Source organism: Demequina sp. NBRC 110056, assembly GCF_002090155.1.
In the GTDB taxonomy this organism is placed as follows: domain Bacteria; phylum Actinomycetota; class Actinomycetes; order Actinomycetales; family Demequinaceae; genus Demequina.
This window is the reverse complement of the sequence record NZ_BBRM01000003.1, coordinates 224,678-340,020: the sequence shown is the minus strand read 5'-3', so window position 1 is coordinate 340,020 and position 115,343 is coordinate 224,678. Positions and strand designations below refer to the sequence as shown.

At 71.3% G+C, this 115,343-nt stretch carries 99 protein-coding genes and 1 tRNA gene (1 of these 100 cut by a window edge); 39 read left to right on the top strand and 61 right to left on the bottom strand.

Translation table 11 applies throughout. The annotated features are described in order from the left end of the window. The 4 genes from B7K25_RS05995 to B7K25_RS05980 form a co-directional block, all read left to right on the top strand. A protein-coding gene (locus B7K25_RS05995) for a WcaI family glycosyltransferase (protein ID WP_144018872.1) crosses the window boundary here: on the top strand, positions 1–629 show its 3' portion. Its footprint begins 616 nt before the window's first position; the window shows 629 of its 1,245 coding nt (coding positions 617–1,245); its start codon lies off the left edge, out of view; its stop codon occupies positions 627–629. Between the two features lie 19 nt (positions 630–648). Further along, positions 649–1,674, top strand: coding sequence for a GDP-mannose 4,6-dehydratase (gene gmd / locus B7K25_RS05990; protein ID WP_200807869.1), 1,026 nt, complete (start codon positions 649–651; stop codon positions 1,672–1,674). A gap of 6 nt (positions 1,675–1,680) precedes the next feature. After that, positions 1,681–2,685: a GDP-L-fucose synthase gene (locus B7K25_RS05985; protein ID WP_084104797.1), complete on the top strand. Its 1,005-nt coding sequence runs from the start codon at positions 1,681–1,683 to the stop codon at positions 2,683–2,685. A gap of 87 nt (positions 2,686–2,772) precedes the next feature. Beyond that, entirely contained in the window at positions 2,773–4,146 is a 1,374-nt protein-coding gene (locus tag B7K25_RS05980; protein ID WP_084104796.1) for a polysaccharide biosynthesis tyrosine autokinase, read from the top strand. Between the two features lie 10 nt (positions 4,147–4,156). Here the strand turns inward: B7K25_RS05980 and B7K25_RS05975 are convergent, their stop codons facing one another. The 7 genes from B7K25_RS05975 to B7K25_RS05950 all read right to left on the bottom strand — a co-directional run bounded on the left by B7K25_RS05975 (position 4,157) and on the right by B7K25_RS05950 (position 10,558). Further along, positions 4,157–5,647, bottom strand: a complete 1,491-nt coding sequence (locus tag B7K25_RS05975; protein WP_144018871.1) for a sugar transferase — start codon at positions 5,645–5,647, stop codon at positions 4,157–4,159. A gap of 113 nt (positions 5,648–5,760) precedes the next feature. Continuing rightward, positions 5,761–6,963: an acyltransferase gene (locus B7K25_RS05970; RefSeq protein ID WP_084104794.1), complete on the bottom strand. Its 1,203-nt coding sequence runs from the start codon at positions 6,961–6,963 to the stop codon at positions 5,761–5,763. A gap of 21 nt (positions 6,964–6,984) precedes the next feature. Continuing rightward, positions 6,985–7,557: a CAP domain-containing protein gene (locus B7K25_RS13730; RefSeq protein ID WP_159450136.1), complete on the bottom strand. Its 573-nt coding sequence runs from the start codon at positions 7,555–7,557 to the stop codon at positions 6,985–6,987. Positions 7,558–7,571: 14 nt separating this feature from the next. Continuing rightward, complete coding sequence (locus B7K25_RS13725; protein ID WP_159450135.1) at positions 7,572–8,228, bottom strand: hypothetical protein; 657 nt, start codon at positions 8,226–8,228, stop codon at positions 7,572–7,574. Positions 8,229–8,399: 171 nt separating this feature from the next. Continuing rightward, positions 8,400–8,831 carry a CAP domain-containing protein gene (locus tag B7K25_RS13720; RefSeq protein ID WP_159450134.1) on the bottom strand — a complete coding sequence of 144 codons (432 nt, stop codon included), beginning with the start codon at positions 8,829–8,831 and terminating at the stop codon, positions 8,400–8,402. A 157-nt stretch (positions 8,832–8,988) separates the two neighbouring features. Next, positions 8,989–9,555, bottom strand: coding sequence for a hypothetical protein (locus tag B7K25_RS13715; RefSeq protein ID WP_084104791.1), 567 nt, complete (start codon positions 9,553–9,555; stop codon positions 8,989–8,991). A 475-nt stretch (positions 9,556–10,030) separates the two neighbouring features. Next, positions 10,031–10,558 carry a DUF6318 family protein gene (locus tag B7K25_RS05950; protein ID WP_084104790.1) on the bottom strand — a complete coding sequence of 176 codons (528 nt, stop codon included), beginning with the start codon at positions 10,556–10,558 and terminating at the stop codon, positions 10,031–10,033. Positions 10,559–10,828: 270 nt separating this feature from the next. Between B7K25_RS05950 and B7K25_RS05945 the strand changes: the two genes are divergently transcribed. Next, positions 10,829–12,643 (top strand): HNH endonuclease signature motif containing protein, encoded by a 1,815-nt coding sequence (locus B7K25_RS05945; protein WP_084104789.1) that lies wholly within the window; start codon positions 10,829–10,831, stop codon positions 12,641–12,643. Between the two features lie 39 nt (positions 12,644–12,682). Here B7K25_RS05945 and B7K25_RS05940 read toward each other — a convergent pair whose 3' ends face one another. From B7K25_RS05940 to B7K25_RS05925, 4 genes are all read right to left on the bottom strand, one after another. Beyond that, positions 12,683–13,432 carry a CAP domain-containing protein gene (locus B7K25_RS05940; protein ID WP_159450133.1) on the bottom strand — a complete coding sequence of 250 codons (750 nt, stop codon included), beginning with the start codon at positions 13,430–13,432 and terminating at the stop codon, positions 12,683–12,685. An 87-nt stretch (positions 13,433–13,519) separates the two neighbouring features. Continuing rightward, a complete protein-coding gene (locus B7K25_RS05935; protein WP_084104787.1) occupies positions 13,520–14,074 on the bottom strand; it encodes an ElyC/SanA/YdcF family protein in 555 nt (184 codons plus the stop codon). Between the two features lie 203 nt (positions 14,075–14,277). After that, positions 14,278–17,337, bottom strand: coding sequence for an FAD-binding and (Fe-S)-binding domain-containing protein (locus tag B7K25_RS05930; RefSeq protein ID WP_084104786.1), 3,060 nt, complete (start codon positions 17,335–17,337; stop codon positions 14,278–14,280). Positions 17,338–17,400: 63 nt separating this feature from the next. Then, entirely contained in the window at positions 17,401–17,667 is a 267-nt protein-coding gene (locus tag B7K25_RS05925; protein WP_084104785.1) for a three-helix bundle dimerization domain-containing protein, read from the bottom strand. 684 nt (positions 17,668–18,351) lie between these two features. Here B7K25_RS05925 and B7K25_RS05920 point away from each other — a divergent pair. Continuing rightward, positions 18,352–21,879, top strand: a complete 3,528-nt coding sequence (locus B7K25_RS05920; RefSeq protein ID WP_084104784.1) for a hypothetical protein — start codon at positions 18,352–18,354, stop codon at positions 21,877–21,879. Between the two features lie 267 nt (positions 21,880–22,146). On the opposite strand, the gene B7K25_RS05915 is transcribed toward B7K25_RS05920, so the two are convergent. Further along, entirely contained in the window at positions 22,147–22,977 is an 831-nt protein-coding gene (locus B7K25_RS05915; RefSeq protein ID WP_084104783.1) for a L,D-transpeptidase, read from the bottom strand. 161 nt (positions 22,978–23,138) lie between these two features. On the opposite strand from B7K25_RS05915, the gene B7K25_RS05910 reads away from it, so the two are divergent. Further along, positions 23,139–24,794 (top strand): DUF389 domain-containing protein, encoded by a 1,656-nt coding sequence (locus tag B7K25_RS05910; protein WP_084104782.1) that lies wholly within the window; start codon positions 23,139–23,141, stop codon positions 24,792–24,794. A gap of 434 nt (positions 24,795–25,228) precedes the next feature. On the opposite strand, the gene B7K25_RS05905 is transcribed toward B7K25_RS05910, so the two are convergent. The 3 genes from B7K25_RS05905 to hpaD are packed head-to-tail and all read right to left on the bottom strand — an operon-like array spanning position 25,229 to position 27,846. Further along, on the bottom strand, positions 25,229–26,035 hold the full coding sequence (locus B7K25_RS05905; RefSeq protein ID WP_234988094.1) for an HpcH/HpaI aldolase/citrate lyase family protein: 807 nt from the start codon (positions 26,033–26,035) through the stop codon (positions 25,229–25,231). Continuing rightward, positions 26,032–26,838, bottom strand: coding sequence for a hypothetical protein (locus B7K25_RS05900; protein WP_371328288.1), 807 nt, complete (start codon positions 26,836–26,838; stop codon positions 26,032–26,034). Before B7K25_RS05900 ends, B7K25_RS05905 begins: the two co-directional genes overlap by 4 nt. Before the next feature lie 9 nt (positions 26,839–26,847). Further along, positions 26,848–27,846, bottom strand: coding sequence for a 3,4-dihydroxyphenylacetate 2,3-dioxygenase (gene hpaD, locus B7K25_RS05895; protein ID WP_084104780.1), 999 nt, complete (start codon positions 27,844–27,846; stop codon positions 26,848–26,850). A 126-nt stretch (positions 27,847–27,972) separates the two neighbouring features. Between hpaD and B7K25_RS05890 the strand changes: the two genes are divergently transcribed. The 3 genes from B7K25_RS05890 (at position 27,973) to B7K25_RS05880 (ending at position 30,905) form a co-directional block, all read left to right on the top strand. Further along, positions 27,973–29,010 carry a LysR family transcriptional regulator gene (locus tag B7K25_RS05890; RefSeq protein WP_159450132.1) on the top strand — a complete coding sequence of 346 codons (1,038 nt, stop codon included), beginning with the start codon at positions 27,973–27,975 and terminating at the stop codon, positions 29,008–29,010. A 66-nt stretch (positions 29,011–29,076) separates the two neighbouring features. Further along, positions 29,077–29,763, top strand: a complete 687-nt coding sequence (locus tag B7K25_RS05885; protein ID WP_234988093.1) for a GntR family transcriptional regulator — start codon at positions 29,077–29,079, stop codon at positions 29,761–29,763. A gap of 299 nt (positions 29,764–30,062) precedes the next feature. Next, complete coding sequence (locus tag B7K25_RS05880; protein ID WP_084104778.1) at positions 30,063–30,905, top strand: methylenetetrahydrofolate reductase; 843 nt, start codon at positions 30,063–30,065, stop codon at positions 30,903–30,905. Positions 30,906–31,174: 269 nt separating this feature from the next. On the opposite strand, the gene B7K25_RS05875 is transcribed toward B7K25_RS05880, so the two are convergent. The 5 genes from B7K25_RS05875 to B7K25_RS05855 are packed head-to-tail and all read right to left on the bottom strand — an operon-like array spanning position 31,175 to position 37,982. Further along, on the bottom strand, positions 31,175–32,629 hold the full coding sequence (locus B7K25_RS05875; protein WP_084104777.1) for a DUF3500 domain-containing protein: 1,455 nt from the start codon (positions 32,627–32,629) through the stop codon (positions 31,175–31,177). A gap of 9 nt (positions 32,630–32,638) precedes the next feature. Then, the gene (locus B7K25_RS05870) at positions 32,639–33,520 is read right to left on the bottom strand and encodes an ATP-binding cassette domain-containing protein (RefSeq protein ID WP_304441524.1); all 882 of its coding nucleotides are present in this window, start codon (positions 33,518–33,520) and stop codon (positions 32,639–32,641) included. Next, positions 33,517–35,430 carry a dipeptide/oligopeptide/nickel ABC transporter permease/ATP-binding protein gene (locus tag B7K25_RS05865; RefSeq protein WP_084104776.1) on the bottom strand — a complete coding sequence of 638 codons (1,914 nt, stop codon included), beginning with the start codon at positions 35,428–35,430 and terminating at the stop codon, positions 33,517–33,519. Before B7K25_RS05865 ends, B7K25_RS05870 begins: the two co-directional genes overlap by 4 nt. Beyond that, positions 35,427–36,371 carry an ABC transporter permease gene (locus B7K25_RS05860; RefSeq protein WP_084104775.1) on the bottom strand — a complete coding sequence of 315 codons (945 nt, stop codon included), beginning with the start codon at positions 36,369–36,371 and terminating at the stop codon, positions 35,427–35,429. Before B7K25_RS05860 ends, B7K25_RS05865 begins: the two co-directional genes overlap by 4 nt. 42 nt (positions 36,372–36,413) lie before the next feature. Further along, a complete protein-coding gene (locus B7K25_RS05855) occupies positions 36,414–37,982 on the bottom strand; it encodes an ABC transporter substrate-binding protein (protein WP_084104774.1) in 1,569 nt (522 codons plus the stop codon). A gap of 748 nt (positions 37,983–38,730) precedes the next feature. Between B7K25_RS05855 and B7K25_RS05850 the strand changes: the two genes are divergently transcribed. Together B7K25_RS05850 and hpaH are read left to right on the top strand one after the other, a co-directional pair. After that, entirely contained in the window at positions 38,731–39,426 is a 696-nt protein-coding gene (locus B7K25_RS05850) for a GntR family transcriptional regulator (protein ID WP_084104773.1), read from the top strand. Between the two features lie 25 nt (positions 39,427–39,451). Continuing rightward, positions 39,452–40,237 (top strand): 2-oxo-hept-4-ene-1,7-dioate hydratase, encoded by a 786-nt coding sequence (gene hpaH, locus B7K25_RS05845; protein ID WP_084104772.1) that lies wholly within the window; start codon positions 39,452–39,454, stop codon positions 40,235–40,237. A gap of 289 nt (positions 40,238–40,526) precedes the next feature. On the opposite strand, the gene B7K25_RS05840 is transcribed toward hpaH, so the two are convergent. Beyond that, positions 40,527–41,573, bottom strand: a complete 1,047-nt coding sequence (locus B7K25_RS05840; protein ID WP_084104771.1) for an amidohydrolase family protein — start codon at positions 41,571–41,573, stop codon at positions 40,527–40,529. Between the two features lie 581 nt (positions 41,574–42,154). Between B7K25_RS05840 and B7K25_RS13710 the strand changes: the two genes are divergently transcribed. The 9 genes from B7K25_RS13710 (at position 42,155) to B7K25_RS05795 (ending at position 50,748) form a co-directional block, all read left to right on the top strand. Continuing rightward, positions 42,155–42,916 carry a dienelactone hydrolase family protein gene (locus B7K25_RS13710; RefSeq protein WP_159450131.1) on the top strand — a complete coding sequence of 254 codons (762 nt, stop codon included), beginning with the start codon at positions 42,155–42,157 and terminating at the stop codon, positions 42,914–42,916. 41 nt (positions 42,917–42,957) lie between these two features. Then, the gene (locus tag B7K25_RS05830) at positions 42,958–44,316 is read left to right on the top strand and encodes an FAD-dependent monooxygenase (protein ID WP_084104769.1); all 1,359 of its coding nucleotides are present in this window, start codon (positions 42,958–42,960) and stop codon (positions 44,314–44,316) included. Positions 44,317–44,345: 29 nt separating this feature from the next. Next, positions 44,346–45,128, top strand: a complete 783-nt coding sequence (locus B7K25_RS05825) for an SDR family oxidoreductase (RefSeq protein WP_084104768.1) — start codon at positions 44,346–44,348, stop codon at positions 45,126–45,128. Next, positions 45,125–45,601, top strand: a complete 477-nt coding sequence (locus B7K25_RS05820; RefSeq protein ID WP_084104767.1) for a nuclear transport factor 2 family protein — start codon at positions 45,125–45,127, stop codon at positions 45,599–45,601. Before B7K25_RS05825 ends, B7K25_RS05820 begins: the two co-directional genes overlap by 4 nt. A 3-nt stretch (positions 45,602–45,604) precedes the next feature. After that, positions 45,605–46,462 carry a fumarylacetoacetate hydrolase family protein gene (locus B7K25_RS05815; protein ID WP_084104766.1) on the top strand — a complete coding sequence of 286 codons (858 nt, stop codon included), beginning with the start codon at positions 45,605–45,607 and terminating at the stop codon, positions 46,460–46,462. A 2-nt stretch (positions 46,463–46,464) separates the two neighbouring features. After that, a complete protein-coding gene (locus B7K25_RS05810; RefSeq protein WP_084104765.1) occupies positions 46,465–46,863 on the top strand; it encodes a RidA family protein in 399 nt (132 codons plus the stop codon). Beyond that, the gene (locus B7K25_RS05805; RefSeq protein WP_159450130.1) at positions 46,860–48,098 is read left to right on the top strand and encodes a Bcr/CflA family efflux MFS transporter; all 1,239 of its coding nucleotides are present in this window, start codon (positions 46,860–46,862) and stop codon (positions 48,096–48,098) included. Before B7K25_RS05810 ends, B7K25_RS05805 begins: the two co-directional genes overlap by 4 nt. Positions 48,099–48,249: 151 nt before the next feature. After that, the gene (locus B7K25_RS05800; protein WP_084104763.1) at positions 48,250–49,719 is read left to right on the top strand and encodes an NAD-dependent succinate-semialdehyde dehydrogenase; all 1,470 of its coding nucleotides are present in this window, start codon (positions 48,250–48,252) and stop codon (positions 49,717–49,719) included. A 168-nt stretch (positions 49,720–49,887) separates the two neighbouring features. Continuing rightward, entirely contained in the window at positions 49,888–50,748 is an 861-nt protein-coding gene (locus tag B7K25_RS05795) for an aldo/keto reductase (protein WP_084104762.1), read from the top strand. A 230-nt stretch (positions 50,749–50,978) separates the two neighbouring features. On the opposite strand, the gene B7K25_RS05790 is transcribed toward B7K25_RS05795, so the two are convergent. From B7K25_RS05790 to B7K25_RS05765, 6 genes are all read right to left on the bottom strand, one after another. After that, on the bottom strand, positions 50,979–53,444 hold the full coding sequence (locus tag B7K25_RS05790; protein WP_084104761.1) for a glycoside hydrolase family 2 protein: 2,466 nt from the start codon (positions 53,442–53,444) through the stop codon (positions 50,979–50,981). Further along, complete coding sequence (locus tag B7K25_RS05785; protein ID WP_234988092.1) at positions 53,441–54,310, bottom strand: carbohydrate ABC transporter permease; 870 nt, start codon at positions 54,308–54,310, stop codon at positions 53,441–53,443. Before B7K25_RS05785 ends, B7K25_RS05790 begins: the two co-directional genes overlap by 4 nt. Then, positions 54,307–55,263 (bottom strand): carbohydrate ABC transporter permease, encoded by a 957-nt coding sequence (locus tag B7K25_RS05780; RefSeq protein WP_234988091.1) that lies wholly within the window; start codon positions 55,261–55,263, stop codon positions 54,307–54,309. The genes B7K25_RS05785 and B7K25_RS05780 overlap by 4 nt, the downstream gene beginning before the upstream one ends. 69 nt (positions 55,264–55,332) lie before the next feature. Beyond that, positions 55,333–56,616 carry a sugar ABC transporter substrate-binding protein gene (locus B7K25_RS05775; protein WP_084104759.1) on the bottom strand — a complete coding sequence of 428 codons (1,284 nt, stop codon included), beginning with the start codon at positions 56,614–56,616 and terminating at the stop codon, positions 55,333–55,335. Between the two features lie 53 nt (positions 56,617–56,669). Further along, complete coding sequence (locus tag B7K25_RS05770; protein WP_084104758.1) at positions 56,670–58,538, bottom strand: glycoside hydrolase family 127 protein; 1,869 nt, start codon at positions 58,536–58,538, stop codon at positions 56,670–56,672. A gap of 108 nt (positions 58,539–58,646) precedes the next feature. Then, on the bottom strand, positions 58,647–59,648 hold the full coding sequence (locus tag B7K25_RS05765) for a LacI family DNA-binding transcriptional regulator (protein ID WP_084104757.1): 1,002 nt from the start codon (positions 59,646–59,648) through the stop codon (positions 58,647–58,649). Positions 59,649–59,788: 140 nt separating this feature from the next. Here B7K25_RS05765 and B7K25_RS05760 point away from each other — a divergent pair, with 140 nt between their 5' ends. Then, positions 59,789–60,244 carry a hypothetical protein gene (locus tag B7K25_RS05760; protein ID WP_084104756.1) on the top strand — a complete coding sequence of 152 codons (456 nt, stop codon included), beginning with the start codon at positions 59,789–59,791 and terminating at the stop codon, positions 60,242–60,244. A 143-nt stretch (positions 60,245–60,387) separates the two neighbouring features. After that, entirely contained in the window at positions 60,388–60,978 is a 591-nt protein-coding gene (locus B7K25_RS05755; protein WP_084104755.1) for a CueP family metal-binding protein, read from the top strand. Between the two features lie 138 nt (positions 60,979–61,116). Here the strand turns inward: B7K25_RS05755 and B7K25_RS05750 are convergent, their stop codons facing one another. The 3 genes from B7K25_RS05750 to B7K25_RS05740 form a co-directional block, all read right to left on the bottom strand. Next, a complete protein-coding gene (locus tag B7K25_RS05750; RefSeq protein WP_084104754.1) occupies positions 61,117–62,148 on the bottom strand; it encodes a family 43 glycosylhydrolase in 1,032 nt (343 codons plus the stop codon). Between the two features lie 169 nt (positions 62,149–62,317). Then, positions 62,318–63,718 (bottom strand): oligosaccharide MFS transporter, encoded by a 1,401-nt coding sequence (locus B7K25_RS05745; RefSeq protein WP_084104753.1) that lies wholly within the window; start codon positions 63,716–63,718, stop codon positions 62,318–62,320. Positions 63,719–64,067: 349 nt separating this feature from the next. Continuing rightward, entirely contained in the window at positions 64,068–65,129 is a 1,062-nt protein-coding gene (locus tag B7K25_RS05740) for a tocopherol cyclase family protein (protein WP_084104752.1), read from the bottom strand. A gap of 100 nt (positions 65,130–65,229) precedes the next feature. On the opposite strand from B7K25_RS05740, the gene B7K25_RS05735 reads away from it, so the two are divergent. Next, positions 65,230–65,457, top strand: coding sequence for an RNA-binding S4 domain-containing protein (locus tag B7K25_RS05735; RefSeq protein WP_084104751.1), 228 nt, complete (start codon positions 65,230–65,232; stop codon positions 65,455–65,457). A gap of 139 nt (positions 65,458–65,596) precedes the next feature. On the opposite strand, the gene B7K25_RS05730 is transcribed toward B7K25_RS05735, so the two are convergent. Together B7K25_RS05730 and B7K25_RS05725 are read right to left on the bottom strand one after the other, a co-directional pair. Continuing rightward, complete coding sequence (locus tag B7K25_RS05730; protein ID WP_234988090.1) at positions 65,597–66,964, bottom strand: MATE family efflux transporter; 1,368 nt, start codon at positions 66,962–66,964, stop codon at positions 65,597–65,599. A gap of 1 nt (position 66,965) precedes the next feature. Beyond that, positions 66,966–67,961: a phosphotransferase family protein gene (locus B7K25_RS05725; RefSeq protein ID WP_084104750.1), complete on the bottom strand. Its 996-nt coding sequence runs from the start codon at positions 67,959–67,961 to the stop codon at positions 66,966–66,968. 265 nt (positions 67,962–68,226) lie between these two features. On the opposite strand from B7K25_RS05725, the gene B7K25_RS05720 reads away from it, so the two are divergent. Then, positions 68,227–68,511 carry a ribbon-helix-helix protein, CopG family gene (locus B7K25_RS05720; protein WP_084104749.1) on the top strand — a complete coding sequence of 95 codons (285 nt, stop codon included), beginning with the start codon at positions 68,227–68,229 and terminating at the stop codon, positions 68,509–68,511. Between the two features lie 8 nt (positions 68,512–68,519). Next, positions 68,520–68,726 carry a toxin gene (locus B7K25_RS05715; protein WP_234988089.1) on the top strand — a complete coding sequence of 69 codons (207 nt, stop codon included), beginning with the start codon at positions 68,520–68,522 and terminating at the stop codon, positions 68,724–68,726. 148 nt (positions 68,727–68,874) lie between these two features. On the opposite strand, the gene B7K25_RS05710 is transcribed toward B7K25_RS05715, so the two are convergent. The 4 genes from B7K25_RS05710 to tmk form a co-directional block, all read right to left on the bottom strand. Next, positions 68,875–68,950: transfer RNA gene (locus B7K25_RS05710), tRNA-Thr, on the bottom strand. Between the two features lie 43 nt (positions 68,951–68,993). Beyond that, a complete protein-coding gene (locus tag B7K25_RS05705) occupies positions 68,994–70,559 on the bottom strand; it encodes an alpha/beta hydrolase (RefSeq protein WP_084104747.1) in 1,566 nt (521 codons plus the stop codon). Positions 70,560–70,609: 50 nt separating this feature from the next. Next, complete coding sequence (locus tag B7K25_RS05700) at positions 70,610–71,752, bottom strand: DNA polymerase III subunit delta' (protein WP_084104901.1); 1,143 nt, start codon at positions 71,750–71,752, stop codon at positions 70,610–70,612. Continuing rightward, positions 71,749–72,438: a dTMP kinase gene (gene tmk, locus B7K25_RS05695; protein ID WP_084104746.1), complete on the bottom strand. Its 690-nt coding sequence runs from the start codon at positions 72,436–72,438 to the stop codon at positions 71,749–71,751. Before tmk ends, B7K25_RS05700 begins: the two co-directional genes overlap by 4 nt. 162 nt (positions 72,439–72,600) lie before the next feature. Between tmk and B7K25_RS05690 the strand changes: the two genes are divergently transcribed. After that, complete coding sequence (locus tag B7K25_RS05690) at positions 72,601–73,221, top strand: SGNH/GDSL hydrolase family protein (RefSeq protein WP_159450129.1); 621 nt, start codon at positions 72,601–72,603, stop codon at positions 73,219–73,221. A gap of 98 nt (positions 73,222–73,319) precedes the next feature. On the opposite strand, the gene B7K25_RS05685 is transcribed toward B7K25_RS05690, so the two are convergent. From B7K25_RS05685 to B7K25_RS05650, 8 genes are all read right to left on the bottom strand, one after another. After that, entirely contained in the window at positions 73,320–74,315 is a 996-nt protein-coding gene (locus B7K25_RS05685) for a Gfo/Idh/MocA family protein (protein WP_084104744.1), read from the bottom strand. A 26-nt stretch (positions 74,316–74,341) separates the two neighbouring features. Then, positions 74,342–75,859, bottom strand: a complete 1,518-nt coding sequence (locus tag B7K25_RS05680) for a hypothetical protein (protein WP_084104743.1) — start codon at positions 75,857–75,859, stop codon at positions 74,342–74,344. Continuing rightward, positions 75,859–76,389, bottom strand: a complete 531-nt coding sequence (locus tag B7K25_RS05675) for an RNA polymerase sigma factor (RefSeq protein ID WP_159450128.1) — start codon at positions 76,387–76,389, stop codon at positions 75,859–75,861. The genes B7K25_RS05680 and B7K25_RS05675 overlap by 1 nt, the downstream gene beginning before the upstream one ends. Positions 76,390–76,460: 71 nt before the next feature. Further along, complete coding sequence (locus tag B7K25_RS05670; RefSeq protein WP_084104741.1) at positions 76,461–76,727, bottom strand: hypothetical protein; 267 nt, start codon at positions 76,725–76,727, stop codon at positions 76,461–76,463. A 205-nt stretch (positions 76,728–76,932) separates the two neighbouring features. Further along, positions 76,933–77,946, bottom strand: coding sequence for a Gfo/Idh/MocA family protein (locus B7K25_RS05665; RefSeq protein ID WP_144018866.1), 1,014 nt, complete (start codon positions 77,944–77,946; stop codon positions 76,933–76,935). Positions 77,947–77,974: 28 nt separating this feature from the next. Further along, complete coding sequence (locus tag B7K25_RS05660; RefSeq protein ID WP_084104739.1) at positions 77,975–79,528, bottom strand: hypothetical protein; 1,554 nt, start codon at positions 79,526–79,528, stop codon at positions 77,975–77,977. Continuing rightward, entirely contained in the window at positions 79,510–80,277 is a 768-nt protein-coding gene (locus B7K25_RS05655; RefSeq protein WP_084104738.1) for an ABC transporter ATP-binding protein, read from the bottom strand. The genes B7K25_RS05660 and B7K25_RS05655 overlap by 19 nt, the downstream gene beginning before the upstream one ends. A gap of 2 nt (positions 80,278–80,279) precedes the next feature. After that, on the bottom strand, positions 80,280–80,522 hold the full coding sequence (locus tag B7K25_RS05650; protein WP_084104737.1) for a hypothetical protein: 243 nt from the start codon (positions 80,520–80,522) through the stop codon (positions 80,280–80,282). A 182-nt stretch (positions 80,523–80,704) separates the two neighbouring features. Between B7K25_RS05650 and B7K25_RS05645 the strand changes: the two genes are divergently transcribed. Further along, positions 80,705–81,400, top strand: a complete 696-nt coding sequence (locus tag B7K25_RS05645; protein ID WP_084104736.1) for a DUF998 domain-containing protein — start codon at positions 80,705–80,707, stop codon at positions 81,398–81,400. A 197-nt stretch (positions 81,401–81,597) separates the two neighbouring features. Here B7K25_RS05645 and B7K25_RS05640 read toward each other — a convergent pair whose 3' ends face one another. The 3 genes from B7K25_RS05640 to topA form a co-directional block, all read right to left on the bottom strand. Then, complete coding sequence (locus B7K25_RS05640) at positions 81,598–83,007, bottom strand: hypothetical protein (protein WP_084104735.1); 1,410 nt, start codon at positions 83,005–83,007, stop codon at positions 81,598–81,600. Then, complete coding sequence (locus tag B7K25_RS05635) at positions 83,004–83,537, bottom strand: sigma-70 family RNA polymerase sigma factor (RefSeq protein ID WP_159450127.1); 534 nt, start codon at positions 83,535–83,537, stop codon at positions 83,004–83,006. The genes B7K25_RS05640 and B7K25_RS05635 overlap by 4 nt, the downstream gene beginning before the upstream one ends. 228 nt (positions 83,538–83,765) lie before the next feature. After that, positions 83,766–86,423 carry a type I DNA topoisomerase gene (topA, locus tag B7K25_RS05630; protein ID WP_084104733.1) on the bottom strand — a complete coding sequence of 886 codons (2,658 nt, stop codon included), beginning with the start codon at positions 86,421–86,423 and terminating at the stop codon, positions 83,766–83,768. 301 nt (positions 86,424–86,724) lie between these two features. Here topA and B7K25_RS05625 point away from each other — a divergent pair, with 301 nt between their 5' ends. Further along, positions 86,725–87,558 (top strand): inositol monophosphatase family protein, encoded by an 834-nt coding sequence (locus B7K25_RS05625; RefSeq protein WP_144018865.1) that lies wholly within the window; start codon positions 86,725–86,727, stop codon positions 87,556–87,558. A gap of 253 nt (positions 87,559–87,811) precedes the next feature. On the opposite strand, the gene B7K25_RS05620 is transcribed toward B7K25_RS05625, so the two are convergent. From B7K25_RS05620 to B7K25_RS05590, 8 genes are all read right to left on the bottom strand, one after another. Continuing rightward, positions 87,812–90,103, bottom strand: coding sequence for a leucine-rich repeat domain-containing protein (locus tag B7K25_RS05620; protein ID WP_084104731.1), 2,292 nt, complete (start codon positions 90,101–90,103; stop codon positions 87,812–87,814). Between the two features lie 132 nt (positions 90,104–90,235). Then, positions 90,236–91,561 carry an alpha/beta fold hydrolase gene (locus tag B7K25_RS05615; RefSeq protein ID WP_084104730.1) on the bottom strand — a complete coding sequence of 442 codons (1,326 nt, stop codon included), beginning with the start codon at positions 91,559–91,561 and terminating at the stop codon, positions 90,236–90,238. 112 nt (positions 91,562–91,673) lie between these two features. After that, positions 91,674–92,378, bottom strand: coding sequence for a hypothetical protein (locus B7K25_RS05610; RefSeq protein ID WP_084104729.1), 705 nt, complete (start codon positions 92,376–92,378; stop codon positions 91,674–91,676). Between the two features lie 263 nt (positions 92,379–92,641). Beyond that, positions 92,642–93,748: a methyltransferase gene (locus tag B7K25_RS05605; protein ID WP_371328287.1), complete on the bottom strand. Its 1,107-nt coding sequence runs from the start codon at positions 93,746–93,748 to the stop codon at positions 92,642–92,644. Between the two features lie 63 nt (positions 93,749–93,811). Then, a complete protein-coding gene (locus B7K25_RS14015) occupies positions 93,812–94,186 on the bottom strand; it encodes a hypothetical protein (RefSeq protein ID WP_371328286.1) in 375 nt (124 codons plus the stop codon). Between the two features lie 170 nt (positions 94,187–94,356). Continuing rightward, on the bottom strand, positions 94,357–95,781 hold the full coding sequence (locus B7K25_RS05600) for a M20/M25/M40 family metallo-hydrolase (RefSeq protein WP_084104728.1): 1,425 nt from the start codon (positions 95,779–95,781) through the stop codon (positions 94,357–94,359). Further along, positions 95,778–97,343, bottom strand: a complete 1,566-nt coding sequence (locus B7K25_RS05595; RefSeq protein ID WP_084104727.1) for an MFS transporter — start codon at positions 97,341–97,343, stop codon at positions 95,778–95,780. Before B7K25_RS05595 ends, B7K25_RS05600 begins: the two co-directional genes overlap by 4 nt. Positions 97,344–97,510: 167 nt before the next feature. Beyond that, the gene (locus tag B7K25_RS05590; RefSeq protein ID WP_084104726.1) at positions 97,511–99,847 is read right to left on the bottom strand and encodes a sodium-translocating pyrophosphatase; all 2,337 of its coding nucleotides are present in this window, start codon (positions 99,845–99,847) and stop codon (positions 97,511–97,513) included. A gap of 165 nt (positions 99,848–100,012) precedes the next feature. On the opposite strand from B7K25_RS05590, the gene B7K25_RS05585 reads away from it, so the two are divergent. Next, positions 100,013–100,603 (top strand): SigE family RNA polymerase sigma factor, encoded by a 591-nt coding sequence (locus B7K25_RS05585; protein ID WP_084104725.1) that lies wholly within the window; start codon positions 100,013–100,015, stop codon positions 100,601–100,603. Further along, complete coding sequence (locus B7K25_RS05580; protein WP_084104724.1) at positions 100,600–102,552, top strand: hypothetical protein; 1,953 nt, start codon at positions 100,600–100,602, stop codon at positions 102,550–102,552. The genes B7K25_RS05585 and B7K25_RS05580 overlap by 4 nt, the downstream gene beginning before the upstream one ends. Positions 102,553–102,829: 277 nt before the next feature. On the opposite strand, the gene B7K25_RS05575 is transcribed toward B7K25_RS05580, so the two are convergent. The 5 genes from B7K25_RS05575 to B7K25_RS05555 all read right to left on the bottom strand — a co-directional run bounded on the left by B7K25_RS05575 (position 102,830) and on the right by B7K25_RS05555 (position 106,046). After that, positions 102,830–103,222 carry an Rv3654c family TadE-like protein gene (locus tag B7K25_RS05575; protein WP_084104723.1) on the bottom strand — a complete coding sequence of 131 codons (393 nt, stop codon included), beginning with the start codon at positions 103,220–103,222 and terminating at the stop codon, positions 102,830–102,832. Next, positions 103,219–103,548: a hypothetical protein gene (locus B7K25_RS05570; protein WP_084104722.1), complete on the bottom strand. Its 330-nt coding sequence runs from the start codon at positions 103,546–103,548 to the stop codon at positions 103,219–103,221. Before B7K25_RS05570 ends, B7K25_RS05575 begins: the two co-directional genes overlap by 4 nt. Beyond that, entirely contained in the window at positions 103,545–103,712 is a 168-nt protein-coding gene (locus B7K25_RS05565) for a DUF4244 domain-containing protein (RefSeq protein WP_084104721.1), read from the bottom strand. The genes B7K25_RS05570 and B7K25_RS05565 overlap by 4 nt, the downstream gene beginning before the upstream one ends. A 97-nt stretch (positions 103,713–103,809) precedes the next feature. Beyond that, positions 103,810–104,913 carry a type II secretion system F family protein gene (locus tag B7K25_RS05560; protein ID WP_084104720.1) on the bottom strand — a complete coding sequence of 368 codons (1,104 nt, stop codon included), beginning with the start codon at positions 104,911–104,913 and terminating at the stop codon, positions 103,810–103,812. After that, a complete protein-coding gene (locus tag B7K25_RS05555; RefSeq protein ID WP_084104719.1) occupies positions 104,910–106,046 on the bottom strand; it encodes a TadA family conjugal transfer-associated ATPase in 1,137 nt (378 codons plus the stop codon). Before B7K25_RS05555 ends, B7K25_RS05560 begins: the two co-directional genes overlap by 4 nt. Before the next feature lie 110 nt (positions 106,047–106,156). Here B7K25_RS05555 and B7K25_RS05550 point away from each other — a divergent pair, with 110 nt between their 5' ends. The 8 genes from B7K25_RS05550 (at position 106,157) to B7K25_RS05520 (ending at position 115,020) form a co-directional block, all read left to right on the top strand. Continuing rightward, complete coding sequence (locus B7K25_RS05550) at positions 106,157–106,957, top strand: HAD family hydrolase (protein WP_371328285.1); 801 nt, start codon at positions 106,157–106,159, stop codon at positions 106,955–106,957. Between the two features lie 72 nt (positions 106,958–107,029). After that, positions 107,030–108,097: a hypothetical protein gene (locus B7K25_RS05545; RefSeq protein WP_084104718.1), complete on the top strand. Its 1,068-nt coding sequence runs from the start codon at positions 107,030–107,032 to the stop codon at positions 108,095–108,097. 1 nt (position 108,098) lies between these two features. Further along, positions 108,099–109,634 (top strand): hypothetical protein, encoded by a 1,536-nt coding sequence (locus tag B7K25_RS05540; RefSeq protein ID WP_084104717.1) that lies wholly within the window; start codon positions 108,099–108,101, stop codon positions 109,632–109,634. 77 nt (positions 109,635–109,711) lie between these two features. Continuing rightward, the gene (locus B7K25_RS05535) at positions 109,712–110,593 is read left to right on the top strand and encodes a sigma factor-like helix-turn-helix DNA-binding protein (protein WP_159450126.1); all 882 of its coding nucleotides are present in this window, start codon (positions 109,712–109,714) and stop codon (positions 110,591–110,593) included. 1 nt (position 110,594) lies between these two features. After that, positions 110,595–112,088 carry a hypothetical protein gene (locus tag B7K25_RS05530; RefSeq protein WP_084104715.1) on the top strand — a complete coding sequence of 498 codons (1,494 nt, stop codon included), beginning with the start codon at positions 110,595–110,597 and terminating at the stop codon, positions 112,086–112,088. A gap of 96 nt (positions 112,089–112,184) precedes the next feature. Next, positions 112,185–113,672, top strand: a complete 1,488-nt coding sequence (locus B7K25_RS05525; protein WP_084104714.1) for a hypothetical protein — start codon at positions 112,185–112,187, stop codon at positions 113,670–113,672. 114 nt (positions 113,673–113,786) lie between these two features. Continuing rightward, entirely contained in the window at positions 113,787–113,930 is a 144-nt protein-coding gene (locus B7K25_RS13705; RefSeq protein ID WP_159450125.1) for a hypothetical protein, read from the top strand. A 151-nt stretch (positions 113,931–114,081) separates the two neighbouring features. Continuing rightward, positions 114,082–115,020 (top strand): hypothetical protein, encoded by a 939-nt coding sequence (locus B7K25_RS05520; protein WP_084104713.1) that lies wholly within the window; start codon positions 114,082–114,084, stop codon positions 115,018–115,020. An 8-nt stretch (positions 115,021–115,028) separates the two neighbouring features. Here the strand turns inward: B7K25_RS05520 and B7K25_RS05515 are convergent, their stop codons facing one another. Next, a complete protein-coding gene (locus B7K25_RS05515) occupies positions 115,029–115,298 on the bottom strand; it encodes a hypothetical protein (RefSeq protein WP_084104712.1) in 270 nt (89 codons plus the stop codon). Positions 115,299–115,343: the final 45 nt, after the last annotated feature.

Sequence of the window (115,343 nt, the reverse complement as noted above, 5' to 3'; positions counted from 1 at the left end):
GCACTGCGACGCGCTCTGAAGCGCGCGAGGCTTTGGGATGGGATCCGGACGCCTTCATCGCGCTCCACGCAGGGAACATGGGGTCGAAGCAGGGCCTCGACAACATCGTCGAGGCGGCACGGCTCGCCGATGCGCGCGCTGGCTCGGTCGAGTTCGTCATGCTGGGAGATGGGGGCGAGCGGAGTCGCCTTGAGGCGGCGTCGGCTGGCATGACGTCGATCCGCTTTGTCGACCCCCTGCCGGGCGACTCGTTCCCGTTGGCGCTCGCTGCTGCCGACGTGCTGCTCGTGAATGAGTTGCCTGGGATCCGCGAGATGGCTGCACCGAGCAAGCTCACAAGCTACTTCGCCGCCGGCCGTCCGGTCGCCGCGGCCGTGTCTGCCGACGGAATCGTCTCGCAGATCATGGCGAAGGCTGGAGCCGGGCCGGTGGTGACGAACGAAGAACCTCACGCCCTGCTCGAAGCACTCGAGACGCTGCGCAACGATGAGGGTGCACGAACCGCCTTTGGCGCTGCCGCACGAGAGTACTGGCGAAGCAACCTGTCCGCCGACTCGGCGCTCGCGGCGTGGCAGAATGTCATTTCGAACGCTGACCGGAATGCACCGGCAGCGCATCAAGAACCGTAGCTCAGGGGGCGTCAAAACCGTGACAAAGAAGGCATTCATCACTGGTGTGACGGGTCAGGATGGTTCGTATCTGGCGGAGTTGCTGCTCGCCAAGGGCTATGAGGTTCATGGTCTGATTCGTCGTGCGTCGACGTTCAACACGTCGCGGATCGATCACCTGTATACCGATCCGCACAACCCGGATGCGAAGTTCTTCCTCCACTACGGCGACCTCAGTGATGGTTCGCGTCTGGTGTCTCTGCTGCATGACATCAACCCCGACGAGGTGTACAACCTTGCCGCGCAGTCGCATGTGCGCGTCAGCTTCGATGAGCCCGAGCACACCGGTGATGTGACCGGTATCGGCTCGATGCGGATGCTCGAAGCGGTGCGCAAGGCTGGCATTCACTGCCGGTTCTATCAGGCGTCGACGTCAGAGATGTTTGGTGCGACCCCGCCGCCGCAGGGTGAGGACACCCCGTTCTATCCGCGTAGTCCGTATGGCGCGGCGAAGGTGTACTCGTATTGGGTGACGAAGAACTACCGTGAGGGTTACGGGATGTTCGCCGTCAACGGCATCCTGTTCAACCACGAATCTCCCCGTCGTGGTGAGACGTTCGTGACCCGCAAGATCACCCGCGCGGTGGCACGCATCAAGGCCGGCGTCCAGAACGAGCTGTGGCTGGGCAACCTCGATGCGATCCGTGACTGGGGCTACGCCGCCGAATACGCCGAGGGCATGTGGCGCATGCTGCAGGTCGACGAACCCGAGGACTACGTGCTGGCCACCGGTGTCGGCATCACCGTGCGCGAGTTCCTGGATGCCTCGTTCGAGCACGTGGGGCTGAACTGGCAGGACCACGTCAAGTTCGACGAGCGCTACCTGCGTCCCACCGAGGTCGACGCTCTCATCGGCGACCCGACCAAGGCCGAGAAGAACCTGGGCTGGAAGGCCACCGTCCACTCCGCAGACTTGGCCCGCCTCATGGTCGACGCCGACATCCAGGCCCTAGCCCATGAAGGCAAGCCCTGGATCGACACCGTGCAACTCGACACCTACAAGTAGGCATCCATGGCTGACCGCATCGATGACGGGCCGCGCCTCAGCGACGACGTGACCTTCACCCCCGGCCCCCTGGACCGCTCTGCGGCCGTCTACGTCGCCGGCCACCGCGGCCTCGTCGGCTCGGCCATCGTGCGCCGCCTCGAGGCAGCCGGCTTCACCAACATCATCGGCCGCACCTCCACAGAGCTCGACCTCACAGACCGCGACGCCGTGTTCGCGTTCATGCGCGACATCAAGCCCCGCTATGTGGTGCTGGCTGCAGCGAAGGTCGGCGGGATCCTGGCGAACAACACCTACCCCGTCGAGTTCCTCTCGGACAACATCCGCATCCAAACCAACGTCATCGACGCCGCCCTCGACACCGACGTCGAGCGGCTGCTGTTCCTGGGCTCATCGTGCATCTACCCCAAGATGGCGACCCAGCCCATCACCGAAGACGCCCTCCACACCGGATACTTGGAGCACACCAACGACGCCTACGCGATCGCGAAGATCGCCGGCATCATGCACATCCAAGCCGCGAGACGTGAATACGGCAAAGCATGGATCTCCGCCATGCCCACCAACCTGTATGGACCCAACGACAACTTCTCCCCCACCGGCTCCCACGTCCTACCCGCACTGATCCGCCGCTACCACGAAGCCGTCCAGACCGGCGCGAGCGAGGTCACCAACTGGGGCACCGGCACCCCCCGCCGTGAATTCCTCCACGTCGACGACATGGCCGACGCCTGCCTGCACCTCCTCGAACACTACGACGGACCCCAACAAGTCAACGTCGGCACCGGCACAGACGTCACCATCCACGACATCGCCGCCACCATCGCAAACGTCACCGGCTACACCGGCACCACCTCGTGGGACACGTCAAAGCCCGACGGCACACCCCAAAAGCTCCTCGACGTGTCCAAACTCGCCAACGCCGGCTGGACCGCCAACATCACCCTCGAAGACGGACTCCGACAGACCTACCAATGGTTCCTCGACCACCAAGACGACTACCGCGGTTAGGTTCCTCCCGCTTTCTGCGCGGGCCGACAACAGCCAGCGTGGCAGACTGATGCCCGTCCACCACTAGCAATTCATGAAGGGGCCGCCGTGGAACTGCAGGACTACCTCCTGGTGCTGAAGAAGAACTGGGTGGTGCTGCTCGTCGCGACGCTCATTGGCGGAGCCCTCGGCTACACCTACTCGGCGCTGGCCACGCCAACGTACGCCGCTTCCGCGAAAGTCTTCGTCTCGACCTCGGGAGCTTCCTCCGCGGCCGAGCTCCAGCAGGGCAACACGTTCACTCAACAGCGCGTCAAGACCTACGCAGACCTCGTCAAGACCGCGGCGGTGTTGCAGCCGACCATCGACGCGCTCGGCATCGATACATCCGTGCAGCGGCTCCGCTCGAATGTGTCAGCGACAGCCCCGCTCAACACCACGGTCATCGACGTCTCCGTCACCAACACCGATCCGGTGTTCGCCGCGTCACTAGCGACCGCCACAGCGAATGAGCTCATCTCGGTGGTCGAGGACATCGAGACCACTGACGCTGCAGGTGGTTCGCCCGTGAGCCTCACTGTCGTGCAAGAGGCGGAGATTCCCTCATCGCCAGCGAGCCCCAACACGACGCTCAACGTCGCGCTGGGCCTGCTGCTTGGTGCCGCGCTCGGCCTCGCCATCGCGCTCTTGCGGCACGCGCTCGACACCCGGATCCGCAACGAGCGCGACCTCGAGCACGTGACCGAGCGCCCGGTCATCGGCGGCATCGTCTTCGATCCCAAGGCGAAAGAGCGGCCGCTCGTGCTGCACGCTGACCCACGTAGCCCCCGCGCCGAGTCGTTCCGCACGTTGCGCACCAACCTGCAGTTCCTCGACGCCGGCAAGCGCCACCGCAGCTTCGTGCTCACCAGCGCGCTACCGAGCGAGGGCAAGTCGACCACGGCGTCCAACCTCGCGATCGCGCTGGCCGACGCCGGCGCGCGCGTGCTGCTGGTGGGCGCTGACCTGCGCAAGCCCAAGATGGCGAACTACATGGGAGTTGAAGGCGGCGTTGGACTCACGGACGTCCTCGTCGGGCGAGCCGCCCTCGAGGACGCGACCCAGCGCTGGGGGCGCACCAGCCTGCACCTGCTGCCTGCCGGCACGATCCCGCCCAACCCTTCGGAGCTGTTGGGCTCTACTACGATGTCTGACCTGATCGAGGACCTCCAGCAACAGTACGACGTGGTCCTCTACGACGCGCCGCCGCTGCTACCCGTCACCGATGCTGCTGTGCTCGCGCGCCTGGTCGGTGGATCCATCCTCATCGTGTCTGCGGGACGCACCCGCCGCCAGCAAGTCGAGGCAGCGCTGGACTCGCTCGACAACGTTGGTGCGCCGCTGTCGGGCCTCGTGCTTACGATGCTTCCCGTCAAGGGACCTGACGCCTACGGCTACGGCCGCTACGGCTACGCCTACGCGGAGACGGCAAGCAAGAAGTAACGCGCTTGCGTCAGTATGCGCCGCGCCCGGCGAGCACCGCCCAGGCAGTACGTAGCACGATGACGAAGTCGCCAGCGAGGCTCCAGTTCTCCGTGTAGTACAGGTCCAGCCGGACGCTCTGCTCCCAGTCGAGATCGGACCGCCCACTCACCTGCCAGAGACCCGTGATGCCGGGCTTGACCAGCTGGCGACGGGCGACGCCGTCCTCCCAGCTCTCGACCTCGCTCGGCAGCGGTGGGCGCGGGCCCACGATGGCCATGTCGCCCTTGAAGACGTTGAGCAGCTGTGGCAACTCGTCAAGCGAGTAGCGACGCAAGAACTTGCCGACCTTCGTGACTCGAGGGTCGTCCCTCATCTTGAATAGGACATCGTTCCCCGCGTCCCGGTCGTCGTCGGCCTTGAGCGCTGCAAGGCGCGCCTCGGCGTCGACATACATCGAGCGGAACTTGTACATGGTGAAGAGCTGCTCGTTGCGTCCCACACGGACCTGCTTGAAGAGGACTGGACCTCTTGAGGTGAGCTTCACCGCGAGCGCGATGAGGCCCAGGGGGAGCGCGAGCAGGAGCAACAGGAAGAACGCCGTGATCTCGTCCGCGACGGCCTTCATCACGTACTTGCCGCCAGCGAAGCGGGGCGCGTCGACGTGGAGGAGCGGCATGCCTTCGACCGGGGTGATCTGCACACGAGGCCCGGCGATGTCCGCCATGGCCGGCGCCACGATGAGGCCCGTGCCCGTGCCTTCGAGCTCCCATCCCAGCTGGCGTGCCTCCTTGAGCGAGAGTTCGTCGGTGCCGGAGATGATGAGGTACTCCGCTCCAATGCGCGTGGCAATCTCCGCCGCGTCGTCGATGGTGCCGAGCACCGGAATGTCCGCGAGGTCCTCGTCGAGGACTCCCCAGGCGGTCGGAGGAAGGCACACACCCAGAATGTGAAGCCCGGCGCGGTCGTTCTTGCGGAGACGACGCATGAGCTGCTGACTCAGCTGCACCGGACCCACCACGATCACCTGTGCCCGAAGCTCTCCGCGGTCGCGCTGGGCGTGGATCCAGGTGCGCCAGGCGCCGCGGTACACAAGCAGCATCAGCGTGCCGACGGGGATGGCGAAGAGCAGGTAGCCGCGGCTTATCTGCCATTGCGTGAGGAAACCGACGATCGCGATGATCGCGAAGGTCCGCCACGACGCAGAAATGACCCGCTGGAACTCTTGAGGTCCGTGGCCGAGAATGCGCGCCTCGCGGGACTTGCTCCATCCGAGCTGCAGCACCCACAGCGCCACGATGCCTGCCGAGAGCCACCCGAAGTTGGGCGCTGCGGGGCCTGCCACAGGCGCGATGACGTCCCAGCCGAAGCGCACCGCGTGGGCGAGAACCATCACCAGCGCCAGGACGATGACGTCCGTCACGAAGAGCCGTGCGACGTACTTTCGCGCCCAACCCTTGCGGCCACCCATGCGCTGGATAGAGGCGTCCTGCGGAAACTGGATGTCCTGGGGGTCTCGCACGCCATCACTCTAGCGACGATGGCCGACGCTCCGGGAAAGCATCGACAGAAATGTGTCCACAATGCGAGATCGCGCATCAGAAATGGGAAGGAAAAGGACACGACCCACCTCACTCATCGAACGAAGATGGCTCCACCCGACAGCCATGACACTCCAGCGACCGCCAACGATGCGACAACTCCGACGGCGACGGTCTTCCACCCGCCCGCGACGTGACCGCGCGCGATGCGGAAGGGCTGCTCGATGTATCGCCACATCAGCCAGGCGAGCGGGACAGCGGCCGCTCCGATCAGAACGCGCCAGGGGCCCCACAGCGGCTCGCCGTTCGCGAGCTGGGGGATGACGACCATCGGCAGATGGATGAGATACAGCGAGTAGGAGATGGTGCCGAGCCACACCGCTGGCCTGAGCGATAGCAAACGCGTCCCGAGTCCACTCGGCGCAATCGCGCCGCCCATGATCACCAGCGCGGCACCACCGGCCGGCAACATCGCCGACCAGCCGGGGAACGGCAGCGCCCGGCACACGACATACCCCACAGCGACGAGTGCGAGGCCGAGGACTGCGAGTGATGCGTAGACCGGCGCACGCGACGGCGAACTTCGAGGTGCATCGGGCCCAGGCGCTCGAAGCTGCGCCACCGCCATCCATACAAGGCCGCCCAGTGCAAACTCCCACGCCCGCGTGTGCAGCAGGTAGTACGCGGCGATGGGGTCTCCGGGAGTCATCACCACCGAGGTGACGAACGAACCGACGAAGACGACGGCGATGCCAACGGTGAAGGCGAGCCGGCTTCGGCGGCCGAGGGCGAACGCCGCCACAAGGAGCAACGGCCACAGCAGGTAGAACTGCTCCTCGAGGCCCAGCGACCAGAAGTGGCCGAACGCTCGGCGTTCCGAGAAGATCCCGTTCCACCACTCCCATGTCCAGAACACGTTCGGCAGGTAGAGCGCCGACGCCGTGGCGTCCTGAGCGGTCGCCTGCGCCAGAGCTGGGGGAAGGAAGAGCGCTGCGGCGATGAGCGTGAGCAGGACCGTCAGCAGCGAAGCGGGAAGAAGGCGGCGGACTCGGCGTGCATAGAAGTCGCCGAAGTTGAACGTGCCGGCGGCGAGACGCTCGACGATGAAGCCAGTGATGAGGAAGCCCGAGATCACGAGGAAGACGTCGACGCCGACGAAGCCGCCCGCGCCGGTCGGGATGCCGAGGTGCTGGGCCATCACCAGGAGGACCGCGAGCGCGCGCAGACCTTGGATGTCGGGGCGGAAGGTCCGTGGGGGAACCGTTGTGCCGCTTGCGGAGGTTGCGGAGGCGGCCATGGGCGCGATGCTAGCGGGTGGCTAGTCGACGGTAATGGTGCCCTCGCCCTGGGCGTCGGGGTCGTAGTCAGGGTCATCTGGAGAGAGCCCCTCGGCCACCCAGGAGCACGACATCGGGCCCGCGTCCTCCGTCTCGCGCGCGCAGGCCACAGCGACCGTCGTGAACGCGGGGTTGAGGATGTTCGCCTCGTGGCCGGGCGACGCCATCCACATCTCGACGATGCGCTCGGGCGAGTCCTCCGCTCGCGAGAGGTTCTCGCCCGTGGTAGCGCCGTCGTTGCAGGTCGCCGCGAGGGGCTCGTGAGTGAGCTCGCCGGTCTCGTTGACCTTCTCGGACCGTTCCTGCGCGACCGGGAGGATGCACTCCGACCACTCGAGGGGCTCGAGCCCGGCTGAGACCCGCTCGGCATTGGCACCCTGGTGCAGCTGCTGTGCGTAGTCCTCAGGTGAAGGCAGGTCCACGGGCGCGTCCGCACTGCACGCGGACACCGCCGCGGCGACCACCGTCGCCGCGATGGCGGCGCGGAGGTAGCGAAGCCAGCCCGCGCATCGGCGCTGCGAGACCGGGCGACGCTCGCGGTGGTGAGGAGGCACGTGGTGAACGATACCTACTCGCGCACGTGCCAGTCCGGCAGCGAGTCGACCAGTCGCGCGGTCGAGGCGTAGGTGTCCACGAGGGCTGCGGGGGCGTCCTCGGCGCGGCTCGAGCGCTCGCGCTGCGGCGGGAGCTCGAGAGGGAAGCCGATGAACTCGCTCATCTCCTCGACGTAGTCCCACATCGCCTCGTAGCGAACGAACGCCACCGGCGTCGCGGGGCTGTCGAGCCAGCCCTGGAGGTGCTCCTCGATCCGGAGGGCGTCGTCCTCGATCAGGTCGTCCGGGGCGCAGTGCGGAACCCGCATGTGGTCGCAGTGGAGGTCGAACCAGTCCTGGCGCTTGTAGCCGCGCTTCATCACCGACAGCGTGGCCGCCACCGGCTCGCCGAAGACGTAGAACATCTTCGCGTCGCCCGGGAGGCGTTTGGCGGCGCGATCATGCGACTTGTAGGCGCGGCCGCGCTCCGTGCGCGTCTCGTCCAGGATCCACGCCTGGCCGCCGAGGCCGTGATCCTCGTGCTTGTCGCGGAACAGCGGTTTGAGCGCCGAGTCGCGCACCGCCTTGTACAGCACCGTCGAACCGGAACGGCCGAAGCTGTTCACGATGATCGGGATGTCGATCTGCGACTGCGTGCGGACCTTGAGCTTGCGCATGACGTCTTGGGGCATGGCGTCGGCACTCCTGGAATAGCTTGCCGTCCACCGTACCCGATGGGGTTTATGAGGGTTTGGGGCGTTATTGGGGCCCTGCTGAGTAGCGCCCCCCTCGGCTGGCTGGGGCGTGTGGTGGTGCGGGCGGCGTGGAAGCCAACCCGCGCATCGGCGCTGCTCGGTGTAGACCTACTCCGTGTAGCCCTGGAAGATGACCGAGCATGCCATGCCCGCGAGGTCTTCGCCCGGCTCGGCGACGCGGCCCGTGTCGTCGAACGCGACGCCCACGCAGCCGACGCCCGCCGTCGTGAAGAGCGGGTCCACGAGGTTGGGGTACTGGAGCTCGTCGGCGGCCCAGGTGTCGACCACCTCGGCGGCCGTCTGGTCCGAGCGTGACACGTTCTCGCCCGCGTAGTCGAAGTCGCCGCAGTCGGCGGGGAGGTCGTCGCGGGGGACGTCCTCGGCGCCGGGGAGCTGGGCTGCGCGGGTGCGGGCGTGGTCCTGGATGCAGGCGTCCTCTTCGAGGCGGACCTGGCCCTGCTCAAGGCGGAGGGCGTTGATCTGGTCGAGGAGCTCCTGCTCGAACTGCTCTGGCTCGGGGAGGTCCACTGGCTCGCGCATGCTGCAGCCTGCTGTTGCTGTCGCCGTGATCGCGGCGATTGCGAGGGCGGTGGCGGCGGCTCTGGCGGGGCTCGTCTTGGCGCGGGTCACCGGTTCAGGGTAGTTGGTGGTCGCTCTGTGCCGGTGCGGTGCTCGCCCGGTGCTAGCTCGCGCGCTGCTAGCTCGCGCGGCGGGCGAGGTAGGCGTCGATGTCCTCGTCGGGGACGATGTGGTTGTCGATGCCGTCCGCGTCGGGATCGGTGATGGTGGCGGGGTTCGTCGTCGCTGTGGTTGTCGCGGTGCTCGCGCAGGTGCCGGTGGTGTCGCAGTCGACGAGGCGCGCACGCGGGTTGAAGACATGGACTGACTGCTGTGCCGACGTCGTCGTCGCGGTGCCCGGGGCCGGCTGCCACGTGGCGCCGTCGTCCAGGCTGTAGTGGCCCTCCCAGGTGGTGGCGAGACCCAGCTGGACCCGATGCTCGGCGGGGTGGAAGGTGATGGTGACGAGCGCATCGGCGCTGCTGTCGTTGGTTGCGGTGCCCGCCGTGGACGCGTGGGTGACGCCGGTGCCGTCGGACGTGGTCCACGCGAACTCGACGGGCGTCGCGCGGAGGATGACGGGCGTGCCGAGGACCGATGTCTGCTGGTGCTGCGGCGAGGCGTCGAGAGCCGGCGTGATGCCGAGGCGGGCGATCGCCCAGCCGAGGTTCGGGGTGTAGCTGATGTCCGTGGCTTCGATGGGCATCTGGCGCCAGGCGGCGGCGATGGCTGCCGAGAGGTCCTGTGCGGGCGCGGCGCAGGTGTAGCCGGAGACCTGGGTCCAGGGGCCGTACTCGCCGTTCGCCTGGAGGCTCGAGCGCCAGAGGGGTGTCTGAGGGGTTTCGTTGTTGGGACAGAAGTCGGCGGGTGGGGCGAAGGCTTGTTCGCACGCGGGGATGTCGTCGGGCCAGACGCCTGCTGTGGGCGTCGTGCCGTCGGCCCAGACCTCCCACTCGAGGCAGGTCGGGTGGCGTTGGTAGCGGTGAGGGGCGGGGGTGGTGGAGGCGGTTGAGGTTTGGGTTGTTGCGGGACCGGGCCCCGAAGATCCTTGGTCCGTGTTCTCGGCCGCGAGCTCGACGTAGCCTGAATCGCCGACGTTGCCCGCTCGCGCGTCGACGTCGTCCCAAGGCGAGCCTGGTCCGGCAAGCGCGAGAGCGCCCGCGACTAGGAGAACCACTGCACTAGTCGGCATCGCGGTACTCAAACGCGACGTCAGCCATCGACCAGCGCTCGTCCTCGTACGAGAGAACGGCAACAAGGTTCCCAGACCGCTCTCCGTCCTCATCGACGACCTGACCCTCGGCGTCTAGGTAGTCGATCGCTGCCTCGGTGAATGGTGCCTCGACCTGCCAGAGTGGTTCCTCGCGGAGTCCACCTTGCGCACTCGCTGAGTCCAGTGCGATCCCTCCGCCAGTCGTCGTCAGGCCACGCTCTTGGGCCGTCGCAGCGTTCTCAAGCGCATTCGCGCAAAACACGCAGTCTGGGCCGCTCAACGCTGCGAATAGCTCCGGCTGAGCTGACTCTTGAAACAGTTCGGGAAACAACCCGACGAAGAACTCCGCAAACGCCACGGCCCCCGGGAAGCTCTCCACAAGCGCCTCGGGCGGCAGCGCCGCCAGCACCTCGTCCTCGGTCAGCGTGGTGGCCGTGGGGCTCGGCGTCGGCGTCGGCGAGGGGGTCTCCGTGGGCGACGGCGTGGGCGTCACCACGGGCGCCGGATCGCCCCCGCATCCGGCCAGCACCAGGCACGCTGCCACCGCCGCAGCACCCGCGCCCCACCCGCGTCGAGTCATGTCGCGACCATATCGGGCAAAGCGGAACCCCGGCTAGGCATCCCGGCAGAACTGTGGACGGCCGGCGGCCGGCCCTTCCACAGCGCCGATGCGCTCATCAGTCCCCAGCCCCGTGTCGGGTTTGGGTTGTCCACAGGTGGCTGCCAGGGACCTTGGAATGTCAGACCAGGCTGTTTGACTGGCCTCATGTCCACCACGACCACACCTGAGGCGTCCTTCACGGAGGTCCCTGCCGAGCTTGCCCAAGCGTTGGAGGCTGACCGGTGTGCCCGTGAGGCCGCTCGTGCTCTGATCTGTGCCTCGACGGTGCAAGACCTGTCTGAGGGTGCGTTGCTGGAGCTCCAGCATGCGACCGTGGCGGCACGTAAGGAGTGGGATCTGATGGTCGCGACCGCGGCCGCGGAGATCGGACGCCGTTCCGCACCAGAGTTCGGCCGCAAGGGCCTGGCACGGAGGAACGGACACACGACCCCGGAGAGGTTCATCGCCGGCATGACCGGCGGATCCCGCAAGGACGCCCACGACCTGATCTCCACGGGCAAGACGATGGGTCAGGCGGAGATCCACCACAAGAACACCCTCGAGGCTGAGCAGGCAGGCCTGCCGGTGCCCGAGCCTGAGACACCCGTCTATCCCGCCGTGGCGGCGGCCTTGGCTGCTGGTGAGTTGTCCGCCGGTGCGGCGGCGATGATCACCGACATGCTCGACTCCGTGTCGGCGGATGCTTCCGTGGAGCGGATCAGCAGGGCCGAGACGATGCTGGTGGACAAGGCGCGGGGCTTGTCGGTCAACCAACTCGCGCCCATCGTCAGGCGATTGCAGGACACGTTGCAGGCTTCGGCGGCTGAGGCACGGCAAGCCGATCTGCATGCCAAGCGGCATGTGATCCTGTCCGACCGCAAAGACGGAGCCCTCCAGATCACCGCACTCCTGGATCCCATCTCCGCCGCCCCCATCCGCGCAGCACTGGAAGGCGCCGTCAAGGACGCCTTCCGAGCCAAGCGAGACGCCGGACGCCTGAGCGACGACACCCGCTCACCTGGCCAGATCCGTGCCGACGCGCTCGTGGCGTTCTCCAACCACATGCTCGGCTGCAACAAGGCACCCCTGTCGCATGCGACCACCAGGATCACCATCCACGCCAACGCCACCGACCTCACTGCTGGGCTCGGCGTCGCTGAGGTCGACGGCGGTACCGCCATCCCCATCAGCCAACTGCGGCGTTTGGCGGTCGATGCGGAGATCCTGCCCATGATCATGGGCACCGACTCCCAGCCCCTCGACGTCGGCCGTGAGGAGCGGCTGTTCACCGCCGCACAGCGTGAAGCGCTCCTGGTGCGTGACGGAGGCTGCGCGATGTGCGGAGCACCCCCATCGCACTGTGAAGCCCACCACATCGACTGGTGGACCCACGGCGGCCCCACCGACCTCGCCAACGGCGTCCTGCTGTGCGTCGCCTGCCACCACACGATTCATCACGGCGGCTGGGACATCGACGCCACCGCAACGGACGTGTACTTCCGACCACCGGGCACCGTCGACCCCAACCGGCCCTGGAAACTCGGAGGCCGAGCAAGATTCGGACTCACCGAACACGAACGAACCCACCTCGCCGCAACCGAAACCCCACCCAACCACCCAAACGCGGGAAGCGGGAAAGAACTCGACACCGACCCCGCGGACACTGACAACCAGAGCCGAACACCCGACCCCGACACCCCTGGGACCAGTGCGCCCAACGCCAGCCCCGCACCCACCTCAGGAGACGAGGCGCTGCCCGAGCCCGGCTCGAACGGCAAGCCAGCACGCGCATCGGCCAACCGGGCCAACCAGCACCGCGCCCAGCCCCGCAAGCCACGCAAGGCCAGCAAGACCAACAAGTCCGGCGTGCCGGGGACGCCCGCGACTCGCGGCGCGAGCCCCAAACCCGACGCCACGCCGAGCTCAACCCCCGACTGGCTCAACCAGCCGCCACCCGACGGCCACTTCGTCCTCCTGTAGGGGCGATTCAGGGTGTGCCGAGAGACCAGCGCCGAGCGATCAGCCGTAGAACATCTGCGAGCAGACCCAGCCGCCGATGTCCTCGGCGGACTCGGCCTTCGAGGTCCGGTCCCCCACCGCGTGCGCGACGCAGCCGATCCCCAGCCTGTCGAAGTCCTCGTTGAGGATGTTCTCCTTGTGGCCCTTCGAGTCCATCCAGAGCTGGTGCAGATTCGACGCCGGAGCATCGCCGCGCACGAGGTTCTCCCCCACCAACTGCGCAGTGCAGTCGAAGGTCAGCTTCTGGTGCTTGAGCTCGTCGAGGCCGCGGGCGTGCGTGGCGCGCTTCTCAGCCTGATCGGCGGCGCAGTCGGCCCACTCGAGCTCGTCGGCATCGGCGTCGGCGCGAGCCTCGTTGGCGAGGTCGAAGAGCTGCTGGGCAAGCTGCTCGGCGCGCTTGGACAGCGAACCGTTCAGACCATTGACCTCGCCGACCGCTGCTCCCTCACCCGAGTCTGCGGCGTCGCCCTCACCGGCACTGTCGCCAGACTCGCCCTCGGATCCGTCGGTGTCGCTCGCCGCGCCACTGGACGCGGACTCCTCGTCGGCCTCGACGCTGATGCGCGACTCGTCGCTCCCAGCGTCCGAGGACTCAGGCTCGGCCGTGATCGACTGGCCGACCACCGGAAGCTCGCGCTCGGCCACAGAGACGGTGGTCGATGGCGTCGCGACGATCTCGACGCCGGCGCTCGCACACCCCGCCACCACGAGTCCGGCCGCGAGCACGCCGACGCCAAGCCGGGCGCGCAACGGTGCACGTCCCCGTTGTCCGCCGGGCAACCACATGCACTCCACTGTCGCATCGGCGGGCCGGATCTGCAGGGCGAGACGGGCCCGTCAGCAGCCGCTCAGGACTCCCGCCTTGACGAAACCCGCCGACTGATAGGCGTAGTGGTAGGCCCAATACCAGGGGTGAAGCGACTCGCCCGAGTCGACCATCGACAATTCCCCCACCTCGCAGCGCTCAATGATCATTCGTGCCCGCGACACGTGAGGGCGGATCGTGACGACAGCCGCCGACTCCCAGCCGTGCGCCGCCATCTCCCGCTCGAGCTCGCGCGCCTCGCCGCGAGTGGTGAACGGCTCGGGCTTGGCGCAGATGACCTCGGCGTCCGCAGTCGCGGGATCGTCCTGCCACGCTCCGTCGCACACGGCCGCGGCGGCCTCCCACCGCTCAGACTCGTCGGGGTCGAGGCTGATCATCACGGCGCCGGTGAGGCCGTCCTCGACGAACTCGCGCGCGACGTCGAGGCGCGCCTCGGTCGGCGGGCCGATCACGTAGACCACATCGGTGGACGAGGGCTCATCGAGGGCCGGAAGGACGTAGAGCGGGATGCCGGCGATCGCCACGACCGCCGCGAACGCGCCGGCGACGACGAAAGCGATCCGCACCGCGCGACGACGGGACGGTCGGCGGCGAGTCGCGCCGGACTCCACCGGAACGGGCTCCGCCGGAGCCGCGGATACGTGCGCCGGTGCTGGGGCCGGGGTCGCGGCCCGCGCTTGAACCTCGAGATCGGTCCCGCCGAGCCCATCCGGGGTCTCGCCCGCGACCGAGTCCCCGTCGAGCCCGGCCGGACGCCCCTCCCCCGCCGTCACGCCGCCGGAAGCCGGTCCGCGAGGAGCTGGGCAAGATGACGGCCCTGCACACCCGCGAGGTCGTCGGCCTGGGTGCGGCAGCTGACACCATCGGCGAGATACACGCTGCCCTCAGGAGCCGAGCGCAGCGCCGGCAGCAGCGAGCTCTCCGCCACCTGGACCGACACGTCATAGTGGCCCTTCTCGGTACCCCAGTTGCCCGCGAGCCCGCAGCACCCGGCCGTCTCGGTCACCGTCGCGCCGAGCGAGGCCAGCAGCTCTCGATCCGCGCCGAACCCGACCACCGAGTACTGGTGGCAGTGCGGCTGCACCACAGCGGTGACGTCGTCGAGGCGCGGCGCCTCCCAGTCCTCCGCAGGAGCAACCGGCGCGCGGCCCGTGAGCACCTCGGCCAACGTGAAGGTACCGCGAGCGACCGCGTGAGCACGCGGGTCGTCGGGCAGCAGCTCCGTCAGGTCGCTGCGCAGCGTCGCCGTGCACGACGGCTCGACGCCGATGATCGGCACTCCGTTGACCGCCCACGGCCCCAGGACCTGCAGCAGCTGCTCCATGCGGCGGCGCGCACCATCGAGCTGCCCCGTCGAGATCCACGTCACGCCGCAGCACGCCTGCGCGTCAGGAACGATCACCTCGAAGCCGGCCGCCTCGAGCACCGTGAGGATCGCGCCCGGGATCTCGGGGTCGAGCCCGTCGGTGAAGCTGTCCGCCCACAGCACCACGCGGGCAGGCCGCGTCCGCACGGCCGATGCGCAGGCGGGCTGAGCATCGCCGCTCGGCTCGACGTCGGCATCAGCGATCTGCCCGCCGGCGGGACCGGCGAGCTCGCCGTCAAGCGCGGGGTCGCCAACACCAGTGCCGCCCGGCGTCGCGCCCGCACCGCCCGAGGCGGGCCGGCGGGACGGACGTGCCGCCTCGTGCGACCCGGGTTCCAAGCCGAGCGTGGAGGCTCGGCGAGCGCGCGCATCGGCGCTCTTTCGGAAGGGCACCGCCGCGAACTCGGGAAGCCGGCGCCGCGTGTCCATCCCGGCCGCGCCCACCGCGAACCTCTGGATCCACGCCGGCCGCAGCACCGCATTGATCACCCGAGGCGCGACGCCCACCACCTTGAGCCACCTCGGCAGCCAGCCGATCGAATAGTGAGTGAGCGGCCTCACTTTGCCCTTGTAGGACTGGTGGAGCACCTCGGACTTGTACGCCGCCATGTCGATGCCGCTCGGGCAGTCCGAGCTGCAGGCCTTGCACGACAGGCACAGGTCGAGGCTCTCGCGCACCTCGGGCGCCGTGAGCCCGCCCACGAGCGTGCCGTTGATCGCGTCCTGCAGCACCCGCGCGCGGCCGCGCGTGACGTCCTTCTCGTCCTGGGTCGCCGTGTACGAGGGGCACATGAAGCCCGAGCCGGAGCCGATCGCATCGGCGCGGCACTTGCCCACGCCCGTGCAGCGGTGGACCGCCTCGGTGAGGTCGCCGTGGTCGTGCGCCCACGCGAACCCACCCGCCGAGCGGCCGATGCGCGGGGCGGCCGGGCGCCGCAAGTCAGCATCGAGCGGCGCCGGGTCGACGACGACCCCCGGGTTGAGCGCGCCCGCCGGGTCGAACAGCGCCTTCACCTGGCCGAACAGGTCGATCGCCTCGGGCGAGTACATGGCCTTGAGGAGCTCGCCGCGGGCGCGGCCGTCGCCGTGCTCGCCCGACAGCGATCCGCCGTGCGAGGCGACCAGGGCCGCGGCGTCCTCCATGAACGCGCGCAGCGGCCGGCCGGACGACGTCAGCGGGATGTCGAGCCGCACGTGGATGCAGCCGTCGCCGAAGTGGCCGAATGGCTGGCCCGTCACCCCGTGGCGCGCCATGAGCTCGTCGAAGTCGCGCAGGTACTGACCGAGCCGCTCCGGCGGCACCGCCGCGTCCTCCCAGCCGGGCCAGCACTCCTTGTTGTCGGCGCTGCGGCCGGCGAGCCCGGCGCCGTCGGCGCGGATCGCCCACAGACGCGCAGCCTCGCGCGGGTCGTCGAGCACGCTGACCCAGTCCGTACCCGCGTGCGCGCGCACGCGCGCGAGGATCTCCCGCGCCTCCTCCTCCGTGGAGGCCCCCACCTCGACGAACAGCCAGCCCGCGCCCGGGGGCAGGTCCGGGATCGCGCCATCACCCTTCGCGAGGCGGATGCGCTCCACGAGCCGGGCGTCGAGGCCCTCCACCGCGTGGGGGCCGTGCGCCATGATCGGCATGACCGCATCGGCGGCCGCCGGCATGTCCTCGTAGCCGAACGCCACCGTGATCCGGTGCGGCGCGATGGGCACCAGCCGCACCGTCGCCTCGAGCGTCGTCGCGAGCGTGCCCTCCGTGCCGACGAGGAAGCGCGCGAGGTCGGCGCCGTTCTCCGGCAGCAGGTGCTCCATCGAGTAGCCGCTCACCTGGCGGTCGAACCGGCCGAACTCCGTGCGGACCAGAGCGAGGTTGGCCCGGACGAGGTCGGCAAGCCCGGCGACCGCATCGGCGGTCTTGGGCCCGGCGGTGAGGCGCCGTCCGTCGCCGGTGACGACGTCGAGCTCGAGCGTGTTCTGCGCCGTCTTGCCGTGCGCGACCGCGTGGGGTCCGCACGCGTTGTTGCCGATCATGCCACCGAGCGTCGCCCGGTTGGTGGTCGACGGGTCCGGGCCGAAGCGCAGCCCGTGCGGCGCCGCGACCTTCTGCAGCTCCGACAGCACGACGCCCGGCTGGACGCGCGCGGTGCCGGCCTCGGCGTCCACGGCGAGGATGCGGTTCATGTGGCGCGAGGTGTCGATGACGACGCCAGGGCCGATCGAGTTGCCCGCGACCGAGGTGCCGCCGCCGCGCATCGTCACCGCGGCGCCAGCAGTGCGCGCCGCGTCGAGGACTGCCTGAAGGTCGTCGGCGTCCCGGGGGAACACCACGACCGCCGGCGGGACGCGGTAGTTCGACGCATCGGTCGAGTACTCGGCGCGGCGTCGCGTACTCGCGTCGACCTCGCCGTCGACCGCGTCGCGCAGGACCGCCGTGAGATCGGAGGTCTCGGGCGCGGTCGTGGTCACGTGCGTCATTGTTCCACGCACGCGCGCGAGGGCCGCGCGCCCGTCGGGCTCGACTGGCTCTGCGGGCTCGGCTCACGCGGCGGGGCCGGCGAGCCGATGCACGCGGTGGCCGATCGCCGCGTCCAGCCTCTCCCTGGCGCGCCTCTCGGCCAGCAGCGGCAGGAAGCTGTCCACCTTGGCGGGCCCGGCGACCTCTGCGTAGCTGTCGGCGAGCGCCTGCTCGATGGCGTCGTGCTCGACCTCGGCGCCGTAGTCGTGGGCGAGCTCGCCCAGCGCGGTGTCGAGCCCGTAGGTCTGGTCGGTTCCGAGGTCGGGAAAGCGGTCGGAGATGATCGTCATGGCACTGCCCGTTCGTTGGGGGCCGCGCGCAGGGTGGCGAGCGGCGAGCCGATGCGGGTGCTGGGTCTCGCTGGCGGCGAGCCCTGCGGAGTGCCGGGGCCAGGAGTGTCGTCTCGACCGGTCCGGTCCGGCGTGCGGAGTGGCGATGATCGTGAGGCTCCCGCTGCGGGCGCCGTGGGGAGCCGCCGTCGAGCACCGATGGCCGGCATCGCCGAGCCCGACCACGTCACGAGCGTACGACGCGGGGCGCAAGGTTGCCAGAGGGTGACGAACGAGCGGACGGGACACCCGCATCGGCGCGGCGAGGGCCCCGTGTTGCGCGCAGGTGACGTCCGCACGGCAAGTCGGTGACCGGATGCCCCTCCGCCCCGACCGGGCAGGGCGGGCGGCGTGACCCAGCCCGCGCATCGTCCCTCCGTCCGACACGCCCGGCGCGCACGATTGCCGCGCCGCGCCGGAGTGACGTGGCTAACATCGCTCACATTCGGTACCACTTCTGAGAGAGATCCCCGAAATCTGCCGATAACAGTGTGAGTTCTGTCACACGACTAGCCCCCCGTCACATGCGTCACTCCTGTCACACGCTCGCGTTGACACTGTGAGAAATCTCACTAGCGTGGCGAGAAGAGGGGGCGCTGAGGGGATCACGAAGTTCGTGGCCTGCCCCCCGCTGGGGAGGAAGTCATGAAGCTGGGGACAAAGTTCCTGGCGACCGCATGCGCAACGACGCTCGCGTTCGCCGGATGGGCCGTACCTGCGGCCTACGGAACAGAGCAGGATCCCGTCGAACCGGTCGAGCAGACGCAGCAGTCTGAGGAGCTCGAGAAGCAGTCGGCACCGGAGTCGACGGAGGAGTCGACCGAGTCGACTGAGGAGAAGCCCACGGAGAAGCCTGCTGAGAAGAAGCAGGAGGAGCCCGCCCCGTCGGCCGCCACGCAGTCGACGCAGAGCCAGCTCCCGTCGGGCGCCAAGAAGTGCGACTACCTGATCAACGGCAACTGGACGCTCAAGGACGACATCGACTCCGAGTCGCCCGTCCCGTACACCGCGCCGAGCGGCAAGCTCGTCGACAAGTACTGCGTGAAGGCCGGCTCGGAGAACCAGCCCGGCGGCGGCGCGTTCATCATCGACGTCGACCCGAACGCCAAGAACGTCACCATCAAGCACCCGTACAAGAACAGCGTGTCCCACTTCGCCGTGCTGCTGGTCGACAAGCCGAACGACGACCGGAAGCTCCCCTACTGCGTCTGGGACGCGGAGGACGACAAGGCGAAGATCGTCTGGGAGAAGTCCGGCTGGGAGCCGCGCAATGGCTCCACGATCTGGGCGCAGTCCGACGACAAGGACGACTGCAAGCCCGACAAGGTCGACAAGTGCGTCGCGAAGGACGGCAAGTACGAGATCAAGGCGTTCTACGACGACGGCGACTTCGGCTGGTGGGGCAAGAAGATCGTCAACGACGACAAGTGCTTCAAGGAGTACCTGACCTACGTCTGCTGGCAGGTCGTCGAGGACAAGGAGGTCCCGGCGAGCTACTTCGCGGACCCTGTCGTCTTCCCGTCCACCACGGTCAAGACCGGCGTGCGCTCCATGCCGTCCTTCCCGCAGGCATTCGTCTACCAGGGCAAGAGCTGGGAGGAGGTGCTCTCCTACTGCAAGAACCGTGAGGTCGACGTCTGCGAGGGCATCGACCAGTACCAGATCGACGAGTACAAGATCGAGAACAAGGACGACCTGCAGGAGCTCAAGGACGCCATCGAGAACGACCTGCACGGGGGCTCGAAGCACCTGCCGAACCACGACGGCAACATCTACAACAACCGTCACACGTTCGTGCAGAACACCGGCGAGACCTGTGACCCGCCCGTCGAGTACTGCGTCTGGAAGAACGGCGACTGGAAGCTCAAGGAGTTCCCCGCCGGCACCCAGGTGGGCCAGGGACGCTACCTGCCGCTGAACGACGACGGCGACTGCTGGGAGTACACCCGCGGCGAGGTCGAGATCTGCAAGGCCAAGGGCTACTCCTACGAGCTCAAGACGGCCGAGTGGAAGGCGACCCGCAACGTCGCGCAGCCCGAGTGGTCGCTCGTCGACCGCCACACCTCCGACTACTTCGACGACGAGGACAACGTGTTCCCGGCCGTCCAGGTGGGCGACAACGTCCTGATCGCCGCGCAGGGTGACCAGGAGCTGCTGGCCTCCGACTGCGTCAAGGTCAAGGTCTGCGTCGACGGAGACAAGGGCTGGACCATGAAGTGGGTGCCCGCCTCGCTCTCCGGCACCGAGGGGTACTACGCCCCGCTCGACAACGGCGACTGCTGGGAGAAGGCGGACGGCAAGGTGAAGGTCTGCCACGCCAAGCGCTACGGCTACGAGTACGAGTCGGCGTGGTGGAAGGCGATCCGCACCGCGGATGACCCGACCTGGCGCATCTGGGAGCGCTACACCTCCGAGCACTTCGGCCACGACGGCGACGTGTTCCCGGCGGTCTCCCACGACGGCACCGAGCTCATCGCCGCGCAGGGCAACCCCGCGCTGCTCGACTCCAAGTGCGTGACCACCAAGGTCTGCGTCATGGACGAGGGCGGCTGGGACCTGGTCCGCGTCCCCGCGACCGAGGCCGGCAACGAGGGCTACTACCCGCCGCTGAACAAGGACGGCGACTGCGAGCTCTCCAAGAAGGGCCACACCGAGGTCTGCCACGCCGACGGCGAGGGCGGCTGGGAGTACGTGCCCTACGCCTGGTGGAAGGCCGTGAAGTCGGCCGACAACCCGGAGTGGACGCTCGACTGGGCCAGCAGCCACTTCTCCCACGAGGACGACGTCTTCAACGGGGTGAAGGTCTACGGCACCACGCTCATCGAGGGCCAGAACCTCGAGGACTACGGCTGGCTGCTCCTCAAGCGGGACTGCGTCCCGCTCGTGGACGGCGGGTTCGTGCCTGACTCGTTCGGCGGCATCTGCGAGGCCCCCAACGGCGGGTTCAGCTACAACGTGACCGTGGGCACGCTCGACGGGCCGGTGCGGTTCGTCCTGCGCAAGGGTGAGGACGTCGTCGAGACGTACGGCCCCTTCGCTCCCGAGGACAACCCGACCTTCGGGCACGATGACCTCGAGCCGGGCACGTACACGCTGACCGCCGAGACGGGCTTCCCGTTCGCGCGCTCCTTCGGGACCTCCCGCGGGTTCCAGCAGGAGGTGGACCTGAGCCACTTCACGTACGAGTTCACGATCGACAACCCGAGCGACTGCGCCGACATCGACGAGTCGAGCATCACCGCGCAGTGCGTCGAGGGCGTTCCGGTCGTGACGTGGGACGTGGACCTCAACGACCCGTTCAGCGAGCTGACCGGTGAGGCCGCGCCGACGGAGGTGACCATCACCTTCTCGAAGGAGGGCTTCGAGCCCTGGACCACCACGATCCCGATCGACGCCGCCGACTACCCGCTGTGGACCGGCACGTTCGACTGGCCCGGGTACACCGAGGACCCCGAGGGCAACTCGCTGACCTGGCCCGGCTGGGACTTCGTGGACGGCTTCCTGCAGGACGTCGGCGATGACAACTACGGGTGGACCCGCTCCGGCGCGACCGTGACGGTGCAGCTCAACCCCGAGGTCATCATCGAGGGCGTCGTGTACCCGACGGCCTCGGGCGACTGCGGTCCCGCCGAGCCGACCATCGACGGCACGATCCTCACGCCCGAGTGCTCGGCCGACGCGCCCTGGATCAACTACCAGGTGCTCATCAACGACCCGCACCAGCGCGTGAACCCCGCCATCACCACGGCGACGATCACGTTCCTCAACCCGGACGGCGAGAACCACGTGATGGTGGTGCCGCTGTCCAAGGAGTGGGTGCTGTGGCCCGGTGCCTCGGTGGCGCCGGCCCCTGGGCTGACGGCCGCTGACATCGATCCCGAGGACCCGACCACGTTCGTCGCGACGGACTGGCCTGGTTGGTTCGTGAACTCCGCCGGGGAGTGGGAGGAGTACACGGACGAGCAGGACAACTTCAAGTGGACCCGCAACGGCGTCGACGTGATGATCGAGGTCAACCCCTCGACCACGGTGACGGTGCAGTACCCGCCGCCCACGGACGCCTGCGTCGCCGGTCCTGACGACGAGGAAGAGGAGATCGAGGACAACGTCCTCGGGGCTCCGCCGCTCGAGCCTGCGGCACCGGTCAGGGGGGTTGTGACCTACGCAGGCTGACCTAGGGGGAAACGAAGACGCCCGTCCCGCATCGCGCGGGACGGGCGTCTCGCTGTCTGGGGGCCTCCGCAGCGCCCATGCGCTCACCGGGTTCCGCTGCGACGCTCAGTCACCAACGGGCGACGCGCGACTCGAGAAAGCGACGCTCACGCACCACCTGGGCGCTTGGGAAGAGAAGGGGTGGGCGACGAGGCGGGTGGCGGCGCCGCGGCCGGGCAGGTGACGGAGCCACGCCAGCGGCGGCTGGCTCTCCCACGCGGAGGGCCGTCAGGCCTCGACGTCGCCCTCGGAGATGTACACCGGCGTGCCGAGCGGGATGCCCACCTCGGTCACCAGCTCGGTGATGACGTCGTTCGGAAGCCGGATGCAGCCGCTCGACGCCAGGGTGCCGATCGAGTCGGGCTCGTTGGTGCCGTGGATGCCGATCACCGCGTCGCCCCCGTTGAACGAGTCGAGCACCGGCGAGTAGCCGCTCAGGCCGTAGGCATACGGGCCGTAGACGCCGCCCGCATCCGGCGGCTGCAGCAGCTCGCGGATGTAGTAGACGCCGCCGGGGGTCGGCCGGTCCGAGCGGCCGACGCCGATCGCGGACTCGAGGACCGCCTCGTCGCCCTCGTAGACGGTGAGCTGGAACTCGTCGAGCTCGATCTCGACGCGCATCTCGGTGCTGCCGAGCGTCACGTCCTCGGCCCGCACCCAGCCGGTCGAGCCATTCGGCCGCACCGGGAGGTGCACGTTGACCCACTCGCCGCTGTCGTCCTCCTCCTCGACGAGGAAGGTCAGCGGGGTCTGGTCGGGCACGGTGAGCACATCGGCCGCCGCGACGGTCTGCGTCACCGCACCGTCAGGAGCGTCGAACACCTCGACGCTCGACTCGACGGCCGTCGCGACCACGGAGGTGGTCGGACGCTCCACGCCGGGCGCGGCCTCGGGGCTCGGCGAACCCGAAGCGTCCGGCGCGCTCACCTCCGGAACGGGCAGGCCGCTGGCCACCACCTCGCCCTCGTCGGGGTCCTCGTCGCCCGAGCAGCCCGCAAGGATCAGTGCCGCTGCCGCCACGATCGCGACGGTGCCGCGCAGCTGTGCTGACACGCGCATCGGCCCTCCCCTCAGTGTCTATCGAGTCTAGCCCGGCGCCACCCCGCGCACCTACCGCTCCTGACCTCGGAGCACCGCCCGTACCTGCGGCTCGACCATGCGCGCGCCCGCGCGCCCGCGTGCGCGGCCAGTCCTACGATGAGCACAGGACGAGGGGAGCCATGGAGAACACCAAGCACGAGACGACGCTGCTGACGCGGTGGTCGAACGGGATCCGCGCCATCTCGAACCCCGCGTCGCTCAAGGGTCTGTTCGCCATCATCGGCGGCGCGCTCGTGCTCCTCCTCCCGGACCTCACGGAGTTCCTGCTCCAGCTGCTGATCTTCATCGGCCTGGTGCTGACCGCCGTGCTCGAGGTCATCTACGCCGTCACGGGCCGCAAGCGCATCGGTCCCGCGCGGCGCTCGCGCTTCTGGGCCTTCATCCGCGGCCTGTCGGCGCTGCTGTTCGCCGTGGTCATCGCGGCGCTCACCCTGCAGGTCGACGACGGCGCCGCGATCGGCGTGACCCTCGTCATCATCGTCTCGGGGCTCTACCTCACGGTGCGCGGAGCCATCGTCACCATCGCCGCCCTGGTGCGGCGTCAGCAGGAGCACCGCTGGATCCGCGTCACGGCCGGCGTCATCGCGATGGCGCTCGGCGTGCTCGCCTTCAGCTCGCCCGACTCGGTGTCCACCACGGTGATCGCGAGCGTCGCGACCGTCGCGATCGTGCTCGGCCTCGTGCTGGTCACGTGGGGCATGCGCCGCGCGGAGGGATCGGTGAGCCGCCTCGAGCCCGCGACGGCCACGGTGCTCGAGGTCCTGTGGGACTGGATTCGCAGCTCGGACATCGGCGACCGGCGGCGCGAGGACCTCGCCGAGACGCTCTATCACGAGCCTCCCGACCGTCTCGCGAAGCGCTCGGCCTGGTGGGTGATGCTCGGCCTCTCCGTCGCGATCGCCACCTACGCCGTGCTGGCGGACTCGACCGCGGTGGTGATCGGCGCGATGCTCGTCGCCCCGCTGATGGTGCCGATCCTCGGACTTGCCGGTGCGATCGTCAACGGCTGGACGCGCAGGGCCGTGGAGTCCTCGCTGCTCGTGGCCTTCGGCACGGGCGTCGCGATCCTGCTCGCGCTCGCGCTGTCGCAGTGGGCGCCCACCGCGGTCCAGCTCGACGTCAACAGCCAGGTGACGTCGCGCGTGACGCCAACGCTCCTCGACATGCTCATCGCCATCGCGGCCGGCGCCGCGGGCGCGTTCGCCACGATCGACAAGCGCGTCTCGAGCTCGATCGCGGGCGTCGCGATCGCCGTCGCGCTCGTCCCGCCGCTCGCGGTCGTGGGCATCACGCTCGGTGCCGGCCGGGGGGACGATGCGGCCGGCGCCTTCCTGCTCTTCCTCACCAACTTCGTGTCGATCGTCCTCAGCGCCGCCGTGGTCTTCGTGCTCGGCGGCTTCGCCAAGCAGAGCGTGCTGAGGTCCAACACCACCGGCATCCTCACCACCGTCGTGCCCTTCGTCGCCGTCGCGATGGTGATCCTCGTGCCGCTGATGTTCAACTCCGACGGCATCGTCAACACCGCGCAGCGGGAGACGGAGGCCGAGGACATCGTCGAGGAGTGGCTGGGCGACGACTCGGAGATCGCCGTCCAAGGCATCGACGTCGACGGACGCGAGGTGACCGTCGACCTCATCGGCGTGGGCCCGCTGCCCGACACCGACGAGCTGCACACCATGCTCAACCAGAGCGCAGTGCTCCCCCTGGGCCTGACCGTGCGGTTCACCCCCATCGAAGTGACCCACTTCCCGGCCGCCGCGATCCCGGTGCCCTAGGCTCGGACCCCACCGCCGAACCCGGCCCGCTGGGTTCAGCGCCTGACCCGCAAGGTGCAATGCCTAGCCCACTTGGGTGCTCGGCCTAAAGCGTCGCGCGGGTCCAGAGCGCCGCGCGGGCTCACCGCGGGTCCCTCCCCTGCCTTAGCGTCCAGTTGGTGGCTGGCTGTCGGTCTTGGTGACCCACCTGCGCGCCGATGGTGGCTGAGCGTCGACAAGGCCCAGCCGACCGCGGCACGCATTGTCGCAGTGCGACTGCCGCAACTCGACCGTTCGGCCGTAGCCGAGGCACCCGCGAATGGCACCACGGCCCGCCAGGCGGCAGACTGGCATCGAGCCGTCGTGCGATGTGACCTAGCTCCGAGAAGCGCCTGCCGCTCTCTCGATGTCCATCGCGCGGCGGCTCGCCCGTCGCGCGCCTGGCGTCGACCAGATCAGTACGAGGCGTCCGGCCCCTCAGCCCCGTCCGGCACCCACTCGGCCGCGAGCGCCTCGGACCCGCGCGCGAGCATCGCCACGTCGGCGCCCACGAGGATGAAGGCTGCCCCGGCATCGGCGTAGGACCGCGCCACCGCGGGGTCGAACGCGTTGACGCCAACCGGCGTCCCCACCTCGCGCACCGCCGAGAACGCCCGGCCCACTGCGGCCGTCACGTCCGGGTGCGTCTGCTGGCCGAGCAGCCCCATCGAGGCCGCGAGGTCGCTCGGCCCCACGAACACGCCGTCGACCCCGTCGACGGCCGCGATCTCGCGGGCGGCCGCGACCGCATCGGCCGTCTCCACCTGCACGAACAGCGACACGTGCGAGGACGCGTCGGCCAGGTAGTTCGGGACCCGGTTCCAGCGCGCCGAGCGGGCGAGCGCGGAACCCACTCCCCTGCGGCCGCGCGGCGGGTAGTGCACGGCCTCGACGGCGGCGCGGGCCTCGTCAGCGGACGACACCATCGGCACGAGGATGTTCTGCGCCCCCAGGTCGAGCAACTGCTTGAGCGTCACCGGGTCGTTCGCGGGCACGCGCACCACGGGCGTCACGGGGTACGCCGCGACCGCCTGCAGCTGCGCGAGGACAGACTCGAGCCCGTTGGGTCCGTGCTCCATGTCGATGAGCAGCCAGTCGAGGCCGCCGCCCGCGCAGATCTCGGCGATCACGGGCGAGCCCGAGCACACCCACATGCCCGCGAGGGGCCGGTCCGCCGACGCGAGCCGCGCCGCGAGGGTCGGAGGGAGCGACGGGCCGGTCACGACGCCGCCCCGCCGGTCGGGGAAGACCCGGGACCAGAGTCGGCGCCGGGGCCGGCCCCCGCGACCGCACTCGCGCCACCCGAGCTCGCGTCGGAGCGCGCGTCGTACCGCGCCTTCCACTCGGCGTTCATGGGGAACACGTCTTCGATCCGCTCGCCCTCGTCGACCCGGTCGAGCACCCAGCCGTCCTTCTCCTCGAGCTCGAGCGCCTCGCGCGCCACGACCGCCGCGAGCGCCGGCGGGATCACGATGACCCCGTCCCCGTCGCCCACGATGACGTCGCCCGGCTGAACCGACGCCCCGCCGCACGCGACGGTCACGTCCGACTCCCAGGGCACGTGACGGCGGCCGAGCACCGCGGGGTGAGCCCCCGCGGAGAAGACGGGCAGGCCGAGCCCGGCGACCGCATCGGCGTCCCGGACGGCGCCGTCGGTGACGATGCCGGTGGCCCCGAGCGCGCGGGCCCGTGCGGCGAGCACGTCGCCGAGCGTGCCGGCGTCGGTGACGCCGCGCGCCTCGATCACGATCACCTCGCCGTCGGCGACCGAGTCGAACAGGCGCTTCTGCGCGTTGTAGCCGCCGCCGTGGGACTCGAACAGGTCCTCGCGGAACGGGATGTACCTCAGCGTGCGGGCGACGCCCACGAAGGACGTCCCCGGCTTGAGGGCGGCGACGCCGTCGATCGTCACGGCGTTGAGCCCGTGCGCGCGCAGCCGCTGCGACAGGGCCGCGACGGGCGCCTTCTCGAGCAGGGCCCGCACCTCGGCGTCGAGCGCCGGCACACCAGCAGCAGTGAAGTTCACCGTCACCCCTTAGTGAATGGCCAGGTAGTCCTCGAGCGTATCGGGCGTCGCCGTCAGCAGCGGCTCGCGCACCACCTCGCCCGGGAACTCGCTGGCCTCGAAGAACCACCGGCGGCTGGCCGGCATGCCCCACTGCTGCGCGCGGCGGGGGTCGGACACGTCCCAGCGGATGGGCTCGTCCTCGAGGTCGATGAACTGGTAGTGCGTGGTGAACAGCTCGATGCGGTGCTGGTCGGGGTCGCGCAGGTACAGGAACAGCGCGTTGGAGATGCCGTGGCGGCCGGGGCCGCGGTCGATCTCCTGGCCGAAGCCGCGAGCGCCAGCGACGTCGGCGGCGTGGATGAGCGAGGTGGCGTCGGGCACCGTGTACGCGAAGTGGTGCAGGCGCGGACCGCGGCCGTTGGTGAAGACCAGGTCGTGAGTGTTGCCCTTGACCTCCATCCACGAGCCCCACAGCTCGTCGGTGCCGTCCTTGGCCGTGTACTCGCTCATCCGCATGCCCAGGCCGGTCCAGAAGTCCGTGGCCTCCTGCACGTCGAACGTCACCACCTGGTAGTGGTCGAGGCGCTGCGGCGCGCCCGCGACGAACTCGTCGAACGCGGCCATCTTGCGCTCGACCAGGCTCATCTCCGAGGTGATCTCCATGAGCGTGCCCACGGAGTCCCGGAAGCGCAGCGTGGGACCCTGGTGGTCGACCTCGACGCGCTCGTGCTCAATGCCGACCGCCTTGAAGTACTTCTCGGCGTTGAGCACGTCCTGCTCGCGGCGCACGCGCAGGCCCACGCGGTGCGCCTTGGCGACGTCGGAGCGCTCGAGCACCAGCGAGTGGTGCGCGGACTCCTCGAGGCCGCGCAGGTAGATCGCGTGGTCGGTCTCCTCCGTCACCACCAGGCCGATGGTGTCGCGGTAGAAGTCGCGGCTCTTCTCGAGGTCTTGGCATCCCATCCGCACGTGGCTCGCGCGGGTGATGTCGAACGGGGCGTCGAAGTTCGTGGTGGGCAGCGTCATCGCTGTCTCCTCTCAGGTGCGGTTCCCTCCATGGTGAAGGGCCGATGCGCTCGCTGGGAACTACCTTCCACGCACCTTGGTCATAGGCTCTGGCTATCGGCTGGGTTTGCGTATAGCGTTGAGGTTATGGAACTGCGCCACCTGCGCTACTTCGCCGCCGTCGTCGAGGCCGGCTCCCTCACGTCCGCCGCGGCGCGCCTGCACATGTCCCAGCCGCCGCTGTCCGTGGCCATCCAGAAGCTCGAGGCCGAGGTGGGCGTGCCGCTGCTCACCCGCAGCGCCAAGGGCGTCGAGCCCACGAGCGCGGGCCGCTTCCTGCTCGACCGGTCCGCCCGGGTGCTCGGCGAGGTCGACGAGATCCGCGAGGCGCTCGCGTCGTTCGGCGCGGGCACCGCGGGCAGCCTCACGCTCGCCGCCGTGCCCGCGCTGATGTGGCACCGCATCCCCGCGCTGCTGCGAGAGTTCGCGGCCGAGGCACCCGACGTCGAGGTGCACCTCGCCGACCCGCCACCGTGGACCGCCATCGACCTGCTGCTCGAGCGCCGTGCGGACGTCGCGGCGATCATCGTCGCCGACGCTGCGCGCTTCGCCGCCCGGCACCAGGGCGACCTCGACATCCACGATTGGGGCCCGGTGCCGATGGTGGTCGCGATGCCGCCCGGCACGCTCGGAGGCGCGTCCTCGCGCGGGGCCAGCACGAGCGGCGCCCGCACCGCACAGGGGAGGCGGGACGCGGGGGCGACGAGCGCATCGGCCTCCCGGACCTCCCCGCCGGACGGCGGCATTGCCGAGCCCCTGCCCGTCGCCGCGCTCGAGGGGCAGGTGCTGCTCGTGCCACGCCGCACCGCGGCCGTGCCGAGCCTTCCCGAGGCCGTCGACGACCTGCTGCGCCGCCACCGCATCGTCCCTGCCCAGATCAGGACCGTGGAGACCATCCAGACCTCGCTGCCGCTCATCGAGGCCGGGGTCGCGTGGGCGCTGCTGCCCGACCCCGACCGCGCGAGCCTGCGGCGCTTCGACGTGGAGGTGCGCCAGCTCGCCCCCGCCCCGCGGCCCCTGCGCGCGCTCGCGCTCACGCGCGCCGGCGACACCGATCCCACCGTGCGGCGATTGGTGGCCGCGATCGGGCGCGATGTCCCTGGAATCGCACACGACGCGGGATAGGATCAAGCACGGCTGAGCCGTAGTGGGCCGCGGCCCGCTTCGACGACGCAGCGACAAGGAGCTTCAGTGGCGACCAGCAAGGCCGACCAGGCGTACGACATCCTCAAGGCACGCATCATGGACGGCACCTACGCGCCGGGCCACCGCCTGGTGATCGACCAGCTCGCGCGCGAGCATGGGATCTCGTCGGTCCCCTGGCGCGAGTCGCTGCGCCGGCTCGAGGCCGAGGGCTGGGTCGACATCGTCCCCAACGTCGGAGCGCTCGTGAAGACCTTCGACACCGACGCGTGGCAGCGCACCATGCGACTCCTTGCCCGGCTCGAGGGCCTCGCCACGTCACTGTCCGCCGCGAACCTCACCGAGGAGGAGATCGCCCAGGCGCGCGAGCTCAACCGGCAGGCCGGCGAGGCGCTCGCCGACTTCGACACGGCCAGGTTCGGCGACCTCAACCGCCGCTTCCATGAGCTGCTGTGCTCCAAGTGCGAGGACGACCGGCTGTTCACGCTCGTGCACCACGAGTGGACGCGCCTCGAGCTGATCCGCCGCTCCGCCTTCTTCTACGCCCCGGGCCGGGCGCAGGCGTCGCTGTCCGAGCACGACGCGCTGCTCGACCTCATCGAGGGCGGCGCCGACCCGGACGTGATCGAGACGGCCGCACGCCGCCACGAGGTCAACACCCTCAAGGCCGTCATGGAGTACGACGCGACCCACACCGAGAACCGGCCGCAGCACGGGTCGGTCGGGAGGTTCTGAGGCTGCGTCCTCCCGGCTGCGTGCGCGCGGCCGGGAAGCGTCGCGTCGGGGCCCGCAAGTCGCCGTGGCCACTTCGCCACGTGACCGCGGCGGGAGGCGCTGAGCCGCCCAGGCTGTGCGCCTGGAGGGGCGGCGGGCTCTGCCGGGCCCGCGCGGCGCGGCGCCTAGAATGGAGGCCGCCCGCGACGCGCGCATCCTGCGGCCAGCGCCGGACGCCATCCGCTCACCCATGAGCTGAGCCGTCCGCACCCGCCCGAACGTCGCCGGCAGCCGCCGTCCCAACCCGAGGAGATCAGCCGATGCCCGGTGTCGCCGATGTCCTCACGGACGTCTCCCTCGAGATCACGGCGGCTGACCGCGAGGACCTCGGCGCAGCCGCCGTCGCGCTGGCGCCCGGCACGAGCGTCGCGATCACCCACCTGTCGACCCAGACTGGCGACGAGCACCTCGCCGCCGCACGCGCGGTCGCAGACCTGGGGCTGACGGCCATCCCCCACCTCGCCGCGCGTCGCCTCTCCACCGCCGACGAGCTCGCCTCGACCCTGAGCGCCCACGAGGACCAGGGCACGTCCGAGCGGGTGATGGTGGTCGGCGGCGACCCGCGCGAGCCTCACGGGCCGTACTCCGAAGCCGCCCAGGTCATCGAGTCCGGCCTGCTCGCGGCTCACGGCGTCCGCGAGGTCGGCATCGCCGGCTACCCCGATGGCCACCCGGCGATCCCCTCCGAGGAGCTGCATCGTTTGCTCGTGCGCAAGCTCGATGCGATCGCGGCCGACGGGATGGACGCGCGGATCGTCACCCAGTTCTGCTTCGACGTCGACGTCGTGCTGGCCTGGGTCGCGGGCGTGCGCGCAGCGGGCATCGACGTGCCGATCCGCGTGGGCGTGCCCGGCCCTGCCGGGGTGCGCCGCCTCGTCTCCTTCGCGCGCCGTTGCGGCGTCCGATCGAGCGCGACGCTGGCACGGAAGTACGGGTTCTCCGTGACCTCGCTCGTGGGCAGCGCCGGTCCGGACCGCTTCCTCGAGGGCTTCGCGGACGGGCTCGACGCGGGCGTCCACGGCGACGTGCGGGTGCACCTGTTCGCGCTCGGCGGCCTGGATGCCGCGGCCGGCTGGTTGGCACGCCACCCCGCGACGGCATGAAAGCTCGATAGCTCGAGTCGCTCGGGCTCAGCCATGCGCGCGTGCGCGCGAGCACGGCCGCCCGTGCGAGCGTGGCCGCGGGCACAGACGCGTGCACGCGCGAGTACGACGAACGCGGCCTCACGCGCGTGCGCGGGCACAGGCACAGGCGCAGGCACAGGCACAGGCGCACGCTCACGCGTACGCGTCCACGCACGTGCGCGCGAGCACGGCCGCACCTGCGCGCGCATGCGCGTGCGGCCGCGCGCGGCCGCACGAGCAGCGAGGGCCTAGGCCCCGCTCGCCTCGTTCCACTGCGCGATGAACGCCTTGCCGTAGTCGTTGCCGTGCGGCAGGCGCAGCGTGGTGTGGACGTGGAAGCGCTGCGGCACCTCGTTGCCTAGCCACACCCCCGCGTGGTGGTCGAGCTCGGCGATGATCGCCGGCCCGTGGATGCGCAGGTAGAACGGCTGCGAGCCGTCGGTCGCGCCATACCAGGCCAGGTGCGTCTCGTCCCAGAAGCGCTCGACGTCCGCGAGCGCCAGGTCGCGCTGCTCGTCGGGAAGCAGCAGCAGGAAGTCCTCAACGATCGCCAGCAGGACCCCGCGCTGGGCGTCATCGAGCTCCGCGACCGGTAGCCCCTCGAAGGGCACGACGCGGTTGTCGCGGAACGCCCCCGCCACGTGGCGCTCGTCGGCCGGGTGCAGGCGGCCCTCCGGCATGGCCGGATCGAGGACCGTCGCGTACACCACCGCCTGCGAGCGCTGCTCGTCGGTCAGCGACGAGGCGAGCGCGATGCCAAGCCGCTCGCGCGCGTCGAACAGCGGCGGGCGCTCGCCGTCGGTCAGCGCCGGCTCCGCGCCGATGAACACCGGCGCGGCCACCTGCCGCCCGCCCACGAACACGACGTTGAGGTCGACGTGATGGCCGAAGAGCTGGAAGCCCCAGGGCTCGGTCGCGCTCGGCTCCCCGAACAGCGAGAACCAGTACGACTTGTCGTTCATCAGCAGCGGCAGCTCGGTGAGCTCGCCGAGGTAGCCGTTAAGCGCCATCGCCTCGTGGACGCGCTCGTAGCCCTCGGGGCTCAGCGCCGCCTCGACCACGCGAAGGGCCGCGCGCGCCTGCTCATCCGTGAGCTCCTCGAGCCGGAGACCCACCTCGTGGATGACGAACTCGGGGTTGGACCACGCACGCCATTCGGGCGCGTCGAGTGGGTACGCGACCGCCTCGGCTTGGCTCTCGTCGAGCAGGGCAAGCAGCGCATCGGCCGCCTGGGCGGCACGCGCCTGCTCGGGCGTGCCCGCGCCGACTAGCCCCGCGCCCGCACCGTGCTCGCCACCCCCGGAGGCTCCGTCGACGCCCGAGTCGGCAGGCGCATCGGCCCTCACGCCTTCCCCTCCCGTCGAGGAGGTGCCGTGGCCCCCCGAGCCGGCGAGCGCATCGGCGCTACGAGCCCACACCTCGGTGCGGACGGTGCCGTCCTCGGTGATGCCGCGGAACGGCTCGTCGTAGAGCGCGCGCCAGTCGGCGAGCAGCTCCTGGACGAAGTCGGGCTCGCGCTTGCGCCGCGAGAACTCCGCGTAGTCGAGCCCGCGCCAGTCCGCGAGCACCGGGTCCTCCGGCGCGAACAGGAACTCCCGGTAGCTGTCCGCGCTGACCGTCACCGCGTCGTCGCGAGCCGCCGTCCTGGCCGTCGAGAACCACGCGTCGAGAGCCTCCGACGGCGTCCCGTCCTGCTCAGCCATGCGCGCGACTCAGCTGGCCTGGCGCAGCGCCGAGGGCACCGCGACGCGACGCTGCTGACGGGCGGCGCGACGCTCGTCGCGGCCCTCGGGGCTCGACGACGGGCTCGCCGCGAGCAGCGACCGCGTGTACTCGTGCTGCGGAGCCTCGAACAGCGCGTCCGTGGTGTTCTCCTCGACCAGCTCGCCGAGCTTCAGCACGCCCACGCGGTGCGAGATGTGGCGCACCACGCCCAGGTCGTGGGTGATGAACAGGTAGCTGACGCCGGACTCCTTCTGGAGGTCCATGAGCAGGTTGATGATCTGGCTCTGGGTCGACAGGTCGAGCGCGCTGACCGCCTCGTCGCAGATCACCAGGCGCGGCTCGAGCACGAGCGCGCGGGCGATCGCCACGCGCTGCAGCTGACCGCCCGACATCTCCGACGGGAAGCGGTCGAGGTGCGCGGCCGTGAGGCCCACCTGCTCGAACACCTCGAGGGCCTTCGCACGGCGCGAGGCGCGGTCGCCGATGCCGTGGCGCTTGAGCGCGTCCGTGACGGCCCGACCCACGCGGTGGCGCGGGTTGAGCGAGGCGCCCGGGTCCTGGTAGACCGCCTGCACGTCGCGGCGGTACGACAGCGGGGTGCGCGATCCCATCGCGCCCACGTCGGTGCCGTCGAACGTGACGGTGCCTCCGGCGATGTCCGCGAGGCGCAGGATCGCGCGCCCGGTGGTCGACTTGCCCGATCCCGACTCGCCCACGAGTCCGTAGGTCTCGCCGGGCGCGATGTGGAAGCTCACGCCCTTGACCACCGTGGTCATGCGCTTGCGGAACATGCCGCCCTTCGCCTCGTAGGCAACCTCGAGGTCGCGGACGTCGAGCAGGGGCCGGTGGGCCGTCATCGGGATGATCACCTCGCGATCCATTCTCCATCAGCGGTCACGAAGTCCGCGATGGTGGGCAGACGGTCGACCTTGTGGTCGGCCGTCGGGTGGGACGCCAGCAGCGCCTTCGTGTAGGGGTGGTGCGGCTCGTGGAAGAGGCTGAACACGTCGTTCACCTCGAGCAGCTCGCCGTGGTACATGATCGCCACGCGGTCGCAGGCCTCCGCGGCCACGCCAAGGTCGTGGGTGATGTTGATGACGGCCATGCCCAGCTTGTCGCGCAGGTCGAGCACGAGGTCGAGCACCTGGCTCTGCGTCGTCACGTCGAGCGCGGAGGTCGCCTCGTCGAGGATCAGCACGTCGGGGTCGCCCGCGAGCGCGATGGCGATCGCGACGCGCTGCGCCATGCCGCCCGAGAACTGGTGCGGGTACTGGTCGAGCCGGTTCGCGGCGTCCTTGACGCCCACCATGTCGAGCAGGTCCGCGGCCTGGTCACGCGCGGCCTTCTTCGACATGCCGTGGTGCACGCGCAGCGGGTCCACCAGCTGGCGGCCCACGGTGTGCACCGGCGACAGGTTCGCCTGCGGGTTCTGGAACACGACGCCGAGCTTCTTGCCGCGGATCGAGCGCAGCTGGCGCTCCGTGCGGCCCACGAGCTCCTCGCCGGCGAGCTCGACCGAGCCCGACTCGACGCGGACGCCAGCGGGCAGCAGCCCGAGGATCGACTTCGCGAGCATCGACTTGCCGGAGCCGGACTCGCCGAGCAGGCCCATGATCTCGCCGCGACCCACCGTGAGGCTGAGGTCCGTGACGAGCGGCACGACCTCGCCGTCGGGACGGTCGGCGACGATGCGCATGTCACGCACCGCGAGCACCGTCTCGGGGTGCAGCGGGGTGGTGATGAGGGCGCTCGCCGTGGCCGGGATGACCGATGCGGTCGCCGCCTGGGCGGCGTCCGTGGCGGTCTCGCGGGCCTCGGCGCTCTGGCGCGCCTTCTCGACGTCGGCGAGGCTGGGGGCGAGGGCGCGGGCCTTCTTGCGCTGCTTGCGGGTGGTGCGCGCACCCGACAGGGCGTCGTTGATGCCGTCGCCCAGCAGGTTCAGCGCGAGCACGGTGACCACGATCGCGATGCCGGGCGGCAGCGCCATCCACGGGTGGTCGACCTGGTGCTCGGCGGCGACGCGCAGCATGCCGCCCCACGACGGCTGGTCGTCGGGCAGACCCAGACCGAGGAACGACAGCGCCGCCTCGACCTTGATCGCGTTACCCAGGAACACCGCGCCCTGGACCGCGAGCGGGCCCACGAGGTTGGGCAGCACCTGGCCGAAGACGATCTGCCGGTTGCGTAGGCCGGACACGTGGGCCGACTCGACGTAGAGCTTCTTGCGCTCGGTGAGCGTGATCGCGCGGACCATGCGCGCGAAGTTCATCGAGAAGATGAGGCCGATCGCGAAGATGAGGATCAGGGTGCCGCGGCCGAGGATCGCGATGACGACGAAGCCGATCATGATGCCGGGCATCGCGTCCGCGATGTCCATCACGCGCGAGCCGATGCGGTCGTACCAGCCGCCCTTGTAGCCGAGGATGAGGCCCATCGGGACGCCGATGAGCATCGCGACGAACACCGAGCCGACGCCCACGACGAGCGCGGTGCGCGCGGCGTAGATGAGCTGGCTGAGGATGTCGTGGCCGAAGTCGTCGGTGCCGAGCGGGTGCTCGGCCGACGGGCCCGCGAGCACCGCGGTGAAGTCGGTCTCTCCCGGCGCGTAGGGCGCGATGAGCGGCGCGAACGCGGCGATGAGCACGATGATCGCGACGGTGATGATGGCCGCGAGGGTGACGGGCTGGTGGCGCAGGCGGCCCCAGGCCTGGCGGATGCCGGAGGCCTGGCGGGCGGCCGGGGCGGAGGCGGCCGCGGGGCCGACGGTGGACGTGGTCATGCGGGCCTCGCCTGGGGGTTGATCAGTCCGTACAGGACGTCGATGAGCAGGTTGACGGCGATCACCAGGGTCGCGGTGAACAGGACCACGCCCTGCACGACCGGGAAGTCCTGGCCGATGGTGCTGGTGAGCATCAGCGAGCCCAGGCCCGGGAAGGAGAAGACCTTCTCGATGACGAAGCTCACGCCGATGAGGATCGCGAACACGACGCCGATCGAGGCGAGCACCGGCACCATGGCGTTCTTGACGCCGTACGAGTAGAGGATCTTGCGACGCGGGACGCCGGCTGCCGTGAGTGTGTCCGTGTACGGAGCGGCCAGGGCGCGCACCATCGCCGCCCTCGTCTGGCGGGCGATGATCGCGCCGCCGGTGATGCCGAGCGTCAGGGACGGGAGGATGAGGCCCACGAACCAGCCCCACGGGTCGACGGAGAACGGCACCCAGCCGACGATCGGCAGCCACCCCAGCTGGGCGGCGAAGATCGTCGTGAGGATGATGCCGAGCCAGAACTCGGGGATCGCGATGCCCAGGACGGTGCCGCCGGTGAGGAGGCGGTCCGCCTTGGTGCCGGGGCGGGTGCCGGTGTAGACACCGACACCCACCCCGAGCACGATGGCGACGACCATGCCGCCGAGGATCATCGACAGCGTCGCGGGGATGCGCTGGGCCAGCATGTCCGTCACGGGCAGCCCGGAACGGTACGCCGTCCCGAGGTCACCGTGCAGGAGGCCGCCGAACCACTCGACCAGTCGCTGGCCGACGGGCTCGTTGAGACCCAACTGCTCCTCCACCAGTGCGATGGACTCCGGTGTGGCCGAGACCCCAAGGATCGCGGCCGCCGGAGATCCCGGCACAAGGTAGGTCAGCGAGAACACCACCACTGACACCACCACGAGCTGCGGTATGGCGAACCCCAGCCGGTAGAGAACGAGCTTCCCCATCGAAACTGACTCCTCGTCGTTACTGTCTGTCTGCTACCGAGATCAGGATCCCGCGGGACGCAGGTCGCGGTAGTTGATGAGCACGGTCTCCCACTTCTCGCTCGGTGCGGCGGCACCGGACACCGTGTCCGTGTTCACCGCGACGAGCTCCTGGGAGACGATGTGCGCACAGGTGAGCGCCTCGTCGGCGATGATCTTGGTGACCTCGCCCCAGAGGGTGTCGGCCTCGTCGCCCATGCCCGCAGCGATCGCCGCGTCGGCGGCGTCCTTGAGGGCGTCGGACTCGACACCGGCCGGGTTGCCCGGGGCGTCGGCCGCGAACCACGCCGAGTACCAGTCGTACGGCGTGAGCTCGTCGTTCGAGCCCAGTCCGATCGGGTAGGCGCCGGCGTTCCACTCCGAGAAGTACTGGGGCGGCGGGGCCTCCTGGACCGTGAGGTTGAAGCCGAGCTCGCCCATCTGGTCCGCGTAGACCGAGATCTGGCGGTTGTTGAACGAGGTCGACAGCCAATCGCCCTCGACCGCGGGGCTGCCCACCGAGCTGTACAGCTGCTCGGCGCGTTCGAGGTCGTGGGAGTAGCCGGTGATGGCCGAGTTGTAGCCCGGCTCCCCCTCGGCGAAGTGCTGCGTCGTCGGGGTGACGTCGGGGTCGAGGTCCGCGACCACCTGCGTGTCGATCGCGTAGCACGCCGCCTGGCGCACCTCGAGGTCCTCGAACATGCCGCCAGGGCCGCGGTCGAAGAACAGCGGGTTGTTGCGGATGGCCGGGTAAGCGATCGAGTCGAAGTTGCCCGCGGACTCGAAGACGCTCAGCTGGTCGAGCTCGGTGTCGGTGATGTCGATCTCGCCGTTGGTCATCGCGGTGGTCGCCGCGTTGTCCTCCTGGATGGCGAACAGCTGCACCGTCTCGAAGCCCGGAGCGTCGCCCCAGTACTCGGCGAACGGCCCGAACGTCATGCGGGTACCGGCGATCGAGGCGGCCTCGTCGTAGGCCCAGGGGCCGGTGCCGACGGGGGTCTGCGCGATGGTGCCGGCCTCGATCGCGGCCGGGCTCGCCATCGGCGCGGCACGCGTCGACAGCGTGGTCAGCAGCGACGGGGTGGGCTGTGCGAGGTTGAGCTGCACCGTGAGCTCGTCGACGACGTCGATCGAGTCGACCACCTGGAACGGTCCCGCGTAGGGGCCGGGGGTGTTCTTGATGAGCTCGATGTTGACCTTGACGGCCTCCGCGTCGAACGGGGTGCCGTCGTGGAAGGTCACGCCGGGCTGCAGGCTCAGCGTGAGCGCCTCGTCGGTCTGCTCCCACGAGGCGGCGAGCCACGGCATGGGCTGACCGTTCTCGAGGCGGGTGAGGTTCTCGTAGGGGACGCGCATGTAGCCCGCCTCCATCTCGGCGCCGGGCGCCCAGTTCTCGGGGAAGCCACCCCAGTTGGCGCGCAGGACCGAACCGGCGACCTGGCCGCCGGCGCCGGGCGCGGCGGTCTCCTCCGAGGTCGTGGTGGGGTCAGCGCTGGTCTCGTCGGTGGGGTCGTCGGAGCTGCAAGCGCCGAGCAGCAGCGCGGCGGCCGCGACGGGGACGGCGAGCCGGGCGAAGCGTGTGGTCTTCATCATGGTTCTGGCGCCTCCTTGCGCCGGTGAACTCGTGGCTGTCGATTCTAGGGGCCGTGGGCCGTGCGCGAGACCAGCTCGCGAGCGACCCGTGGGGTGGGGACGGGTCAGGTGATTCCGCTCTCCCTGACGGGCGCGGCGGGCATGGATGATCCCGAGCCGAGCCGGACGGACGACGAGCCGCGTGAGCCTCGTGAGCGAGTGGCGGGAAGGTCGGAGACACGCGAAGCAGCGTCACTGCATGCGGTGCGGTGATGCGGAGCCCTCATGGATCCTGCCTCCCCGTCGACTCGTCCTCGAGCCGACCTCGTCGTGTCTGTGGATCGTATACGACACCAGAATCCTGCGCAAGATCGCATACGAACTTGTGACGGTATCGGTTCGGTAACGGCGCCAGGATCCGCTTGTTTATACGGGATCTGCGCCTCGAAGGGCCGCGGCGCCCCGAGCCCACACCATGCGATTCGCGTCCGACCCTTGCCCAAGATCGATGGACTGTATATGATTTTCGTCACGCCGAGGCTTGCGTCCCATCAGGGCCGCGAACCCCGGCGCAGGAGTCTCGCAGCGTCGCGAGGCGGGGGACGGCCACGTCCCCAGCCCCAGGCCTGCGTCGCTCCCCACCCGTGAAGGAGGCACGCAGCGTGAAGGCAACGGCAGCTCACAAGCCCAGCCAGCGCATCGGCTTGCCCTCATCCCCACACGCGCACGCCCCCCAGCCCGCGCATCGGCCCTACCGAGGACTTGCCTCATGACCACCGAGAACGTCTCGAAGTCCCAGCGCGCGTACGACTGGATCAAGGCACGGATCGCGTCGCAGGAGTTCACCCCCGGCTATCGCCTGGTGCTCGGCACCATCGCCAAGGAGCTCGACATGTCCGTCGTGCCCGTGCGCGAGGCGGTGCGCCAGCTCGAGGCCGAGCGCGTGGTCACCTTCGAGCGCAACGTCGGCGCGCGCGTCGCGATGGTCGACGACTCGGACTACCGGGCCACCATGCAGGCCGTGTCGATCGTCGAGTCCGCGGCGACCGCCCTCGCGTCACGCTCCCTCACCGTCGACGACATCCGCCAGGCCCGCTCCGTCAACGAGGTGATGGTGCGCTCGCTCGAGCGGTTCGACCCGCGCACCTTCAGCGCGCTCAACCAGGAGTTCCACCACCTCCTGTACTCGCGCTGCCCCAACCACCGGCTCGTCGAGATCGTCGACGCCGAGTGGGGGCGCATGAGCCACCTGCGCGACTCCATCTTCACCTTCGTGCCCGGCCGCGCCGCCGAGTCGGTCGAGGAGCACGAGGAGATCCTCGTCCTCATCGAGCGCGGCGCCCGGCTCGAGGACATCGAGGCGGCCGTGCGCCGCCACCGCACCGGGACGCTCGCCGCGTACCTGGTCCACGAGCACCCCGACGAGACGCTCGGCCTACCCGTCGCCGACGGCGCCCGGCTCTAGCCCCACCGACCGCCCAGGAGGACGGATGCTTCCCCAGCCCACGATCGCCGCGCTCGCCGACGAGCTCGCCGACGCCCACCGCTCCCGCGGCGTGATCGAGCGCATCACCGCGCGTCACCCCGAAGCGACCGTCGAGGACTCCTACGCGATCCAGGGGCTATGGCGCGACCGCGCGCTGGCCGACGGACGCCGGCTCGTGGGCCGCAAGATCGGGCTGACGTCCAAGGCTATGCAGCAGGCCACCGGGATCTCCGAGCCCGACTACGGCGTGATCCTCGACGACACCGTCTGGGAGTCCGGCTCCGTCGTGCCGTTCGACGACTTCTCCAACGTGCGCATCGAGGTGGAGCTCGCGTTCGTGCTCGCCTCGCCGCTCGAGGGGCCGCACTGCACGGTCTTCGACGTGCTGCGCGCCACCGAGTACGTCACGCCCGCGCTCGAGATCCTCAACTCGCACATCGAGCTCGAGGGCCGCACCATCGTCGACACCATCGCGGACAACGCCGCGTACGGCGGGCTGGTGCTGGGCGGACGGCCCGTCGCCCCCGCCGACGTCGACCTACGCTGGGTGGGCGCGATGCTCTACCGCAACGAGACCATCGAGGAGACCGGGGTCGCCGGCGGCGTGCTGGGCAACCCCGCCTCCGGCGTCGCGTGGCTCGCGAACAAGCTCCACCAGCACGGCGACTCGCTCGCCGCCGGCGAGGTCATCCTCGCGGGCTCGTTCACGCGGCCCGTCTGGTGCGAGCGCGGCGACTCGATCCTGTGCGACTACGGGCCCCTCGGGAACGTCACCGTCAGGTTCGAGTAGGCGACGGGCGGGCGGGAGCCAGCCCGCGCATCGGCGCTGCTGACGTGGCCGATGCTCGGCCGTCGACAGTTCCGAACATCTGCGGCTCCGACACCCCGGGCGCGAGGCGCGACGGGCCCGGTGCGGCGGCGTGTCGCGGCGCGAATGTTCGAAAATGTCGGGCCGGAAGAGCATCGGCGCCCGACAGTTTGAACCACGACACGCGCCGACACCCCGGCGCGAGGGCCCTTGGAGCCCGTCGCACCGGGGTGTCGCGTCGCGGATTGGTTCAAACTGTCAGGAGAACCGCCTAGATCGGCAGGTTGAACATCTCCTTGGCGTTCTTCCACAGGATCTTCTCGCGGTCCTCGTCGGAGACCTCGATCTCGTTCTTCAGGAACTCCACACCCTGGCTCATCCAGGAGTAGAACACCGGGAACGACGAGCCGAACATGTAGTGGTCCGCGCCGTTGATCTTGATCGCGGCCTCGACCTGCTCCTTGCCCCACGAGTGCGGGTGCGTCATGTCGAAGAAGATGTTGTTCTCGAGGTACTTGCGGATCGCGTCGCCGCCCGTGGGGTCGAGGCGCTGCATGGCCTCCTTCTTGTGGGTGGCGTGCGGCGTCATGAGCGCGGTGTTGGCGAACCAGTTGCCGCCGAACATGGTGTGCGTGAACTTGAGATTGGGCCACCGGTCGAACATGCCGGAGAACAGCTCGCGGCCCACGGCGGTGGCCTGGTCGACGATGCGGCCGTACTCGCGGCGCAGGTTGGTGTAGTCGATGACCGAGCGCCACTCGACGGGCAGCGGGGTGTGGTGCACGATGACCGGCACGTTCAGCTCGTTGATCGCGTCGAGGTACGGCGCGAAGGCCTCGTCGTCGAGGTAGAGCTGGCCGTAGTGGCACGCGAGCTGGACGGCGACGGCGCCGTTGTCGAGGCAGCGCTTGAGCTCGTCGATGTTCTCCTGGCCGCCCCATGGCGGCACGCAGGCGGTCGAGAACAGGCGGCCGCCCGAGCGCGACACGATGTCGTGGGCGTTGTCGTTGACCACCTTGCACGTGTCCAGGCGCAGCCACTCCTGCCACACCGGCACGCGCATGATGCCGTAGTCGACGCCGGCCTCGTCCATCGCGGCGAGCTTGGCGTCGACGTTGTAGTCACCCTCGACGTAGTTGAGGTTCTGGTAGCCGGCGGGCTTCTCGAGGATGAGCTGACGGCGCCCGTCCTCCATGGTCTTGACGGTGGCGATCTCGCCGAAGCCGCGCGGCGCGGTCGACAGGAAGCCGTTCAGGGTCTGCTCGTTGTCGAACAGGTCCTCGGGGAGGTGGTGGATGTTGATGTCGACGACGGTCATGGTCGTCCCTTCTGTGGGTCGTGGAAGTCTGCGTGAGGGTCGCGTCGGGGGACGCGGTCGGAGCGCCGATGCGCTCGCGGGTCAGGCGGTCACGCCGGCCTGGGTGCGGGGTCGCCGGGGCAGATGGACCTGCCGGCGGGCCCGCGGAGGGCCGATGCGCTCGTCAGGCTGGCGGCGCGAGGTTGCGGCCGGGGTGGACGGGACGGCGGCGGCGTGCCCGGCCGCCGAGGTGCGCGGGAGTACGGGCGGCGCGGCGAGCGTCGAACGGGCTCATGGGCGCGGCCTCCTTCCTCCGGCGTGGGACGTCTGCGTCACCCCAAACTGTACGCGCATCGCACGCGATGTCCAGTCGGTTGACGCCAGAGTGGCGCCCGTCACACGGGGTCCGATCGTGGCGCAAGCCACGCCACCCGGACTTCACACTTGAGATCGCATACGATTTCGTTTACAGTCATTCCACGCTTCACGGTCAGGCTCTCGCCGGCACCGGGCAGCGCGTCGAGGACGACGATCCCTCGGCGCACGCCCGCGCCGACGGCTCCCGGCCGCGATGCAGGTCAACCAGCCACCCGGGAGGAAGCTTGAGCACGCAGTCCCCGCTCATCGAGACCACCGAGCGCGACGTCGAGTACACGCACGACGGCACGCGCATGATCGGCCTGCTCGTCGCGCCCGCCCACGCCGCTGCCCCCCTGCCGGGCATCCTGCTCGTCCACGACGCCTTCGGACTCGGCGAGGACATGACCGCCACCGCGCGGCAGTATGCCGAGCTCGGCTACGCCGTGTTCGCCGCGGACGTGTGGGGCGAGCGCACGCAGCCCACCGAGGGCAGCCAGATCGGCCCGCTCATCGGCTCGATGGCGTCCGACCGCGAGCGCTGGATGGGGCGCATCGGCGCCGCCCACGCCGCCATGGCCGCCCAGCCCGAGGTGGACGCCACCGCCGTGGCCGCGGCCGGCTACTGCTTCGGGGGCTCGTCCGCGCTCGAGTACGCCCGCACCGGCGGGGACGTCCGCGGCGTGGTCTCGATCCACGGTGGCCTCGACCTGCTCGCCCCCGGCTGGGACGCGAGCGGCCCGGTCGAGCGCGTGCTGATCTGCACCGGATCCGCCGACCCCATGGCGACCGCCGAGCAGCGCGACGCCCTCCAGGACGCCCTCACCGGCGCCGGCGTGGCGTGGGAGACCGACCTGTACTCGGGCGCCCAGCACGCGTTCACCAACCCCAAGTCGGACCTGCCCGGCATGCCGCCGGGCGTCGGCTACGACCCCCGTGCCTCCCAGCGCGCGTGGGACTCCACCGCACGGTTCCTCGAGGACCTCCTGGGCGCATCGGCCCGCTAACCCCACCCACGTCTGCACTCAACGGAGAGAGAAGGACCCCCATGTCGACCACCGAGAAGACGCTCGACGTCGCGATCATCGGCGCCGGCCCGGCCGGCCTGGCCACCGCGCTGCGCCTGCACCAGCAGGGCTTCCGCCCCACCATCTACGAGACCGTCGAGGAGCTCAAGCCCCTGGGCGTCGGCATCGACGTCAAGGTGTACGGCACCAAGGAGCTCATCGAGTTGGGCGTGTACGACGAGTTCAAGGACATCTCCGTCGACGCCAAGACCTCGATCTTCTTCAACAACCACGGCCAGGAGATCTACGCGGAGCTGTGCGGCGTGCACATGGGCTACGTCCACGAGCAGCGCTTCGTGCACCGCGGCTACCTGCAGATGCTGCTGTTCGAGAAGGTCATCGAGCGCCTGGGCGCCGATGCGGTGGTGCAGGGCGCGCGGTTCGTCAGGTACGAGAACCACGAGGACGGCGTCACGGTCCACCTGCGCCACGCGGACGGCCGCGAGGAGCAGGTGTGGGCGGACGTGCTCATCGCCGCCGACGGCATCAAGTCCGAGGCACGCAAGCAGATGCACCCCGACCAGGCCGAGCCCCACTACTCGGGCATCACCATGTACCGCGGCACGACCCTCATGGACCCCTACCGCGACGGCCACACCATCCTGCACATCGGCGCACCCGACATCGCCACGATGATCGTCTACCCCATCGCCGAGAACTTCGAGGGCACCGGCAAGGTGCTCGTGAACTGGGTGGTCGAGCGCACCCGCGACGAGACCGTCGAGGACTGGAACCAGAAGGGCTCGGTCGAGGAGATCGTCGACCTGTTCGACACCGTGAACCTGCCGTTCCTGGACGTCCAGGAGATGCTGCGCAACAACCGCGAGATCTACCTGTTCCCCCTCATCCGTCACGAGCCCCTCGAGTCGTGGACCGACGGCCGCGTGGTGCTCATCGGCGACGCGGCGCACGCGATGTACCCGCGCGGCGGCAACGGCGCGTGCCAGGCGATCGTCGACGGCGGAGTGGTCGCGGCCAAGCTCGCTGAGATCGACGACGTCCCGACCGCGCTCAAGGAGTTCGAGCAGGCCCGCATCAAGCAGGTCAACGGGATGGTCATGGCGCACCGCGGCGAGGGCTACGAGGTCATCCGTCGCATGGTCGCCGACCGCACCGACGCCCAGCCCTTCGAGGACATCGAGGACGTGCTGCCGCTGGCCGAGGCCGACGAGATCTTCTCGAAGTACCACGCCATGGTGGGCCAGCCCCGTCCCGGCTTCGAGGCCGGCGAGACCACGGGCTTCCGCACCTGGGAGGTCGAGGAGGAGACCGTCGAGGCCATCCAGGCCGCGGCCGCAGCGAAGGCCACCGCCCCCGAGACCGCCGCGTCGGCTCGCTGACCCGGGCCCGACAGGGAAGGATCTGAGCCGTGGACCTCGGCATCGCCGGACGCACCGCGCTGATCGCGGCGTCCTCGCAAGGGCTCGGGCTGGCGTGCGCCACGTCCCTCGCCCGCGAGGGCGTCACGGTCTGGCTCAACGGACGCGACCGGCAGCGCCTCGGACAGGCGGCCGATGCGCTCGTCGCCGAGGTCCCGACCGCGTCCGTGCGCTGGGTGGCCGGGGACCTCACGGTCCCCGAGGGCCGCGCGGCGATCGTCGCCGCGGTCCGGGACGTGGACATCCTCGTCACCAACAACGCCGGGCCTCGGCCCGGCTCGTACGACCAGTGGGACGAGGCCGCGCTGCTGGGCGCGATGCACGCCAACATGATCCCCGCGGTCGAGCTGATGCGCGCCTACCTGCCGGGCATGCGCGCCAGGGGGTTCGGGCGCATCGTCAACATCACGTCCGCGATGGTGAAGTCGCCGGCGCCCGACATGGGGCTGTCGACCTCCGCGCGGGCAGCGCTCACCGCCGTGTCGAAGTCGATCTCCAAGGAGGTCGCCCCGGACAACGTGACGGTCAACAACCTGCTGCCCGAGCGCATCGACACCCCCCGCCAGGAGTTCATGGCGAAGCGGCGCATGGAGCGCGACGGCGTCACCCGCGCGGAGGCGTTCGCGGCCATCGCGTCCACGGTGACCGCCCAGCGCCTGGGCCGGCCCGAGGAGTTCGGCGACGCGTGCGCGTTCCTGTGCTCCGCGCAGGCGGGCTACATCTCCGGACAGAACCTGCAGCTCGACGGCGGCACCTACGAAGGACTGATATGACCGACGTTTCACTCGCAGACGACGCCACCCGCGAGGCGATCCTCGCCCTCGAGGAGCGGCGCCGCCAGGCGCTCATCGACCTCGACATCGCGACGCTCGACGACGTCTACGACGACGCGCTGATCCACATCCACGCCCCCGGCCTGGTGCACACCAAGGCGCAGCTCCTCGAGCACGCGCAGACCCGCAACCCGTACATCGACATGTGGCGCGAGGACCTGCTGATGCGGGCCATCGGCGACGTCGTCATCGTCACCGGACGCCTCGTGAACCGGCTGCGCAACCCCGACGGCGGCGAGCGCACCGTGAGCGGCCAGGTGACGCAGGTCGCCCGCCGCTGCGACGACGGCGCGTGGCGCTTCGTCACCTTCCAGATGACCCCCGACGGCGAGCAGGTCTGGGGCGCCCTCAAGTCCGGTTCCGATGCCAGCCAAGCGAGCGCATCGGCCCCTACTCAACCGCAGGAGAACTGACCCATGAAGCTTGCCCGCTACCGTCTGGGCGACGGCCCCGTCCGCATCGGCCGCGTCGACGGCGACCGGATCACCAACGTGAGCGGCGTGCCCGGCGTCGGCACGTCGCTGAAGGCGATCCTGCCCAAGCTCGACTCGCTGCGTGAGGCCATCGAGGCCGCGGAGGGCTCGACCACCCCGCTGTCCTCGGTGACGCTGCTCGCGCCCATCGACGAGCCGCAGAAGTACCTCGGCATCGGCATGAACTACGCGGCGCACGCCGAGGAGGCGCGCGCCGCCGGCATCCCCATCCCCGACACCCAGATGTGGTTCAACAAGCAGGTGAGCTGCATCGTGGGACCGCACGCCGACGTGGTGCGCCCGCGCGTGTCCGAGCAGCTGGACTACGAGGTGGAGCTCGCCGTCGTCATCGGCCAGCAGTGCAAGGACGTGCCGCGCGCCAAGGCCCGCGAGGTCGTGGCCGGGTACCTGGTCGCCAACGACGTGTCCGTGCGCGACTGGTTGGCCAAGCGCTCCCCCACCTTCACGCTCGGCAAGTCCTTCGACACCCACGGACCCCTCGGACCGTGGCTGACCACCGACGACGAGGTCGCGGACCCGCACGACCTCGAGGTGTCGCTGACGGTCAACGGCGAGGAGCGTCAGCGCGCCCGCACGGACGACCTGATCTACGACATCTGGGAGCAGATCGAGTACCTCACCACCGTGATGACGCTCATGCCGGGCGACATCCTCGCCACCGGCACCCCGGCGGGCATCGGCGCGCCGACGCAGAACTGGCTCGTGCCGGGCGATGTGGTGCGAGCCTCGGTGTCGGGGCTGGGCTCGATCGAGAACCGCGTCGTGGACGCGGGGGCGTAGCCATGACGCGCCGCGAGAGCATCGACCTGCCGGGCTTCGGGCACGCCAACCCGATCCCGGCGGCCGCGCGCATCGGCACCCTGCTGATGTCGGGCGTGCTCACCGGCCGCGACCCTCAGACCCGCGAGATGCCCGCGAGCCTCGACGAGCAGATGGCGCACGTGTTCGCCCACGTCCGCGCGCTGCTCGAGCAGGCCGGCGGCTCCACCGACGACATCCTGAAGATGACCTTCTGGCTCGCGGACTACCGCGATCGCGACGCGCTCAACCGCGAGTGGCTCGCGATGTTCCCAGACGCGTCGACCCGCCCCGCACGCCAGGCGATGGCGGCCACTCTCGACGGTGGCTGCCTGGTGCAGTGCGACCTCGTGGCGGTGCTCGACGCTCCCGAAGCGCCGTGAGCACGGCAGGTCCTGAGACGCAGGGGTTGGCCGCGCACGCTGTCCCCGTCGCTCGGCTCCTGCCGCTCCTTGCCGTGCTCACGGCGCTCGGGCCCCTGTCCGTCGACATCTACACCCCGTCGCTTCCGGCGATGCAGGCCGAGCTCGGCGGCACCGAGGCGCTCACCCAGGCGTCGATCACGACGTTCCTGCTGGGGATCGGCCTCGGGCAGCTGGTGTGGGGGCCGCTGTCCGACCGGATCGGCCGCCGTCCGGTGATCTTGGTCGGCGTGGGCGCCTGGGCGATCGCGTGCCTGCTCGCCGCGCTCGCCGTCTCCCCCGGCATGCTCATCGCCGTTCGCCTGGTCGCCGGCTTGTGCGCCGCGGCCGGGATCGCCGTCGCGCGCTCCGTGGTCCGCGACGTGTCGCCGTCGCGCGAGGTGATGGCCTCGCGCATCGGGCTGCTGTCGATGGTCACCGCCCTGGCGCCCGTGCTCGCGCCCGTCGTGGGCGCCGGCATCGCGGCGCTGTGGGGGTGGCGCGCCGACTTCGTCGCGATGGCCGCGATCGGCGGCGTCACCGTCCTCGCCTACGCGTGGTTGGTGCCGGAGACGCTGCCCGCGTCCGCTCAGGGTCGGGTCGGAGCCTCCGTCGCCGGCGGGCTGCGCGCGGCCGTGGCCGATCGCGAGCTGCGCGGCGTCGCGATCGCGCTCGGCGTGCACTCGTTCGGCTTCTACGCCTACGTCACCACCACCGCGTTCATCGTCGAAGACGAGTTCGGCCACCCGCCCGCCACGTTCGCGCTGGTGTTCGGCACCAATGCGCTCGCCGTCATCGTCGGCAACCAGGTCTTCCGGCGCCTCGTGCGTCGCCGCCACCCGTCCGCGCCGCTGGGAGCCGGGCTGGTGCTGTGCACCGTCGCTGGCCTCGCGTTGGCGCTGCTCGCCCTGGCCGGCGCGCCCGAGCTGACGCTGTGGGCCGCCTCCATGGCCTACGCCCTGGGCCAGGGCCTGGTGCTGCCGGGCGCCCACGCCTGGGCGCAGGTCACCGTGGTCGCCTCGGGCGCCGCCTCGGCGCTCGCGGGGTCGCTGCAGTTCCTCGGCGGAGTGCTCGGCTCACCCGTGACCGGCCTACTCGGGCCTACCGCCCGCACCCTCGGCGTCGTCACCGCGGCCGCGTCGGGGATCGCCGTCCTCGCGTGGGCGGCGACCCGCCGCCACGTGCCCGTCCACGCCCCCGAGGCGGTGACGGCATGAGCGAGACCCGGCCCGTGCATCGGCGCTGCCCGTCCGGTGTTGTCCGGCAGTCAAGTACCGCCAAATTTGTGCTCCGTACCGCACCCCGTGGCGACTGGCGCACCCACCCCCCGATGTCAGAATGTCCTCGTCCTGCAATGAAGGAGTTGTCATGACCCACCCCCGTGAGACCGAGCTGCTCGCGTCCGTGCCCGACGGCCTCTACGTCGGCGGCCAGTGGCGCGCCGCATCCGACGGCGCCACCCTCACCGTGCAGGACCCGTCGACGGGCGAGGTCATCAAGACCATCGCGTCGGCGACGCCGGAGGACGGCATCGCGGCCCTCGACGCCGCGTGCGACGCGTTCCCGTCGTGGGCGGCCACGCCGTCGCGCGAGCGCGGCGAGATCCTGCGCCGCGCGTTCGACCTGCTCACCGAGCGAGCCGAGGACTTCGCGCTGCTCATGACGCTCGAGATGGGCAAGCCGCTGGCCGAGGCGCGCGGCGAGGTCAAGTACGGCGCCGAGTTCCTGCGCTGGTTCGCCGAGGAGGCGCCGCGGATCGCCGGCCGCTACGGCGCCAACCCCGAGGGCACCGGCCGCACCATCGTGTCCCAGCACCCCGTAGGCCCGTGCTTCCTCATCACCCCGTGGAACTTCCCGCTCGCGATGGCGACCCGCAAGATCGCCCCGGCGCTCGCCGCCGGCTGCACCGTGGTCATCAAGCCCGCCGAGCTCACGCCGCTCACGACGCTCGCCTTCGCGGCGCTGCTCGAGGAGGCCGGCGTCCCCGGCGGCGTGGTCAACGTGCTCACGACGCACCACTCGGGCGCGATGTCCGAGCCGATCATCCGCGACCCGCGCCTGCGCAAGCTGTCCTTCACCGGGTCGACGTCGGTGGGCATCCGCCTGCTCGAGCAGGCGGCGTCGGGAGTGCTGCGCACCTCGATGGAGCTGGGCGGCAACGCCCCGTTCGTCGTGTTCGACGACGCCGACCTCGACAAGGCCGTGGACGGCGCCATCGCCGCGAAGTTCCGCAACATCGGGCAGGCGTGCACGGCCGCCAACCGGTTCATCGTCCATGCGTCCGTCGCCGAGGAGTTCGCGGTGCGCGTCACCGAGCGCGTCGCCGCGATGCGCGTCGGCCGCGGCACGGAGGACGGCGTGGCGATCGGCCCGCTGATCGACGACCGTGCGGTGGCCAAGGCCGACGAGCTGGTCACCGATGCGGTCGCGCACGGCGCGACGGTGCTCGCCGGCGGCTCGGCCGTCGAGGGACCGGGCACCTTCTACCTGCCCACCGTGGTGTCAGGCGTGACCGCCGAGGCGGACATCTGGCGCGAGGAGATCTTCGGCCCCGTGCTCGCCATCGCGACGTTCTCCGACGAGGACGAGGCCGTCGCGCTCGCCAACGACACCGAATACGGCCTGGTGTCCTACGTCTACACCGAGTCGCTGTCGCGCGGCCAGCGCATGATCGAGCGGCTCGAGACCGGGATGATGGGGCTCAACGTGGGCGTCGTGTCGAACGCCTCGGCTCCGTTCGGCGGCTGGAAGATGTCCGGCCTGGGCCGCGAGGGCGGCGCCGAGGGCATCCACGAGTACATGCAGACCAAGTACACGATGACGGAGAGCCCGGCCTAGCGAGAGGTTCGCGCGGTTCGTCCCGCTCTCCCTACCCTTCCCCGCCTTAGCGTCCAGATGGTGCGTGGCTGTCGGTTTCGCGGGGTGCGTGAGCGGTGATGGTGGCTGGCTGTCGGCTCGTACGATGTCGACTGACCTCGCATCGCGACTCGAGACGACCGGAGCCCCGTGAATCCTGCGCCCACCATCGCCCTGAGCGACGGCTCGACGCTGCCGAGCATCGGCTTCGGCGTCTTCCAGGTCACCGACGTCGACCAGTGCGAGGCGAGCGTCGCGGCGGCCCTCGACGCCGGCTACCGGCTGCTCGACACTGCCGCGGTCTACCGCAACGAGCGCGCCGTCGGGCGAGGGGTCCGCGCCTCGGGCGTGAGCCGCGACGAGGTCGTCGTGACGACCAAGCTGTGGCCCGCCGACTTCGGGCGCCGGACGCCGCGCGCGATCGAGCGCTCGCTCGAGCGTCTTGGCACTGGCCATATCGACCTCATGCTGCTCCACCGGCCGCACGGCGACGTGGCGGCCGCCTGGCGCGCGCTGGAGGACGCTGTCGACCGAGGCCAGATCCGTTCCATCGGCGTCAGCAACTTCTCCGTGCGCGACCTCACGACGCTCATGGCAGGCGCCCGCATCCGACCCGCCGTCAACCAGGTCGAGTTCCACCCGTATTGGCAGCAGACGGATCTCCTGCCGTTCCTCGCCGCCGAGGGGATCGTTCCCCAGGCCTGGTACCCGCTCGCGCACGGTGCACGGCAGCTGCTGGACGAGCCGGCGCTGCGCGGCATCGCGGAGCGCCTCGGTGTGAGCGAGGTGCAGGTCGTGCTGCGCTGGCACGTGCAGCGCGACGTGGTCCCGCTGCCCAAGTCCACCAGCCCCGCGCACATCGCGTCCAACCTCGACGTGTTCGGCTTCGAGCTGTCGCCAGAGGACATGGCGGCGATCGACGGCCTCGGTCGCGATCGGCCGCTCTACCGCGTGCCGCGTTGGGTCGACGCGATCACCACCCGCCTGCCCACGCCGCCAGCGCTGCAATAGCCGAGCGGAGCCAACGCTTCGCATCGGAACCCCGACGACGGCCGGGCGTCGCGTCCCCGCTCCACCGCGCCGGGCGACAGCCATCCACCATCGGGTGACGCGGGCGCGCGCAGATCGACAACCAGCCACCAGTGCCGCGCCAAGGCGGATAGCAGGAGGCATGGCCGGGGGCAAGCGCGGTGAGTTGCGGTGTGGTGAGGTCGGAGACCAGCCTGGCGGGCGCATCGGCGCTACGAACCGGCTCCCACCACCAGCTGGTTCGCGCTGCGCAGCACCGAGGGAGCCGCGAAGTCCGTGGCGGCCGCGGCGAGCGCGCCCGTGACCTCGACGGTGACGCGCTCCCCCGGAAGCAGGGTCACGAGTGCGACATCGGCTCGAGCGTCGGGATCGACGCGGTCGACCAGCACGGCGACGTCGCGCGCGAGCGCCGCGGCCGCGACCTCCAGCCGCCAGCCGCGCTCCGTGCGCTCGGCATCGACCGTGAGTCCGGGGTCGGAGAGGCGGGAATCCCGGTACTCGGCGAAGAACCACCACCCGCGAGTCCCGTCGAAGGACGCGGTGACGAGCTCGGATTCCGGCGCAGCGGGGCTGCTCACGTCGTCCGGCACGGTGACGCTCACCGACCCACGGGCGGGCACCTCGACGCTCTGCTGCGCGGAGGCGAGGATCGCCCCGGCGTAGTCCCTACGGTCGAGGACAAGGTCGCCGCGCCAGTCCGCAGCCGTGTCGTTCACGAGGGTGACGACCAGGCCATCGTCGTCCGGCTGGATCGTGACCAGGCGCTCGGCGTTCGCCGTCCGCAGGGCGTGCAGCAAAGGCTTCGCCCTGCCAAGCGAGTCCACCGCAGCCCACGAGGTCACGGGCCAGCAGTCGTTCAGCTGCCACACGATCTGGCCCGAGCACTCGGGGATCGACCGGTACCACTCGATCGCCGTGCGCACCGCGACCGCCTGGTTGAGGGACATCGCCCAGTGCCAGTCCTCCATGGTCGACGGCAGCCGCAGGTGCGGGATCAGCCCACGCGTCAGCTTGGTGTTGCCGATGACCGCCTTCTGGTGGATCAGCATTCCGGGCGACTCAGGAGTCAGGGGGTCGTCCGACACGAAGGCGGTCAGCGTCGCCCACGTGGGCGGGCCTTGCCAGCCGTACTCGGCGACGAAGCGTGGCCGGTAGTCGCGATAGCGGGCGTGGTCGATGAAGTTCCACACGTCCCAGACGTGCATGGTGCCGGTGGTCTCGGAGTTCTGCACCGCTGAGGGGTTCGGGGAGAACGGGCTTCCGGGCGTGTAGGGAACATGCGGAGCGAGCTCGCCGACGATCGCGGGAAGCATCTCGTAGTAGTACTGCGCTCCCCAGGACTGGCCGTCGAGCAGGGTCTCCCACCCCCAGTCCTGGCGACCCCACAGGTTCTCGTTGTTGCCGTTGAGGACGACGAGCGAGGGATGCGACGCCAGCCGAGCGACGGCCTCGCGCGCCTCGAGCTCGACCTCCTCCGCGAGCGCCGGCTCCTCGGAGTACGCCGCGCACGCGAAGAGGAAGTCCTGCCAGGTGAGGATCCCGCGCTCGTCGCATGCGTCGTAGAAGTCCTCGGACTCGAAGATCCCGCCTCCCCAGACGCGCAGCAGGTTGATGCCTGCGAACACCGCATCGTCGATGCGGGCGCTGTAGCGCTCCGCGGTGATCCTTGGCAGGAACGCGTCCTCAGGGATCCAGTTGGCCCCCCGCACCTCGATGCGCTGGCCGTTGACGATGAGGGCCGTGTCGCCCGCCCCGTCCGCGTCCGTCGCGACGAACTCCGCGGAGCGGAAGCCGATGCGGCGGCGCTCAGCGTCGATCACGTCGCCGCCCTGGACGAGGGAGACCTCGACCTCATGCAGCGCCTGCTCGCCGTGCCCGCGCGGCCACCACAGCTCCGCATCGATGGCCGCGTCCAGGCTCGCGACACCGTCGTCGACCGGCACCGTCCACTGCCGCTCCCCCACGGCGACGTGCAGCTCGAGCCCGGCAGCCGCATCGGCGCTGCGGACATGCGCGCGCACCGCGAGCCGCGCCGCGCCCTCGGGGGCAGTGCCCGCGACGAGCACCTGTGCGAGTCGCGGTCCGGACCACGACTCGATCCACACGGGCCGCCACAGTCCCGAGGTCGACGTGTCGATCCCCCAGTCCCAGCCGAACGAGCATGCCGCCTTGCGGATCGCGTTGTACGGGTGATGGTTGGCGTGCGGGCGGAACCCCAGCGCGAGGCTCGCGGCGTCCGCGGCCGCCACCGGAGACGCGATCGTCACCTCGAGAATGTTCTCGCCTGGGACCAGCCCCTCAGACACGTCGAACCGGTGCGTGCGATGCATGTTGCGTGCCGCACCCAGTACCTGGCCGTTGAGGACGACCGTCGCCACCGTGTCGATGCCGTCGAACACGAGCTCCTGGATCGCGCCGCCGTCGGGAGTCCACGAGAAGGTGGTGCGGTAGACCCAGTCCGAGCGACCGATCCACGCCTGACGCCGCTCGTTGTCGTCGCGGAACGGATCCTCGATGAGTCCGGCGGCGAGCAGGTCGGTCGTGACCGTTCCGGGAACGGCCGCAGGCACGGCGCCCGCGACGAGCACCTCCGCGGGCACCGAGGCGCCCCTCGCGGTGACCGTCCAGCCAGCGTCGATCCGAGTGCGGGCCGGCCCCGCGAGGGTCGTCGGTGTCACTTGAGCGCGCCTCCCAGCAGTCCCGCGACATAGTACTTCTGGAGCACGAGGTAGAGGATGATGCACGGGATGACCGTGATCGCGACGCCGGTCTGCATGAGGCCGAAGTCGACGGAGAACCCGCCACCCTCCGCCTGCAGGATGCTGATGCTCACCGGCAGGGTGTACTTCGCCTGGTCGGTGATGAGGATCAACGCGGCGAAGAAGTCGTTCCACGCCGAGAAGAACGTCAGGAGCGTCGTGGAGATGACGCCCGGGATGGCGATCGGCAGCATGACGCGCCACATCGCGCCGATGGGCGAGGCGCCATCGATCTCAGCGGCTTCGCTGAGGGCGCTCGGCACCGCCGCGAAGGAATTGCGCATGAGGAACGTGCCGAGCGGCAGGTTGAACGTCGCGAGCACGAGTCCGACGCCGACGAGGTTGTTCGACAGGCCGATGTCGTTCAGCGTCAGGTACAGCGGCGTGATGATCGCCTGGAACGGGATCATGAACGTCACCAGGATTGCGAAGAAGGCCACGTTCGAGCCCTTGAAGGGCAGCTTCGCGAACGCATAGCCCGCGAGCGTCGCCACCACGACCGTGGTGCCGGTCGCGACGAAGGCCACGATCGCGGAGTTCTTCATGCCCTGGATGATCGACAACCCCGAGCTGGTCTCGGTCGACAGCTGGACGATGTTGTCCCACGTGATCTGGGACGCCATGACGTAGATCGGGTAGAGGAACAGGACTGCGAGGCAGACTCCGACGATCCACCATGCCGCCACAGGCATGAGGCCTGCGGCCTTGCCGCCGGTGGCGCCGTCGGGCGCGGGGCTCGCGTCTCGCCGGGTGGCGAGCGCGTCGGGATGCGTGGAGGTGGTCATGAGTGGTCCGAGTTCCTCAGGAGCAGCATCTGACCGGCGCTCACGGCGGCGAGCACGATCATCAGCAGGATGGACAGGGCGGCGCCGTAGCCCAGGTCGAACTGCACGAAGGACGTGCGGTAGATCTGGTAGACGGCGGTGAGGGTCGAGCCAGCAGGGCCGCCCGTGGTCATGATGTAGAACTGGTCGAACGCGAGCAGCGAGCCTGCGACCGAGAACACCATCACGAGCGCGAGCGTGGGCCGCAGCAGCGGGACGGTGATGGACCAGAAGGTGCGCCATCCGCTCGCGCCGTCCATGCGGGCGGCTTCGTAGATGTCGTCCGGGATCGCCTGCATGCCCGCGAGCACCAGTAGCATCTGCAGACCGACGACCTTCCAGGTGACCATCGCCACCACGATCCAGAAGGCGGACCAGAAGTCTGCGAAGTAGTTCGCATGCGGGTCGACCAGGCCCCAGGACCCGAGCAGCTGCGTGGTGGGGCCGATGTCCGACTGCCACATGTAGAGCCAGATGAAGCTGCCCGCGGCCAGGCCGATCACGACGGGGAGGAAGTAGATGCTCTGGAACACCCGCGCCGAACGCGTGCCGCGCCTCACGAAGTAGGCAAGCAGGAAGGCCAGGATGAGCAGGATCGGAGTCATCACGGCGGTGTAGAAGAACGTGAAGCCGGCCGCGCTGAGGAACTGATCGTCGTTGAAGGCGTCGACGTAGTTCTGGAGGCCGATGAACTCGTGGTCGCCCAGCAGCGGCCAGTCGTGCAGCGACATGAAGATGGTCTGCAGCAGCGGCCAGATGAAGAACAGCGCGAGCATCACCATCGCCGGGAGGGCGAAGAGGAAGCCCAATCGCGCACGGCGCTTCTGCGAGTTGAGCGGCGCCCGGCCGCCCCGAGTCTTGCGAGGCCGCTTGGTCGCGTCCGCGGGTGGCGGCGTCATTGCCGTGGTCGTCATGGGAGTCTCCGATCGGGCTCGTGGGTGGGGCGTTGCCGCCCCACCCACGAGCGCTGTGGTTCGAACGCCTTACTGGGCGCTGTCGATGAGCTCCTGCGCCGCGGCCTGAGCCTTGGCCTGAGCATCGGCGACGGAACCGCTGCCGAACACAGCCTCCTGCAGGAGGGTGGCCCACACACCGTTCGAGTCGTTGAACAGCTCGTTCTCGACCACCGAGTAGGGCACGTTGCCGGTCGCGAGCGCGTCAGCGAAGACGGCGTTGCGCTCATCGAGCGGGGTGTAGATCTCGTCGATCAGGTCCATGCGGATCGGCAGCTGCCCGCGGTCGACGAGCACCTGCTGGCCCTCGTCGCCGGAGGCCCACTCGAGGAACTCCCACGCGCCCTCAGGGTTGGACGCACCCGACGGGATGGTGATGTTGTCTCCGCCGGCGAACGCGGCCGACTGGCCGTCGTCCGTGCCGGAGATGGGGACGATGCCCCACTCGAAGTCGGCCTCCGCGAGGTTGCCCACGTAGAACGAGCCCCACTGGTAGAAGCCGACGCGGCCCTGCGCGAACGCGTCACCAGCGTTGGATCCGCTGTCGGTGGTCACGAGCTCGGGCATCGTGCCGGCCTCGTACAGGCCGCGGTAGAGCTCGAGCATCGCGGTGACCTCGGCGCTGTCGAACTGCGCCTGGGTGCCGTCGTCGGACAGCATGTTGCCGCCCGAGGCCCACACGTGCGGTGCGAGGCCGAACAGCTGGCATCCGCCGCACGCGCCAGAGAAGGCCGTGCCGAAGGTCTCGTCGTCGATCGCGGCGACGGCCTCGGCGGCCGCCTGCAGCTCTGCCATGGACGACGGCGGGTCCTCCGGGTCGAGGCCGGCCTCGGCCATGAGGTCCTTGTTGTAGAACAGCACGGAGACGTCGGCGGTGAACGGCATCGAGTAGACGCCGCCCTCGTACTCGCCCTGCGAGGTGTGCGCGGGGCTCATGTCGTCGGCCCAGTCGAGGCCCGCGACCTGCTCGCTGATGTCGGTGAGGGCACCGACGGAGGCGAAGTAGGGCACGTACACGAGGTCGATCGACGCGAGGTCGGGCGCGTCGCCACCCGCGGCAGCCGTGCCGAACTTCTGGACGTACTCGGCAGAGGTGACGATGGTGACCTCGACCTGGGTCTCGTGCGAGGCGTTGAAGCCATCGGCGAGCTCCTGCATGAAGTCCGACTGAGAGTCGCGGGCCCACAGGGTGACCGTGCCGCCGCCCTCCGAGCCGTCGGACGAGCCGCCGTCGTCGCCGCTCGAGCATGCGCTCAGGGCGAGGGCGGTCGCGGCGATCCCTGCGGGGATCGCCATTCGGGTGATGCGCTTCATTGCGTTTCCTTTCGTGACAGGTGAGGTGGCCTCGCGCGGCCACCGTGGTGCGGCTAGGCGATGGGCAGCCACACCCGCATGGCCCCGCTCGACCTGTTGGCCCAGCGGAAGTAGGGGATCGCGTCGACGGTGTCGAGCACGGTCGTGGCCGCGGCGTCGTCGCGGGTGGCCGGGGAGTACAGCGCGCTCTGCGCGGGCCGCACCGCTGCCGGTCCGACCGCGACGGCGGGCACGCCAAGCTCGTCATGCCACGCACCGTCGGCGACGGTGGCCTGCGCGTCGAGCTCGACGTCCTCGAGCATCGTGCCCTGCGGGAGCGCGGCGGTCTCCAGGCAGTAGACCACCGGCCCACGCTGGACGGCCACGGCGCCGCGTACGGCGTCGACGCGCGGGTGGGCGCTCACGAGGGTGGGCGTCAGAGGCAAGGTCAGCGTCGCGGCCAGGGCGCCAGCGGGCACCTCGACGTAGGTTCCCGGCGTGCAGGCGGCGGAGGTGCCGTCGACCTCGAGTTGCGCGCCAGCGGCCCAACCGGGCACGCGCATGCGTAGCGCCTTGGGCGACGGGTCCGAGAACGTGATCGAGATGCTCGGGTCCCACGGGTACTCCGTCTGCACCGTCGCGGTGACCCCGTCGATCTCGTGGGTGCCGTCCGCGTAGAGGTGCAGGTAGACGGCTTCGTCATCCTCGCTAGTGAGGTACCCGGGCAGAGACGCGATCATGCGCGCGATGTTGGGCGGGCAGCAGGCGCAGTCGTACCAGTCGAGGCGGCGCGACGGCGCGTCGACCTCGTGGACGTGCTCGGTGCGCAGCTGCAACGGGTTCGAGTAGAAGTACGAGCAGCCGTCCGCCGCGGTGGACACCGCGATGGCGTTGTAGAGGCCGCGCTCCATCTCGTCCGCGTACCGGGCGCCGCCGCGCAGCAGCAGCATGCGCCAGTTCCAATGGAAGTTCGCGATGGCCGCGCACGTCTCGGAGTAGGCGCGGTCCGCCGGGAGCTCGTACGGGTCGCCGAAGGACTCACCGCGGTGACGCGAGCCGAGACCGCCCGTGATGTACAGCTTGCGGTCGTGCACATCCGCCCACAGTCGGTCGAGCGGCTCGTCGAGGCCGGTGTCCGGCAGATCGGTGGCGAGGTCGGCGACGCCTGCGAGCAAGTACAGCTGGCGGACGGCGTGGCCCTCGGCCTGCTCAGCCTCACGCACCGGCACCTTGTCCTGGTAGTAGTTGCCACCGAAGTAGCCGTTGCCGACGGTGTCGTGACCGCGCAGGTCCACCATGCGCAGGGCGAGCTCGCGGTGACGCGGGTCGCCGGTCACGCGGGACAGCTCGACGAGCGCCGTCTCGATCTCCGGGTGCCCGCAGACCTCGTCACGGGCGCCCGGGCCGAAGGTCGTGTGGACGAGCTCGACGTAGCGCAGCGCGATGGTCAGCAGCGCGTCGTCGCCGGCGTGGTGCCAGGCGACCGCTGCCTGGATCAGGTGGCCCAGGCAGTAGAGCTCGTGGCTCTCCTGCATGTCGGTGAACCGCTCCCCCAGGCGCGGCCCCTGGAAGCTCGTGTTGAGGTAGCCATCTTCGGCCTGCACCGCCTCGAGCAGCTCGAGCACCTCCGCCAGGAACTCTTCGTGGCTGCGGCGGCCGCCGACGGCCTCCCAGCCAAGCGCCTCGAGCGTCTTGAAGAGGTCCGAGTCAGCGAAGACCGGGCCCCGGAAGTCTGCGTCGGAGCGACCGACGAGTCGGCGGAAGTTGTCGATCACGCCCGAGGTCTCCAGGCGCTCGATCACGTGCGGGATGGTGGCCTGCGTGTTGAGCGCCGACCAGTCGCCCAGGAGGCCTCCGGAGAGGGCCGATGCTGCGGCATCCCTGGGACGCGAATGCGTGGGGCGTGCGGGTGTGACGGGCGTCCGCACCGTGGTCGTCGACATTGAAGAACCTCTGATCTCTCGTTTAGTACATCGGTGTACTACATCGGTAGACTACGACGTGTCGGACAGGACGTCAACCCTGTGATCGAATCGTTATCGCGGGGCCGCTCAGGCCGACTCGCGCACCACGAGGCGGCTCGGGGCCACCTCGATCGCGGTCTCGCTGCCGTCGCCGGGCACGAGCCTCTGGAGCAGCGTCGCGACCGCGCGCTCGGCCACCCACGTCAGGCCAGCGTCGACGGTGGTGAGCGCCGGCGCCGAGTACTCGGCCTGGAGGATGTTGTCGAACCCGACGACCGCCACGTCGTCGGGAACGGCGAGCCCGGCCCGACGCAGCGCGGTCAGCGCGCCAAGCGCCATCGCGTCGTTGAAGCCCGCCACCGCGTCGAACGTCGCGCCGGTCTCGAGGAGCGCGGAGAGGGCCCGGTCGCCCCCTGCCATCCCCCAGTCGGGACTGCCCACGCACAGCGCCGGGTCGATCGTGACGCCACTCTCCTCGTGCGCCCGGATGTACCCGCGGGTCCGGACGGCTGCGGATGTCGCGTCCCCGGAGTCTTCCCACCCGAGAGCGACCACGCGCGTGCGACCTTGGTCGAGCAAGTAGCGCGTCGCCTCCCGGACGCCTTCCTCGCTGTCGACCGCGACGAAGTCGAAGCGCTCGCTCACCCCGCGGTCACCCACGAAGACCAGCGGCACCTGAAGGCCGTCGGCATCGACATCATCGTGGCGCATCGACAGCGACCCGAAGATCATCCCGTCGACGTCGAGGGTGCGCGCGCCACCGAGGACCTCGAGCTCGTGATCACGATCGCCGCCCGTCACCTCGACGATGACCTCATACCCCGTGCGCTGAGCGGTCGCGACCACGGCCTCGGCGAGCTGGGCGAAGTATGGCTGCGCGAGCTCCGGCAGCGCCAGGCAGATGCGCCCCGTCTTTCCCGACCGGAGCGACCGGGCGGCGCGGTTCATCTGGTAGCCGAGCTCGTCGATCGCCGCCTCGATGCGCGCACGGGTCTCCGGCTTGAAGTACGGGTACCCGTTGAAGTAGTTCGAGACCGTCTTCTTCGACACACCCGCGACGCGGGCCACGTCGGCCATCGTCGCTGCCATGGGGCACTCCCATCCCTCGGTCGTGCGCGAACGAGGCGCACAGGTGTTGCAAGGATAGAGCCCGCGGCTCGCAGCGCTCCCTCATGGCCCGGGACCTTGGGACCACCCGACACGATGGGAGCGCGACCTACACTGACGCGATGACCGGGAGGCCCGCACCGTGGCGCACCCCGTCCGCGCGCGCCCGCGTGGCGATCCTCGCGGGTCTGCTCGTGATCGCCGGGGTCGCCCTCGCGACCGTGACCCACGGCATGGCGGCCGTCTCAGGTGGCGACCACGGGCCCGCCGTCGTCGCCGCGGCGACCCAGCAGGACGTGCCCGCCGACAGCGCGCACCACCAGAGCGCCGCGCCTGTCCTCGCCGCCCACTCGTCCGAACACGCATCGGACGGCTGCGCGGGCTGCCTCTCCGCCCCTCACGACGTCGCCGTCGCGTGCGCGCTCCTCGTCGCCGCCGTCCTGCTCGCGCTCGGGAGCCGCGCCCGCCGTCACCTCTGGCAGACGGCCGATGCGCCGGTCACCATCCCGCCGCCGGTCGCCGTCGCCTCGCGTCCCCACCGACCCGACCTCCTCTCCCTCGGAGTGAGCCGCACGTAGGAGGGCCAGCCGTGCGCGCATCGGCCCTCCGGCACCAGACGTGACCGCACCCGAGCGCCCGGCCTCGCCGCCACCTGGCACCGAGCCGCGTGGCCCCTCCACGCCCGCCCGAGCGGGCCACTCCACACGTGAAAGGACCACCCATGACCATCTCCACCCTCGCCCGCCGCGCATCGATCGCGGCCGTCGCGGCGACTGCCGCCCTCGTCCTCGCCGCCTGCTCGGCCGAGCAGCCCGCACCGCCCGACACCGCCGACGTGCTCACCTCCGTGGGCCTCGATGGGCTCGACGCCCGCGAGATCGTCGACACCCTCGATGCGACGCCGCTCATCGAGCGCACCACCGACTACGTCGTGTCGATCCGTCCCGACGAGCTGCTCGTCACGGATGCCGCGGGCGACGAGGCCAGCGTGCCGATGCCGGCCGACGAGTTCTACGTCTCGCTCGCCCCGTACGTCGAGCAGACCCACGACTGCTACTTCCACAGCCTCACCACCTGCACCGGCGAGCTCCAGAACGCGGCGATCGACGTCACGGTCGTCGACAACGCGACCGGCGAGACGGTGCTCGACGAGCAGCGCACGACGTTCGACAACGGCTTCGTGGGGCTGTGGCTGCCGCGCGACCTCGACGCGACCATCACCATCGGCTACGACGGGCTGACCGCGACCGGTCCCCTGTCGACCTCCGAGTCCGACGACGCGACCTGCGTGACCACGATGCAGCTGGCCTGAGTCGTAGCGCCCGGCCCCTCCCGCGGAGGGGTCGGGCGACAGCCATCCACCATCGGGTGACGCGGGCGCGCGCAGATCGACAACCAGCCACCAGTGCCGCGCCAAGGTCGAATAAGCGCGGCGGGAGAGGCGCGTCGCCTAGGGAGCGTCGACCGCGACCAGACCCTCGGGCGGCAGCACCTCGGTCGAGGTGGGCGCCGGCCGCGTGAGCGGCAGCGGCGTGCCCCACACGGGCGCGCCGTCGACGAAGGGCAGCACCTGCGCGCACGCCTGGCGGTTGGGCTCCCACAGCGGGTCGCCCACGATGGTCGTGTAGGTGCGGGCGTGGAACACGAGCACGGTCTCGCCGTCCGGCGTCGTCGTGAACGAGTTGTGGCCGGGGCCGTAGATGCCGGCCGCGGGGTCGGAGGTGAACACCGGCTCGGGCGACTTCACCCAGGACGCGGGGTCGAGCAGGTCCGCGTCGACGGAGGCGGTGAGGAGCCCCATCGCGTACTCGATGCCGGTCCCGGAGGCCGAGTACGTCAGGTAGACGCGGCCGTCGCGGATCAGCACCGAGGCGCCCTCGTTGACCGAGAACACCCGGCACTCCCAGTCGAACTCCGGGCGGGTGAGCAGCACGGCAGGCGTCTCGAGCGTCCAGGGGTTCGCCATGCGCGCGATGTAGAGGTTCGAGTTGCCCTCGATCGCGTGGTCCTGCTGCGCCCAGACGAGGTACTGGGCGCCGTCGTGCACGAAGCTCGTGGCGTCGAGAGCGAAGGACTCCCAGCCGGTGTCGACCTGGCCGCGCTCGACCCAGGTGCCGGTCAGCGGGTCCTCGTCGGTGCACTCGAGGACGTAGACGCGGTGATTGAAGGTCTCGGCGGCGTCCGGGATGTCCGCGCTCGGAGCGCCGTCGGGAGCGGCCGCGTAGTAGATGTACCAGGCATCGTTCACGCGGTGGATCTCGGGCGCCCAGATCAGGTGCGACTGCGGACCGTCCTCGTGCTTGGTCCAGATGGTGACCTCGGACGCGGCCTGGAGGTCCTCGAGACGCTCGGCCCGGCGCAGGACGATGCGGTCGTACAGCGGGTGCGATCCCGTGAAGTAGTACTGGCCCTCGTGGCGCAGCACGCACGGGTCCGCGCGCTGCAGCACGATCGGGCTCGGGATGCTCGTCTCGGTCGTCATGCCTGCCTCAGTCTCGTCGGTGGGGCGTCGTCGCCTCCGCCATTTCCATCGTTGTAAATCGTACGCCACCCGGCGCGGACCGCGTCAAGCCGTGCGCCGTGGCGAGCGCCGACACGAACGCCGTCACGAGCGCCACCGCGCCCACCGCAGCACCCGCCACCACGCCGCGTCAGCGAGCCAACGCCGGCACCGCTGGCACGGCCGCCTCGGTCCCCGCGCCCACGGTGACCGGCTCCTCGAGCCCGGCGAGCGCATCGGCGCTGTCGACGCCGTCGGAACCGCCGGTCCCGGCGCCGAGCTGTCGCTTGTCGTCCCTCATGAGGATGCTGGCGATCACCGTCACCGCGACGATCACGCCCGTCATGACCAGGTAGCTGGTGGAGTACCCGATCGCCTCGTAGGACAGCCCGAACGTCGTGGAGAACAGCGCGACACCCAGGGACTTCGCGACGCCGAAGCCCAGCATGTAGGCGGTCGCGGAGATCTTCACGTCGAACATCCGGGTGATGTACTTCATCACCGACACGAGCATGAGCGGCATCTCGATCGCCGCAAGCAGGCGCCACGCGATGAGCGCCTCGGTGCCGGTGAACAGCGCCGAGCCGAGCACGCGCACCACCAGGATCGCCGCGAACAGCTGCAGGCCGCGCTTGGCGCCCACCTTGTTCACGAACCACGGCGCGACGAGCATCACCGCGGCCTCGGCGAAGATCTGCACCGTGACGACGTTGGCGAAGAGCTGCTCGGGGTTGCCGTGCTCGACGAAGCTCGCGAAGTAGATCGAGAACTGCTGGTCGAACACGTCGTACAGCGCCGCGGTGCCGAACATCAGGATCACGAATCCGACGAAGCTGCGGTCCGTCAGCAGGCGCTTGATGGTGGCCATGGAGATCTTGGACACGGTCGCCTCGGCGTCGCCGGAGCCGCCCGCGCTCGCCGCCTCCTGCGGCACGCGCGCCACGAACAGCAGCACCCCCAGCACGAGGGCGGCGAACGACGCGGCCCACCAGACGCTGTCGGGGTTGGACGCCCACAGCACGCCACCGACGAACGTGGCGGTCGCGCCGCCGAGCGAGCCGAACAGCCGCGCGTGGCCGTACTCGAACCCGTTGGCGCGCGACGCCCGCTCGTTGAACGCCTCGACGACGCTCACGCCAGCGAGCAGCACGAGCGCGAGGTACATGCCGCCCACCACCGCGGCGAGGGTCATGTTGGCGCCCATCAGCGGCACGAAGACGAACGAGAAGAATGGCCCCACCATCGCCGCGCACAGCACCACGAACGCGAACAGGTGCTTGCGCAGCCCCAGGCGGTCCTGCAGGTACCCGTACAGCGGTTGCAGGCACAGCGCCGTGATCGCCATGACCGTGTTGACCAGGCCGATGTTCGCCGGCTTCATGCCGCCGTCCGCGAGCCACAGGCCCAGGAAGCTGAACGCGATCTGCCAGATGGCGAAGTAGAAGAAGTAGATGCCGCCGTAGTTCCACAGGACGCCGCGCTTGAGGGAGGCGGCCAGGCTCGACTCGGCGGCGGCCTCGGCGGAGCCTGCGGTGGGTGCCGGTGCGCTCATGGGTGGTCCTTTCGACGTCACGCCGCCGCGGCGAGCGCGGGCGTGAGGAGGCGACCGGGTCGTGGTCGGCGCGCGGCGGGGGCGTCTCCTGGTGAGAGGCTCTGCGGCGGGCCTCGGGGATGGATCCAGCCTCGCATCGTGACCGGTCACAGTCGCGGGCCGGAAGTCCCGCGCTCCCCTCGCGGCGCCGTGGCCTCGTGCCCGGGATGGCCTCTCGAGCAGGGCCGATGCGCTCGCTGGGACCGGCTGTGGCGTCGCCCGGGCGGGAGGGCCGGGCTGGTGGCGTCCGCCCGTGCCGCGCGGGGTTCGGGGCGCCGATGCGCTCGTCGGGTCTCGCTGGCGCGTCGCCTCAGGCGCGCTCGCCGAGCGCGAGCAGCTCGTCCAGCTCGCCGTGCACCTCGAGCCCGGCGGCCTCGCCGGTCTGGTCGACGACCACCCGCCCGTCCGGCGCGATGAGCTCGACGTGGACGCGGGCGTCGAGCGTCTCCTCCACGCGGCGGTGCATCTCGGTGCGGATCGGCGCGTGGAGGAGGCCACCGCGCCGTCGCTCGGCGGTCAGCCGGAGCTGGGCGCCGTCCTTCGAGCGTAGGTGCCAGCGCACCTCCGCATCGTCGATCTCCAGGCGCTCGCTCCTCGCGCCGGTGTACGTCGCGAACCGGTGCAGCACCGGCGTGCCATCGGGGTGGGGCCGCCGCACGCCGACGATGAAGCCTCGGAAGCTCGACCGACCCCACGGGATGGTCGCGATGGACGCGGACAGGCTGATCCCGGGCGTCTCGAAGTGGTTGGTCTGCATCCACACGTACGCCTGCGGGAAGGCGCGACCCCAGTCCTTCTCGAGATAGCCGAGCCCACCGTCGAAGGTGAGGGGCGCATCGGCCCTGTGCAGGGTCCCCTCGAGGCCATGGCCGAAGGAGACGAGGCCGTGGTAGCACTCCATCACAGGCACCCAGCCGAACGGCCCCATGATGCCGGGCGACGCGAGCGTCACCGGCCACGGATCGAGCGGCGTCGTGAAGCGGACCTCGCCGCGCAGCCCCGAGCCGGACAGGTTCAGTTCGATCCCGCGCTCGCTGAAGCGGTTGGGGCCCACGGTGACGTCGAAGCGGCGGCGATCGGCGTGGAAGGCGCCTGCGGGGAAGGTCTCGTACCAGGACTCCCCCGTGACGCCGTCGAGGATCTGGACGAAGGCCTCGTCGTGGCCGCCGCGCCCGCCCTTGAAGATGCCCGGGATCACCGCCAGGCGCGCACTGCGATCGGCGGAGATGAGCTTGACGTACCAGCCCTCGAAGAACCCCGCATCTCCCTGGTAGTCGCCGTGATAGCCGGCGGGGCGGCGCGTCGCGGCAAGGGTGTGCGCGGCGCGCGTCAGCGACTGCGCGCCCGTGGACAGCGCTGCGCCCAGGCCCATGCGGTCAGCGTAGCCCTGCGGCGTGGAGCCGGGGAGGTGAGGTGCGGCACTCGGGTGGCGCGCTCAGCCGCGGTGGCCGTGCGGCGGTTAGCATGCGGGCATGGCGAACTCTGCACCCATCGACGACGTCTCGGCCGACGGCGAGGTCATCCGCCTCGGCCAGTTCCTCCAGGTCGCGGGGCTCGTGGACTCGGGCGGCGAGGCCAAGGAGGCGATCCGCCAGGGCGAGGTGGTCGTCAACGGCGAGGTGGACCTGCGGCGGGGGCGCCAGCTGCGAGCCGGCGACGTGGTCGAGTTCGCGGGGCGCCGGGCTCGAGTCAGCGACTGACCTTCTCGGTCGCCCGCCGCGCCGAGCGACAGCCATCCACCATCGGGTGACACGGGGCCGCACAGATCGACACACAGCCACCACTGCCGCGCCAAGGTGAGAGTGGGTGCGGTGGCCGAGGGCGCGGTGAGGTGGGCGGCTAGGCCGGCGAACGCATCGGCCCTTCGTCCGCGGGGAGGCGACGGCTCGCCCGGCGCAGCAGGAACGCCGCGACGAGGGCGGACAGCAGCTCGCCCACCGGCAGCGCGATCCACACCCCGTGCGGCCCGAGCGTGCCGAGGCCCGCGACTAGCGGCAGGCGGATCGCCACGAGGGTGCCGATGGAGATCACGTAGGACCACGCCGGCTGCCCGACGGCCTGGAAGATCGACGACGTGAGCGGCGCGAAGCCGGCCCAGATGAAGCCGGCGCCCACGATGCGCAACGCGACCACCGCGTTGTCCCGGGTGGTGCCCGGGTCCACGAACACGGCGGCGAGCGGCTCGGCGGCGGCGATCACGACGACGGTGGCCGCGGCGCCGATCGCGAGGCTTGCGCCCAGCGACAGTCGCGCCGCCCCGCGCACGCGCTGCCACAGCCCCGCCCCGGCGTTGTAGCTGACGACGGGCTGCGAGCCCTGGGCAATGCCGAGCTGGGGCATGGACACGAAGGTCTGGACGCGGGCGCAGATCGCGAACGCCGCGAGGGCCGCGGGGCCCGCGACCGCGAGCCAGACGTTCGCGACGGCCACGATGAGAGTCGCGCCCATGGCCGCGAGGAACGACGGGGCGCCGATGGTCACGATGCCGCGCAGGACGCTGAGCCGTGGCCGGAGGTCGGCGCGCGTGATCCGGTACGGGCGGCGACGCTGCCCGAAGAAAAACCAGACCGCGAGCGCGGCGGACACCGCCTGGCCGCCCACCGTGCCGAGCGCCGCGCCCGTCACGCCCATGTCGAAGACGATGATGAGCAGCGGGTCGAGCGCGATCTGCACCACTACCGCGGAGACCCACACGAGCGTGGAGTAGCCCAGCCGACCCTCGGCGCGGATGATCGCGGAGAAGCCCGTCGCGACGACGGCACCGGCCAGGATCACCGCGGCGTAGGGCCGCGCGTAGGGCATCGTCGCGTCCGTGGCGCCCAACATGCGCAGGAGGGGCTCGAGCAGGGCAAGCCCCACGATCGTGGTCCCCGCCGCGACCAGCCAGAACAGCACCATCGCGTTGCCGGCGGACCGGGCAGCCTCGTATGGGCGTCCGGCTCCGAGAGCGCGTGACACGAGGGACGCGCCGCCCGCGCCGACCGTGGTGGAGACGGCTCCGACGACCAGCAGCAGAGGCGTCGCGAGGGTCACGGCCGCGAGCGCGGTCTCCCCCACGAGGCGCGCGACGAACCACGCGTTGGTGAGCGCGTAGATGCCGTACACGCCGACCGACATGGTCGTGTGGGCCCACGACCAGACCAACAGGCGGCCGAGCGGCCGCGTGGCGAGACCGCCCGCGCTCGAGCCCTCGGCGCGAACGGACACGTCAGGGTCGCTCGGCGCCCAGGGCGGCCATCACCACGTCGAGCTCGCCGCGCGCCCAGTCGTAGACGACCGTGTCCGTGTGGCCGCGGTACTTGGTCTCGACGATCATGATGAGCGAGAGCTGCAGCGAGTACAGGCGGCGCCGGGTGCGCTCGGTCGGGGTCAGCTCGGTGATCCCGTAGCCCTCCATGAACGCCGTCGGGTCGCCGAACGTCGCGAGGTCGATCCCGGTGAAGCCTGCCTCCATGAGTGGGTCGCCGTAGATGGCGCGCTCGTGGTCCAGGATCGCGACGATGCGGCCGTCGCGGATCATCGCGTTCTTGTCCCAGAGGTCGACCTCGACGAGGCGGGGCTCGGTGACCTCGTCCAGCGCGGAGGCGTGCTGGGCGACCACGGAGCGGACCACGTCGGGGTCCCAGCCGAGGTCGATGCCGACGGCCTCCCCATCGCCCAGCGTCTCCTCGATGATGGCGAGGAACGCCTCACGCCAGGTGTCGTATGCCGGGCCCAGGAGGGGGCCGAAGTGCGGGCCGACCGCCGAGTTGATGGCGCGGTTGAGAGCGCCCAGCTCGCGGCTGCCGGCGTCGATCACCTCGGGCGAGAGGCGCCCGTCCTCGGCCGCGAAGCCAAAGTTGTCCGCGTCGATGTACTCCATGAAGAACAGGTCCGCGTCGACGATCTCGTGGGACAGGTCGACGTGCTCGATGCGCGGCACGGGGACGCCGGGGATCCGCTCGACCAGGCGCATCGCCTCGATCTCGTTGCGCATCATGCCGATCTCCCGCGTGCACACGGGGACGTCCGCGGGAGGCGCGATCTTGAGCACCGTCTTGCGGCCGCTGCGCAGCTCGATGACGTAGGCGACGTTGAACCAGCCCTCGGTGAGCTCGCGCCCGACCTCGGAGTCTCCCTCGGGCACCTCGTCGGCTCCGAAGGCGCGCTCGATGAGCGCGCGCAGGACCTCGGTGGACTGGCGGTTCTTGGTGAGACTCTCCATCGAGCCCTACCCCTTCTCTCGGTCACGCCTCGGCCGTCGTCGGCGAGGTGCAAGAGCAACCTATCCGAGATTGGGACCGGTCACTGACCGATCGGTCAGGAGTCGCTCAGGCACCATCTGGAGACACGCGACTCCGAGAACCGACACGCAGTCACCATCTGGGCGCCCGGGTGGGTAAGGGTGCGTGTGGAGGCGGGGGCACGACGACTGCCCGGGCAATTCGGCCGCCCTGGCGGACGTCACATTTTCGTCATACGATATTGCCATGGATGAGCGCGAGACGATCGATGGCGCCCCCATCACGGAGTCGCAGATCGAGGCATGGGCGGCCGAGGCCGAGCGTGGATATGACGTCGAAGCACCCAAGCGTCGCGGTCGCGGACGTCCCGGTCGTGGCGCCGAGCCATCTCAGGTCATCGCACTCAGGCTGACCGCCGAAGAGCTCTCCGCCCTCGACGCTCGGGCCGCCCGTGAGCACAAGACGCGGTCGCAGCTCATCCGGGACGCGCTCTCGCAGCTCTCCGCGAGAGAGTCCACCCGTCCGCGCTGAAGCACGGGGTGAACGAAGAGGACGCCGCGCGGGCAGCGTCACTCCCGCTGTGGATCGAGGACCTCGACGACGAGTCACCGGCTCGCCAGTTGAGGCTCGGGTTCGACACCGCGGGCCGCCTTCTCGAGACGGTCGTGCTGACCTTTGACTCAGGCAACGAGCTTGTGATCCACGCGATGAAGGCTCGTCCGCAGATGCTCGACCTGCTGCCTTAGCCGCAGCCATTCGACGCCCTGGCACCATCGGGAGACACGCGACTCCGAGAACCGACACGCAGCCACCATCTGGACGCTAAGGCGGCAAAGTGGGCGCGTCGCGGCTCGGGACGGCGAAGGCCCGGGCCCCTTGCGGGGACCGGGCCTGTGGAGCCGCCTAAGGGAATCGAACCCTTGACCTATTCATTACGAGTGAATCGCTCTGCCGACTGAGCTAAGGCGGCGCGCCCTCGGCCAGCCGAGGGTGCGAGTAGACATCTTAGCGGGTCAGCACTCAGTTCCCGAATCCGGCATCTGGCCTCCCACGAGGAAGCCGTCGACGTTGTCGACGATGCATTGGTTGGACCGTCCGTAGGCGGTGTGGCCCTCGCCGTCGTAGCTCAGCATCGTCGCGTCGAGGCGCTCGGCGAGCGACTCCGCCCACGCGAACGGCGTCGCCGGGTCGTTGGTGGTGCCGATGACCAGGATGTTGTCCCCGGCGGTGGCCGCGTCGTCGAGCGTCGTGATGTGCTCGGCCGCGGTCCACGGCCAGTTGTCGCAGCCCGTCGTCGACGAGAACCACCAGCCGAACGTGGGCGAGGCGTCCTCGAGCTCCGCGCGCAGGTCTAGCACCTCGTCGAACGTCAGCGGGCCGTCGGGCTCCGCGTCGAGGCAGTTGATGGTACTGAACACCCACGTCGAGTTGGTCAGGTACTCGCCGGTCGAGCCGTCGCGATCGAGGTAGAAGTTCGCGAGCTGGTAGAGGATCGAGCCCGTGCCTTCCTGGATGACCTCGTTGAGGCCCAGCTCAAGGTACGGCCACGAGGCCTCGTCGTAGAGGGTGACGACGATGCCGTAGACCATGAGGTTGCCGTTGAGGTCCCAGTCGGCCCCGGTGAAGAACGGCTCCTCGAGAGACTGCGACAGCAGGTCCTGGATCTGTGAACGGGCGGACTCGACGTCGCCGTCGAGCGCGCAGTCGGTGCGCTGGGTGCACCAGCGCAGGAAGTTCGTCAGTGAGTTCTCGAAGCCCTCCGCCTGGCCGATGCCGATCTCCTCGCTCGGCAGCAGGAAGTCCACCGCGCCGTCCAGGACCAGGCGCCCCACGTTCTCCGGGTACAGCTGGGCGTAGGTCGCGCCCAGCTGGGTGCCGTACGAGAACCCCAGGTAGTGCAGCTGCTCGTCGCCCAGGACGGCCCGAATAACGTCCATGTCGCGTGCGGCGCTCGCCGTGTCCACGTTCTCGACCACGCGTCCCGAGCCCGCGCTGCACAGCTCCGCGAAGCCCTCGTTGAGCTGCGCCCACTCGTCGACGTCCGCCTGCGACTCGATGAGGCGGTCGGGGATGTAGTACTCGTCGACCTGGGCGTCGGTGCCGCACTCGACCGGGGTGGACTCCCCCACGCCTCGGGGGTCGAAGCCCACGATGTCGTACGCGTCGAGCACGTCGTCGCCGGCGGTCACCACCAGGGACTCGGTGAGGTCGAGGCCCGAGCCTCCGGGCCCGCCGGGGTTGATGAGCAGCGAGCCGATGCGCTCGTCAGGGTTGCGCGCCTGCGACCGGTTGATCTCGAGATCGATCGTGGCACCGTCGGGCTCGGACCAGTCCAGGGGGACCTGGATGGTCGCGCACTCGAGGTCGCCGCAGCCGCTCCAGTCGACCTCCTGCTCGTAGACATCCGATGCGCTCGCCGAGCCCCCGTCGGACGTCTCGGGAGCGGGGGTCCCGGTGAGCTCGGACCCGTCGGGCGAGACCTGCGTCTTGTCGGGCGTGCATCCCGCGAGGACGAGGAGCGCCGCAGTCGCTCCCGCGAGCAGCGCGGTCGTGCGGGCGGGGCGGCGACGGCGGATCATGCGATCACTCTATGCGGCACGGCGAGCCGCCCGGTCCCGAGCGCGGACCTCTACGCTGCGGCGCGCGGCCGCAGCGCGAGCGCCATCGCCTCGAGGGCGAGCAGCGGCGCGACGTTCGACGCGAGGCGCTCGCGCGTCACGCCCAGCGCGTCGAGGCACCGCATGGTGTCCGCGAGCGTGGTGCGTCCCGCGAGCGACTCGAGGTGGCCCCGGTGCGACTCGTTGACCAGCGGCTCGCGCGCGCCCACCTGCAGCACCGCGACGTCGCGGTAGAGCGACAGGAGGTCGAGGATCGCGCGGTCCAGGACGTCCCGCTTGTGCCGGGTCGCGCGCCGCTTCTGGTCGTCCTCGAGCTGCTTGACCTGGGCGCGCAGGGCAGGAGGCAGGCGCCCGCCATCGTCGGCACCGAGGGTGCGCAGCAGCTCGTTGCGCTCGGCGACGTCGCGCTCCTCGGTCGCGGCCTTCGCGTCCTCCTCGGCGACCGCGGCCAGGTCGGCGGCGGCGAGCACCGCGTCGCCGACCCCGCGGATCTCGGTGGCGAGAGCGAGCACCTGGTCGCGACGAGCGCGGGCGTCGGGGTCGCGCGCGAGCCGGCGAGCGACGCCGATGTGGCTCTGCGCCGCGTAGGCGCACTGGCGGGCGAGCTCGGGCTCGACGCCGTCACGCTCGACGAGCAGCTGCGCGACCACCTCGGGGTCGGGCACGCGCAGGCTCACGTGCCGCGAGCGCGAGCGGATGGTGACGGCGATGTCCTCGCCCGACGGCGCGCACAGCAGCCACACGGTGCGCGGCGGGGGCTCCTCGATGGACTTCAGGAGCACGTTCGAGGTGCGCTCGGTCATGCGGTCCGCGTCCTCGATCACGATGACGCGCCAGCGCCCCTCGCTGGGCGAGCTCTGCGCGGTCGCGATGAGGCCGCGCACCTCGTCGATGGAGATGGTGACCTTCTCCGTGGCGAGCACGGTGACGTCCGCGTGGGCGCCGCTCAGAGCCGTGGTGCACGCCCGGCACGTTCCGCAGCCGCCGTCGGGGCACTGCAGTGCCGCGGCGAAGGCGCGCGCCGCGTGCGAGCGCCCGGATCCGGGAGGGCCCGTGATGATCCACGCGTGGGTCATCGCCGCGGCGTTGGCGACGGCCGCCTGGAGCGGCGCGATGGCGGTCTCCTGACCGACCACCTCGGCCCAGACGCTCACGGGGTGCCCCACGGCTCGAGCCCGGGGTCCGTTGCCAGCCCCGCGCGCGCATCGGCGCTCCCCGGGCCGAAGCCGGCGCGGGCCATGCCCGCGCGCACCGCCGCCGTGACGTCGGTCTCGACGTCCTCGATGCTGCGCGCCGCGTCGATGACCGCGTAGCGCTCGGGGTCGCGCGCGGCGAGGTCGAGGAAGGCCTGGCGGATCAGCGCGGCGTACTCCGCGGTCTCGCGCTCGACGCGGTCGAGCTCGCGGTCGAGGCGGCCCTGCGAAGGCTCCATGTCGAGCACGACGGTGAGGTGCGGCAGCAGGTCCTCGGTGGCCCACCGCGAGATGCGCTCGACCTCCTCGCCGAGGCCGCGCGCGCCGCCCTGGTAGACGATCGACGAGTCGACGTAGCGGTCCTGCACCACGACGGCGCCGCGCTCGAGCGCCGGGCGGACCTTGGTGTGGATGTGGTGGGCACGGTCGGCGGCGTACAGCAGCGCCTCCGCCCGGGGCGCGACGTGGCCGCCGTGCATGATCGCCTGGCGCAGCTCCTGGCCGAGCTCCGTGCCTCCCGGCTCGCGGGTCGTGACGACCTCGAAGCCGCCGCCCGCCGGCGCCCGCAGGAGCCCCGCGAGGCGGTCGATCTGGGTGGTCTTGCCCACGCCGTCGCCGCCCTCGAACACCACGAAGAATCCCGCCATGGCTCCAACCTACCGGCGCTCGCCGACACCGCGTGGCGGCCGTGTGGACAGCGCCGATGCGCGGGCACGGGAGGGACTTTCCGGACAGTCGAGTGCAACACGCCACACGGGGCTGGATTCGGCGCGGTCACGGGAGTAGACCTGGCCATGAGGGAGCTAGACATGGGGATTCGCTGGGGTGTGGCGGCGGTGGCCTTGATGGTCGCGCCGCTCGTGGCGTGCGCGCCGGAGCCCGAGCCTCCCACCGCGATCTTCCTGGGCGACGCGGACACCGTGGGCGCTTCCCTGCCGCTCGATCAGGCGGCGAGCCGCTGGCCTACGCTCGTATCGCAGCACTTCGGGTGGCGCGAGGTCAATGCCGGCTGCGACGGCTCGGGCTACACCAGCACCGGCGAGGGCTGCGGGACCACCTACCGCCAGCGCGTGGACCGCGTCCTGTCGGAGGACCCGGACGTCATCGTCGTCTCGGGCGGGATCGCGGACCTGGGCGCGACGCTCGGCGAGATCGAGGCGGCCGTGCACGCGACCTTCCTCACGCTCCACCAGACCTTCCCCGACGCGAAGATCTACGCGACCGGCGCGCTGTCCGTCGGCGGCCACCACGCGGCGGCCGACCTCAATCGCATCGTGCGCGAGCAGGCCGAGAAGGTCGGGGCCGTGTACATGGACCTCGGCGACCCGCTTCAGGGCAGGCCCGAGCTGGTGTCGGCGGGCGGCCACCCGAACGCCGAGGGCCACGCCGTCATCGCCGAGCTCACCTCGAACGTCATCGACGGGAGCTGACGCGAGGCTCATCCCAGGCCGGGCTCACCCCACTCCGACCCGAGCCGGCGCGTGCCGGCCGGAGCCAGCCCGCGCATCGGCGCTGCAGGGAGGGGCGCTCAGCGCTCGTTCGGGTAGACCAGACCGATCTGCGAGCGCACCTCGTCCATGATCCGCATGATCTCGAGGGTCTGGTCGAGCGGCAGGATCGCGGACTCGAGGCGGCCCTCCGCGACGTTGCGCGCGAGCTCCGCGGCCTCGTACTGGAAGCCGTTGTCGAGCCGGCCGTCGTAGGTCCACGAGGTGCCGTCGTGGCGCTTCAGCGTGAACGTCGTCGGGTTGTAGAAGGTGTCCGCGATCTCGATGCGGCCCTCGGTGCCCGAGATGACGGCGGCGTTCTGGGTGCGGGCCTCCATCGTGGTGTGCAGGGTCGCCTGCGCGCCGGGGTACTGGAACACCATCGACACCTGGCCGTCGACGCCCGTGTCGCGCAGCTGACCCACCGCGGTGATCGACTCGGGCACGCCGAGGATGTCGTGCGCGAAGGCGATCGGATACACACCGAGGTCGAGCAGCGCGCCGCCGGCGAGCTCGGGGCGGTACATGCGCTCGACGTGGGTGAGCGCCTGGCCGTGGTCGGCCTGGACGGCGACGACGTCGCCGATCTCGCCGCGGGCGATGGCCGCGCGGACCTCCGCCTGGTGGGGCAGGAACCGCGCCCACATCGCCTCCTGCAGGTAGACGCCCTTCGCGCGCGCCGCGGCGACCACCGTCTCGGCCTGCGCGGCGTTCTGGGTGAAGGCCTTCTCGACGAGCACGTGCTTGCCGGCCTCGATCGCCAGCAGCGCCGGCTCATGGTGGTCGTTGTGCGTCGTGGCGACGTAGACGGCGTCGACGTCGGGGTCGTTCACGACCTCCTCGTACGAGCCGTACGCGCGGCCCGAGCCGACCTCGGCGACGAACTTCTCCGCCTTGCCCGGCGTGCGCGAGCCGACCGCGACGAGCTCGCCGGCGGTGTGGTTGATGATGGCGTCGGCCATCTTGTGAGCGATGCCCCCGGCGCCGAGGATTCCCCAGCGGATGGCGGGCGCGGACTGCGGCGTCGGTGTCGTCATGGCAGCCAGCGTATCGATTCGAAGGCTCAACCGCGGTCACCCGGGACAGTGGGGAGGTCGGTGGCGAGCCACGGGATCGGTTCGATGGTGCCATCGGTGTCTACGACGAGCTCGGGGAGCACCATCCACATCTCGAGGGGGTACTCGCCCGAGTCGACCGGCAGCGGCTCGCCCGCCGCGCCCGGCAGCTCCGATGCGACGAGGACCAGCACCGGCGTGTACGACCCAGGCTCGGTCGGCAAGGTGCCGCGCACCGGGCACTCGGCACCCCGCGGGTACGAGCGGAAGCCCAGATCCTCGGGCTCCTCGGGGCTGCTCCCGAACACGTAGGGTCCCGACTCGAGAGCGGCCGCCACCGAGCCGTCCTCGGCAAGGAGCAGCAGCGTCGACTCCCGCTGGGAACGCAGCCACCCGAAGTCCGTGGCCTCGACCGGCGCCGAGAACCCGAGCGCCGTCAGCTCCGGATCCTCCGGCGATGCCGGGACCAGGCCGACCTCCACGCCGTCCGGATAGGTGTGCCACGGCACCACGCGCACGGCGTCGAGCCCGTCGCGCATCGTCGCGACCACGGCGCATGACCGGTACGGGGCGTCCGCGTCGGTATGGACGGGTGAAGGGCGGTAGCCGATGCGCGCCGTGGTCAAGGGCTCTCCCGTCGCGTGGATCTCGGCGAGCCAGCGCAGGGTGTCGGTGCGAGCGGCGTCGTCGGGGTCGGCCTCGGGCGGCGCGGCGGCGGGATCGAACATCACCGCGGCGTCGCGCGGCATGCCGTAGTTGACGAACGTGGCGACCACGGCGCCGTCGTCTCCGCCCCCCGCGTCGGCGACCGGCGTGCGCACCTGGGCGACGAGCACAAGCCGGTGGACGCCGGCCAGGCCGCTCGGGTCGTTGCCGCACGCCCAGGGGTCGATGCTGCCCTCGAGGGGCCGCAGCCGCTCGACGGTCGGTCCTAGGTCGGACCGCGTGGTTCCGCCGGCGTGGAGCGCGACCACCTCGCCGCGCTCGTCGAGCAGCGCCGCAGCGGTCGTCACGCGCCACCCCTCCGGCTGCGGCACGTCTCCCCAGGCGACCGCGACGGTGAAGAGCATGGCGTCGCGCGGGTCGACAGGCGTCCGGCCCGTGAGGTCGACGGGCGTCACCGCGCTGCCGGAGTCGCCACCAGCGCGCGTCATCACCTCGGCCTCGAGCCTCGGCGCCGCGGCAGCGTCGTGGCCCGTGACGCCCGCCGCGGGCAGCCCGGTGGGGACCGCGCCGCAGACGAGCCACGCCGGCGCCCCGGGGTCGATCGCGTCAACGATCTCGGTGTGGACGGTCGTCTCCGCCGCCGGAGGGTTGTCGAGCAGCGCCGGCAGCGCTTGGACTGCGCCGAGACCCAGCGCGAGCACGGCCAGCAGGGCGAGCGCCGACTGACCGGCTGTCCGGCGCCGTCGCGCGCGCTGGACGCGCGCGGCAAGGACCTGCCGTGCGCCGTCGTCGCGAAGTGCGCGCGCGATCCCCGCTCCGCCCGCATCGGCCGTGCTTGCCAATCTCTCTCGCGCGTCCATCAGAGCCTCCTCCCGTCCGACGGCCCCACGGAAGCGATCTCGGCGTCCGCACCGAGCACGTCCCCGAGGGCAGCGAGAGCGTCCGACAGGTAGCGCTTGACGGCGCCCAGCGACACTCCCATCGCGTCCGCGATCTCCTGGTACGACAGGTCGTCGTAGAACCGGAGAACCACCGCGGTTCGTCGCTGCCGAGGCAGGGTGTCGAGAGCGCGCGCGAGCTCGTCGCGCATCGCGAGCTGGTCAGCGCTGTCAGACGCGGTCTGACGCGGGGCGAGGCGGGGCACCAGCCTCCGCCAGGTGGTCTCGCGCCGCACACGATCGATGTGCACCGTGCGCATCGTGCGCCGGACGTAGGCCTCGGCCTGCTCGACCGTGCCCAGCCGCGTGCGCCGCGAGAAGACCTTGACGATCGCGGCCTGGACGAGCTCCTCGCCTTCGGACTGGGAGCCCGTCAGGATGTAGGCGTACGCACCCAGGCGGCCGGCCGCGCGGTCGATCACCTCGACGAGGACGTCCTCCTGAGTGCCCACCTGCCCTCCCTCCGACCTCAAGACGGGTGTGGCGGCGAGGAAGTTGCTTCGACTCTACGGCCGATCTCGCGTCAGCGGCCGGGCAGGATCGGGTGATGGCGGGTGTCGAGATCCGCGATCGTGGCCGTCGCAGCGGGCGCGGGCAGCGCGGGCAGCTGTCGCGCTGCGTCGCGATCGGCCTCCGACAGCGCGGCGTCGAGGTCCTGCCCGATGGCAGGCAGCACAGGTCGCTGTCGCGACTCGAGCGATGCCTGCTCGCTGCTGTCCAGCGAGCCGTCTGCACATCCGGCGAGCACGAGGGCGGCGCCGGCGACGGTGACGAAGATGAGCCTGTTCATGATCCCTCCCAACGATGGGCCGGGCGGCAGGGAGTGCCGCTCTCCGGCGGCGGGCCGTCGCGGGGGCGCCTCACGCGACGGTCACACCATCAAGACGGAGCAGCGACATCGTTTGTTGTGCGCCTCCGGTGACGCACTGCGGGCACGCGCCGTCTCACCGGCACCACACCTGACGCACCCGCGGCGTTGGGGGCCGCGTTGCGGGCTACTCCCCGGGGTAGACCACCCCGAGCTGGCGGCGCACCTCGTCGAGGACCTCCATGACCTCGAGGGTGGCCGCGCGGGGCATGACCGGGGACTCGGTCGCCCCGTCGGCGACCCGGCGAGCCACCTCGGCCACCTGGAACTGCCAGCCCAGGGGCGCATCGGCGCTCCAGACGCGCTCCGCGCGTCCGCCCCTGGTGAGGGTGAGCGACGTGGGCCGGTAGTACTCGGCGGCGATGTCGATGCGGCCCTCGGTGCCCGTGATCGACGCGGTGCGGGCGGTGTCCGCCTCGAAGGTCGCGAGCGCCACCCCCTGCGCGCCACTCGCCGGGTAGTCCATGAGCACCGTCTCGCCCATGTCCACCCCGGTGGGCGCGAGCGTGCCGACCGCGCGCACCGCGTCGGGCGCGCCCAGGATGTCGTGCACGAAGTTGACCGGATACACCCCGAGGTCGAGCAGCGCGCCGCCCGCGAGCTCGGGGTTGAAGTTGCGGTGCTGCGGGTCGTACGCGGGGCTGCCTCCGAAGTCCGCCGCGACGTGCACCACCCGCCCGACGGCCCCGTCCGCCACGAGCCTTCGCGCTTCGACCATGTGCGGCAGGAAGCGCGTCCACACGGCCTCCATGACGAACACGTCCGGGGCCGCGTCGAGCACCTCGCGCGCCTCGGCGGCGTTGCGGGTGAACGCCTTCTCGACCAGCACGGGCTTGCCCGCGCCGATGGCGAGCAGCGCGTGGTCGCGGTGGAGCGCGTGGGGCGTGGCGACGTACACGGCGTCCACGTTGGGGTCCGCGACGAGACGCTCGTAGGCGTCCTCTCCGGAGTGCACGGTGGGGACGTCGAACCTCTGCGCGTAGGCCGCCCCGCGGCCGGCGTCGCGGCTCCCGATCGCCTGCACCGTCGAGCGCGTGTGGCCCAGCACCGAGCGCGCGAAGATGTCCGCGATCCAGCCCGCGCCGATGACTCCCCACTGCAGCGGCGGGGCATCGAGGGGGGACGATGCGGTGGCTGGCATGGGTTCCTCCATGGGGCTTCGGCTCGGGTCAGGAGACCGCGACGGCCTCGGCGATCTCGAGCTGGTGGCCCTGGAAGTGGGCGCCTGCACGACGCAGGACGGCCCACGACGCCGCCGCGCTCACAGCGACGGCGAGGATGGCATTGACGAGCAGCGGGGTGGGCAGCAGCGAGAGCAGGCCCGCGACAGCGATCACCGCACCAAGGACCACTCCGAGAGCGACGAGGATCGCGACGAGCGCCCGACCGCGCCCGGGCGCCTTGTGCTCCGAGTCGAAGGGGCTCACCACCGAGACGTAGGCGCCGACAGCGCTCGCCCACACGACCGCGGCCACGCCGAACAGGACCGACTCGAACGCGACGCCCCAGAACCCGCCGAGGGCCGCCTCGACGACCATGAACACCACGGTCGCCAGCGACACCACCGTCGCCGTCACGGCGAACTTCCCCGCGAGCACGCTGCGCAGCGGGGCGCCAGCAACGACGAGGAACTGCGCGCCGCGCCCGTCGTAGTTGAGCATGCCCGTCGCCATCGAGATGGTCGCGAAGCCTCCGTAGAGGCCCGCGGCGACCGCGAGCCCCGAGGGCATGCCCGAGGTGTGCCCAAGGAACGCGGCAACGATCAGCGAGATCAGCACCTGCTGCGAGGCCCGCGGGTTGCGGAAGAACAGGTAGTGGGCGTACTGGGCCGCGGAGGCGAGCGCCGCGCTCGGTGCGAACGCGCGCATGATCCCGCCGGTCAGGGCGAGCGAGCCGGCTTGGCGCCCGGCCTTGGCTCGCCGCACCGACGCATGGCCGCCGCCGCGTTCGCGGCGGCTCAGCGCCCAGTACCAGCCCCCCAACGCGACGGCTACCCAGGCGAGGACGAAGGCGAGGCCCCCGACGGCATCGGCCCAGTCCTGGGCGCGCATGTCGAGGTTGATCTGCCCGGCGGCGCCCGGCGGCGTCCACTCGAGCACCGTCGCGAGCGTGGACGACGAGAACACCGCGAGCGCATCGGCGTTCGAGGCCAGGTATCGGATGGCGAGGTAGCCGCCGATGCTGATCAGGCCGGTCGCTACGAGTGCCGCGTCCCTTCCGCGCCGCGTCGAGGAGGCGCGCGACAACAGCGCCTGCACCGCACGCGAGCACGCCACGCACAGCACCACGAACAGCGCCGAGACCACCGGGACGGCGACGCGCACGGCCAGCGGCTCGTCAGGCGCGAGCGCGCCACCCGACGCGGTCAGGAACGTGAAGAGCGCCGTCGGCGCGACGAGGCCTCCCAGGAGCAGCCCGCCGACCTTCTGCCCCGTGGTGATGGGGAACATCTCCAGCCGTGCGGGGTCGACCGTCTGGTCCTGGAGCGCCGGCACCGTGATCGGCAGCAGCACCCAGCCGAGGAACAGGCCGACGAAGACCATCAGGACCAGGGCGGTGCCGTCGTCGAGCCCGGTCAGGAAGGCGACGAGCGCGCCGCCGCCGAGACCCGCCACCCCGGCGAGGACCCACACGGCCCAGAAGAGGGCGCCCTGCGCATCGGCGCTCCTGCCGCGGCCGCTGCGCTGGATCGCGAGCCGCAGCCTCAGGAGGACTGCAGCCACGACAGCTCTCCCTCGTCGAGGTCCCGGCCGCCCACGAGGTCGACGAACGCCTGCTGCAGCGAGGCAGCGTCACCGCGAACCTCGGCGACCGTGCCCTCCGCGCGCACCCGGCCCGCCTCGATCACCACCAGGCGGTCGCACAGTCGCTCGACCACGTCCATCACGTGGCTCGAGAACACCACGGTCCCGCCGCCCGCGCGATAGCGCTGCAGCATCTCCTCCATCACCTGGGTGTTGACGGGGTCGAGAGAGCCGAAGGGCTCGTCGAGGATCAGCACGCGGGGGCTGTGAAGCAGCGCGACGGCCAGGCCGATGCGCTTGGTCATGCCCAGCGAGTAGTCGGCGATCATGCGGTTCTCGGCCTCGGTGAGGCCCAGGATCCGCAGCAGCTCCTCTGCGCGAGTGGCGACGTCCGCGGGATCCATGCCCCGCAGCAGCCCCGCGTACTCGAGCATCTCGCGGCCGGACAGGCGCTCGAACAGCGCCGGGTTGTCCGCGACGAACCCCAGGCGGCGCTTGGCCTCGAGCGGGTCGGGCCAGACTGCGACGCCGTCGACCTCCACGGTGCCGGCGTCGGGCACGAGCACGCCGATGATCTGACGGATCGCCGTGGTCTTGCCCGCGCCGTTGGGTCCCGCGATCCCGTAGAACGAGCCGCGCGGGATCTCAAGGTCGAGCCCGTCCGAGACCGTCGTGGTGCCGAACGCCTTGCGCAGGCCCTCGACGCGGATCGCAGGCGTCGTGGTCATCGTCAGCGGCGAACGGGACGGAACCGGCCGGACAGGACACCAGCGATGTAGGCGATCAGCACGAGGAGCGTGGGCTGGACGCCGAGTCCGAATACCTCGACCGTCGTGTCCTCGCCGAACATGCCGATGATGATGGCGACCACGATGAGCGAGCCGATGAGGCCGATCCAGCCCTTCGATCCTCCGCCGCCGGGCCCGCGCGGCGCCGGCTCCTTCATCTGGTTGAGCTCGCCGTTGTCGGTCATCAGTGCCACCCTCCGTGTCCGCAGCGCGCGTCGCTGCACTCAGGTCAACCTATCAACGGGGGTGCGCCGCCTGCGCCGCGTCGCGCGGGAGTCGCGCGGGCGTCGTGCGGCTGGCGCGCCCCTCGCGGGCGACGGCCGCGGAGTACCGTGGAGAGCAGGGAGGACCTCGCGAGGAGGCGACGATGACGGAGCAGCAGGCGACCACGACACGACCCTCGCTCGAGCCCGTCCCCCTCGCCGCGGGCGCCCTCGGCTGGGCCGCGATGGGTGCCGCCGCGTACTGGGTGGTCGTGGCCGTCGCGTTCCACTGGATCCGCGACGACCTCGCGCCGTGCTGCGCGTACGTCTCGAACTACGCCAGGGGCGACTCGGAGTGGCTCATGCAGTCCGCGTTCGTGGTGCTGGGGTTCGGGTGGATGGCCATCGGCATCGCCTTCGCCCGCACGCTCAAGGGCGTGCGCGGACAGCACTGGCTCACCGCGTTCGCCGTGACCGCAGGAGTCGGGCTGCTGGTCGCGGGGCTGTGGCGCACCGACGACCTCGACGCGGCGGAGTCGAGCACCGAGGGCATGGTCCACACCGTCGGCAGCCTCATCGCCTTCGCCGGTCCCATCGCGTTCGGCCTCACGGCCGCGGTGGTGCTGCGACGCACGGTGCGGTGGCGGTCGCTCGCGACGCCCAACCTCTGGCTCGCCGTCGCAACTCTCGCGCTGCTGATCACGTACACGACCTGGGCGACGACCATCGGCGACGGCTTCGGGTGGTGGCAGCGGCTGCTCGTCGTGCTGGTGATGCCCGGCTGGCTCGCGTGGCTCGGATGGCAGCTCGCGCGGGTGCCGCAGTCGCGCACGGGCGTCTGGGGCCCGCCGACTCACTGACGCTCGCCTGGCGCGGCGCACCCGACCATCACCTCCGACACTCCCGAACATCTGCGCTCCGACACCCCGCATCAGTGGCCTCGCCGCGGGCCCCGTTCCCGCGTGTCGGAGCTCAGATGTTCGGAACTGTCGGGAGGGATGGGACACCGCGGGGGCGCCGGAGGGCCGATGCGCTTGCCGGGCCTCGCTCGGCCGCGTCAGTCCTCGTGGAGTTCGGGGATGGACGGGACGCCCGCGACCACCGTGATGGACGTCAGATCGACCTCCTCCAGGCCGTCGGCTCCCGGGCGGATGAGCGTCGCCGCATAGCGACCGGTGCCGATGGGGTCGCCGTTGCCGCAATCCCAGATCTGGTTGAGCTCGACGAACAGAGCCGGAGGATCGTACGGAAGGTCGTCCCGCTCCGACCACGCGACGCTGAACACCCAGCTCCCGGCGCCCGAGCTGAGCACCAGCCGAGCCTCGTCAGGATCCGTGCGTGCCAGCTCTCCCGACATGCTCGGCATCACCGGGATGGGATAGCCGCCCACCAGCGCGTCGTCTCCGTAGCCGTACAAGCGCCCCGTCTCGAGCCAGCTGGGGATGACGACGTCGTACAGAGTGTCCCGCGAGGAGTCCGGCAACGTGATGCCACTGAGGATCGCGTCGCACTCGAGCCCGGCGCCCCACCCCCGCGCCGCGTAGGCCTGGCTCAGGTACCCGTCGTCGCCGAGAGCGGGCAGGCTCGCGACATAGGCGGGGTCATCCGCCACACTCGAGGACTCGGGGATCGGCTCATGGAAGGCCTCGAGCTCCTGTGACGCCGGAGCCTCGTCGACGTTCGAGGGCTCGCTCGGGTCGACCACGATGGTCGCGAGCAGGCCGGACTCGCCGGGCTCGGCCTCGCCCCAGAACTGCGCGACGAGCAGCGAGTCGAGGGGATCGGACCGGGGCGCATCGGCCGCCACGTCGGCGACGCCGCACTCGTCCTCGCGGGGTACCGCGACGGCACCGCCGACGCTAAATCCGACCACGCCGTGCCCGCGCAGCTCACCGCCCGAGACGGCGATGACGGTGCCGTCCTCGACGACCATCGACTTGACGACCACCGAGGTCACGTCGCCCCCGGCGAACGTGCTCCACACCTGCTCGTCGGCGAAGTCACCGAGCGCCTCGGGCCCGCCGTCCTCCTCGGCGAGCGCGCCGAGCGTCGTGAGCTCGGTGTGCACGTACACCCCAGGGTCGGCCGCAGGGTCGTGCAGCACCACGCCGCGGGTGAGCGTCACCTCGTCGCCGCACACCACCTCGTCCTCGCCTCGAAGCATCACCTCGGGTTCGAGCACCAAGGCCATCGCTCCGGGAACCGCCTGGTAGAGGTAGGGACCGGCGTGCACCGTCTCGGCCACGCCAGCAGGCTCGGAGGATCGCGCCCCAGGCAGCACGGCCCAGACGCCGACCGCCACCAAGGCGACGGCCGCGACCGAGCCCACACCGCCCGCCGTGCGCAGACGACGGCCACGTCGGACCCTGGCCCCGAGCGCATCGGCCGTCTCCACCGAGGCGAGTCGCTCGCTCGACCCGGCGGTCGCATCGGCGCCCAGGCGCCCCAGCTCGTCGTGCAGGTTCATGGCCGGACCTCCGTCTCCACCACGGCCACGCGCTCGGTCTCGAACGCGTCGTGACCCACCTCGACCGCGAGCCGGTCGAGGGCGTCGGAGAGGTAGCGCTTGACCGTGCCGGTCGCGAGCCCCATGGCCGCCGCCGTGTCCGCGACCGTGAGGTCGTCGAAGTAGCGCAGCACCACCGCCGTGCGCTCGCGCGGCGCGAGGGCGTCGAGCGCACGCGCGATCGCGTCGGACGTCGCGACGGCCTCGGCGTGGTCGGGCGCCTCGTCCCGCGTGACCTGGGCGGGCGCGGCGTTGCGCCACAGCCGCTCGCGGCGCAGCCGGTCGATGTGCAGCGTCCGCATCGCGGCCCGCACGTAGCCCTCCGCCGCGGCGGCGTTGGGGATGCGGCGACGCTTGACGAAGACCTTGACCAGGGCGTCCTGGACCAGGTCCTCGCCCGCGTGCTGCGAGCCCGTGAGCAGGTAGCCGTACGCGGCGAGCCGGCCCGACGCCCTCTCGAGCGTCGCGGTCAGCAGGTCATCAGCGGCCACCGTCACCCCTTCCTCTCGCCACATGAACGGGCGACGCGCGGAAACGGTTGGGTCGGCTGAACCCGCGCGCCCGTCCGACAGTTCCGAACATTCTCGCGACGCCACGCCGTCGCGCCGGGCCGATGCGCGTGCTGGGCCCGGCGTGTCGGCTCAGGGATGTTCGGAAGTGTCGGGAGAGCGGCGGCTCGGGGGCAACGCGGAGGCGCCGGCCGAGGGCCGATGCGCGCGCTACTTCTTCTTGGGCGCGGGCTTCTTCTTGGCGGGCGCCTTGCGCGCGGCGGGCTTGCGCTTCTTGACCGGGCCCTTGGCGCGCTTCTCCGCGAGGAGCTCGACGGCGCGCTCGGGCGTCATTCCCTCGACCGTCTCGTCGCGCGGGATGGTGACGTTGGTCTCGCCGTCGGTGATGTAGGCGCCGAATCGGCCGTCCTTGATCACGACGGGCTTCTCGCTCACCGGATCCGTGCCGAGCTCCTTGAGCGGCGGCGCCGCCTGGCGGCCACGCCCGCGCTTGGGCTGCGCGTAGATGGCCAGCGCCTCGTCGAGCGTGATGGTGAGCAGCTGCGCCTCGGACTCAATGGTGCGCGAGTCCGTGCCCTTCTTGAGGTACGGGCCGTAGCGGCCGTTCTGCGCAGTGATCTCGGCGTCGTCGCTCGGGTCCACGCCCACGACGCGCGGCAGGCTCATGAGCTTGAGGGCGTCCTCGAGGGACACCGTCTCGAGCTGCATGTCCTTGAACAGCGACGCCGTCTTGGGCTTGCCCTTCGCGTCCTCGGGAAGCACCTCGGTGACGTACGGGCCGTAGCGGCCGCCCTTGGCGACGATGGGGTTGCCGGTCTCCGGGTGCGTGCCGAGCTCGCGCTCGTCGCCGCCCTGGTTCGCGAACAGCTCCTCGGCCTTGGCGACGGTGAGCTCGTCGGGCGCCAGGTCCTCGGGGATGGAGGCGCGCTGCTGCTCGCCGTCCTGGTCGCGCTCGATGTAGGGGCCGTAGCGGCCGTTGCGCGCCGCGATGCCGGCGCCGATCTCGAAGGTGTTGACCGCGCGGGCGTCGATCTCGCCCAGGTTGTCGAGCAGCTCGCGCAGGCCCTCGGTGGGCGCGCTCGGGCCGCCGAAGTAGAACTCCTGCAGCCAGTCCTTCATGGACCGCTCGCCCGACGCGATGCGGTCGAGTCCCGCCTCCATCTCCGCCGTGAACCCGTAGTCCACGAGCGTGGGGAAGTACTCCTCGAGCAGACCGACGATCGAGAACGCGAGCCAGGTGGGCACCAGCTGCTTCTTGTCGATGCGCACGTAGTCGCGGGCGATGATGACGTCCACGGTCGACGCGTACGTCGAGGGGCGTCCGAGCTTGCGGTCCTCGAGCTCCTTGATCATCGCGCCCTGGGTGTAGCGCGGCGGTGGGTTGGTCGCGTGGGTCAGCGGCTCGAGCTTCGAGGCGTCGACGGCGTCGCCCGAGGCGACCTGCGGCAGGCGCTCGTCGCCCTCGCCGGGCTGCTTGCCGGACTCGTCCTCGTAGCGCGCCGCCTCCTTGGACTCGATGTAGAGGGCGCGGAAGCCGGGCGCGGTGAGGATGGTGCCGGACTTCGAGAACTCGACCCGGTGCCCGGCCGAGGACTGCGCCCCGACCGTGATGGTGGAGGTGGTGCCGACCGCATCGGCCATCTGGGAGGCCAGGGTGCGCTTCCAGATCATCTCGTACATGCGGAACTCGTCGCCGCGCAGCTGGGTGCGCAGCTGGTCCGGGGTGCGGAACTTGTCGCCCGCAGGACGGATCGCCTCGTGCGCCTCCTGGGCGTTCGAGTCGGAGGAGGCGTAGATGCGCGGCGAGCTGGGCACCGCGTCGGGGCCGAACAGGTCGATCGCCTGGGCCCGGGCGGCGCGGATCGCCTCACCCGACAGCGACGGCGAGTCCGAACGCATGTAGGTGATGTAACCCTGCTGGTACAGCGCCTGGGCGATGCCCATCGCCTGCTTCGCGCCGAGGCCGAGCTTGCGGCTCGCCTCCTGGATGAGCGACGACGTGATGAAGGGCGCGGCCGGGCGCTTCTTGTACGGCTTGGAGGCGACGTCGACCACGGAGAAGTCCGAGTGCGCGAGGCCAGCGACCAGCGCGGCGGCCTCGCCGGCGGTCACGTGGTGCGCCTTGTCCGAGGTGAGCACGCCGCGGTCGTCGAAGTCCTTGCCCGACGCGACGCGCTTGCCGTCGACCTTGGTGAGGCGGCCCACGAAGGCGACGCCCGCATCGGCCCCAGCGGTGGCCGTGAAGGTCGCGGTGAGGTCCCAGTACTCGGCCGAGCGGAACGCCATGCGCTCCCGCTCGCGGTCCACCACGAGGCGCAGCGCGACGGACTGGACGCGGCCCGCGGACGAGCCCTGGCCCACCTTGCGGCGCATGACGTCGGACATGTCCCAGCCGTACAGGCGGTCGAGGATGCGGCGGGTCTCCTGCGCCTCGACCAGCTCCATGTCGATCTGGCGCGGCGCGGCGAGGGCACGCTCGATGCCCTCGCGGGTGATCTCGTGAAACGCCAGGCGCTTCACGGGAACCTTGGGCTTGAGCTCCTCGAGCAGGTGCCACGCGATGGCCTCGCCCTCGCGGTCCTCATCAGTCGCGAGGTAGAGCTCGTCGGCGCCCTTGAGCGCCCGCTTGAGCTCCGCGACCGTCTTCCGCTTGTCCGGCGACACCATGTAATAGGGCTCGAAGTCGTTGTCGACGTCGACCGCGTACTTGCCGAACGGCCCCTTCTTCTGGTCAGCCGGAAGGTCGCGGGGGTTGGGCAGGTCGCGGATGTGGCCGACGGAGGACACCACCTCGTAGTCGTCGCCAAGGTAGCCACCGATGGTCTTCGACTTGGTGGGCGACTCGACGATGACGAGCTTGCGGGGCATGCGGTCCTACTTTCGTGGCTGAGTCCCGGCGGCTCGAGGGGGTCGGGACGCTCACAGAATACATATGGAGCGAGCGGTGTCGAACGGGACGTCGGGCCGCCCTTCGGGCGAATCGTTCGCAGCGCCGATGCGCGGGCCGGGTCCCGCGGCGCGCTTGGCTCGGTCGGGAGTTCCCTCCCGGACCCCATGCACGCTGGCAGGCACTGAGTGCCGTGTTCTCGCGGATTCCGGCACTCAGTGCCTGCTGGGGCGCGTGCAGCGGCGTAGGACGATGTTCATCTGGCTCTGAGACGATGGACGGGTGAACAGCGCAGCAGTGGAGAAGGCGATGCGCGACGTCGCCGAGGAGATCATCCGCCCCCGATTCCGGTCGCTCGCCGACGGCGACATCACCGCGAAGTCCGGCCCCAACGACCTGGTGACGGTCGCCGACGTCGAGGCCGAGCGCGCCCTGACGCCCCTCCTCGCCGGCATCGAGGACATCCCGGTCGTGGGCGAGGAGGCGACCGAGCTCGACCCGTCGCTGCCCGAGGTGCTCGGCACCGCTCCGGCCGGCTGGACGGTCGACCCGGTGGATGGCACCTGGAACTTCGCGCACGGCTCCGTCGAGTACGCGGTGATGATCGCGCGGGTCGAGGGCGGCGAGGCCGACGCGGGCTGGATCCTCCACCCCGAGACCGGCGACCTGCTGCGCGGCGGACGTTCGCTCGCGCCCGAGGTGGTCGCGGGCGACGGCACCGTCACGGCGCTCGAGAGCGTCGCGGACGCCGCTGAGCGGCCGTTGTCGCAGCTGCGCGGCATGGCGACCCTCACCTTCGCCCCGGGACCGATCGCCGAGGGACTCGCCGGATTCACCGAGGACGTGGCCGAGGTCACCCCACCCCGGATGTGCGCCGGCTGGGACTACTGGGACGTGGTCCGCGGCGACCTCGACTTCCTCATGTACTTCCGCGCCAAGCCCTGGGACCACGCGCCCGGAGCGGCGATCCTACGCGCGGCCGGCTTCGTGGTGCGGCATCTCGACGGCGCTGAGTATCGGCCCGGCGACCCCGGCCGTCCCTTCCTCGCCGCCCGCGCCTCCGAGTGGGAGGCGCTCGCCGCGGCGATCAACGCCCGCGCCGGCGACCAGGTGTAGCGAGCTCCGGGCCTCGCGAGCGCGGCGCCAGCTGCCGGCTCCGCGGAGCTCCCAGCAGTCGCGCGCCGTGAGCGCCGACGCGCAGCGCATGCGCGTGCGACACGCACGCCGGCCACGCGGCCGCGAGCGACGCAGGCCGCACGCACGCCGCAGCACGTGCGCGCGGCCCTGTCGCGGCCCGGACGTGCCGCTGGCTCCGGCGAGGTGCCCACCTCGCCGGAGCCGCGCGACCGCCACCTGATCGCGCCGAGGGCTACGGCCGCAGCCGCCGCCCCACGATCAGCGTCGTGCCCACGGCGATCAGCGCGAGCGCCGCGCCGATGGCCAGGCCCGTCTCGGGCGCTCCCGTGTCCGAGAGCTCGCCGTCCGCACCGCCGGTCTCGGCCGCGACCGGGGTGGCGACGGGCTGGGCGTCCCCGTCGGTGTCGCCCTCAGGCGCGCCACCGTCCTCGTCGCCCGGCACCTCGCCCGGAGTCTCGCCGGGCACCTCACCAGGCACCTCTCCGCCCGGAGGCGCAGGCGGCGCGGGCGCGGCGGTGACGGTGAGCGGCTGCCAACCCAGCAGCTCGCCGAACACCGAGTAGACCGCGAGCTTGTGCTCGCCCGGCTCCGTGTCGGCCGGGACCAGCACGGTGATCAAGGAGTTGCCGGGATCCGAGACGAAGCCGGTGATGGCGAGCTCGACAGGCTCCGAGAACAGCACCACGTCGATGAACTCGTTCGGGTCGAAGTCCTCGGCGGGCGGCTCAGGCTCGTCTTCGGGCAGCTCGAGCTCCGGCACCTGCTCGAGGGTCGTCGGCACGCTCGCGGCCGGCGTGCCGCCCGGGTTGGGCTCGAGCGTGCCGCCGGGGTTCGGCTCCTGGGTGCCGCCCGGGTTCGGCTCGGGCGTCCCACCGGGGTTGGGCTCCTCGACGACGGTGAGGGTCAGCTCCTCGCCCGCCTGCACCGTGCCGGGGATGGTGAAGCCGCCCTGGGCCTCGTCCACGAGGTCGTCCTCGCTGGGCGTGTAGTCGCCCGGCTGGATCTGCGCGAACTGCGCGACGTAGTGGGTGTCCGCGATGACCGGCTCCTCCACCGAGGGCGAGTATCCGACGAACTCCACGCTGCTCGAGGGCGCGACCGGCTCCGGCACGTCGGTCAGGATGGTGCCTTCGCGGACGTCGGACAGCTGAACCTCGAGCGACAGCCCGCTGCCGCTCGGATCGATCGTCACGTCGAAGAGGCAGCGCGGCCGCACCTGGGTGCCACCGAAGCCGAGGAAGCGCTCCTCGGAGAGGACGTTCGGCTGCGGCACCGGGCCGCACGACTTGCCGAAAGCGCCGTCGCGGAAGAACACCTTGGGCTGGTTCGCACCCACGAACATCGTGTTGACGATGGTCGCCGACGTCGATCGCGACCGGAACTCGGCCTCCTCGAGCGAGGGCGAGTTGAAGAAGGTGTGCTTGACCAGGGCCGTCGGGTCGCCTTCGATCAGCAGCGACCGCAGCTGCGGCATGTTGCCGAACGCCGTGTCGGCGGCACGCGTGATCGACGCGGGAACCACCAGCTCGGTCACCTTGCCGGCGCCCGAGAACGCGAGGCCCTCGACCGTCTCCACCGACCCGAGGTCGATGGTCGCGAGGGACGCCGTGTTCTCGAAGGCACGCGCGCCCACGAACTGCACCGACGGCGGCAGCACGACCGCCTGGAGGGCGTCCGCGTCGACGAACGCACGTCCGAGGATCCGCTGGACGCCGGAGCCGAAGTCCACGCTGACCAGGGCGTCGGCATTCGAGAACGCGCCCTGGCCCACGAAGAGCAGCGAGTCCGGCAGCACCAGCGACGTGAACACGTCGGCGTCGGTCATCCGCTGGGTGCTCGACCCCGCGCCGAGTCGCTCGACCGGCGCCCCGTCGATCTCCTCGGGCACCACGACGTCCGTGCAGCCCACGATGTCGGCGATGTCGATCGAGCCCTCTTGCTCGATGTAGGAGTAGGTGCAGCCGTCCGCGCCGACGAACGTCGGCAGGCCGGGGGCCTCCTCGAGCCCCTCGACGAGGGGCACGGGACCAGCGAAGGCCTGCAGCGCCGATGCGGTCGCCGGCTCCTCGTCGGAGCTCGCCTCATCGCCGCTCGGCTCGTCGGTGCTCGGCTCACCCTCGGGGGCGGACGCGTCGGCGGGCTCGTCGGCATCGGCCGGCTCGGCACCGCCTGCGGGGGCAGCGGCCTCGGTGGCCGCGTCCTCACCCGGCTGGTCGTCGCCGACCGGCTCGGCGGGTGCGGTCTCGGTGGACTCGTGCTCGGCGGAATCATCCTCAGAAGGGACGACCGCGGGCTCCTCGTCGTCCTGGGCGGTCTCGACGTCGACGGTGTCGGGAGCGGCCTCGAGCGCGCTCACGATGTCCGCGCTCACGATGTCGCTGGGCAGGGCGGTGGGCGGAGCATCGGGCTCCTGGGCGCGGGCGGCGGCTCCGGCGGTGCCGCCCACGACGGGCGCGGCCACCAGCAGGCCGGCGACGAGCGTCGCGGCCGCGGCGGAGCGCAGCGTGGAAGAGGTGGTGGGCACGGTGATCTCCTCAAGATCGATGGCGTGACCCCGGATGGCTCGGGGCTACCGCGACCGTAGGAGGGACGATGCCGCCGGACAATGGCTCGGCGGCAGTGCGCAGGAGTCCCCTGGGACTTCCCTCAGATCTCCTCAGGAGTGGGCGGGATCCGCCAGGAAGTCGTCGATGTGCGCGAGGAACTCTGGCCACGCGGGCTCGCCCTCGCCGATGAGGTGGCTCGCGCTGTCGAGCAGCACCAGCCGCGAGCGTGGGATGAGCGACGCGAGCTCGCGCGCCTGGTCCACCGGCACGCGCACGTCGTCTCGCGAGTGCAGGATCAGGGTCGGGCACCGCACGTCCGCGGCCTCGTCCTCGACGTCGATGCTCGCGAACGCCTCCAGGAAGCGCACCGCGTTCTCGCCCGACGTGGTGCGCTTCTGGAACGCGGTGAACTCGTCCCAGTCGTGCTGGGTGCCGTGCGGCAGGAACTGCGAGGCGAAGACCCTCATGAAGCTGGGGTCCTCGCGGCTCCAGCCCACGCGGGCGAGGTCGATGTCGAGGGCCGCCTCGGCGCGCTCGGCGTCGTCCCGGGCGCGCTGCATGCGACCCAGCACATATCCGCCGGCCAGGATCAGCGCGGACACCCGCTCCGGGTGGCGCGCCGCGTAGGCGATCGCGACCGCCGCTCCCTGCGAGACGCCGAGCAGCGGGAACCGCTCGAGACCCGCGGCCTCGACCACCGTCTCAAGGTCGGTCACCCAGTCCTCGAAGGTGAAGCCGGGGACGTTCCAGTCGGACATGCCGCAGCCGCGCTCGTCGTAGCGCACGAGGGTGCGGCCGCGCGCGAGGCCGTGGAGCCAATGGGACCACACGGGGCTGTCCCACTCGAGGTCGAGATGGGTGATCCAGTTCGCGGCCTTCATCAGCACCGGGCCCTCGCCAACGGTCGCGTAGGCGATACGCGCTCCGTCGGCGGCTGAGCAGTACTGGATCGACTGGAGCTCCGCGCTCGGCCGCACGGGCGAGCCCGGCGTGGGCGCGACCGCCGCCCACGTGACCGTGGGCGGCGAGCCGGCGACCGCATCGGCGCTGCTGGTGCTCGCCGGCCCCACAGGGGTGACGGCGTCGTCCGCGGGCGGCGTCTCGGGGACGGGCGGGCCGACCACCTCGACGGGAGCGATGACCTGGTAGCCGCGGCCGTGGACGGTGCGGATGACGCGTTGGTCCGCGCCGGTGTCGCCGACGGCGCGGCGCACGGTCCGCAGCGCGGTGGTGAGGGCGGCGTCGCTGACGTACTCGGTCTGCCACACGGCCTGCAGGATCTCCTGCTTCGTCACGACGCGGTCGTGGTGGGTGACCAGCAGGCGCAGCAGGTCGAAGGCGCGCGGCTCGACGCGGACCGGCTCTCCGGCGCGAGTGAGCTGGAAGCGGGCAGGGTCGAGTTCGAACTCGCCGAACCGGTAGACCCCCTGCGCCACGGCTCCGAGCGTAGCGACGGCGAGCGCGGTGCGTAAGGGCGGATTCGAGCCGCGGCCCCGGACGCACGGAAGGAGGGCCCCCTTGCGGGGACCCTCCTTCGTGAGAGAGGCGTTACGCCTTGACCGGCTCGTCGATCGACTCGATCGCGGGAGCCTCCTTGAGGGCGGCCTTCTTCTTGTCGCCCGAGACGGCCCAGATGAGGCCGCCGCCGGCGATGATGAGGGTCACGCCCAGGCCGGCCGCGATGGCGGCGACGCCCAGACCCATGACCAGCACGTTCGCGGTGACCGAGCCGACGCCCAGCTCGCCGATGAGGGCGTGAGCGGTCGCGGTCCAAGCCTCGGCGCGAGCCGGGCCCTCGAGCGGGTGCATGCGGTCGAAGTCGGCCCAGTACTTGCCGTCGGTGGCGACCTCGTAGGTGCCAGCGGCGAAGGTCTCACCGTTGTACTCGACGTCCTCGTCCAGCGTCACCGTGGTGGTGCCGTGGAGGGTGTGGTAGGCCACGAGACCCATCTGGTACATGTACTCGGAACCGGTGTTCACGAGCGGGTCGTTGGGGTCGAGCTCGGAGGACTTGAGGCTGTAGCCCCAGTCGTTCTCGACCAGGTCGATGATGCCCTCGGCACCGGCGACCTCGCCGCGGTCGATCAGCTGGCCGTCCTCGTTGTAGGTCAGCGTGACGTTCTGCGCCTCGGAGAACTTCTCGAGCGAGTGCTGCCCGGCGGCCACCTGGAGGTAGGCGAACGCGCCCACGCCGATGAAGCCGAGGCCGATGACTGCCAGGACGATGCCCAGCGCCTTGAGTCTTGCGGTCATGATTGTTTCCTTTCCCATCCGGGGTTGGTTACCGGTTGCCCCAAGCCTTGCGACAACGCTTTCCGTTGACCCGGGACCATGGGCCCGCAGAGTCTTCTTAACGCCGTCTACCAGGGACTTTGATGACAGAAAGAAATGTAACGATGAGGTAAAGATCGGCGGCGGGGGCGCATTCGGGACCAACGTCCCGGGGCATTTCGGACGCGTCCGCAGCGCCGATGCGCGCGCCGGGGCGCGCTCGACCTGTCGGGTTCCCGCCGGGCTCAGCGGGTCAGGAAGCCGTCGCGCACCAGGTCGCGCACCGCGGGGACGAGCCCGCCCACCATCTGCCCGGCGGGCACGTCCAGCAGCGCCGCGAGTGCGTGCGCGATCTGGCCCACGGTGAGCTCGCCGTCGCATGCGCCGACGAGGCCCGCGAGCGCCGTGTCGGCCTTGATCGACCTCCCGAAGCCGCCGCCCTGGCGCAGCAGGATATGCTCCGGCTCCGCGAGAAGGGGGCGGCCATAGGTCTCCTTGGTGACGTCGGGGGCGACGGTGACCGCGGTGTCGAGCAGCTCCGCGTCGGAGGTGGCGGCGAGCCAGTCGTGGGCCTCGAGCGCGGCCGCGAGGGTCGGGCCGAGCGGTGCCGCGAGAGCGCCCTCGTGCTCCTCGAGGCGGCGCAGCGTGGGCGCGCCGGCGGCCGGGCGGCGCAGGGTGAGGATGCCGAAGCCCACCGCGTCGGCACCCACCGCGTCGAAGGCCGCGACGTACGCCTCGTACGCCGCGCGGAAGCGCGACGGGTCGCGATCGGGCGTGATGCCCGCGTCGCGCAGCCAGGTCTCGGCGTACTCGGCCGGGTCGAGGACGTCGCGCTGGACGATCCATGCGTCGAGCGGCACGGCGGCGGCGTCGAGCGCCTCTTCGAGCCGCGCCGTCCAGTCGCCGTGGATCTCCCAGTTGCCCAGGAACTGCGCGACGCCCCCTGGGGCGAGCACCGTGCCCACGTCGCGCAGCAGCGTGCGCACCACGCCGTCGCGCTCGAGGCCGCCGTCGCGGTACTCGAAGGCCGGGGCCCCCGGCGGCGTGATGACGAACGGCGGGTTGGAGACGACCAGGTCGAACTGCTCCCCCGCGACGGGCTCGAGCATCGACCCCTCGCGCAGGTCCCAGGGGGTGGGGGCTGGCGTGCCGGCCTCAGCCGCGGCGCGGTTGAGCAGCTCGTTGAACCGTGCGTAGCCGAGGGCGCGCGCCGAGACGTCCGTCGCGACCACCGCGTCGCCATGGAGCGAGGCGTGGAGCGCCTGGATGCCGCAGCCCGTGCCGAGGTCGAGCGCTCGGCCGCGCGGCGCGCGCATGGTCACCGACGCCAGCGTGGTCGAGGCGCCGCCCACGCCCAGGACGTGGTCCTCGGCGACGGCGTTGCCGGTGACGGCCTCGCCCGGGTCGGAGGCGATTCACCAGTCGACCTGCCCTGTCTCGACCGCGGCCGCGTATGGCCGCAGGTCGACGGTGGCGCGCACCGCGTCGTACCCTCCCTGTCCCTGGGTGACGACGAGGCCGGCCCGCTCGAGGCCCTCCGAGCCGATGCGCGCGAAGGCCGCGTCGACCTCGGCCCTGGCGACCTGGTCGCCGAGCATGAGCAGCCGGGTCACGACGGCGCGGCGGTCGCCGTTGGCCCGGGCGGCGACGAGAGCCGGCAGCACCTGTTCGCGGCCGAGCGCGCGGGTGGCCCGGTCGCCGAGGAGCTCGCCCACCGCGTCGACGGACCATCCCTCGAGGTCGGCGCGCAGAGCGGCCGCGGAGCTGGCGTCGAGAGCGGGGACGGTCATGCTCGGCAGGCTAGCGCGCCACCGCCAGCGTGGCGCCCCCGTCCGCGCGACTGCACCGAAACGCCGCAGCGCCGCAGCGCCTCACCTTCGCACCACCGCGAATCGGATCCGAATCGCTGGCCTATGGCCTGAGGCCAGCGAGTTGGATCCATTTCGCTGCCTTGGGAGCGCTATCGGTTGGGGGCCGGCGGGCCCAGGGCGTCGCCCGTCAGCAGTGCCCGGTAGAACGCGACGCCGCGCCCGAGGGACTCGATGGAGACGTTCTCGTTGGGGCCGTGGATGGCCTCGCGCTGCGCCTTGTCCATCAGCAGCGGCGAGAACCGGTAGACCGCCGGGGCGATGCGCGCGACGTGGCGCGCGTCCGAGGCCGCCATCATCACGTACGGCACGGCGACCGCGTCCGGGTACGAGTCCGCGACCGCGGCCACGAGCGCCTGCCACCGCGGGTCGTCGCCCGTGGGCGACACCGGGGACGGCTCGGACGCCTCCTGGACCTCGAGCCGCACCCGGTCGTCGCCGATGACCCGCTCGAGATGCGCGATGGTCTCGGCCACCGACGAGCCGACGGCGATGCGGCAGTTGACGGTTGCCGCGGCTCGCGTGGCGAGCACGTTCTGCGCGGGGCTTCCCTCGAGCATGGTGATCGCGGCGGTGGTCCGCACCATCGCCGCGAGCTCCGGCCCGACGCGCGGGAGGACCCGGGCGAGCAGGCCGCTCAGCGAGCCCGCGCGCCGGAGCACCGCGCGCAGGGGTCCGCGCAGGCGGGGCGCCACGCCCTCGAACATCTCGACGGAGATGGGGTGCAGCGCCGCCGGGAACGGGTGCGCCTCGATCGCCACGAGCGCCTTCGCGAGGATGCCGGGGGCGGACTCGCGCGGCGGCGTCGACGCGTGGCCGCCAAGTCCCTCGACGACGAGGCGCACGGTGGTGATGCCCTTCTCGGACGCGCCGATCGCGGCCATCGGCGTCGACAGTCCGGGGAACGCGCCGGTGGCGACGGCCCCGCCCTCGTCCACGACGAGCCACGGCTCGACGCCGCGCTCCTGAAGCAGCTCGACCGCCGCGACCGCGGAGGGGCCGTGCTGCTCCTCGTCCGTGCCGAACAGCAGGTGGAGGTCACGCGCGGGCGTCCAGCCCTCGGCCAGCAGACCCTCGAGGGCCTCGAGCAGCACGATCAGGGCGCCCTTGTCGTCGAGCGTCCCGCGCCCGTGGACGCGGCCGTCGGCGATGACGCCGTCGAACGGCGGGTGCTCCCAGCCCTCGGCCTGCCAGTCCTGCGGCACCGGGACGACGTCCTGATGGGCCATGAGCAGCACCGGACGCTCGGTCGACGCGCCCGGCAGCCGCAGCAGGAGCCCGGCCCGGCCCACCACGTCGAGCGAGCCCGCGTCGCTGGCGGCGGCGAAGACGTGCGGGTAGGCGGCCTCGAGCAGGGCGCGCAGCTCCGCGAAGGTCGCCGCGTCGGACTCGGACAGCGGTCCGTCGGGGGGAGTGACGGTGGCGATCCGGACCGCGGCCGCCAGGTTCTCGGCGGCGCGGGTCGCGACCGCGCCAGGCTCGGCCTCGGCGGCCGCGCCGCCACGCCTGAGCCTCATGGTCGCGCCTCCGCGGAGGCCGTCTCACCCGGTCCCGAACCGTCGTCGGGTCGGGAGGCCGGCGCGCGCATCGGCGCTCCGTCGTCGCCCCCGTGTGGGCCCGAGACCGCGTCGAGCACGCCCGCCTCGGCGACGAGCGCATCGGCCCCCGACGTGAACGCCACCTTGGGCACGGCGAAGAGGAAGGCCATGGCGACCAGCGCGGTGCCGCCGCAGATCGCCCACACGGTGATGTAGCCGGAGAGGCTGCCGGCGGTGGACTCGCCGCCGCCCGCCGCGGCCGCGCCCGAGACGAGGGCGATCGCGAAGGCCGCGGAGGCGAACGCGCCGCCGATGGTCTTGGTGGTGTTGGTGAGGCCCGTGGCGACGCCGGTGTGCTGCGGCGGGGAGGCGGCTGCCGCGGCCGCCGGCAGCGCCGCTACGAGCGCGCCCGAGCCGAGCCCGGCGACCACCATGCACGCCACCACCTGGGCGACGCCGTCGTGGAACGGGATGAGCGACAGATAGCCCAGCGCGACGAGAGCCGTCGCGCCGATGAGCACGAACCGCGGCGTGGTGAGAGCGGAGACGCGGGCGAAGATGCCGGCGCCGATCAGCAGCGAGAGGACGTACGCGCCGATGAGATAGGACGCCGTCGCGGACGTGAGCCCGAGCCCGTAGCCCACCTCGCCGGGGTCGGTGCGGGCGAACGTCGACAGCGGCCCCTGCGCCCCGAGCACGCTGACGCCGAACAGCGCGGCGGTCACGATGACCGGCCACAGCGTCGGCGAGCGCAGCATCTCCATGTCGACCAGCGGGTCCTTGACGCGCTGCTCGACCTTGACGAAGACGCCCAGCAGGATGACGCCGAGCAGCACCATCCCGACCACCCACGGCGTCACGCCGTCCACACGCACCAGCGACAGGCCGCTCATGATGGCGAGCAGCGCGATGGTGAGCACAGACGTGCCGGCCGTGTCGATCGAGCCGCCGCCGCGCACGCCGGGATCCGGCACCTTGAGCAGCACGACGATGAGCGCGATCGACACGAGCACGGCGGGCACGCACAGCGCGGCCCACAGCGGCAGGATCGCGCCCAGCTGACCGCCAGCGAGGGCGCCGAGGATCGCGCCGGCCTGCAGCGCGACCACGATGGTGCCGGCGCCCTTGCGGGTGAGCGCGGCGGAGTCGGGTTGCTGTCGTGCGCGGGCGAAGATGATCGCGACGTTGAGCGGCAGCCACACGACGTAGAAGCCCTGCAGCGCCCAGGCCGCCGTGAACAGCGGGAAGCTGGGCGCGAAGGCGAGGGCGAAGCTCGCGATCATCGTGACGATGAGGGACGCGATGAGCACCCGGCGGTGGCCGAGCATGTCGCCCAGGCGCGCGAGCACGGGCACCACGATCGAGCTCAGCAGCAGCTGCGCCGCCTCGAACCAGTTGATGTCTGCATCGTGGATCTCGAGCTCGCGGGCGATGTCGGTGAGCAGGGGCGTGTAGTAGCCCTGCAGGACGCCGGAGGTCCCCTCGACCACGACGAGGGCGCCCACGACGCCACCCGCGAGTGCTGTGCGCTTGCCAGTCATGCGCTCATGCTCCCACCGTCAGATGTCGCGCTTGTGTCGCCCGCGCGCCCACCACGAAAGTGGGCCCACTCTCATCCTCTAGCCCGGCTGGCGACGAAAGTGGGCCCACTTTCGGTGTGACGGGCGGGGAGGGGGGCGTGGAGGGCCGATGCGCTCGCTGGGTTGGACTACTCCGCTCGCTCGTCGACGGCGTCACCCGGGGAGACCGAGGCGTGACTCTCGGACGACTCGGCGAGGTCCGCCTCGGCCTCGATGCCGGCGGCATGCGAACGGCGCGAGGCGCCCGCCACGGCGACGACCGCGATGGTCGCCGCGATGAGCGCGATGCCCCAGCGCATCCACGGGTTGGCGCCGTCGCCGTAGGACAGCAGCACCACCGCGGGAGCGATGAGCAGCGCGACGAGGTTCATGACCTTGATCAGCGGGTTGATCGCCGGGCCGGCGGTGTCCTTGAACGGGTCGCCGATGGTGTCGCCGATCACGGTCGCCTCGTGGGCGGGCGAGTTCTTGCCTCCGTGGTGGCCGTCCTCGACGATCTTCTTGGCGTTGTCCCACGAGCCGCCGGAGTTGGCGAGGAACACCGCCATGAGCACGCCGGTGCCGATCGCGCCACCCAGGAAGCCCGCGAGCGCGCCCACGCCGAGCGCGAAGCCCACGAAGATGGGAGCCATCGCGGCCAGCAGGCCGGGGGTGGCGAGCTCGCGAAGGCTGTCCCGCGTGCAGATGTCGACCACGCGGCCGTACTGGGGACGCTCCTCGCCGGTCATGATGCCGGGGTGCTCGCGGAACTGGCGGCGCACCTCGAGGACGATCGCCCCGGCCGCGCGGGTGACGGCGTCGATCGCCAGGCCCGAGAACAGGAACACGGTCGCTCCGCCGATGATCACGCCCACGAGGGTGAGCGGGTTGATGATCTCGTAGGAGAAGTCGTCCAGCGATGCGGCGGCGTCGCTGATCGCGATCGCCACAGCGTCCTGGTAGGAGCCGAACAGCGCGGTCGCCGCGAGCACCGCGGTGGCGATCGCGATGCCCTTGGTGATGGCCTTGGTGGTGTTGCCCACGGCGTCGAGGTCGGTGAGGGTCTGCGCTGCCTCCTCGTCGACCTCGCCGGACATCTCGGCGATGCCCTGGGCGTTGTCGGAGACCGGACCGAAGGTGTCCATCGCGACGATCACGCCGACGGTGGTGAGCAGGCCGCAGCCCGCGAGCGCGACGAGGAACAGCGCGAGGGTGATGGACCCGCCCGCCACGAAGAACAGGATGACGATGGCGCCGGCGATGACGGTCGCGGTGTAGACGGCCGACTCGAGGCCCACGCCGATGCCCGACAGCACCACGGTGGCGGCGCCCGTCTTGGAGGTGGCGGCGACGCGGCGGGTGGGCTTCTTCGCGGTGTCGGTGAAGTAGCCGGTGAGCCACAGGATCAGGCCCGCGAGGCCGATGCCCACGAACACCGCGACCGTCGCCATGACGCGCGGGTCGCCGGACTCGTCGGCGATGGCGGCGGTGCCGATCTCGGAGAACGAGGACGGCAGGTACGCGAAGGCCGCGACCGCGGCGAGCACCGCGCCGATCGCGGCAGAGATGTAGAAGCCGCGGTTGATCGCCGCGAGGCCGGACTCTCCGCCGCGCACCTTGGTGATGAACACTCCCACCGCGGCGACGATAGCGCCTATCGCGGTGACGATGAGCGGGAACACGAGCCCCTGCTCCCCCATGGCGGCCTTGCCGAGGATGAGCGCCGCGACCAGCGTCACGGCGTAGGACTCGAAGAGGTCCGCGGCCATGCCGGCGCAGTCGCCCACGTTGTCGCCCACGTTGTCCGCGATGGTCGCCGCGTTGCGCGGGTCGTCCTCCGGGATGTGCTGCTCGACCTTGCCCACGAGGTCGGCGCCCACGTCGGCGGCCTTGGTGAAGATGCCGCCGCCCACGCGCATGAACATCGCCAGCAGCGCCGCGCCGAAGCCGAAGCCCTCGAGCACGGCCGCCGCGTCTCCGCGATAGAGGAAGACCACCGAGGCGGCGCCCACGAGACCCAGGCCCACGACCGACATGCCGACCGCGCCGCCGGTGCGGAACGCGATGCGCGCCCCCTCCGCGCGGCCATCCTTCTGCGTCGCGGCGAACGCCACGCGCACGTTGGCCCGCACCGCGAGCCACATGCCCATGTAGCCGATGGTCGCGGAGAACCCCGCCCCCAGGAGGAAGAACACCGACCGGCCGATGCGCACGCCCGCGTCGCCGGGCAGCAGGAACAGTAGCGCGAACACGACGGCGGCGAACAGGACCAGCGTCCGCATCTGACGGCCCAGGTAGGCCGAGGCGCCCTCCTGCACCGCGCCCGCGATCTCCTGCATCTTGGGGGTGCCGTCGGCTGCCTTGAGCACCTGCTGGCGAAGGACGAAGGAGAAGATCAGGGCGGCGGCGGCGATCGCGCCGATCACGGCGACGATGGTCAGACTCGACCCGCCCACCTCCAGTTCGGTCGTCACTGCTGTAGGCATTCGTCCTCCTTGACGAGACTGACCTGGCGCGACGACGGTGTCGCGCGAACGGTATGCCGGTCACTCTAGGGGACGATGTGAGGCGGGGCGAGGCGCCACCCAACGATTCGCCCCACCTGTGCGTCGACACTGCGAGGAACCCGATCAGAGACGACCGGAGGGGACATGTCTCAGTGGCAGGACACGATGGAGCAGCTGGTGCGCTCACGCGAGCGCGCTCTGCTGTCCTATGCGTACCTGGTGTGCGGTGACCCGGTGCAGGCGCAGGACCTCGTGCAGGACGCACTGGTCCGGACCTTCTCCCGCGAGCGCAAGGGGCTGACGGCCGTCAAGGCCGAGGGCTACGTGCGTCGCGCCATCACCACCACCTACGTGGACCACTACCGCCGCGTCCAGCGGTGGCAGCGCGTCCAGCACCTGTTCCGGCCCGAGGCCTACAGCCCGGACCGGATGGGCCAGGTGGAGGCGGGATCGGATGTGGCCGATGCGCTCGCCACCTTGCCTCCGCGGGTGAGGGCGTGCGTGGTGCTGCGGTACTTCGACGACCTGACGGTTCCTCAGATCGCACGGCAGCTCGGCATCGCCGAGGGCACCGTGAAGCGCTACCTCAGCGACGGGCTGGGTCAGCTGGAGCTGGCTCTCGGCTCGCTCGAGGACGCGCACATCGCCGATGCGGGCGAGGCCGCCGTGGGCTCGCCCCGCGCGGGTAGGGACGACTCGTCGAAGAACGACACTTTCGGAAGGAACGGATCATGAAGCTCTCGGATGCGCTGAGGGGCGCGGCCGACCGCGCGCCGATGGGTGACGCGCACGTCTCTGTCGAGGCCGTCACCGGCAGGGTGCGCCGCCAGCGCGCGGTGCGCACCGGCTCGGCGGGCGTGCTCGGCGCCGGCGCGTGCGCGGTGCTCGCGTTCGGCGCGATGGGTCCGCTGGCGAACCTGTCCGGCTCCGATGAGTCGACCGCCGACATGGCGGTCGCGGGCGAGGCGATGGAGGAGACGGGCGCCACGGCCTACGACGGCGGCGCGGACAGCGCGCTCGCGCGTCCCGCCGAGCAGTGGTGGTGCGGCTCGACCTTCTCCGCCGAGGACGGCACCTGGGCGTGGGGAGACGCCTCGGGCGTGACGTTCGAGCTGGGCGAGCCCGCGATCGACGGGACCGAGCTTCAGCTCCCGCACACGCTGACCGTCGACCGTCCGGTTGACCTCATCTCCTCGCCCGATGCCCTGATCGTGTGGGACGGCATCGTCGTGGGCCGCGTGGTGGGCGACTCGCCGTTCGAGTACGGACCCGCCGACGAGCCGATGCTGCCCGACGACGTGTACGAGCGCCTGGACCCGGCGACGGAGTTCACCTCGCTCGAGCAGACCACCGTCCTCGAGGCGGCGAACTGCTGGGACGGAGCCCCTCTGCCGGCCGGGAAGTACGAGGTCCACCAGGCGTGGACCCTCGCCTACGCCGATGGCACCAGCGAGCCGGCTCCGATCGAGACCCCCGAGGAGGTGCCGTCGGACGAGCTCGTCGGCCCGACGCCCGACGACGTCCCTCAGGAGGACATCGAGGGCACCGACCCGTCGGTCGTCACGGACGGCGCTGAGTCCGGTGCCGCAGAGTCCGGTGCGGCAGAGTCCGGCACCGGTGGCGGGTCCTCCGGCTCGGCGGGCTCGGACACCACGTCTTCCCGGGCCTTGCCCGAGACGTTCCGCGTCGCGGCCGGACCGACCACGCTCGTGATCGAGGGCGATCCCGTGGACGACCCCTTCGGCGCGTACCTCGGCCACTCGGAGCCCGGCGAGCCGCCAGTCGACCCGATCGACCCGGTCGAGCCGAACGACCCCGTCGAGGTGCCCGACGACCTCCTCACCCCCGAGAAGGCGCGCGCCCTGTTCGACGCGACCCGCGCATCGGCGCTGTGGGACATGGCCCCCGGCAGCCAGCGCTGGGTCAAGGCGAACGACGCCGCGACACAGACGGATGGCGCCTGGGAGTCGCTGTACTACGGCTGCGTGTGGGACTCGGGTACGGACGGCACGTTCCCGTCCGAGTCGGCCGACATGGGCCTGCTCGACGTGCGGTTCGACGCCCCTGCCTCGATCTCGGTGAGCTACGGCTACGTGGTCGACGGCAACCCGCTCGTCTCGGCCTCGACGACCAACGTCTCCGAGTACACCATCCCGAGCTTCTGGGGCGGGCAGACGCCCATGCTTGCGCTGGTGCGCGACGGCCGCGTGGTCGCGGAGAGCTACACCGAGCCCCTCCAGCGCGGCGGCTACGGCATGGCGGAGCCGGCGATCGCCGAGCTGTCCGTGATGCCGGACAACGGGCACTTCGCCCCGGGCGCGACCGACGCGAGCGAGAGCCTGCTGCGCAACGTCAACGCCTGCGACGGATCGTCGGGTGTCGCCCCGGGGACCTACACGCTGCTGACGCACACCAGCGTGTACGTGGGCGGCGAGTACGCCGTCGCGTTCGGCGGTGAGGCCGATGCGCTGGTCGAGCAGGAGGCGATGGCCCGGCTGGAGGAGCTCGGCGAGGCGGGCGCGACGGGCGGCTTCACGGCCGGCGACGAGCCCGTGCTCTACGGCGATGGCGACACCCCCGCCGTCGAGCCGGACATGATCTCGATCGCCCCGGCGCCGGACGGCGGTGGAGACTGGGTCGAGTTCCAGGTGTGGACGGCGCTGGGCACGCTCACGGTGCGCTGACGGGAGGTGGTAGCGGGCCCGTCGATGGCCCGTCACCACGGCAGTATCGAAACTCTTTGAAACCTGCCCGCGTGGCCCCCACCTGTGGCACTATTGCGACAAGAGCGCGGAAGGCGTTGTCCGACCTGGCTCGTCATGCACCCGGGGGCGGCGTGACCCCCTCAGCCGCGCCGCCTCCGGGCCTCCTCTGCGCGTGCTGAGAGCACGCTCCCGCCGAGACCGCCACGCTCGCGTCCGCGGCACCGGCGCCTCATGCGACCGCTGGACGTCGGCAGCCTCACGGCGATCGCGCACCTGCGGCGGCGAACGCCGGTCCCGCCACCGCGACCGCGCCGACGCCGCTGGGCGCTCGCACCTCCACCGTGACGTCCGCGCGCCGCACCGCGCAGCGCACCAGCGCGACGCCGTTCGCCCGCGCGCCTTCACGCGCCGCCTCACACCCCGCGCCAGTGGCATCGGCACCCATCGCGAGCGCGCCTCGCGCCGCGTAGGCGCCGGCGAGCGCCGCCTGGTCGGCCGCGTGCTGGGCAAGGACGCGGCTGTGTGCCTCGGCTGCGGCGGCGATCAGCGCGAGGCCCAGCAGCACCGCGGCCACCACGACCGCGAGCGCGACGACGCTCCCCGAGCCGCGGTCGCCCCGGCTGACGGCGCGTCGCGGTGCGTCCGTCACGGCGTGCGTAGCGCGGTGGAGCGGGCGCTGGCCGCCGGCAGCCAGGAGACCGAGTCGATGGTCACCCGCACCGTCACGGACCGGCCGTCACCGCTGGACGTCACCTCGACCCGGGCGCCCGAGCCGGACGTCGAGACCGCGGCGACGGCCGCATCGGCGCCTTCGACGGCCGCCACCCGCGCCGCGAACGCCGCCAGGTCCGCGGCGGTGATGGCGTCCCTGGACCATCCGACGGCGGCCAGCACGACGCCGAGCACCAGCGCGACCGCGGGCAACGCCGCGGCCAGCTCCACCGAGACCGACCCGCGGTCGCGCCGGACGCTCACCCGAACGCCGACCGCAAGATGTTCGCGAGCAGCTCGCGCACCTCGTCGGAGCGGATGAGCGCGATGAGGATCCCCGCGAAGGCCGCGGCGGCCACCGTCACCAGGGCGTACTCGGTGGTCGCCATGCCATCGTCCTCGCGGAGCGCTCGTCGGAGCAGGGTCATGGTGTCTCCTTCCCGTCCCGAACGGTCGCCGGGACGTGGCCAGCGTGCGGGGGATCCGGCGTCGTCGCGATAGCGACGGACCCGAACTGTGGGCAGCTCACCGGGTCCACGCACTTGGGGACGGTTCACCGCTCGGCGGCGGCTCGAGCCCGGGCAGCGATCCCAGGTCGGCCCCGGCGATCACGGCGATGAGCAGCGGCACCACGCCCACGAGCACGAACGACGGCAGCAGGCACAGCGCGAGCGGGAGCGTGAGGCGCACGCCGAGCTCGCCGGCCGCACGCTGGGCGCGGCGGCGCTGCTCGCGATCGAGTCGCACCATCGCGGCACGCAGCCCGAACCGGGCCGGCGCACCCGCGTGCGCGGCGAGCGCGAGAGGCCCCGCGAGCGCGTCGTGCAGCTCGTCGAGCTCACCGCGCGAGCGCGCGGCCCGACTGCGGCGCCGGGTCCGCGCGACCGAAGGCGAGGGCGCGCCCTCGGCAGACGGAGCCGCCGCCTCGGAGGCCCTGTCGAACCCAGCCTGGAACTCCGCCAGCCGCCGCAGCGCGCGAGCGCCGCTGCCGTCGACCACCCGCGCCACCCGCTCGCACGCCACGTCGACCGGCACCCCCGCCGCGAGCGCGGCGTCGACCAGCGCGAGCACCACCGACGTCGGCACCCGCCCGCCGGCGCGGTGCCCGGCCGCGGTCCGCACCATGCGCGACATCCACGCCGACCCGGCCCACGTGAGAACGCCCGCGACCGCGAGCAGCGCCCACCCGGCGGGCGAGGTCGCCAGGAGTGTCACGACGCTCGGGTCCACGCCGGCGGCGAGCGCCGCCCCCACGAGCGGCAGCCATCTCAGGATCTTCGCGCTCATCCTGGGCCCGGCGAGTGCGGCCTCGGCGGCGTCCCGCGCATCGCGCACGAGCGACAGCGCGCCGTCGATGGCCTCGAGCACCCGAGCGAGCGGGGCGCCGGTGTCGCGCGCGAGGAGCGCGGCAGCTCGCACGGACGCCTCGACGTCGCGGTCCGCGGAGAACGCCGATCCACCCCGCACCGGCACGCCGTCGCCCTCGGTGCTGACGCCGAGGACGCGCCAGGCGCTCTCGGGGTCGAGGCCGGCGTGCAGGAGCGCCACCGCGTCCGCGAGCACCGCTGCGGGATCACGCGCGGCGGGCTCACCCGAGCCCGGAGACGGCTTGCGGCGCCAGCGCATCATCCGGCCCGCCGCTCGGGGGCGAGCATGATCCTGGACGACAGGCGCGCTCGGCCGAGTCCGGCGAGCGGGCCATCGCCGACCAGCGTCGCTAGGGCGTCGACGCCCGGGCCCGGGTCCGCGTCATCCGCGCCATCGACGCGCAGCAGGGCCGGCACCACCTCGAGGCCGCCACCGGTCGGTGACAGCACGGCCACCTGCGCCACGCGCCTCCCGCTGGGGCCGCGGGTGACGTGGAGCACAGCGTCGAAGGCCGCGAGCGCCTGGGCGTGGACCGCGCGCTCGGGCATGCCGGCGAGCGCCCCGAGCGTCGCGAGCCTGGTCGGCACCTGGTCCGGGGCGTTCGCGTGCAGCGTGGTCATCGACCCCGGGTGCCCGGTGTTGAACGCGGCGAGCACGTCGAGGACCTCGGCACCGCGGCACTCCCCGAGCACGACCCTGTCAGGGCGCATGCGCAGCGCCTCGCGGACGAGCCGCGCGAGCCCCACCGCCCCGACCCCCTCGACATTGGCGCGCCGCTCGACGAGCCGCACCACGTGGGGGTGGTCGGGCACGATCTCGCCCGCCTCCTCGATCACGACGATGCGCTCGGTCGGGGACACGCGGGACAGCAGCGCGGCCATGAGGGTCGTCTTGCCGCTCCCGGTGGCACCGGTGACGAGCACCGACGCTCGTCGCTCCACCAGCGCTTCGAGCACGCGCCGCGTCACGGAGTCCAGCGCGCCCGCGGCGGCGAGGTCCGCGAGGGTGAGGGGCTCGGCCCTCACCAGCCGCAGGGAGATCGCCGCGCAGTCGGGCACCACCGGCGGCAGCACCGCGTGCAGCCGCGTGCCGTCGGGCAGCCGCGCATCCGCGACCGGGCTCGCGTCGTCGAGCCGGCGTCCTCCGGCGGCGGCGAGCCGCACCGCGAGGCCGCGCACCGCGTCGGCCGTGGGCAGGTCGACCGCGACGCGCTCGAGGCCGCGTCCCCGGTCGATCCACGCCTGCTTCGGTGCGTGCACGAGGACGTCCGTCACGCCCGGTGCTCCGAGCCACGGTGCGAGAGGCCCCGCAAACGCGGACGTCCCCCCCGCCTCGTCCCCCGCCACCCCGACCGTCACGACCCCCACGGTCGCCCACCCGCCCGGCCCGCGCATCGGCGCTGCTGCACTCCTGAGGACTGCGGCGATGCCCACGAACCCTGGGGACGCGCGACGCTGGTCGGCGTCAGGGGCTCCCGTTAGGCTGACCGGACAAGGAGGTCTCCATGCCCATGCGCAACCGCAAGGTCCGTTCCGCCGCGTTCTTCGACCTGGACAAGACGATCATCGCGACGAGCTCGTCGATGGCGTTCGCGGGGTCGTTCATGGACGGCGGCCTCATCACCAGGGCGCACGCGCTCCGGACCGCGTACGCGCAGTTCCTGTTCCTCATCGGCGGCGCGGACGAGCGCCAGACCAATCGCCTGCGGGACTCGCTCAGCGACCTCATCAAGGGCTGGGAGGTCGCGAAGGTCCAGCAGATCGTCCAGGAGACCGTGCACGAGCACATCGATCCCGTTGTCTACGACGAGGCGCTCGCGCTGATCCGTCGTCACCAGGAGAACGGGCGCGATGTGGTCATCGTGTCAGCGTCCGCCCGCGACGTGGTCGAGCCCATCGCCCAGCTCCTAGGCGCCGATGCCGTGGTCGCGTCCGAGCTCGAGGTCAAGAAGGGCTTCTACACCGGCGAGATCACCTCCTACGCCTACGGCGAGGCCAAGGCCGACGCGATCCGCGAGCTGGCCGAGGAGAAGGGCTACGACCTGTCGCGGTCCTTCGCCTACTCCGACTCGATCACGGACGCGCCCATGCTCAACGCCGTGGGCCACGGCTTCGTCATCAATCCCGACCGCAACCTGCGGGCAGCCGCCGCTCATCACGGCTGGGGCGCGCTGCGCTTCAAGCGACCCGTCGGCCTGCACCAGGGCCCCTCGCCCCGGTCGACGCTCATCACGGTGGTCGCGATCGCCGCGGTGGTCGCGGCGGTCGTCCTGCTCGCCCGCAGCGCGAGCACCGAGGAAGACTGACCCCGCTCCCTTGCCCATGCGGCACGCGCCCCGTTGGACGTAGTGTCGTAAGGGACTGAGGAAGAAGGGGCCATGTCGCGCTGGCAGCAGGCCTATGACGCGCTCACCGGCGAGCGGTATCCCGGGCTGCTCGCCCATGCCCGCCTGCTCTGCGACTCGGACGACGACGCCGAGGCGCTGGTGCGCGAAGCCGTCGTCGCCGCCGTGTCCCGCGCACGCCGCTTCCCGCCGGACGACCTGCTCGCGGTCGAGGTTCGCGACGCGATCTCGCGGCGCGCGGCCGTGCTGGGCTCCGCGCCGCGCGAAGAGTCGACAGCCTCGTCCGACCACCACCCGGATTGGGACGAGCGCGAGTCCGCGCTCGAGGCGCTCGCGCCGGGCGCGGTGCACCATCCCGGCGACCGCCACCACGACTCGGTCCAGGGGGTCCGGCGCGCAGGGCCTCCGGCAGCCGGCCTCGCGGCAGCCGGCCGTGCCCCGCACGACGCTGCGTCCGCCGAGCCGGCCGCGCCGTCCACAGCGCCGATGCGCGGCTCGCCCTTCGCGCCTCCGCCCGGCTTCGTAGCGCGGTCGGTCACACGAGCGCCGGCTCATGCCCACGCGCCGACGGCCGATCGGCCACTCACCGCAGGTGACGACCTGACTGCCGAGAGTGCACAGACCGATCCGTATGCACCCCCGCCCGACGGGGGCGACCGCCACCACCGCACCTCGGAACCGGGATCGAGCCGCGGCGCCGTGGCGCCCGGCGACGGTGCGGCGACCACGGCGAGCGCGCACGACCCGAACCTTGGGCCGCTCGACGAGCGCGCCCACAAGGCTGGCGCCCCCGAAGTCGGCCACGAGCCCCCGCCATCGGAGCCGGATCCGGAGCCAGATCCGGAAGCCCAGCAGGATCCGGTCGCGGACGCCTTCGCCGACCTCGACACGTCGACGCGAGCCCTCGTCGTGCTCTACCACCTGGACGGGGTCTCGCCGCGGCGCGTCGCGGACCTCACGGGCATGACGTCCCCCGAGGCGCGACGACGCATCGACGCGGGCGCCGACAGCATCGGGCGCGCGGCGGGGATCATCGTCGCGCCGGCCGTGGTGGACGACGCCCTCGCCGAGGTCGAGGTCACCATCGACGCGGGGCCGTGACATGCGCGACCTGCCCACCGAGCTCGCGCGCCTGCGCGACGATCACGCGCGGCGCCTCGACGGTGCACGCCCGCCCGAGGAGTGGCGACGGACGGTGCGTCGCAACCGGGCGCGACGCGGCGCGCTCTGGGCCGGCGGCGCGGCCGTGGCGGTCGCCCTGCTGAGCATCGCCGCGCTCCCTGGGCCGAGCTCGGCGCCGCCGGCTGCCGCGGACGCGTCGGACCCCATCCCCGACGTGCTGCCGACGACCGAGCCGGTCCAGTGGGAGCTCGCGACGGTGCGCTTCGGCGCGGGCGAGGACTGGCTCGACGATCCCCTGCTGGAAGGGCCGCCGCAGTGCGGCCAGCCTCTGCCCGCGTCCATGAGCGCCCGAGACGGCTTCCGCGCGGAGCACGAGGTGCCCGACCAGGTGATCGTGCGCGCGGGCGGGTACGGGTCGCCCGCGCAGGCGAGCACCACGATTCGCTACGGGCGCTACGACGAGTTCCCCGTCGTCGTCGACCCGCTCGTGGGGCTGGTCGCCCAGGACGGCATCGTGGTGGGCTGGCTCACGCCGAGCGCGCGGCGCGGAGTGACGACCTTCGCCGATGCGTACCCGAGCACGCAGCACTGGGTCGGGCTCGCGACCCTTGCGCTCGCCTGCGGCGGGACGGCCGACCCCGGCCCCGGCGCCGCGATGGGCCCTCTCGCGAGGCTCGAGGCGGGCGACTACGAGGTGGCCTGGATGACGCGGGTGCACGCGACCGAGGAGGCCAACGCGCGGGCGGATCTCGCCGGCCGAGGCTTCGCCGTCCCGCCGACGAGCCTGCTGACCGCCTACCGCGAAGGGTCGTACGAGTGCGACCTGGCACGCGAGCAGCCCCGCGCCTCCCTGCCGCTGACGTGCGACCCGGACGCCGTCCCGGGGACCACCGTCGACCTCGAGGGCGGAACCGTCACGTTTCCCTATCGCGCCGAGTCGTTCGGGCGCGCGGTGGACGTCACCTTCGTCACCGAGCCCGTCGCGATGACCATCTACGACGTGGCGCCCAACCCGCGGGTGCGCATCGAGCGTCAGAACCCGCCGCACGTCGCCGGCGAGCCGATGGAGTGCGGCGCCACCTACGGCGGCCTGAACGAGTCCGCGGTGCGCCTGAGCTGGTCCGAGCCGACGGACTCGATCGCGTTCGGGTCGCGGGAGCTCGTCGACGTGTGGGTCGCGGGGCGCGACTGGTCCGCGGCGGCGGTGCTGGTGCCGGACGGCGGGACGCTGTGGCTCACGGAGCGCATCGACCGGCGAGCGGCGCTCGACGACGGCGGCTCCTACGGGTACACGTTGCACGAGGTGGTCGGGTCCGCGCCGATCGCGGTCGAGCCCCGGATCGAGATCGATCGCTACGTCGGGCCCACGACGGTGACGGTGTCGCTGGGCGACATCGAGTGGTGCGAGCGCCCCTCGCCCGTCCCCACCGCGTCGCTCACGTTCTCCCTGGTCGCCCCGCACACCGTGGTCACCGGCAGCGGCGTCGAGACCTACGAGGTGCTGCGCATCGAGTGAGACCTGCCGCGTCGCCCCAACCTTTCGCACCCCCGCGCCCGTAGTGTTCAGTGGAGCCGAATCGCAAAGGGGGCGTCGTGGCGCGCTGGCAGGACCTGTACGAGCAGCTCGCCCATGCCCGGTATCCGTCTCTCGTGGCGTACGCGACTGCGCTCGCCGGGGAGGACCGGGCGGGCGCCGAGCTCGTGGACGCCGCGCTGGTCGACGTGCTCGGCCGTCGGCGCCGCCTCGCGTCCCCCGACGAGGCGGAGCACGCCGTGCGCCGCGCGATCGTCGCGCGCTTCCTGCGGGCCGCGACGCCCGAGGGCGAGGACCCAGCGAGGGCCGACGGTCGCACCTCGCCGCCCAGCGCCGCACTGCACGACACAGCTCCGCACGCGTTGGCGTCGCACCAGGCCGAATCCGACCCGTTCGCTCCGCCCCCTGCCCGGTTGGCAGAGGTGTCCAGCGTCCGTGGTGCCGTCGCGCCCGAGTCGAACGACACGAGCGCGTTCGCGCCTCCCGGCGCCCACAGCCAGTCCGCACCCGACGCGCCCGCGGCCACCACCGCGGCGGAGTCGGCCACAGCCGCGGACGAACCGGACGCCGGGGACCTGACGACCGCATCGGCTCCACCGGCCGCCCCGGCGCACTCCCGCGGTGCCGGGGAGAGCCCGGACGTCGACCGCTCCCCTTCCTCCGCCCCGGTGACGGTCGCCGCCCCGCCCACGCCCGCATCGGCGCTGTCCACGCTTCCTCCGCGCACCCGCGCTGCCACGGTGCTGCGCTGCTACGACGACCTCACCACCAGCCAGATCGCGGATCGCCTCGCGATCGCGCCGACCGCCGCGCGCGAGCTGCTCGAGGACGCCCGAGCGCGCCTGCGGCCGCTCGGCTGGGATGTGCCGGACCAGGCGGACTCGGACGGCTCGCTCGAGACCGCGACGGTGACCGTGGGCGGCCACCACAAGGACTGGTGACGTGCGCGACCTCGGAGACGACCTCAAGGCCCGTATCGGAGCCCATGCGCGGGCCGGCGCCGGCGCCCACGCCCCGGGCACCGTGCGGCGCGCGATCCGCAGGCGCCGCCGCCGCTCGGCGATGGGGATCGGCGCCGGCTCCGCGCTCGGCGTGGGCCTGCTCGCCGTCGCCGCCGTGACCACGGCCGGCAGCCTCGCCGAGCCCGAGGAGGCGCTGCCGTCGCCATCGGTCTCGTCCACCGCGCCCATCGCGTACGCGACGCTCGACCTCGACGACCCCACGACGCTGGGGTGGTACGGCGCACCCGAGACTCTCGGCTGCGGCGAGGCTCCCCCCGAGCCCCGGGCCACGGACGGCGACTTCGCGGCGGACTTCGACATCACCGTCGACGGCGAGCTGTCGCAGGACTCCAGCTCCGGCATCAGCACCGCGCTCGGCACGGCCCACCTCACGGCGACCCCGACCGAGAAGCAGCTGGCCTTCGTCCACCAGCCGTATGCGCTGTTCGTCCGCGATGGCGTGGTGGTGGGCTTCGACGGAGCGGTGGGCTCCCGCGACTGGTGGCCCATCGGCACGGAATGGTCCTTCAGCCCGAGCCTCGAGTGGTGGAACTACACCGTCGGCTGCGAGAGCTTCGAGACGTCGTACGAGCCCCTGCCGGCGGGCGAGTACGAGATGTACATCGTCGCCCGCATCTCCGCCTCGGAGTCCGAGGCCGCCGTCTACGATCTCGAGACCCACGGCATGCAGGTCATGGGTGGAGGCTCGTGGGAGTCCATGGAGCCGGGATCCTTCGAGTGCGAGCAGTACGCGGACTGGGACAGCTATCAGCCGCTCGTGTGCGACCCCGGCGGACTTCCGGGCACCACGATCGACCGCAGCGCCGGCACCGCCACCGTGCCCTACGACGCGAGCCTGTACTCAGGCGACCTCGACATCACGCTGGTGTCCGAGCCCGTCACGGTCACGCTCGGCGAGCGCATCGATCACCACGGGACCGACGGCGGGCCCGGGCCGCTCGAGGCCGGCGAGGTGCCGGCGTGCGGGGAGACCTACGGCTGGTTCGAGGGCGGCGAGGCGCTCCTGCACTGGAGCGGCAACCTGGGCTCCATCGACGCAGGCGACACGATCGAACCCGGCGTGTGGGTGTGGGGCGACAGCTGGGCGGAGGCCTCCGTGACGATGCCGGACGACGGTCGCCTGTGGCTGTTCGCGGGCGAGGACCTCACCACCGAGGACGGGTTCACGACCTGGGTCGAGCGGGTGGTCGGCTGGGCCGACGTGACGTCGATGGGCGACGCGACCCTCGACATCGTCCGCTTCGACGGCCCCGCCTCGTGGCCTCTGTCCGTCACCGACCTCCAGTGGTGCGAGGGCTTCGAGGAGGCCGCCGAGAGGATTGCGAGCTCCGTCATGGTGGCGACGATCACCATCACCGACGACATGGGCACACGGGACTCGGAGGGGCCGCTGCAGATGGGCAACTTCTGGTAACCCGCCGCCGCCCGGCCCCCGCCGCGCTCGTCAACGCCCGACGGGGCGCGCGAGCACGCCACCTACGCGTCACCGCCCCACCGCGGGGGTGGTGACGTGCGCGACCTCGGGGACGAGCTCAAGGCTCAGGTGGGCGCCGATGCGCGCGCCGGCTCGGGCGCGCAGGCACCAGAAGGGGTGCGGCGAGCGGTCCGGCGACGGCGCCGACGGTCGGCGCTGGGGATCGGCGCTGGCTCCGCGCTCGGCGTGGGCCTGCTCGCCGTCGCCGCGGTGGCGACCGCCGGCAGCCTCGCGGCACCGGTCGATCCTCTTCCCACGCCCTCGGTGGCGTCCACCGCACCCATCGCCTACGCGACGCTCGACCTCGACGACCCCGCGATCCAGGGGTGGTACGGCTCGACGCCGCCCGTCGCGTGCGGCGACGCGGCGCCCACGCCCGCCGACCGGGACGGCGCGTTCTCCGCGACCTTCGACGTCTCGGTGGACGGCGTGCTCTCGCAGGACCAGACGGAGTCGACCGGCCAGACGGTCGCGAACGTCACCCTCGCTGCGGACGTCGAGGAGACGACCCACGCGTTCGTGCAGTCGCCCGTCGCGGTGCTCGTCCGCGACGGCGTGGTGGTGGGGTACGACGGGTTCGGCGGCTCGGTCGAGTGGCGCACGATCTCGCAGGGGTGGAACACCGCCGAGTACCTCCCGTGGTTCGGCTACGCGTTCGACTGCGCCGACTCCGCGCGATACGAACCGCTCGCCGGCGGGGACTACGACCTCTACGTCGTCACGCGGGTGACCGCCTCCCCCGAGCAGGCCGCGATCTACGACCTCAACGGGTCCAACCGCATGATCACCTCCGGGGACTGGCGCGCCCTGCAGCCTGGCTCGTACGAGTGCGAGCAGTACGGGGACACCTGGGGAGGACCCGCACCGTTGGTGTGCGACCCGAGCGCCGTGCCGGGCACCACGATCGACCGGGAGGCGGGCACCATCACGGTCCCCTTCGACGCGCACCTGTTCTCCGAGGAGCTGGACGTGACGCTCGTGTCCGAGCCCGTGACGGTGACCGTCGGCGAGTACGTCCCCTACGTGTCGCCCGAGGACCAGCCGCAGCCCCTCGTCGCGGGCGCCGTCCCCGAGTGCGGCGCCGAGTACGGGTGGGTCGAGTCGAACGAGCTGAGCATCGACGTCGAGGACAGCCTCGCCACGCTGGAGACCGGCGACACCATCACGGCCGCGGTCTGGCCGCGCACCACCGGGGCGTGGTCGGAGATCAGGGTCGAGCTGCCCGAGGCCGGCCGACTCTGGCTGCTGTCGGGCTCCGAGGTCGAGGTCGACGCCTCCACCACCGTCTACGTCGAGACGGTCGTGGGCTGGACGGACGTCGTCAGCGTCGGCGGGACCGAGCTCGACGTGATCCGCTACGTCGGGCCCAAGCCCTGGGCGCTGGAGACGTCGACGATCCACTGGTGCGACGGGGAGGCGCCCGCCGCCGTCCAGTCAGGTGCGATCGTCGAGGATGCGGCGATCACCGACCGCGAGGGTCGGCGGGTGGTGCCCGGCCCGCTCGCGATCCACTCGATGTCGTAGCCCCCGATGGATGGCGTAGCCCGACCCAACCCTTCGCCCCCTCCCGCACGTTGAGTCTGGTGAGGGCGCATCGGCGCTGCTGGTGCGCGACACGACTCAGGGAACGGGGAGGCCATGGGACGAGCCCTCACCGGCGTCGCCGCGGCGGCGGCGCTCGCGCTCGGCATCGCGATCGGGTGGACCATCCAGGCGTGGCAACCGTCGCCGGACGGGATCCCCGAACGCCCTGCCGCACCCGTCGGAGCACCCGCGGCGTGACGGCTTGCTCACAGGGGATGCCCCTGACCAGGCACGGCGCGCAATCCTTCGCGCGGGCTATCGATTCGTCAGATTCGAGGCCGTACCATTGAGCCTCAATCACGAAGATTCACGGTGGCGCGAGCCTGCGCCGGAAGGATACGACGGCGCGATGAACAAGGGGCTCATGGCCGTGGGCGCGATAGCGATCGCGGGCCTGTCCGCCGCGGTGGGATGGTACGGCGTCAAGCTCCTGGTGCAGCCGGAGAGCGAGGCCGCGGGCGACCCGTCCGCCACACCGGCGGCGACCGGCGCGACCGTCGCCGTGACCTTCGCCGTCGACGAGATCGAGGCCGAGGCCGGCGGGCTCTTCACTCCTCCGGTGTGCGGCGAGGAGTGGACGTCCGAGCCCTCCACCGCCAACGGCGTGTCCCCCCAGGTGACGGTCGAGACCGACGGCACGAGCGCATCGGCCACCGTGTCCTACGTGACGGACGCGGACCAGGCGACGGCCTTCCTCGCGCAGGAAGGGCAGCTCATCGTCACCCGTGACGGCGTGGTCGTCACGCCCGACTGGGCCAGCGAGTTCGTGCCCGAGTACTCCGTCGCCTCGCCCGAGGGCGAGCCCGCGTCCGAGCCGGTGAGCTTCGCCGGGGCGTCGCTGTGCGACGTGTCCGCGCAGCTGTCATCGTTCTGGGACGACTTCGACTGGTCCGCCGCGAGCGACGACGAGGTCGCCGAGCGCCAGGCCGAGGCCGCCGCGTTCGAGGCCGAGCACGCCGATCTGCCGGCCGGCGAGTACAAGGTCTACGCCTGGACCCCGGTGATCATGGGCGAGTCCGCCGCGGCCGCCCGCGCGCTGGTCGAGGAGGGCTACACCGACCTCGCCTACCTGCAGTACACGGCCGGGTACTCCCCGCTGGCCGACAGCGCCGAGCTCGAGCCGTACTGCCACGAGTCCGACACCCCCGGCGGCGGCACCGAGCTGCTGTGCGACGTCCCCCAGGACGTGCTCACGGAGCTCCTCACGCGGGAGGTCCCCGAGTACTACGTGGTGGACGCGGCGCCCGCGATCGCGATCTCCGAGGCCGCGACCTTCACCATCGAGTAGGGGCCCGGTCAGCCGCTCTTGCGGCGGAACTCCTGGTGCGGGTGCGCCTCGCCGTTGCCGTGCAGCGACGTCGAGGAGGTCGCCTGCGATCCCGGTCGCGCCATCTGGCCGTCGTTGCCCACCGCGGCCGCCATGACCTCCTGGGCGTCGCCGCCCTTGATCGCGTCGAGGAACTTCTGGGCCTCGGCGTCCCGCATCATCTTGGCGAGCTTGCCGTGGTGGAAGATGGCGACCTCGCCGTTGGTGCGGGTCCGGTAGTCGAATCCTTCAGCACTCATGCGCCCATGGTCACACGTCGGGCCCCGCGGCGCGCGTCGACAGCT

Bases quoted from the DNA above. Each gene is read 5' to 3' on its own strand.
- B7K25_RS05740 (WP_084104752.1), bottom strand. From the start codon at position 65,129: ATGGGCCTGGGCGCAGCGCTGTCCACGGGCGCGCAGTCGCTGACGCGC.
- B7K25_RS05650 (WP_084104737.1), bottom strand. From the start codon at position 80,522: ATGACCGACAACGGCGAGCTCAACCAGATGAAGGAGCCGGCGCCGCGC.
- B7K25_RS05850 (WP_084104773.1), top strand. From the start codon at position 38,731: ATGACCACCGAGAACGTCTCGAAGTCCCAGCGCGCGTACGACTGGATC.
- B7K25_RS05820 (WP_084104767.1), top strand. From the start codon at position 45,125: ATGACCGACGTTTCACTCGCAGACGACGCCACCCGCGAGGCGATCCTC.
- B7K25_RS05610 (WP_084104729.1), bottom strand. From the start codon at position 92,378: ATGACCGCAAGACTCAAGGCGCTGGGCATCGTCCTGGCAGTCATCGGC.
- topA (WP_084104733.1), bottom strand. From the start codon at position 86,423: ATGCCCCGCAAGCTCGTCATCGTCGAGTCGCCCACCAAGTCGAAGACC.
- B7K25_RS05875 (WP_084104777.1), bottom strand. From the start codon at position 32,629: ATGGCTGAGCAGGACGGGACGCCGTCGGAGGCTCTCGACGCGTGGTTC.
- B7K25_RS05860 (WP_084104775.1), bottom strand. From the start codon at position 36,371: ATGGGGAAGCTCGTTCTCTACCGGCTGGGGTTCGCCATACCGCAGCTC.
- B7K25_RS05865 (WP_084104776.1), bottom strand. From the start codon at position 35,430: ATGACCACGTCCACCGTCGGCCCCGCGGCCGCCTCCGCCCCGGCCGCC.
- B7K25_RS05600 (WP_084104728.1), bottom strand. From the start codon at position 95,781: ATGAGGCTCAGGCGTGGCGGCGCGGCCGCCGAGGCCGAGCCTGGCGCG.
- B7K25_RS05580 (WP_084104724.1), top strand. From the start codon at position 100,600: ATGAAGCTCTCGGATGCGCTGAGGGGCGCGGCCGACCGCGCGCCGATG.
- tmk (WP_084104746.1), bottom strand. From the start codon at position 72,438: ATGGCGGGATTCTTCGTGGTGTTCGAGGGCGGCGACGGCGTGGGCAAG.
- B7K25_RS05685 (WP_084104744.1), bottom strand. From the start codon at position 74,315: ATGACGACACCGACGCCGCAGTCCGCGCCCGCCATCCGCTGGGGAATC.
- B7K25_RS05540 (WP_084104717.1), top strand. From the start codon at position 108,099: ATGCGCGACCTGCCCACCGAGCTCGCGCGCCTGCGCGACGATCACGCG.
- B7K25_RS13715 (WP_084104791.1), bottom strand. From the start codon at position 9,555: ATGCCCATCGAAGCCACGGACATCAGCTACACCCCGAACCTCGGCTGG.
- B7K25_RS05670 (WP_084104741.1), bottom strand. From the start codon at position 76,727: ATGAACAGGCTCATCTTCGTCACCGTCGCCGGCGCCGCCCTCGTGCTC.
- B7K25_RS05880 (WP_084104778.1), top strand. From the start codon at position 30,063: ATGCCCGGTGTCGCCGATGTCCTCACGGACGTCTCCCTCGAGATCACG.
- B7K25_RS05565 (WP_084104721.1), bottom strand. From the start codon at position 103,712: ATGACCCTGCTCCGACGAGCGCTCCGCGAGGACGATGGCATGGCGACC.
- B7K25_RS05915 (WP_084104783.1), bottom strand. From the start codon at position 22,977: ATGCGCGTGTCAGCACAGCTGCGCGGCACCGTCGCGATCGTGGCGGCA.
- B7K25_RS13720 (WP_159450134.1), bottom strand. From the start codon at position 8,831: ATGCGCGAGCCAGTGGACCTCCCCGAGCCAGAGCAGTTCGAGCAGGAG.
- B7K25_RS05520 (WP_084104713.1), top strand. From the start codon at position 114,082: ATGAACAAGGGGCTCATGGCCGTGGGCGCGATAGCGATCGCGGGCCTG.
- B7K25_RS05985 (WP_084104797.1), top strand. From the start codon at position 1,681: ATGGCTGACCGCATCGATGACGGGCCGCGCCTCAGCGACGACGTGACC.
- B7K25_RS05855 (WP_084104774.1), bottom strand. From the start codon at position 37,982: ATGATGAAGACCACACGCTTCGCCCGGCTCGCCGTCCCCGTCGCGGCC.
- B7K25_RS05810 (WP_084104765.1), top strand. From the start codon at position 46,465: ATGACGCGCCGCGAGAGCATCGACCTGCCGGGCTTCGGGCACGCCAAC.
- B7K25_RS05555 (WP_084104719.1), bottom strand. From the start codon at position 106,046: ATGCGCGGGCCGGGCGGGTGGGCGACCGTGGGGGTCGTGACGGTCGGG.
- B7K25_RS05760 (WP_084104756.1), top strand. From the start codon at position 59,789: ATGACCGGGAGGCCCGCACCGTGGCGCACCCCGTCCGCGCGCGCCCGC.
- B7K25_RS05560 (WP_084104720.1), bottom strand. From the start codon at position 104,913: ATGATGCGCTGGCGCCGCAAGCCGTCTCCGGGCTCGGGTGAGCCCGCC.
- B7K25_RS05545 (WP_084104718.1), top strand. From the start codon at position 107,030: ATGTCGCGCTGGCAGCAGGCCTATGACGCGCTCACCGGCGAGCGGTAT.
- B7K25_RS05720 (WP_084104749.1), top strand. From the start codon at position 68,227: ATGGATGAGCGCGAGACGATCGATGGCGCCCCCATCACGGAGTCGCAG.
- B7K25_RS05690 (WP_159450129.1), top strand. From the start codon at position 72,601: ATGGGGATTCGCTGGGGTGTGGCGGCGGTGGCCTTGATGGTCGCGCCG.
- B7K25_RS14015 (WP_371328286.1), bottom strand. From the start codon at position 94,186: ATGACCGTCCCCGCTCTCGACGCCAGCTCCGCGGCCGCTCTGCGCGCC.
- B7K25_RS05920 (WP_084104784.1), top strand. From the start codon at position 18,352: ATGAAGCTGGGGACAAAGTTCCTGGCGACCGCATGCGCAACGACGCTC.
- B7K25_RS05755 (WP_084104755.1), top strand. From the start codon at position 60,388: ATGACCATCTCCACCCTCGCCCGCCGCGCATCGATCGCGGCCGTCGCG.
- B7K25_RS05775 (WP_084104759.1), bottom strand. From the start codon at position 56,616: ATGAAGCGCATCACCCGAATGGCGATCCCCGCAGGGATCGCCGCGACC.
- B7K25_RS05925 (WP_084104785.1), bottom strand. From the start codon at position 17,667: ATGACGATCATCTCCGACCGCTTTCCCGACCTCGGAACCGACCAGACC.
- B7K25_RS05585 (WP_084104725.1), top strand. From the start codon at position 100,013: ATGTCTCAGTGGCAGGACACGATGGAGCAGCTGGTGCGCTCACGCGAG.
- B7K25_RS05595 (WP_084104727.1), bottom strand. From the start codon at position 97,343: ATGACTGGCAAGCGCACAGCACTCGCGGGTGGCGTCGTGGGCGCCCTC.
- B7K25_RS05890 (WP_159450132.1), top strand. From the start codon at position 27,973: ATGGAACTGCGCCACCTGCGCTACTTCGCCGCCGTCGTCGAGGCCGGC.
- hpaD (WP_084104780.1), bottom strand. From the start codon at position 27,846: ATGACGCTGCCCACCACGAACTTCGACGCCCCGTTCGACATCACCCGC.
- B7K25_RS05655 (WP_084104738.1), bottom strand. From the start codon at position 80,277: ATGACCACGACGCCTGCGATCCGCGTCGAGGGCCTGCGCAAGGCGTTC.
- B7K25_RS05645 (WP_084104736.1), top strand. From the start codon at position 80,705: ATGACGGAGCAGCAGGCGACCACGACACGACCCTCGCTCGAGCCCGTC.
- B7K25_RS05830 (WP_084104769.1), top strand. From the start codon at position 42,958: ATGTCGACCACCGAGAAGACGCTCGACGTCGCGATCATCGGCGCCGGC.
- B7K25_RS05770 (WP_084104758.1), bottom strand. From the start codon at position 58,538: ATGTCGACGACCACGGTGCGGACGCCCGTCACACCCGCACGCCCCACG.
- B7K25_RS05930 (WP_084104786.1), bottom strand. From the start codon at position 17,337: ATGACGCACGTGACCACGACCGCGCCCGAGACCTCCGATCTCACGGCG.
- B7K25_RS13725 (WP_159450135.1), bottom strand. From the start codon at position 8,228: ATGCCCCAAGACGTCATGCGCAAGCTCAAGGTCCGCACGCAGTCGCAG.
- B7K25_RS05680 (WP_084104743.1), bottom strand. From the start codon at position 75,859: ATGGACGCGCGAGAGAGATTGGCAAGCACGGCCGATGCGGGCGGAGCG.
- B7K25_RS05945 (WP_084104789.1), top strand. From the start codon at position 10,829: ATGTCCACCACGACCACACCTGAGGCGTCCTTCACGGAGGTCCCTGCC.
- B7K25_RS05745 (WP_084104753.1), bottom strand. From the start codon at position 63,718: ATGAGCGCACCGGCACCCACCGCAGGCTCCGCCGAGGCCGCCGCCGAG.
- B7K25_RS05550 (WP_371328285.1), top strand. From the start codon at position 106,157: ATGCCCATGCGCAACCGCAAGGTCCGTTCCGCCGCGTTCTTCGACCTG.
- B7K25_RS05970 (WP_084104794.1), bottom strand. From the start codon at position 6,963: ATGGCCGCCTCCGCAACCTCCGCAAGCGGCACAACGGTTCCCCCACGG.
- B7K25_RS05785 (WP_234988092.1), bottom strand. From the start codon at position 54,310: ATGACCACCTCCACGCATCCCGACGCGCTCGCCACCCGGCGAGACGCG.
- B7K25_RS05725 (WP_084104750.1), bottom strand. From the start codon at position 67,961: ATGGAGAGTCTCACCAAGAACCGCCAGTCCACCGAGGTCCTGCGCGCG.
- B7K25_RS05515 (WP_084104712.1), bottom strand. From the start codon at position 115,298: ATGAGTGCTGAAGGATTCGACTACCGGACCCGCACCAACGGCGAGGTC.
- B7K25_RS05800 (WP_084104763.1), top strand. From the start codon at position 48,250: ATGACCCACCCCCGTGAGACCGAGCTGCTCGCGTCCGTGCCCGACGGC.
- B7K25_RS05640 (WP_084104735.1), bottom strand. From the start codon at position 83,007: ATGAACCTGCACGACGAGCTGGGGCGCCTGGGCGCCGATGCGACCGCC.
- B7K25_RS05590 (WP_084104726.1), bottom strand. From the start codon at position 99,847: ATGCCTACAGCAGTGACGACCGAACTGGAGGTGGGCGGGTCGAGTCTG.
- B7K25_RS05705 (WP_084104747.1), bottom strand. From the start codon at position 70,559: ATGATCCGCCGTCGCCGCCCCGCCCGCACGACCGCGCTGCTCGCGGGA.
- B7K25_RS05750 (WP_084104754.1), bottom strand. From the start codon at position 62,148: ATGACGACCGAGACGAGCATCCCGAGCCCGATCGTGCTGCAGCGCGCG.
- B7K25_RS05910 (WP_084104782.1), top strand. From the start codon at position 23,139: ATGGAGAACACCAAGCACGAGACGACGCTGCTGACGCGGTGGTCGAAC.
- B7K25_RS05735 (WP_084104751.1), top strand. From the start codon at position 65,230: ATGGCGAACTCTGCACCCATCGACGACGTCTCGGCCGACGGCGAGGTC.
- B7K25_RS05815 (WP_084104766.1), top strand. From the start codon at position 45,605: ATGAAGCTTGCCCGCTACCGTCTGGGCGACGGCCCCGTCCGCATCGGC.
- B7K25_RS05765 (WP_084104757.1), bottom strand. From the start codon at position 59,648: ATGGCAGCGACGATGGCCGACGTGGCCCGCGTCGCGGGTGTGTCGAAG.
- hpaH (WP_084104772.1), top strand. From the start codon at position 39,452: ATGCTTCCCCAGCCCACGATCGCCGCGCTCGCCGACGAGCTCGCCGAC.
- B7K25_RS05665 (WP_144018866.1), bottom strand. From the start codon at position 77,946: ATGCCAGCCACCGCATCGTCCCCCCTCGATGCCCCGCCGCTGCAGTGG.
- B7K25_RS05780 (WP_234988091.1), bottom strand. From the start codon at position 55,263: ATGACGACCACGGCAATGACGCCGCCACCCGCGGACGCGACCAAGCGG.
- B7K25_RS05840 (WP_084104771.1), bottom strand. From the start codon at position 41,573: ATGACCGTCGTCGACATCAACATCCACCACCTCCCCGAGGACCTGTTC.
- B7K25_RS13705 (WP_159450125.1), top strand. From the start codon at position 113,787: ATGGGACGAGCCCTCACCGGCGTCGCCGCGGCGGCGGCGCTCGCGCTC.